General features: G+C 43.5%; 107 protein-coding genes, 1 tRNA gene, 1 other RNA gene and 3 other annotated features (2 of these 112 only partly in view). Of the genes, 96 read left to right on the top strand and 13 right to left on the bottom strand.

What is annotated here, in order from left to right:
- The 11 genes from ACOJQI_RS17485 to ACOJQI_RS17435 form a co-directional block, all read left to right on the top strand.
- Positions 1-350: the 3' portion of a metallophosphoesterase gene (locus ACOJQI_RS17485; RefSeq protein ID WP_421380281.1), read on the top strand. The gene continues 160 nt to the left of window position 1, outside the view; the window shows 350 of its 510 coding nt (coding positions 161-510); the start codon falls outside the window, past its left edge; its stop codon occupies positions 348-350.
- Positions 351-485: 135 nt separating this feature from the next.
- Positions 486-562, top strand: a tRNA-Arg gene (locus tag ACOJQI_RS17480).
- Between the two features lie 299 nt (positions 563-861).
- Positions 862-1,869, top strand: a complete 1,008-nt coding sequence (locus tag ACOJQI_RS17475) for a tetratricopeptide repeat protein (protein WP_421380279.1) — start codon at positions 862-864, stop codon at positions 1,867-1,869.
- A gap of 186 nt (positions 1,870-2,055) precedes the next feature.
- Positions 2,056-3,339 (top strand): trigger factor, encoded by a 1,284-nt coding sequence (gene tig / locus ACOJQI_RS17470; RefSeq protein ID WP_421380277.1) that lies wholly within the window; start codon positions 2,056-2,058, stop codon positions 3,337-3,339.
- A 281-nt stretch (positions 3,340-3,620) separates the two neighbouring features.
- Positions 3,621-4,895 (top strand): ATP-dependent protease ATP-binding subunit ClpX, encoded by a 1,275-nt coding sequence (gene clpX / locus ACOJQI_RS17465; protein WP_421380274.1) that lies wholly within the window; start codon positions 3,621-3,623, stop codon positions 4,893-4,895.
- A gap of 429 nt (positions 4,896-5,324) precedes the next feature.
- Entirely contained in the window at positions 5,325-6,986 is a 1,662-nt protein-coding gene (gene lonB / locus ACOJQI_RS17460; RefSeq protein ID WP_421380272.1) for an ATP-dependent protease LonB, read from the top strand.
- 262 nt (positions 6,987-7,248) lie between these two features.
- Positions 7,249-9,582: an endopeptidase La gene (gene lon / locus ACOJQI_RS17455; protein WP_421380270.1), complete on the top strand. Its 2,334-nt coding sequence runs from the start codon at positions 7,249-7,251 to the stop codon at positions 9,580-9,582.
- Positions 9,569-10,150, top strand: a complete 582-nt coding sequence (gene yihA, locus ACOJQI_RS17450; RefSeq protein WP_421380268.1) for a ribosome biogenesis GTP-binding protein YihA/YsxC — start codon at positions 9,569-9,571, stop codon at positions 10,148-10,150. Before lon ends, yihA begins: the two co-directional genes overlap by 14 nt.
- A 311-nt stretch (positions 10,151-10,461) precedes the next feature.
- The gene (locus ACOJQI_RS17445; RefSeq protein ID WP_421380266.1) at positions 10,462-11,274 is read left to right on the top strand and encodes a transporter substrate-binding domain-containing protein; all 813 of its coding nucleotides are present in this window, start codon (positions 10,462-10,464) and stop codon (positions 11,272-11,274) included.
- 148 nt (positions 11,275-11,422) lie between these two features.
- Positions 11,423-12,070: an amino acid ABC transporter permease gene (locus ACOJQI_RS17440; RefSeq protein ID WP_421380264.1), complete on the top strand. Its 648-nt coding sequence runs from the start codon at positions 11,423-11,425 to the stop codon at positions 12,068-12,070.
- Between the two features lie 48 nt (positions 12,071-12,118).
- On the top strand, positions 12,119-12,841 hold the full coding sequence (locus ACOJQI_RS17435) for an amino acid ABC transporter ATP-binding protein (RefSeq protein ID WP_421385502.1): 723 nt from the start codon (positions 12,119-12,121) through the stop codon (positions 12,839-12,841).
- 39 nt (positions 12,842-12,880) lie between these two features.
- On the opposite strand, the gene ACOJQI_RS17430 is transcribed toward ACOJQI_RS17435, so the two are convergent.
- On the bottom strand, positions 12,881-13,366 hold the full coding sequence (locus tag ACOJQI_RS17430) for a LiaI-LiaF-like domain-containing protein (RefSeq protein ID WP_421380262.1): 486 nt from the start codon (positions 13,364-13,366) through the stop codon (positions 12,881-12,883).
- Between the two features lie 545 nt (positions 13,367-13,911).
- Here ACOJQI_RS17430 and hemA point away from each other — a divergent pair.
- From hemA to ysxE, 8 genes are all read left to right on the top strand, one after another.
- A complete protein-coding gene (hemA, locus tag ACOJQI_RS17425) occupies positions 13,912-15,264 on the top strand; it encodes a glutamyl-tRNA reductase (RefSeq protein ID WP_421380260.1) in 1,353 nt (450 codons plus the stop codon).
- 15 nt (positions 15,265-15,279) lie between these two features.
- Positions 15,280-16,113, top strand: a complete 834-nt coding sequence (locus ACOJQI_RS17420) for a cytochrome c biogenesis protein (RefSeq protein ID WP_421380258.1) — start codon at positions 15,280-15,282, stop codon at positions 16,111-16,113.
- A gap of 16 nt (positions 16,114-16,129) precedes the next feature.
- A complete protein-coding gene (gene hemC / locus ACOJQI_RS17415) occupies positions 16,130-17,062 on the top strand; it encodes a hydroxymethylbilane synthase (RefSeq protein WP_421380256.1) in 933 nt (310 codons plus the stop codon).
- Positions 17,062-17,853: a uroporphyrinogen-III synthase gene (locus ACOJQI_RS17410; protein WP_421380253.1), complete on the top strand. Its 792-nt coding sequence runs from the start codon at positions 17,062-17,064 to the stop codon at positions 17,851-17,853. The genes hemC and ACOJQI_RS17410 overlap by 1 nt, the downstream gene beginning before the upstream one ends.
- An 11-nt stretch (positions 17,854-17,864) precedes the next feature.
- Complete coding sequence (gene hemB, locus ACOJQI_RS17405) at positions 17,865-18,845, top strand: porphobilinogen synthase (RefSeq protein ID WP_421380250.1); 981 nt, start codon at positions 17,865-17,867, stop codon at positions 18,843-18,845.
- A gap of 97 nt (positions 18,846-18,942) precedes the next feature.
- Positions 18,943-20,232: a glutamate-1-semialdehyde 2,1-aminomutase gene (hemL, locus tag ACOJQI_RS17400; protein WP_421380247.1), complete on the top strand. Its 1,290-nt coding sequence runs from the start codon at positions 18,943-18,945 to the stop codon at positions 20,230-20,232.
- A gap of 436 nt (positions 20,233-20,668) precedes the next feature.
- The gene (gene spoVID, locus ACOJQI_RS17395) at positions 20,669-21,829 is read left to right on the top strand and encodes a stage VI sporulation protein D (protein ID WP_421380244.1); all 1,161 of its coding nucleotides are present in this window, start codon (positions 20,669-20,671) and stop codon (positions 21,827-21,829) included.
- Between the two features lie 69 nt (positions 21,830-21,898).
- Positions 21,899-22,942, top strand: a complete 1,044-nt coding sequence (gene ysxE, locus ACOJQI_RS17390) for a spore coat protein YsxE (protein ID WP_421380241.1) — start codon at positions 21,899-21,901, stop codon at positions 22,940-22,942.
- A gap of 18 nt (positions 22,943-22,960) precedes the next feature.
- Here ysxE and ACOJQI_RS17385 read toward each other — a convergent pair whose 3' ends face one another.
- On the bottom strand, positions 22,961-23,152 hold the full coding sequence (locus tag ACOJQI_RS17385) for a hypothetical protein (RefSeq protein ID WP_421380238.1): 192 nt from the start codon (positions 23,150-23,152) through the stop codon (positions 22,961-22,963).
- Positions 23,153-23,314: 162 nt separating this feature from the next.
- Positions 23,315-23,539: a binding site (T-box leader), on the top strand.
- 70 nt (positions 23,540-23,609) lie between these two features.
- Here ACOJQI_RS17385 and ACOJQI_RS17380 point away from each other — a divergent pair.
- From ACOJQI_RS17380 to ACOJQI_RS17365, 4 genes are all read left to right on the top strand, one after another.
- Positions 23,610-26,255, top strand: coding sequence for a valine--tRNA ligase (locus tag ACOJQI_RS17380; protein WP_421380235.1), 2,646 nt, complete (start codon positions 23,610-23,612; stop codon positions 26,253-26,255).
- Between the two features lie 77 nt (positions 26,256-26,332).
- A complete protein-coding gene (locus tag ACOJQI_RS17375; RefSeq protein ID WP_421380232.1) occupies positions 26,333-27,628 on the top strand; it encodes a bifunctional folylpolyglutamate synthase/dihydrofolate synthase in 1,296 nt (431 codons plus the stop codon).
- A 123-nt stretch (positions 27,629-27,751) separates the two neighbouring features.
- Positions 27,752-29,461 (top strand): diguanylate cyclase domain-containing protein, encoded by a 1,710-nt coding sequence (locus ACOJQI_RS17370; protein ID WP_421380229.1) that lies wholly within the window; start codon positions 27,752-27,754, stop codon positions 29,459-29,461.
- Positions 29,462-29,614: 153 nt separating this feature from the next.
- On the top strand, positions 29,615-32,431 hold the full coding sequence (locus tag ACOJQI_RS17365; RefSeq protein ID WP_421380226.1) for a hypothetical protein: 2,817 nt from the start codon (positions 29,615-29,617) through the stop codon (positions 32,429-32,431).
- A gap of 93 nt (positions 32,432-32,524) precedes the next feature.
- Here ACOJQI_RS17365 and ACOJQI_RS17360 read toward each other — a convergent pair whose 3' ends face one another.
- From ACOJQI_RS17360 to ACOJQI_RS17350, 3 genes are read right to left on the bottom strand one after another with little or no spacing between them, the layout of a single operon-like run.
- The gene (locus ACOJQI_RS17360) at positions 32,525-34,528 is read right to left on the bottom strand and encodes a hypothetical protein (RefSeq protein ID WP_421380223.1); all 2,004 of its coding nucleotides are present in this window, start codon (positions 34,526-34,528) and stop codon (positions 32,525-32,527) included.
- Between the two features lie 17 nt (positions 34,529-34,545).
- The gene (locus tag ACOJQI_RS17355) at positions 34,546-35,136 is read right to left on the bottom strand and encodes a PilW family protein (protein WP_421380220.1); all 591 of its coding nucleotides are present in this window, start codon (positions 35,134-35,136) and stop codon (positions 34,546-34,548) included.
- Positions 35,078-35,596: a type IV pilus modification PilV family protein gene (locus ACOJQI_RS17350; RefSeq protein ID WP_421380217.1), complete on the bottom strand. Its 519-nt coding sequence runs from the start codon at positions 35,594-35,596 to the stop codon at positions 35,078-35,080. Before ACOJQI_RS17350 ends, ACOJQI_RS17355 begins: the two co-directional genes overlap by 59 nt.
- 114 nt (positions 35,597-35,710) lie before the next feature.
- On the opposite strand from ACOJQI_RS17350, the gene ACOJQI_RS17345 reads away from it, so the two are divergent.
- The 29 genes from ACOJQI_RS17345 to ACOJQI_RS17205 all read left to right on the top strand — a co-directional run bounded on the left by ACOJQI_RS17345 (position 35,711) and on the right by ACOJQI_RS17205 (position 62,008).
- A complete protein-coding gene (locus ACOJQI_RS17345; RefSeq protein WP_421380215.1) occupies positions 35,711-37,207 on the top strand; it encodes a hypothetical protein in 1,497 nt (498 codons plus the stop codon).
- Positions 37,208-37,217: 10 nt separating this feature from the next.
- A complete protein-coding gene (locus tag ACOJQI_RS17340; RefSeq protein WP_421380213.1) occupies positions 37,218-37,958 on the top strand; it encodes a PRC-barrel domain-containing protein in 741 nt (246 codons plus the stop codon).
- Positions 37,959-37,977: 19 nt separating this feature from the next.
- The gene (locus tag ACOJQI_RS17335) at positions 37,978-39,348 is read left to right on the top strand and encodes a VanW family protein (RefSeq protein WP_421380211.1); all 1,371 of its coding nucleotides are present in this window, start codon (positions 37,978-37,980) and stop codon (positions 39,346-39,348) included.
- 26 nt (positions 39,349-39,374) lie between these two features.
- Positions 39,375-41,036 carry a GspE/PulE family protein gene (locus ACOJQI_RS17330; protein ID WP_421380209.1) on the top strand — a complete coding sequence of 554 codons (1,662 nt, stop codon included), beginning with the start codon at positions 39,375-39,377 and terminating at the stop codon, positions 41,034-41,036.
- Positions 41,037-41,045: 9 nt separating this feature from the next.
- Complete coding sequence (locus tag ACOJQI_RS17325) at positions 41,046-42,089, top strand: type IV pilus twitching motility protein PilT (protein ID WP_421380207.1); 1,044 nt, start codon at positions 41,046-41,048, stop codon at positions 42,087-42,089.
- On the top strand, positions 42,089-43,300 hold the full coding sequence (locus tag ACOJQI_RS17320) for a type II secretion system F family protein (protein WP_421380204.1): 1,212 nt from the start codon (positions 42,089-42,091) through the stop codon (positions 43,298-43,300). The genes ACOJQI_RS17325 and ACOJQI_RS17320 overlap by 1 nt, the downstream gene beginning before the upstream one ends.
- A gap of 113 nt (positions 43,301-43,413) precedes the next feature.
- Complete coding sequence (locus tag ACOJQI_RS17315; RefSeq protein ID WP_421380202.1) at positions 43,414-43,902, top strand: type II secretion system protein; 489 nt, start codon at positions 43,414-43,416, stop codon at positions 43,900-43,902.
- Between the two features lies 1 nt (position 43,903).
- A complete protein-coding gene (locus ACOJQI_RS17310) occupies positions 43,904-44,653 on the top strand; it encodes a prepilin peptidase (protein ID WP_421380200.1) in 750 nt (249 codons plus the stop codon).
- Between the two features lie 17 nt (positions 44,654-44,670).
- Entirely contained in the window at positions 44,671-45,633 is a 963-nt protein-coding gene (pilM, locus tag ACOJQI_RS17305; protein WP_421380198.1) for a type IV pilus biogenesis protein PilM, read from the top strand.
- Positions 45,633-46,247, top strand: coding sequence for a PilN domain-containing protein (locus ACOJQI_RS17300; RefSeq protein ID WP_421380196.1), 615 nt, complete (start codon positions 45,633-45,635; stop codon positions 46,245-46,247). The genes pilM and ACOJQI_RS17300 overlap by 1 nt, the downstream gene beginning before the upstream one ends.
- Positions 46,244-47,005, top strand: coding sequence for a hypothetical protein (locus ACOJQI_RS17295; RefSeq protein WP_421380194.1), 762 nt, complete (start codon positions 46,244-46,246; stop codon positions 47,003-47,005). The genes ACOJQI_RS17300 and ACOJQI_RS17295 overlap by 4 nt, the downstream gene beginning before the upstream one ends.
- 27 nt (positions 47,006-47,032) lie before the next feature.
- Positions 47,033-47,473 carry a type II secretion system protein gene (locus ACOJQI_RS17290; protein WP_421380191.1) on the top strand — a complete coding sequence of 147 codons (441 nt, stop codon included), beginning with the start codon at positions 47,033-47,035 and terminating at the stop codon, positions 47,471-47,473.
- Between the two features lie 270 nt (positions 47,474-47,743).
- On the top strand, positions 47,744-48,733 hold the full coding sequence (locus tag ACOJQI_RS17285) for a hypothetical protein (RefSeq protein ID WP_421380189.1): 990 nt from the start codon (positions 47,744-47,746) through the stop codon (positions 48,731-48,733).
- 193 nt (positions 48,734-48,926) lie between these two features.
- Complete coding sequence (locus ACOJQI_RS17280; RefSeq protein ID WP_421380186.1) at positions 48,927-49,493, top strand: Maf family protein; 567 nt, start codon at positions 48,927-48,929, stop codon at positions 49,491-49,493.
- Between the two features lie 71 nt (positions 49,494-49,564).
- Positions 49,565-50,236 (top strand): RadC family protein, encoded by a 672-nt coding sequence (gene radC, locus ACOJQI_RS17275; protein ID WP_421385501.1) that lies wholly within the window; start codon positions 49,565-49,567, stop codon positions 50,234-50,236.
- Positions 50,237-50,361: 125 nt separating this feature from the next.
- Positions 50,362-51,366: a rod shape-determining protein gene (locus tag ACOJQI_RS17270; protein ID WP_421380183.1), complete on the top strand. Its 1,005-nt coding sequence runs from the start codon at positions 50,362-50,364 to the stop codon at positions 51,364-51,366.
- Between the two features lie 237 nt (positions 51,367-51,603).
- Positions 51,604-52,482 carry a rod shape-determining protein MreC gene (gene mreC / locus ACOJQI_RS17265; protein ID WP_421380181.1) on the top strand — a complete coding sequence of 293 codons (879 nt, stop codon included), beginning with the start codon at positions 51,604-51,606 and terminating at the stop codon, positions 52,480-52,482.
- Positions 52,479-52,997: a rod shape-determining protein MreD gene (mreD, locus tag ACOJQI_RS17260; protein WP_421380179.1), complete on the top strand. Its 519-nt coding sequence runs from the start codon at positions 52,479-52,481 to the stop codon at positions 52,995-52,997. The genes mreC and mreD overlap by 4 nt, the downstream gene beginning before the upstream one ends.
- Before the next feature lie 196 nt (positions 52,998-53,193).
- Positions 53,194-53,874 carry a septum site-determining protein MinC gene (gene minC / locus ACOJQI_RS17255; protein WP_421380177.1) on the top strand — a complete coding sequence of 227 codons (681 nt, stop codon included), beginning with the start codon at positions 53,194-53,196 and terminating at the stop codon, positions 53,872-53,874.
- Between the two features lies 1 nt (position 53,875).
- Complete coding sequence (gene minD / locus ACOJQI_RS17250; RefSeq protein WP_421380175.1) at positions 53,876-54,679, top strand: septum site-determining protein MinD; 804 nt, start codon at positions 53,876-53,878, stop codon at positions 54,677-54,679.
- Positions 54,680-54,909: 230 nt separating this feature from the next.
- On the top strand, positions 54,910-55,686 hold the full coding sequence (locus ACOJQI_RS17245; RefSeq protein ID WP_421380173.1) for a peptidoglycan DD-metalloendopeptidase family protein: 777 nt from the start codon (positions 54,910-54,912) through the stop codon (positions 55,684-55,686).
- Positions 55,679-56,545 (top strand): M50 family metallopeptidase, encoded by an 867-nt coding sequence (locus ACOJQI_RS17240; protein WP_421380171.1) that lies wholly within the window; start codon positions 55,679-55,681, stop codon positions 56,543-56,545. The genes ACOJQI_RS17245 and ACOJQI_RS17240 overlap by 8 nt, the downstream gene beginning before the upstream one ends.
- Positions 56,546-56,639: 94 nt before the next feature.
- A complete protein-coding gene (locus tag ACOJQI_RS17235) occupies positions 56,640-58,097 on the top strand; it encodes an Rne/Rng family ribonuclease (RefSeq protein WP_421380169.1) in 1,458 nt (485 codons plus the stop codon).
- Positions 58,098-58,248: 151 nt separating this feature from the next.
- Positions 58,249-58,330, top strand: a sequence feature (ribosomal protein L21 leader region).
- A 13-nt stretch (positions 58,331-58,343) separates the two neighbouring features.
- Positions 58,344-58,652: a 50S ribosomal protein L21 gene (gene rplU / locus ACOJQI_RS17230; RefSeq protein ID WP_421380167.1), complete on the top strand. Its 309-nt coding sequence runs from the start codon at positions 58,344-58,346 to the stop codon at positions 58,650-58,652.
- A gap of 12 nt (positions 58,653-58,664) precedes the next feature.
- A complete protein-coding gene (locus ACOJQI_RS17225) occupies positions 58,665-59,000 on the top strand; it encodes a ribosomal-processing cysteine protease Prp (RefSeq protein WP_421380165.1) in 336 nt (111 codons plus the stop codon).
- A 12-nt stretch (positions 59,001-59,012) separates the two neighbouring features.
- Entirely contained in the window at positions 59,013-59,303 is a 291-nt protein-coding gene (gene rpmA, locus ACOJQI_RS17220; protein WP_421380163.1) for a 50S ribosomal protein L27, read from the top strand.
- A 339-nt stretch (positions 59,304-59,642) separates the two neighbouring features.
- On the top strand, positions 59,643-60,170 hold the full coding sequence (locus ACOJQI_RS17215) for a Spo0B C-terminal domain-containing protein (protein ID WP_421380161.1): 528 nt from the start codon (positions 59,643-59,645) through the stop codon (positions 60,168-60,170).
- Between the two features lie 61 nt (positions 60,171-60,231).
- Entirely contained in the window at positions 60,232-61,524 is a 1,293-nt protein-coding gene (gene obgE / locus ACOJQI_RS17210) for a GTPase ObgE (RefSeq protein WP_421380159.1), read from the top strand.
- Positions 61,525-61,552: 28 nt separating this feature from the next.
- Entirely contained in the window at positions 61,553-62,008 is a 456-nt protein-coding gene (locus ACOJQI_RS17205; protein WP_421380157.1) for an ACT domain-containing protein, read from the top strand.
- A 52-nt stretch (positions 62,009-62,060) separates the two neighbouring features.
- Here the strand turns inward: ACOJQI_RS17205 and ACOJQI_RS17200 are convergent, their stop codons facing one another.
- Together ACOJQI_RS17200 and ACOJQI_RS17195 are read right to left on the bottom strand one after the other, a co-directional pair.
- Positions 62,061-62,600, bottom strand: a complete 540-nt coding sequence (locus tag ACOJQI_RS17200; RefSeq protein WP_421380154.1) for a transcription repressor NadR — start codon at positions 62,598-62,600, stop codon at positions 62,061-62,063.
- Positions 62,601-62,631: 31 nt separating this feature from the next.
- Complete coding sequence (locus tag ACOJQI_RS17195; protein WP_421380152.1) at positions 62,632-63,768, bottom strand: IscS subfamily cysteine desulfurase; 1,137 nt, start codon at positions 63,766-63,768, stop codon at positions 62,632-62,634.
- Between the two features lie 122 nt (positions 63,769-63,890).
- Here ACOJQI_RS17195 and nadB point away from each other — a divergent pair, with 122 nt between their 5' ends.
- From nadB to nadA, 3 genes are read left to right on the top strand one after another with little or no spacing between them, the layout of a single operon-like run.
- Positions 63,891-65,483: an L-aspartate oxidase gene (gene nadB, locus ACOJQI_RS17190; protein ID WP_421380150.1), complete on the top strand. Its 1,593-nt coding sequence runs from the start codon at positions 63,891-63,893 to the stop codon at positions 65,481-65,483.
- Positions 65,452-66,285, top strand: coding sequence for a carboxylating nicotinate-nucleotide diphosphorylase (gene nadC, locus ACOJQI_RS17185; RefSeq protein ID WP_421380148.1), 834 nt, complete (start codon positions 65,452-65,454; stop codon positions 66,283-66,285). Before nadB ends, nadC begins: the two co-directional genes overlap by 32 nt.
- A gap of 30 nt (positions 66,286-66,315) precedes the next feature.
- Positions 66,316-67,422 carry a quinolinate synthase NadA gene (gene nadA / locus ACOJQI_RS17180; RefSeq protein ID WP_421385500.1) on the top strand — a complete coding sequence of 369 codons (1,107 nt, stop codon included), beginning with the start codon at positions 66,316-66,318 and terminating at the stop codon, positions 67,420-67,422.
- Between the two features lie 88 nt (positions 67,423-67,510).
- On the opposite strand, the gene ACOJQI_RS17175 is transcribed toward nadA, so the two are convergent.
- Positions 67,511-67,987, bottom strand: coding sequence for a tetratricopeptide repeat protein (locus ACOJQI_RS17175; RefSeq protein WP_421380146.1), 477 nt, complete (start codon positions 67,985-67,987; stop codon positions 67,511-67,513).
- A 221-nt stretch (positions 67,988-68,208) separates the two neighbouring features.
- On the opposite strand from ACOJQI_RS17175, the gene safA reads away from it, so the two are divergent.
- The 10 genes from safA to yajC all read left to right on the top strand — a co-directional run bounded on the left by safA (position 68,209) and on the right by yajC (position 77,065).
- Positions 68,209-69,681 carry a SafA/ExsA family spore coat assembly protein gene (gene safA / locus ACOJQI_RS17170; protein WP_421380144.1) on the top strand — a complete coding sequence of 491 codons (1,473 nt, stop codon included), beginning with the start codon at positions 68,209-68,211 and terminating at the stop codon, positions 69,679-69,681.
- A complete protein-coding gene (locus ACOJQI_RS17165) occupies positions 69,662-70,636 on the top strand; it encodes a phosphotransferase (protein ID WP_421385499.1) in 975 nt (324 codons plus the stop codon). Before safA ends, ACOJQI_RS17165 begins: the two co-directional genes overlap by 20 nt.
- A gap of 125 nt (positions 70,637-70,761) precedes the next feature.
- Entirely contained in the window at positions 70,762-71,484 is a 723-nt protein-coding gene (locus ACOJQI_RS17160; RefSeq protein ID WP_421380142.1) for a YhcN/YlaJ family sporulation lipoprotein, read from the top strand.
- Between the two features lie 91 nt (positions 71,485-71,575).
- The gene (locus ACOJQI_RS17155) at positions 71,576-72,238 is read left to right on the top strand and encodes a BofC C-terminal domain-containing protein (protein WP_421380140.1); all 663 of its coding nucleotides are present in this window, start codon (positions 71,576-71,578) and stop codon (positions 72,236-72,238) included.
- A 448-nt stretch (positions 72,239-72,686) separates the two neighbouring features.
- A complete protein-coding gene (gene ruvA / locus ACOJQI_RS17150) occupies positions 72,687-73,295 on the top strand; it encodes a Holliday junction branch migration protein RuvA (RefSeq protein ID WP_421380138.1) in 609 nt (202 codons plus the stop codon).
- 24 nt (positions 73,296-73,319) lie between these two features.
- A complete protein-coding gene (gene ruvB / locus ACOJQI_RS17145) occupies positions 73,320-74,321 on the top strand; it encodes a Holliday junction branch migration DNA helicase RuvB (RefSeq protein ID WP_421380136.1) in 1,002 nt (333 codons plus the stop codon).
- Positions 74,318-74,524: a DUF2905 domain-containing protein gene (locus ACOJQI_RS17140; protein WP_421380134.1), complete on the top strand. Its 207-nt coding sequence runs from the start codon at positions 74,318-74,320 to the stop codon at positions 74,522-74,524. The genes ruvB and ACOJQI_RS17140 overlap by 4 nt, the downstream gene beginning before the upstream one ends.
- Before the next feature lie 30 nt (positions 74,525-74,554).
- Positions 74,555-75,583, top strand: coding sequence for a tRNA preQ1(34) S-adenosylmethionine ribosyltransferase-isomerase QueA (gene queA, locus ACOJQI_RS17135; protein ID WP_421380132.1), 1,029 nt, complete (start codon positions 74,555-74,557; stop codon positions 75,581-75,583).
- 22 nt (positions 75,584-75,605) lie between these two features.
- On the top strand, positions 75,606-76,745 hold the full coding sequence (gene tgt / locus ACOJQI_RS17130) for a tRNA guanosine(34) transglycosylase Tgt (RefSeq protein ID WP_421380130.1): 1,140 nt from the start codon (positions 75,606-75,608) through the stop codon (positions 76,743-76,745).
- Positions 76,746-76,804: 59 nt separating this feature from the next.
- Entirely contained in the window at positions 76,805-77,065 is a 261-nt protein-coding gene (yajC, locus tag ACOJQI_RS17125) for a preprotein translocase subunit YajC (RefSeq protein WP_421380128.1), read from the top strand.
- Positions 77,066-77,107: 42 nt separating this feature from the next.
- On the opposite strand, the gene ACOJQI_RS17120 is transcribed toward yajC, so the two are convergent.
- Complete coding sequence (locus tag ACOJQI_RS17120; protein WP_421380126.1) at positions 77,108-77,476, bottom strand: TIGR04086 family membrane protein; 369 nt, start codon at positions 77,474-77,476, stop codon at positions 77,108-77,110.
- A 194-nt stretch (positions 77,477-77,670) separates the two neighbouring features.
- Here ACOJQI_RS17120 and ACOJQI_RS17115 point away from each other — a divergent pair, with 194 nt between their 5' ends.
- Together ACOJQI_RS17115 and ACOJQI_RS17110 are read left to right on the top strand one after the other, a co-directional pair.
- On the top strand, positions 77,671-78,966 hold the full coding sequence (locus ACOJQI_RS17115) for an ArsB/NhaD family transporter (protein WP_421380124.1): 1,296 nt from the start codon (positions 77,671-77,673) through the stop codon (positions 78,964-78,966).
- A 532-nt stretch (positions 78,967-79,498) separates the two neighbouring features.
- The gene (locus ACOJQI_RS17110; RefSeq protein ID WP_421380122.1) at positions 79,499-80,143 is read left to right on the top strand and encodes a DUF421 domain-containing protein; all 645 of its coding nucleotides are present in this window, start codon (positions 79,499-79,501) and stop codon (positions 80,141-80,143) included.
- Positions 80,144-80,180: 37 nt separating this feature from the next.
- Here ACOJQI_RS17110 and spoVB read toward each other — a convergent pair whose 3' ends face one another.
- On the bottom strand, positions 80,181-81,731 hold the full coding sequence (spoVB, locus tag ACOJQI_RS17105; RefSeq protein ID WP_421380120.1) for a stage V sporulation protein B: 1,551 nt from the start codon (positions 81,729-81,731) through the stop codon (positions 80,181-80,183).
- 112 nt (positions 81,732-81,843) lie between these two features.
- Between spoVB and ACOJQI_RS17100 the strand changes: the two genes are divergently transcribed.
- The 9 genes from ACOJQI_RS17100 to dtd all read left to right on the top strand — a co-directional run bounded on the left by ACOJQI_RS17100 (position 81,844) and on the right by dtd (position 92,336).
- On the top strand, positions 81,844-82,164 hold the full coding sequence (locus tag ACOJQI_RS17100) for a post-transcriptional regulator (RefSeq protein WP_421380118.1): 321 nt from the start codon (positions 81,844-81,846) through the stop codon (positions 82,162-82,164).
- A gap of 141 nt (positions 82,165-82,305) precedes the next feature.
- Complete coding sequence (gene secDF / locus ACOJQI_RS17095; protein WP_421380116.1) at positions 82,306-84,573, top strand: protein translocase subunit SecDF; 2,268 nt, start codon at positions 82,306-82,308, stop codon at positions 84,571-84,573.
- A gap of 122 nt (positions 84,574-84,695) precedes the next feature.
- Positions 84,696-85,622: a cation diffusion facilitator family transporter gene (locus ACOJQI_RS17090; protein WP_421380112.1), complete on the top strand. Its 927-nt coding sequence runs from the start codon at positions 84,696-84,698 to the stop codon at positions 85,620-85,622.
- Positions 85,623-85,635: 13 nt separating this feature from the next.
- A complete protein-coding gene (locus ACOJQI_RS17085) occupies positions 85,636-85,980 on the top strand; it encodes a LapA family protein (protein WP_421380110.1) in 345 nt (114 codons plus the stop codon).
- An 87-nt stretch (positions 85,981-86,067) separates the two neighbouring features.
- Complete coding sequence (locus ACOJQI_RS17080) at positions 86,068-86,463, top strand: hypothetical protein (protein ID WP_421380108.1); 396 nt, start codon at positions 86,068-86,070, stop codon at positions 86,461-86,463.
- Between the two features lie 11 nt (positions 86,464-86,474).
- Positions 86,475-88,820 carry a single-stranded-DNA-specific exonuclease RecJ gene (recJ, locus tag ACOJQI_RS17075; protein WP_421380105.1) on the top strand — a complete coding sequence of 782 codons (2,346 nt, stop codon included), beginning with the start codon at positions 86,475-86,477 and terminating at the stop codon, positions 88,818-88,820.
- Positions 88,821-88,835: 15 nt separating this feature from the next.
- Positions 88,836-89,348, top strand: coding sequence for an adenine phosphoribosyltransferase (locus tag ACOJQI_RS17070; protein ID WP_421380103.1), 513 nt, complete (start codon positions 88,836-88,838; stop codon positions 89,346-89,348).
- 339 nt (positions 89,349-89,687) lie between these two features.
- Entirely contained in the window at positions 89,688-91,880 is a 2,193-nt protein-coding gene (locus ACOJQI_RS17065; RefSeq protein ID WP_421380101.1) for a RelA/SpoT family protein, read from the top strand.
- Between the two features lie 15 nt (positions 91,881-91,895).
- On the top strand, positions 91,896-92,336 hold the full coding sequence (gene dtd, locus ACOJQI_RS17060; protein ID WP_421380098.1) for a D-aminoacyl-tRNA deacylase: 441 nt from the start codon (positions 91,896-91,898) through the stop codon (positions 92,334-92,336).
- Positions 92,337-92,383: 47 nt separating this feature from the next.
- Here the strand turns inward: dtd and ACOJQI_RS17055 are convergent, their stop codons facing one another.
- Entirely contained in the window at positions 92,384-94,126 is a 1,743-nt protein-coding gene (locus ACOJQI_RS17055; RefSeq protein ID WP_421380096.1) for an SH3 domain-containing protein, read from the bottom strand.
- 133 nt (positions 94,127-94,259) lie between these two features.
- Here ACOJQI_RS17055 and ACOJQI_RS17050 point away from each other — a divergent pair, with 133 nt between their 5' ends.
- From ACOJQI_RS17050 to ACOJQI_RS17025, 6 genes are all read left to right on the top strand, one after another.
- Positions 94,260-94,445: an RNA polymerase subunit sigma-70 gene (locus tag ACOJQI_RS17050; RefSeq protein WP_421380094.1), complete on the top strand. Its 186-nt coding sequence runs from the start codon at positions 94,260-94,262 to the stop codon at positions 94,443-94,445.
- Positions 94,446-94,514: 69 nt separating this feature from the next.
- Positions 94,515-94,744: a binding site (T-box leader), on the top strand.
- Positions 94,745-94,832: 88 nt separating this feature from the next.
- A complete protein-coding gene (gene hisS / locus ACOJQI_RS17045; RefSeq protein WP_421380091.1) occupies positions 94,833-96,104 on the top strand; it encodes a histidine--tRNA ligase in 1,272 nt (423 codons plus the stop codon).
- 13 nt (positions 96,105-96,117) lie between these two features.
- Entirely contained in the window at positions 96,118-97,884 is a 1,767-nt protein-coding gene (aspS, locus tag ACOJQI_RS17040) for an aspartate--tRNA ligase (RefSeq protein ID WP_421380089.1), read from the top strand.
- 65 nt (positions 97,885-97,949) lie between these two features.
- A non-coding RNA gene (gene ssrS / locus ACOJQI_RS17035) (6S RNA) lies at positions 97,950-98,138 on the top strand.
- A gap of 200 nt (positions 98,139-98,338) precedes the next feature.
- Positions 98,339-98,692: a hypothetical protein gene (locus ACOJQI_RS17030; RefSeq protein ID WP_421380086.1), complete on the top strand. Its 354-nt coding sequence runs from the start codon at positions 98,339-98,341 to the stop codon at positions 98,690-98,692.
- 43 nt (positions 98,693-98,735) lie between these two features.
- Entirely contained in the window at positions 98,736-99,497 is a 762-nt protein-coding gene (locus ACOJQI_RS17025; protein WP_421380084.1) for a tRNA threonylcarbamoyladenosine dehydratase, read from the top strand.
- Between the two features lie 40 nt (positions 99,498-99,537).
- On the opposite strand, the gene ACOJQI_RS17020 is transcribed toward ACOJQI_RS17025, so the two are convergent.
- Entirely contained in the window at positions 99,538-99,975 is a 438-nt protein-coding gene (locus tag ACOJQI_RS17020; RefSeq protein WP_421380082.1) for a hypothetical protein, read from the bottom strand.
- Positions 99,976-100,233: 258 nt separating this feature from the next.
- On the opposite strand from ACOJQI_RS17020, the gene ACOJQI_RS17015 reads away from it, so the two are divergent.
- The 5 genes from ACOJQI_RS17015 to ACOJQI_RS16995 are packed head-to-tail and all read left to right on the top strand — an operon-like array spanning position 100,234 to position 103,961.
- Positions 100,234-100,998, top strand: coding sequence for a hypothetical protein (locus ACOJQI_RS17015; RefSeq protein ID WP_421380080.1), 765 nt, complete (start codon positions 100,234-100,236; stop codon positions 100,996-100,998).
- Between the two features lie 3 nt (positions 100,999-101,001).
- A complete protein-coding gene (locus ACOJQI_RS17010) occupies positions 101,002-101,379 on the top strand; it encodes a GntR family transcriptional regulator (RefSeq protein WP_421380078.1) in 378 nt (125 codons plus the stop codon).
- Complete coding sequence (locus ACOJQI_RS17005) at positions 101,379-102,092, top strand: ABC transporter ATP-binding protein (protein ID WP_421380076.1); 714 nt, start codon at positions 101,379-101,381, stop codon at positions 102,090-102,092. The genes ACOJQI_RS17010 and ACOJQI_RS17005 overlap by 1 nt, the downstream gene beginning before the upstream one ends.
- The gene (locus tag ACOJQI_RS17000) at positions 102,089-103,015 is read left to right on the top strand and encodes an ABC transporter ATP-binding protein (protein ID WP_421380073.1); all 927 of its coding nucleotides are present in this window, start codon (positions 102,089-102,091) and stop codon (positions 103,013-103,015) included. Before ACOJQI_RS17005 ends, ACOJQI_RS17000 begins: the two co-directional genes overlap by 4 nt.
- Entirely contained in the window at positions 103,008-103,961 is a 954-nt protein-coding gene (locus ACOJQI_RS16995; RefSeq protein WP_421380071.1) for an ABC transporter permease, read from the top strand. Before ACOJQI_RS17000 ends, ACOJQI_RS16995 begins: the two co-directional genes overlap by 8 nt.
- A 64-nt stretch (positions 103,962-104,025) precedes the next feature.
- Here ACOJQI_RS16995 and ACOJQI_RS16990 read toward each other — a convergent pair whose 3' ends face one another.
- Entirely contained in the window at positions 104,026-105,291 is a 1,266-nt protein-coding gene (locus ACOJQI_RS16990; protein WP_421385498.1) for a replication-associated recombination protein A, read from the bottom strand.
- Positions 105,292-105,499: 208 nt separating this feature from the next.
- Between ACOJQI_RS16990 and cymR the strand changes: the two genes are divergently transcribed.
- The 9 genes from cymR to alaS all read left to right on the top strand — a co-directional run.
- Complete coding sequence (gene cymR / locus ACOJQI_RS16985; protein WP_409251471.1) at positions 105,500-105,919, top strand: cysteine metabolism transcriptional regulator CymR; 420 nt, start codon at positions 105,500-105,502, stop codon at positions 105,917-105,919.
- A gap of 14 nt (positions 105,920-105,933) precedes the next feature.
- Positions 105,934-107,076, top strand: coding sequence for a cysteine desulfurase family protein (locus ACOJQI_RS16980; protein WP_421380067.1), 1,143 nt, complete (start codon positions 105,934-105,936; stop codon positions 107,074-107,076).
- A 146-nt stretch (positions 107,077-107,222) separates the two neighbouring features.
- Positions 107,223-108,338, top strand: a complete 1,116-nt coding sequence (gene mnmA, locus ACOJQI_RS16975; protein ID WP_421380065.1) for a tRNA 2-thiouridine(34) synthase MnmA — start codon at positions 107,223-107,225, stop codon at positions 108,336-108,338.
- A 262-nt stretch (positions 108,339-108,600) separates the two neighbouring features.
- Complete coding sequence (locus tag ACOJQI_RS16970; RefSeq protein ID WP_421380063.1) at positions 108,601-109,266, top strand: tetratricopeptide repeat protein; 666 nt, start codon at positions 108,601-108,603, stop codon at positions 109,264-109,266.
- Between the two features lie 23 nt (positions 109,267-109,289).
- Positions 109,290-111,686: an ATP-dependent RecD-like DNA helicase gene (locus ACOJQI_RS16965; protein WP_421380060.1), complete on the top strand. Its 2,397-nt coding sequence runs from the start codon at positions 109,290-109,292 to the stop codon at positions 111,684-111,686.
- 215 nt (positions 111,687-111,901) lie between these two features.
- Complete coding sequence (locus ACOJQI_RS16960) at positions 111,902-112,087, top strand: hypothetical protein (protein ID WP_119545519.1); 186 nt, start codon at positions 111,902-111,904, stop codon at positions 112,085-112,087.
- Positions 112,088-112,094: 7 nt separating this feature from the next.
- The gene (locus ACOJQI_RS16955) at positions 112,095-112,235 is read left to right on the top strand and encodes a YrzQ family protein (RefSeq protein ID WP_421380057.1); all 141 of its coding nucleotides are present in this window, start codon (positions 112,095-112,097) and stop codon (positions 112,233-112,235) included.
- A gap of 412 nt (positions 112,236-112,647) precedes the next feature.
- A complete protein-coding gene (locus ACOJQI_RS16950; protein WP_421380054.1) occupies positions 112,648-113,724 on the top strand; it encodes an AI-2E family transporter in 1,077 nt (358 codons plus the stop codon).
- A 371-nt stretch (positions 113,725-114,095) separates the two neighbouring features.
- On the top strand, positions 114,096-115,343 hold the start of the coding sequence (alaS, locus tag ACOJQI_RS16945) for an alanine--tRNA ligase (RefSeq protein ID WP_421380051.1). It continues 1,386 nt past the right edge of the window; only the first 1,248 of its 2,634 coding nucleotides appear in the window; it begins with the start codon at positions 114,096-114,098; its stop codon lies off the right edge, out of view.

Raw genomic sequence — 115,343 nt, 5'->3', positions numbered from 1 at the left:
ACTGCGATATGGATCCATCTTACCCTGAAGTTCAGACTGAGGAATTTGACGGAGCCAAGATACTCGTTACCCATGGGCATCTCTATAATGTGAAAATGACGTTGATGAATCTGAATTACTTAGCCAAAGAAAACAATGCCGATATGGTGTTTTTCGGCCATTCCCATCAGCTTGGGGCTGAGCAGATCGAGAATGTCCTCTTTGTTAATCCTGGCAGTATCCTTCTGCCGAGAGGAAGAAAGGAAAGGACGTATTCACTCATTGAGACAGAAGGAAAATCCATCTCCGTGAAATTTTATGATCATAATCATAAAGAGATTATTGATTTATCCCGTACCTTCTTTGTATAATAGGAAGGCGGCAGAACACCGCCTTCTTTCTTTTCAAAGTCAGCCGGGAAAGTTTTTAAAAAAAGTTATAAAAAGTGTTGACTTTTGATTGTTATCCAAATATAATAAATATTGTCGCTGAAACAACATAATCAAGTCCCAGTAGCTCAGCAGGATAGAGCAACGGCCTTCTAAGCCGTCGGTCGGGAGTTCGAATCTCTCCTGGGACGCCATTACATTACATATCACGGTTATAAGCCGATCTTTAAACCTCTTGTTCCATTTGGATCAAGAGGTTTTTTATCTATATGTAAACTGTCAATTACCCCGTTATAGCTAATAAGTTGCTGATTGGAGCGAAAGGTGTACGATCTCCTGCGGGATAAGCGGGACAGGTGAGACCCCGCAGGCGAAGCCGAGGAGGCTCACCGCCCGCCCCGCGGAGTCATGCACCTGTAGCGGAAATCAACTTTGTTTATTCCGGTAAGGTTTGCTAAACTGAAGACAATTAATGATATAGGGCGGTTACATTATGAATAAAGGAAGTAAAGACAATAAGATAGTTTATTTCCCGCAGTTGAAGGAGAGGCTTTTTGAGAAGGGGATAGACTTGCTTCAAAGCAGTCACCTCGACCAGGCTGTCCATTTATTTGAGCAGGCTTATGAAATGGAGCCTTCCGATGGAGAAGTAGGATCTGCCCTGGTTCTGGCCTTATATGAAAATAAGCAGTACGGGCGCGCGAAAGAAATCTGTAAAGAACTCCTGCTGGAAGGACAAGGAGATTACTTTAAGGTTGTCGAATTATATTTGATGATCCTGATCCAGTTAAACGAACATAAAGAGGTCGTCAACACTATAAGTGCCTTGTTTGACGAGAAAGAAGTGCCTTTTGAGAAGGAGGAGCACTTTGGCAAGCTTTTGTCATTCAGTAAAAGGGTGCTTGAAGGGAAAGAAGCGCCGGCCCCTGAACAAACACCCGGTCCTATTGAAGGAGATAAAGTTCTGGAAGGGAAAGACCTCCAAGAGCAAACATTCATATTGGCCGACCTGGTAAACCGGAATGTTCGCCCGTATCTTCCGGAATTACTGGCAGTATTAAGAGATGGAGAAGCTCATCCATTTATACAAACAATGATTGTGAATGTGTTGAGGGAGCATGGATTTAATGAAGAAGTGCAGGTGAAGAAGTTCGGGAAGGATTTGACGTGTACACCGGCAAGCCTTGAAGAGGTATTCCAGACTGCGTTCTATTTTGACGTAGTCAAAAGAATTGAAGACCTGATTGCCCAGCGTAACCCGACTTTGCTTGAGCAGGTGACAGAAACATTCACCCGCCATAGTTTTCTGCTTTATCCGATAGAGCCTGGATGGAAGGCTGAGCAGATGGCACTGGCCTATCTTATCTATGTTCTTGAATTGTATGGGGAAAATCCGGCAGCCATGGGCCTGGAAGGGGAAATACAGGATCATGAGGGTGTGCTGAAATCTATTGAAACTTTTATCCATGATCTGGAAAGAGTGACATCCCCGGTTCTGTAAGCAAATATAGGAAACTTGTTTTTATGGCTATGAGTTGAAAGAAGGATTCCATATGTTATAATATAATGGTTGCAATGTGAAGTTTTTCATATTCGAAGAGATAGCGCTTTTGTTACATAAGCAAACCTATCTAAATATTTATTTTGTATTAACTATAATCAATTATAGATTGTTGGAGGGAAAAGTATGTCTGCTAAATGGGAAAAGAAAGAAGGGAACCAAGGGGTTCTTACAATTGAAGTAGATGCAGATACAGTAAACAATGGTTTAGACGCTGCATTCAAAAAAGTAGTTAAGCAAGTGAACGTGCCTGGATTCCGTAAAGGTAAAATGCCTCGCGGTATGTTCGAAAAACGTTTCGGTGTAGAATCTCTATACCAGGATGCACTAGACGTCATTCTTCCGGAAGCTTATGCAAAAGCTGTCGAAGAAACTGGCATCGAGCCTGTTGATCGTCCGGATATCGACATCGAGCAAATGGAAAAAGGCAAAGAGCTTATCTTCACTGCTACAGTGACTGTTAAGCCGGAAGTTAAACTTGGCGAATACAAAGGTCTTGAAGTAGAGAAAATGGACACAGAAGTGACTTCTGAAGACGTAGAGAACGAATTGAAATCTCTACAGGAAAAGCAAGCTGAACTTGCTGTTAAAGAAGGCGCAGCTGAAAACGGCGATACTGTCGTAATCGATTTCGAAGGATTCGTTGATGGTGAAGCTTTCGAAGGCGGAAAAGCTGAAAACTACTCTCTTGAATTAGGCTCAGGTTCTTTCATCCCTGGTTTCGAAGAGCAGCTGGTTGGTCTTGAAGCTGGAGCTGAGAAAGATGTAGAAGTATCATTCCCTGAGGAATACCATGCAGCTGAACTTGCTGGTAAACCTGCAGTATTCAAAACAAAAGTCCATGAAATCAAAGCAAAAGAACTTCCTGAACTTGATGATGAATTCGCGAAAGATGCAGATGAAGAAGTTGAATCTCTTGATCAACTAAGAGAAAAAATCCAAAAGCGTCTAGAAGAATCCAAGAAAAACGAAGCAGATCAAACACTTCGTGACACGCTAGTGGAAAAAGCTTCTGAAAACGCTGAAATGGAAGTTCCTGATGCAATGGTTGACACTGAAGTTGACCGCATGATGCAGGAATTCGAACAACGTCTTCAAATGCAGGGAATGAACTTGGATCTTTACTTCCAATTCTCCGGCCAAAAAGAAGAAGACCTTCGCGGCCAAATGAAGGAGGACGCTGCAAAGCGCGTTCGTACTAACCTGACGCTTGAAGCAATTGCAAATGCAGAGAATCTTGAAGTTTCTGATGAAGAAGCTGAAGAAGAAGTTAATAAACTTGCAGAGCAATACAACATGGCTGCAGATAACATCAAGCAAGCTCTAGGCGGTCTTGATAACCTGAAAGCAGATCTTAAAATCCGTAAAGCTGTAGAAGTTCTTGTGGATAACAGCAAGACTGTTGCATAATAATAACTATAGAGACAAGGCGCGAGTTGAATCGTGCCTTGTTTTATAAAATAAAAGTTTTTTGGTCTTGCCGGCTTACCGCTATGGTGTTTAACCTTTACAATCTAATTACATAATCACTTATTTTGGAATAGGATGGACGTTTTTTGGATAAAGCTTAATAAGCGGGCAGAATATCAGCAGAATCGTTTAATTTCCTTTCCGGACATATAGTATGATAAAATGCAATACATAACTTGAAAATTTTGAAACGACATAGCTTTTATAAGGGGTGAATTTCATTGTTTAAATTTAACGATGAAAAAGGACAGTTAAAATGTTCTTTTTGTGGTAAGACACAAGATCAGGTCCGTAAGCTGGTAGCAGGACCAGGTGTATATATATGTGATGAGTGTATCGAGCTTTGTACCGAGATCGTTGAAGAGGAGCTTGGAACAGAGGAAGAAGTTGAGTTTAAGGATGTTCCAAAGCCAAAAGAAATAAGGGAAATCCTTGATGAGTACGTTATCGGCCAGGACCAGGCGAAAAAATCGCTGGCTGTAGCGGTCTACAATCATTACAAACGGATCAATTCAAACAGCAAAGTGGATGATGTCGAGTTATCAAAGAGTAATATCGCCATGATCGGACCTACAGGAAGCGGTAAAACACTTCTTGCCCAGACATTGGCCCGTATCCTGAATGTACCATTTGCGATTGCGGACGCGACTTCACTTACAGAAGCGGGATATGTCGGGGAAGATGTTGAAAACATCCTCTTGAAACTGATCCAGGCTGCCGACTATGATGTGGAAAAAGCAGAGCGCGGAATTATCTACATTGATGAAATTGATAAGGTAGCCAGAAAATCCGAGAACCCTTCCATCACGCGAGATGTATCTGGTGAAGGTGTTCAGCAGGCATTGCTGAAGATTCTTGAAGGCACGGTTGCAAGTGTCCCTCCACAAGGCGGCAGAAAGCACCCTCATCAGGAATTCATTCAGATTGATACGTCCAACATCCTGTTCATTTGCGGCGGGGCATTTGACGGCATCGAGCAGATTGTCAAACGCCGCCTGGGCCAGAAAGTCATCGGGTTCGGTTCTGATCCGAAGACAGTCAATGTGGATAATGATAAATCATTATTAGCAAAAGTTGTGCCTGAGGATTTATTGAAATTCGGTTTAATCCCGGAATTCATCGGCCGTCTGCCGGTTATCTCAAGCCTTACGCCTCTTGATGAAGATGCGCTTGTGGAAATCCTGACTAAACCGAAGAATGCTTTGGTTAAGCAGTATCAAAAAATGCTTGAACTTGATCAGGTTGAATTGGAATTTGAAGAAGATGCACTAAGGGAGATTGCAAATAAAGCGATCGAACGTAAAACAGGTGCCCGCGGTCTTCGTTCCATTATTGAAAGCATCATGCTTGAAGTCATGTTCGACCTGCCTTCAAGAGAAGATATCAAAAAATGTATCATCACTCCAGGCACTGTCACAGACAACGAAGCGCCTAAGCTTCAACTGGAAGACGGTACAGTAATAGAAGGAAACGACGAAGAAAAAACCTCTGCATAAGCAGGTGAAAAGGTCCTCCCGGTAATAAGCAGGGGAGGGCCTTTTTTCTTAATTAGAAAATAGTGATTGTGAACCTAACATCTTTTTTTCTCTGAAAATAAACTAGATTTAATATTCGTTCTAATATAAGAGTTGTAATATGGAAATTATTTCTTAATGGAAATAAAAAATGTTAGTGATTGCAGCGAAGGGTGTACGACCTCCTGCGGGAATAGCTCGACAGGTGAGACCCCGCAGGCGAAGCCGAGGAGGCTCACCGCGAGCCCCGCGGAGTCGTGCGCCCGAAGCGAAAATCACCTCGCTCACTATTTGTATTTTTACATATTAAGTAATTACCTCTATTTCCCCCACCCTAGAAAAACTTGTTTATTCCTCCAGACTCGAGGAGATACTAAACGTTAACAACAAGTTATTACTGGAGGGAAAGGCATGAGTTGGACAGGAATTGCACTGATCATCCAACTGTTTTTCGGGGTGATTATCGGCTTATATTTTTGGAACTTATTAAAGAGTCAAAGGACCCAGAAGGTTTCGATTGACCGAGAGTCAAAAAAAGAAATGGAACAACTGAGAAAAATGCGCTCGATTTCTCTATCAGAACCTCTATCAGAAAAGGTAAGACCTCAAAGCTTTGCTGATATTGTCGGCCAGGAGGACGGTATCAAGTCACTAAAGGCCGCACTGTGCGGTCCGAATCCGCAGCATGTCATCATTTATGGACCGCCTGGTGTTGGAAAAACCGCTGCTGCAAGACTCGTTCTTCAAGAAGCAAAACAACAGATGCAGTCACCTTTTCAACGTTCATCTGTATTTGTGGAATTGGATGCAACAACAGCCAGGTTTGACGAGAGAGGGATTGCAGACCCCCTGATTGGATCTGTTCATGACCCGATATACCAGGGAGCTGGAGCAATGGGCCAGGCGGGGATTCCTCAGCCAAAGCAGGGAGCAGTAACCAATGCCCATGGCGGGGTATTATTCATCGATGAAATAGGAGAACTGCATCCTATTCAAATGAACAAACTGCTTAAAGTACTTGAGGACCGTAAAGTATTTTTGGAAAGTGCCTATTATAGTGAAGAGAATACTCAGATTCCCACCCATATCCACGATATATTCAAGAACGGCCTGCCTGCTGATTTTCGCCTGATTGGGGCTACAACGAGGACACCAAGTGAAATTCCTCCAGCCATCCGCTCAAGGTGTATGGAAGTGTTTTTCAGGGAACTGAACAAAGAAGAGGTTATTGAAGTTGCCAAAAAGGCTTCTGAGAAAGTGGGAATATCCATCAGCAAGGAAGGTGTAGAACTTCTAGCCTCCTATGCCCGAAATGGCCGGGAAGCGGTAAATATGGTGCAAATTGTGGCAGGTCTCGCCATTACGGAGAACAGGGAGTTCATTGATGATAAGGATATCGAATGGATGATTCAGTCCAGCCAGCTATCTCCTCGAATGGACCGGAAAATAGATGGTAAACCAGCCATTGGCCTTGTGAACGGCCTGGCTGTTACAGGACCAAACACTGGATCATTATTGGAAATTGAAGTAACAGTCATTCCTGCAAATGAAAAAGGCTCCATTAATATTACCGGAATCGTTGAAGAAGAGAGTATCGGTGATAAGGGGAAATCCATTAGAAGAAAGAGTATGGCAAAGGGATCTATTGAAAATGTCCTGACTGTTTTGCGCTCCATGGGTGTTCCAGCAGATCAATTTGATATCCATGTTAACTTCCCTGGTGGTATTCCCGTTGATGGACCTTCAGCAGGCATTGCCATGGCTACAGGCATCTACTCTGCAATTTACCGGATCCCCGTAAAATCCGACATTGCATTAACCGGAGAAATAAGCATTCATGGATTTGTCAAACCGGTTGGCGGGGTTTATCCGAAAGTGAAGGCGGCAAAACTAGCGGGAGCTTCCACTGCTATCATCCCACATGAAAATATGGGGGCCCTCTTGCAGGAAATTGAGGGAATTGAAGTGAAGCCGGTTAAGAATCTTGAGGAAGTGTTCAATATCGCCCTCGATAAAGACAAGTCCGCAGAAGAACTGACATACAATGATAAAGTGGATAAGAAAAGCGTATAAACACATGGGAGATTTATTGTTTAACTGGTTGTATATAGAGGAAAACGATAAATAAATCCTAAGCATAATAAATGAAGGCAAGGATGTTTATAGGTAAAATGAAAGAGAGGGAGGAGGTTCAAACGTCCTCCCTCTTATAGTGAAAAACCGCAGAACGGTTAAGAGCTCCATTCCTATAAAATGGACACCTATTTATAAATAAGATAGAATTGTACAAAGACTTATGAGAGGCAAAAGGGCAAGAATATTTGGAGGTGTATTTATGGCAAAGCAAAAAGAAATTACTCTTCCCCTCCTTCCATTAAGAGGTTTGCTTGTTTATCCAACTATGGTCCTTCATTTAGATGTAGGGCGTGACCGGTCTGTCCAAGCGTTGGAAAAAGCGATGGTGGATGACCAATATATTTTTCTAACGACACAAAAGGACATGAATATAGATGAACCGGGAGTAGACGATTTCTATAAGATGGGAACGCTTACGAAGGTTAAACAAATGCTGAAGCTTCCTAATGGAACAATCAGGGTGCTTGTGGAAGGGATTCAGAGAGCTGAAATCAGGGAGTTCACAAATGAGGAAAAGTTTTATGAAGTAACTGTCATCACACATGAAGACAGTGAAGAAAAAGAATCGGAGACGGAAGCGCTGATGAGGACGCTTCTAAATTACTTCGAACAATACATAAAGCTTTCCAAGAAAGTTTCAGCTGAAACGTATTCCACCGTTTCGGATATCGATGAACCTGGAAGGCTGGCTGATATTGTCGCATCCCATCTTCCATTGAAAATGAAGGAAAAACAAAAGGTCCTTGAAACCTTGGATATTAAAGAGCGTCTTCAGCTTGTCATTCAAACGATTAATAATGAAAAAGAAGTATTGAATCTGGAAAAGAAAATCGGGCAGCGTGTAAAGCGCTCAATGGAACGCACCCAGAAAGAGTACTACCTGAGAGAGCAGATGAAGGCAATCCAGAAGGAACTTGGCGATAAAGAAGGAAAAACGGGTGAAATTGAAGAGCTGACACAGCGCATTGCTGAAGCAGAGATGCCTGATTCAATTGAAAAAACGGTATTGAAAGAGCTTGGGAGATATGAAAAAGTCCCAACAAGCTCAGCTGAAAGCTCCGTAATCAGAAATTATATTGAATGGCTGATTTCCCTGCCATGGACAAAACAGACTGAAGATGACCTGGATATCAAAAAGGCAGAAGAAATTCTTAACAGGGAACATTTTGGCCTTGAAAAGGTAAAAGAAAGGGTTCTGGAATACCTGGCTGTACAAAAGCTGACCCAATCACTTAAAGGCCCCATCCTTTGTCTGGCGGGACCTCCAGGAGTAGGTAAAACCAGTCTTGCCAAGTCTGTTGCGGAATCCCTTGGCAGGAATTTTGTCCGGGTTTCCCTCGGCGGTGTACGTGATGAATCTGAAATACGGGGACATAGACGTACGTATGTAGGTGCGATGCCGGGCAGGATCATTCAGGGGATGAAAAAAGCGGGAACCATCAATCCTGTCTTCCTTCTGGATGAAATTGATAAGATGTCCAGTGACTTCAGGGGAGACCCTTCTTCAGCTATGCTTGAAGTCTTGGACCCTGAGCAAAATTCGAACTTCAGTGATCATTACATTGAAGAAACATACGATTTGTCGAAGGTTATGTTCCTTGCAACAGCAAACGACCTTTCAACCATACCCGGCCCATTGCGTGACCGTATGGAAATCATCACAATAGCCGGTTACACGGAACTTGAAAAGATCAACATCGCGAAAGACCATCTCCTTCCGAAACAAATTAAAGAAAATGGCTTAACGAAATCACAGCTTCAAGTCAGGGAAGATGCCCTTCAAGCGGTAGTGCGGTATTACACAAGAGAAGCCGGCGTCCGTGGATTGGAACGGCAGCTGGCCACGTTATGCCGTAAGACAGCTAAGGTGATTGTTTCAGGAGAGAAAAAGAAAGTCGTCATTACAGAAAAGAATATTGAAGATTTCCTTGGTAAAAAGAAATTCCGTTACGGTCAGGCTGAAACAGAGAATCAGGTAGGGGTTGCCACCGGTCTGGCTTATACCTCAGTGGGAGGAGATACACTGCAAATAGAAGTATCTCTATCTCCAGGAAAAGGAAAGCTGGTATTGACCGGTAAACTCGGTGATGTGATGAAGGAATCTGCTCAAGCGGCCTTCAGTTATGTAAGATCAAAAGCCCTTGAATTGAATCTAGAAGAAGATTTCCATGAGAAATATGATATTCATATCCATGTTCCGGAAGGTGCTGTACCAAAGGATGGTCCATCAGCCGGGATTACCATTGCCACAGCCCTTGTATCCGCATTGACTGGACGGGAAATCAAGCGGGAAATAGGCATGACAGGGGAAATTACACTAAGAGGACGTGTACTTCCGATTGGCGGGTTAAAGGAAAAAACACTTAGTGCACATCGTGCCGGCCTGACAACCATCATCCTTCCTGTAGACAACGAAAAGGATATTGACGATATCCCGGAAAGTGTCAGAAAGGATCTTAAGTTTATTCCCGTATCCCATATAGAAGAAGTATTAGAAACAGCTTTAGTAGGTGAGAGTAGTGAAAGTAAATAATGTTGAGCTTGTAATAAGCGCTGTAAGACCGGAGCAGTATCCGGAAGATTTTATGCCGGAATTTGCTCTGGCGGGCCGCTCTAACGTCGGAAAATCCTCGTTCATCAACAGGATGATCGGACGCAAAAGCATGGCAAGGATTTCATCCAAGCCAGGAAAGACACAAACCCTTAACTTCTATAAGATAGAAGAAAGCTTGTACTTCGTCGATGTACCGGGTTATGGGTTTGCCAAAGTTTCCAAAACAGAACGCGAAGCATGGGGAAGAATGATCGAGACTTATATCACGATGAGAGAACAGCTCCGAGCTGTCATTCAAATCGTGGATTTACGCCATCCCCCGACCGAGGATGACATCATGATGTATGACTTTCTAAAACATCATGAAATTCCATGTGTCATTATCGCTACAAAGGCAGATAAGATTCCAAAAGGAAAATGGCAGAAACACCTGAAGGTCACAAAGGAAGCATTGGATATAGAAGAGGGAGACGAAGTAATCCTCTTTTCGTCTGAAACAGGCTTAGGAAAAGATCAGGTATGGGCAGCCCTTAATGCGAGAAGATAATACGTAATGAAGAGAGGATATCCATCGTGGATGTCCTCTCTTTTTTTTGTTTTTTTCATCAAAAATTTCAAATTTCTCAATTAAATTACTTTTCAGATGTTTAGGAAATATAGAGGAGGGTAAAGGAAAACCAAGGTATTATGGGCAAATTTATGGATTTAAAAGGAAATAGAGGCTTATTTTCCGAGAACCCCAAATTCGTTTGAAAATACTGATTTATTAGTATTTATGAATTTTGAGAATAATCCATTAGTTTGTTAACATAATATTTAAAGGTTATAAAAAAGAATTGAGGGGGCAACTACAGAAAAATGAAAAAATTATTCAGTTTTGCAGCATTATCATTATCAGCCATGTTAATTACAGGGTGCGGTACCAATGAGGAAAGCTCTGGGAGTTCTTCTGAAGGCTCATCGGAAAGCGGCTTTAATTTAGTTGATGAAGGCAAATTTACATATGCCGCATCCGGTGAATTCAAACCGTTCAGTGTGACCAGTGGAGATGGGACAATGACAGGTTTTGATATCGAGGTAGCGGAGGCAGTTGCAGAAGAACTTGGACTTGATCCGGAACAGAAGAAGTTCAAATTTGCAGGTATTGTCGAAGGTGTCCAGGCAGGGCGTTTTGATGCTGCAGTAGCCAGCCATACAATTACGGATGAGCGCGCTGAGAAAGTTGATTTCTCAACTCCATACTATTATTCAGGTCCACAGATATTTGTTCGTCCTGATAGTGATGTAGAAACACTGGAAGACTTAGAAGGTATGGAAATTGCTGTATCAAAAGGATCTACCTATGCAGACACTGCAAGTGAAGTGACAGATCAAATCAAGACATACGATAGTGATGTTGTAGCGCTTGAAGCATTGAGCAAAGGTAAGCACGACGCAGTCATCACTGACTTTGTTACCGGTAAAGAAGCAATTGGAGCCGGCTTGGAAATCGATGCGAGAAAATTGCTTGGACGCAGTGAACAGGCGATTGCTGTAGCCCAAGATAATGATGAGCTGCTGGAAGCCATCAATGAAGCCTTGGAAACACTAAGGGAAGATGGAACATTGGCAGAAATAAGTCAAGAATACTTTGGAGAAGACATTACAACTGACCCTGAGGGAGAAGAATAAACATCATCAATTTTAGGGCGGATGTGCACATTTAGCGCATTCGCTTTTTCTATCCGTAAATTCTTATTTCATAAGGGTGTGTATTGAGGGAAATCCAGAAGCCCTGGTTTAACAGAGCAAAAAATAAAAAGAAACAGGAGGGAATAGGGTGAACTTTTTAGAAACATTTGCTGGTACCATTGATGTGTTCCTGAAAGGAATGCTTTTAACATTTGAACTGACTGTGGTATCCGTATTCATTGCTATATTCATAGGTTTATTTTTCGCCTTTTTGAAAATATCAAAAGTAAAAGTTCTGGAAATCATTGCTGATATTTATATATTTGTAGTGCGTGGAACACCTTTGATCGTCCAGATCTTCATCTTCTACTTTGGATTGACGGCACTTCAGATTTCCGGCTTCTGGTCGGTGGTGCTTGGTTTGGCTTTCCATAATGGTGCCTATATAGCTGAAATTTTCAGAGGGACAATCCAATCCATTGATAAAGGACAAATGGAAGCAGGACGTTCATTGGGGATGTCCAGCGGTTTGACCATGAGAAGGATAATCCTTCCACAAGCTTTCCGAAGGGCGCTTCCGCCGCTTGGAAATCAATTTATCATTGCGCTGAAAGACTCCTCGCTTGCATCCTTCATCGGCATGTACGAGCTCTTCAGTGTTGCAACCACACTAGGATCTAATAATTTCGATTACATGACATACTTGTTGATTGTTGCAGTGTACTATTTAGTATTGGTACTATTCTTCTCTGTGATTGTCAATTTCGTGGAAAAACGTATGTCTTTGAGTGACTAATAAAAATAACTTCCCAAACAGATGGAGGGATATAATTTGACTCAGGAAATGATTAAAGTTGAAAAGCTGAATAAGTCCTTTGGCGATCTTCATGTGTTGAAGGATATAGATATCAACGTAAAAGAGAGTGATGTTGTTTGTCTTATCGGAGCCAGTGGTTCAGGAAAAAGTACCCTGCTAAGATGTTTGAACTTCCTCGAAATAAAAGACAGCGGCAAGATCATCATTGAAGGTGAAGAGGTAAACAGAGGCACTCATGATTTAAATGAAGTCAGGGCAAAAGTGGGAATGGTGTTTCAGCACTTCTATTTATTCCCTCATAAAACTGTTCTGGAAAATGTCATGGAAGCCCCTGTTCAAGTGAAGAAGATTTCAAAGTCCCAGGCAAAAGCGGATGCGATGGAACTGCTGAGCAAAGTAGGTTTGAAGGATAAAGCAGATGTATATCCATCGAAACTCTCAGGTGGTCAGAAGCAGCGTGTCGCAATAGCAAGGGCATTGGCTATGAAACCGGATATCATGCTGTTCGATGAACCGACTTCCGCCCTTGACCCGGAATTGGTGGGGGAAGTCCTGTCTACAATGAAAGAGCTTGCCCTTGAAGGAATGACGATGGTTGTCGTCACCCACGAAATGGGATTTGCCCGCGAGGTTGCTGACTGGGTAGTCTATATGCACGATGGACGGATTGTTGAAGTGGGTCCTCCTGAGGAATTATTCGGTAATCCGAAAGAACAGAGGACCAAAGAATTTCTCGATTCAATTTTATAATAGTAAGAAACCAGGAACCGCAATCGCGGTTCCTGGTTTTTATTTTTTCTTGATGAATAGCAGATACACGCCTATCAGAACAATGATCAAAGGCCAGAAGTCACGAATGACATCCACTCCCCCTTGAAGAAGGCCAAGCCCCATCAAAACTTTATCATAAAACAAAAGAATAATAGCTAAAATAAGGAAGAGTACTCCTTGGAACAAGCCATTGTTTGTTTTTTGATATCTGAGCAGAAAACCCAGGGAAATAATAAGAATAAAAATACCGATATGGTCAGGCCAGATAGAAACCTTATTGGTGATGTGAAAATGCAGCCCGAACCCGGTGAGGATGGTCCCGGGCAAAATGGATTCATAATCTCTCCCTTTATACCCTTGGGCCAGGAAAGCTGCGCCAACAATGATTAATAAAGTAGGCCAAGTGAAAAATTCTCTGAAAATGGTGATGTTGGATTGCTGAAGATAAAAGTAGATTCCGAAACCTATCAGGATCATTCCTGGAAACAGCCGTTGTCCTTTCATATTTGCCTCCAATTTGTAAACTTGAATATTAATGTCTGATTTGTTAATCTAACATAGGAAACTCTGTCGAAAAGAATAAGTTTATGTAAAGTTTCAAATAAATGTCTGAAAACAGGGTATAAAACGTATAGGAAATCTGGATTATATTCAATGCCTGTCGGACCTGGGCGAGCCGCTTGCACACATGTTTCGCTATCCAGTTCCGTCGGCTAGCCCCTCGGGTCGTTATTCTTTCACCAGCCGAGGACAAAGAGCGTCCTCATCTGGTGAAAGAATCAACGCCTGTCGGGCCTGAACGAGCCGACTCCACTTTTAATGGTATCCGGTGCAGACGGCTAGGTCCTCGGGTCGTTATTCTTTCCTCAGCCGAGGACAAAGAGCGTCCTCATCTGTGGAAAGAATCAACGCCTGTCGGACCTGGGCGAGCCGTCTTTACACTTAATGGTACCACAGGTTTCATGGTATGTTCACATTTAATTGAATGGGATATTTGTCGTACATGTTATACTAGAGTTAATGATTAATTTGGGGGTGTCATTTCTGTCATGCACATAATTACAGTCGGTTTAAATTACAAAACGGCCCCTGTCGAGATTCGTGAACGTTTATCTTTTAATGAAGCAGACCTGCAAACAGCGATGGAAACACTTAAGGGTAAAAAGAGTATCCTTGAGAATGTGATCGTTTCTACATGTAACAGGACGGAAGTATATGCGGTCGTAGATCAGCTTCATACAGGTCGTTATTATATTAAAGAATTTTTATCCCAATGGTTTGACATCGATAAAGAGGAGTTCTCTCCTTATTTGTTCATATATGAGCAGGATGGTGCTGTTGAGCACTTATTTAATGTAACGTGCGGTTTGAATTCCATGGTTGTCGGAGAAACACAAATCCTTGGCCAAATCAGGTCGAGCTTTTTGTCTGCCCAGGAATCAGGTACAACAGGTACTGTGTTCAATCATTTGTTCAAGCAGGCCATTACTTTGGCAAAGAAAGCCCATTCAGAAACAGAAATTGGTTCCAATGCTGTTTCTGTCAGCTATGCTGCCGTTGAACTTGCCAAAAAGATCTTTGGTGACTTAAGCGGAAAGCATGTTCTTATTCTTGGTGCCGGTAAAATGGGTGAATTGGCGATCAAGAACCTGCATGGCAGCGGAGCTACAAAGGTGACTGTCATCAACCGTACGTTTGAAAAAGCGGTTTCTTTGGCAGATAAGTTCCATGGGAATGCCAAATCGCTGCAGGAACTTCAGTGTGCCCTTGTCGAAGCCGATATCCTTATCAGCTCTACAGGTGCCAAGGACTATGTAATCACTAAAGATCAAATGGTGGAAGTCGAGCGCATGAGAAAAGGGCGTCCTTTATTTATGGTGGATATTGCTGTACCTAGAGATATCGATCCTGCCATCGAGAATCTGGACAGTGCGTTTTTATATGACATTGATGACTTGGAAGGTATCGTCCAGGCAAATATGGCTGAAAGACAAAAAGCAGCAGAATCTATCGGCATCATGATTGAAGCTGAGATTGTTGCCTTTAAGGAATGGCTCAATATGCTTGGAGTCGTACCAGTCATTTCAGCGCTAAGAGAGAAAGCTTTATTGATTCAGGGACAGACAATGGAAAGCATTGAACGCAAAATGCCTGACTTGACTGACCGTGAACGCAAGGTTTTGAACAAACATACAAAAAGCATCATCAATCAGTTACTGAAAGATCCAATCCTCCAGGTGAAGGAGCTGGCAGCATTGCCTGACGGCCAGGAGAAACTGGACTTATTCATTAAAATTTTCAACATTGAGGAACAATTGCAGCCACAGACAGATGCACTTGAGAGCAAGGGGAAAGAAAAGACGGGAGTTGCAGTCAAACTCCAGCCTTCTTTTCAATCATAAGCGAGGTTAGTGCCGATGTTTGAACAAACAATGACCAGGCTGCATGAACTGATGATTGTTCTGTATGCTATCAGCATTCTTTTTTACTTCATAGATTTCTTAAACAAAAACCGGAAGGCAAACACGTTTGCCTTCTGGCTTCTTGCGATTGTTTGGGTTCTTCAAACAATCTTTTTGTTTCTTTACATGATGCGCACAGGAAGATTCCCGGTCCTCACCATATTTGAGGGGCTTTATTTTTATGCATGGGTTTTAATCACCCTATCCCTTGCCATTAACAGGGTTCTCCGTGTGGACTTTACGGTATTCTTTACGAATATCCTGGGGTTCATCATTATGGCCATACATACATTTGCGCCTGTACAGGTTGAATCCAATGCGATGGCAGAACAACTGGTTTCAGAACTACTGCTGATTCATATCACGATGGCCATCCTTTCATATGGAGCCTTTTCCCTGTCTTTTGTGTTTTCTCTTCTTTATCTATTGCAATACAAGCTTCTTAAGGAGAAAAAGTGGGGACCGAGGTTATGGAGAATCAGTGATTTGTCGAAACTGGAAAAGGGTGCATATATATTGAATGCCATAGGAGTGGCCATGCTTCTCCTTGGTCTGATCCTGGGTCTGCAGTGGGCGATTATCAAACTGCCTGATTTTATCTGGTATGATCCTAAAATCATTGGTTCATTCATTTTATTGATTATCTATAGTGTATTTTTATATTTACGTGTACGGAAAGAGGTATATGGCAAGAATTTGGCATTATTAAATGTTGGTGCTTTTCTGGTAATCTTGATTAATTTCCTTCTTGCCAGCCGCCTGTCATCATTCCATTTCTGGTATTCATAAGCTTAGGAGGTTTGAAATGCGAAAAATTATAGTAGGTTCACGTCGAAGCAAGCTTGCATTAACACAAACGAATTGGGTCATTAATAAGTTGAAAGAATTGGATTCTTCTTTTGAGTTTGAGATTAAAGAAATTGTCACTAAAGGAGATCAAATCCTTGATGTGACGCTGTCAAAAGTAGGCGGAAAAGGTTTGTTCGTAAAAGAAATTGAACAAGCAATGCTCGATAAGGAAATCGATATGGCAGTACACAGCATGAAAGACATGCCGGCAGTACTGCCTGAAGGTTTGTGCATTGGCTGTATCCCTGAGCGGGAGGATCACCGCGATGCATTTATCTCGAAGAATCATGTAAAATTGAGTGACCTTCCTGCAGGCTCGATTATCGGTACGAGCAGCTTGAGAAGGGGAGCGCAGATTCTTGCACAGCGTCCGGATCTGGAAATCAAGTGGATCAGAGGGAACATCGATACACGCTTATCCAAACTGGAAAATGAAGATTATGATGCTATTATCTTAGCAGCAGCAGGCTTGTCCCGAATGGGCTGGACATCCAATGTAGTAACGGAATTCCTGGAACCGGAAATTTGCGTGCCCGCTGTCGGACAGGGTGCTCTCTCTATCGAATGCCGTGAAGATGATGAGGAAGTTTTAGGCTTGTTAAGCAAGTTTGCATCAGCTCAAGTAACAAAAACAGTTACAGCAGAACGCACCTTCCTTCACAAAATGGAAGGAGGCTGTCAAGTGCCGATTGCCGGTTATGCTGAACTGAATCAAAATGAAGATGTAACGCTTACGGTATTAGTCGCTTCTCCGGATGGTAAAGATATCTACAAAGAGACCGTTTCTGGTTCTGATCCAATCCAAGTAGGTGAAGAAGCCGCAGCGATGCTCACTGAAAGAGGTGCCAAGGCTCTGATTGATAAAGTAAAAGAGGAGCTTGACCAGTAATGAATCCCTCTTTACCGCTTGCAGGTAGAGAAATTCTTGTGACAAGAGAAAAAAAGGCAGCGAAAGGGATGGCGGATATCATCAGGCAGTATGGCGGTATCCCCCGTATTGTCCCGCTGATCTCTTTCAAGCCTTTCCAAGATAAAAATGAACGTACATATTTAGATAAACTGAAATCCTATGAGTGGATTTTTTTTACTAGTAAAAATGGAGTCCATTTCTTCTTTCAGAAGCTGGCGGAACTGAACATCTCGCTTGATGGCAGCGGTATCAAATTTGCTGCTGTAGGAGAGAAAACACAGAGGGCGTTGGAAGTACGTGGAATCCAGGTGGATTTTGTTCCACTTTATTATACTGGATTGGATTTTGCGAAGGAATTTCTGGATCAATTTCCTGACGCTGGCCATGTCCTCCTGTCTAAAGGCAATCTTGCAAGGGACACCATTTCTTCGTATTTCTTGGAGAGAAACAAACTCATCGATGAATGGATAACATATGAAACCACTTTTCCCGCAGATAGTGCAGATAGATTGATTGCTTCGCTTAAAGAAAGAGCACTTTCAGCCCTTACCTTCACCAGCCCTTCGACAATTAGGAGATTTATGAAGGTCGTGAATGACCATCATTTACATGATTTTTTGTCCGGCCTTGCCATTGTATGTATCGGCCCTGTTACGAAGGAAGCTGCAGAAAGCTGCGGTTTGGCTGTACAAGTCGCCCCTGAAAGATATACAGTTGAAGAGATGATACAAGGATTAGCCCAATATTATAACTCGTTTGAAAGAGAGTAGGAGGAATAAGCATGAAAGATTTGAAATTCAACCGTCACCGCCGTCTCCGCCAATCAGAAAATTTAAGAGCGATGGTGCGAGAAAATTTCTTGAGAACAGAAGACTTGATCTATCCGCTTTTTGTAGTTGAAGGAGATAATGTAAAGAACCCTGTTGCTTCCATGCCGGGTGTTTATCAGATTTCTTTAGATTATCTAAAAGCTGAATTGGATGAGCTGAACAGTCTCGGTATCTATTCCATCATTCTTTTTGGAGTACCTGCAGAAAAAGATGAGCTGGGGAAAAGCGCTTATGACGCCAATGGAATTGTCCAGCAGGCGACCCGCCTTGTCAAAGAGCATTATCCTGAGATGGTTGTAGTTGCTGACACGTGCCTGTGCCAGTATACAAGCCATGGACATTGCGGCATTGTGGAAGGCGGTAAGATCCTGAATGACCCAACACTTGACCTTCTTGCAAAGACGGCTGTCAGCCAGGCGGAAGCAGGAGCCGACATCATCGCTCCGTCCAACATGATGGATGGGTTCGTTGCAGCTATCAGAAAAGGATTGGATGAAGCGGGATTCATGGATGTTCCAATCATGTCTTATGCCGTTAAATATTCTTCCAGCTTCTATGGTCCATTCAGAGATGCAGCTCACAGCTCGCCCCAGTTTGGTGACCGCAGAACCTATCAGATGGATCCTGCCAACAGAAGGGAAGCTCTTCGTGAAGCTCAATCCGATATGGAAGAGGGAGCGGATTTCTTAATTGTAAAACCAGCCCTGTCCTACCTGGATATCATCCGGGATGTTAAAAATGAATTCAATGCTCCGGTAGTTGCTTATAATGTCAGCGGAGAATACTCCATGATCAAAGCAGCGGCAGCGAATGGATGGGTTGATGAAAAGGCAATGGTAATGGAAAAACTGACAAGCATGAAGAGAGCAGGAGCAGACCTGATCATCACATATGCAGCAAAAGATGCGGCAGCCTGGATCAAAGGTGAGTAAGCTCTTGAAGAAGACACAGACTCAGTAAGACTTAAAAAAGTTACTTCTCTTTTTTACAAGGAAGTGACGAATTTTAAAGAAAACGGAGGAACTTATCATGCGCAAATATGACCATTCACAACAGGCATTCAAAGAAGCAGTGAAGTTAATGCCTGGCGGGGTTAACAGTCCTGTCCGTGCATTTAAATCAGTCGATATGGATCCCATTTTCATGGAAAAAGGTAAGGGTTCGAAAATTTATGATATCGACGGGAATGAATATATCGATTATGTCCTTTCCTGGGGACCATTAATTCTTGGCCACACAAATGAAAGAGTGGTCCAATCCATAAAAGAAGTTGCCGAACTGGGTACAAGCTTCGGTGCCCCAACATTGGTTGAAAACAAGCTTGCAGAGCTTGTTATTGAACGTGTACCGTCCATTGAAATTGTAAGGATGGTTTCTTCGGGGACAGAAGCAACGATGAGTGCACTTCGTCTTGCACGTGGTTACACAGGCCGGAATAAAATTCTTAAATTTGAAGGCTGTTACCATGGCCACGGTGATTCCCTGCTGATCAAAGCAGGATCCGGAGTAGCCACTCTGGGATTGCCGGACAGCCCTGGAGTTCCTGCAGGTGTTGCAGAGAACACCATCACAGTTCCTTATAATGATTTAGAAAGCTTTAATTATGCTTTCGAACAATTCGGAGACGACATTGCCGGAGTCATCGTAGAACCCGTTGCAGGAAATATGGGAGTTGTTCCTCCGCAGGCTGGTTTCCTTGAATCACTGCGTGAGATCACTGAGAAACATGGATCACTTCTGATTTTTGATGAAGTCATGACAGGCTTCCGTGTTGGATACAACTGTGCCCAGGGATATTACGGCGTGACGCCTGATCTGACCTGCCTTGGTAAGGTGATAGGCGGCGGCCTTCCTGTTGGTGCATACGGCGGTAAAGCGGAAATCATGGAAAGAATCGCTCCAAGCGGTCCTATCTACCAGGCAGGTACCTTGTCTGGGAATCCTCTTGCCATGACTGCAGGCTACGAAACATTGAGCCAGTTGACACCTGAAAGCTATAAAGAATTCGAAAGAAAAGCGGACCGCCTTGAAGAAGGCCTTCATGCAGCTGCTGAAAAATATGATATTCCTCATACCATCAACCGTGCAGGGTCCATGATCGGCATCTTCTTCACAAACAATGAAGTGAAGAATTATGAGGGTGCTAAAAGCTCTGACCTTGGGCTGTTCTCAAGCTACTACCGTGAAATGGCAAACGAAGGTGTTTTCCTTCCGCCATCACAGTTTGAAGGGTTATTCCTGTCTACAGCCCATACAGATGAAGACATTGAGAAAACCATTCAAGCAGCAGAAAAAGCGTTCCAGCGAATTAAAGGATAATGACATTACAAGACAAAGCCAGACTGCTGGCTTTGTCTTTTTTTATGCATGATTCCTAAGATAGATATGAAGATTTATCAGCTTTTACCACGAAGCTTTTTTAGTGAACGTGAGGGGAGTGAAGTTTTTTAAAGATAATTTCCAGTTATAACCCTCCCCCTCTTGACGTAGGGGATTGGAGCGGAAGGCGTGCGACCTCCTGCGGGACTAGCGGGACAGGTGAGACCCCGCAGGCGCAGCCGAGGAGGCTCACCGCCCGCCCCGCGGAGTCGTGCGCCTGGAGCGGAAATCCATTACTTTTTCAACAGCCCCTTTTAGCGAAAAGAATGTTATTAAAAGATCATTTTAAAATTCAATTCATATTCTTACACTCCTCCTCATAAGTTGATAATGACATTGATATACCTTGTTACGGAATTGAAAGGAGGAGTTTTCTTTGTCACAAGAACAATCGTGCTTGCGATTTTCATTGGAAGAAGCTGTTTGGTTTAAAAAAGGACAGGAAGTAGAAGAATTGCTTTCCATCTCTTTAGATCCCCATATAACGATCCAAGAGCAGGAACAATATGTGTTAATCCGGGGAACTCTGGATTTAACAGGTGAATATTTACCGACAAGTTCCAATGAAGAAGAGGAGCCGGATAACTGGTATGATCTTCAGCATAATGGAAAGTATGTACATCGAGTGGATTACAGAGAAAAGGGAGAATGCGAGTTTACACACAGTTTCCCTGTCGATGTCACAATCCCCAAAAACCGGATTGCAAACCTGGATGAAATCGATGTCTATGTGGACTCTTTTGATTATGTAGTTCCGGAAAATGCCTGCCTGAAACTGAATGCCGACCTGACCATTTCGGGAATTTATGGTGAACAGCAAGTTCATGCTCCAATTGAACTCGCGGAGGACCAGGTCATAGAACCGGTCTATCGTTCTGCCCCAGCCGCTGAAATTTTCCAGGAGGCAGAGGAAGAGGAATCATTCGGTGAATTGGAAGAAGCAGATTATGAAGTTGGTAGAGATGAGGAAGAAGCCGAAGTTGAAACAGAAGTTTATTATGAAGAAGAGCCTGCAGGTGAGGAAGAAGATACTTATGAGCCTTTTACCGTAGAAGGAAGAAAGGCGCCGGAAGAAGAGGAAGAAGTTGTCATACCTATTTCTTATGAAGCCAAACAGGAGGCTGCACCTGTTTTCTCCTATGATGAAGAAGAGTTCGAATATGCAAGAGGAGAACAAATCCAATTCGAGGAAGAAGAAGCAGTAGAACCAGTGCAGGAAGTTGAACAAGAGGAAGACTTGGAGTACGAAGAGGAAAGCAGTTCTTCCCCGGAAGCGGAAACCAAGAAAAAATCCCTATTCAAAAAGAAATCTGAAACCATATCTCTAACAGACTTCTTCGCCAGAAAAGATGAAGAAAGAGCGGCGAAAATGAAGGTCTGTATCGTTCAGCAAGGGGAAACTCTTGAATTGATTGCAGATAAATATGAGTTATCGATCCCTCAGTTATTGCGTGTGAACCATTTGGAAGCCCACCAGGATGTTTCTGAAGGTCAGGTCTTGTATATCCCTCAAGAAGAAGCAGTCTATAAAAATTAACTTGTGGTGAGCAAGGTCTGATCCTTGCTCTTCTTTTTTAACGTTTAAATAATAAAGCAGGTGAAGGGAATGGCTAATGACCAAAATTTAACTGCTGTTTTGAAGCCTTACGGTGTTCAGCCTCATTTTGTAGAGGATTTTGGCAGAGTCAAGAAGGTATATACAGAAAAGGGAACACTCGCAGTTAAAAAAATCCCTGCCGGAACAGGGGTTGACTTTGTCAGGAATGTGCAGCATCTTTTTCAGTCAGGGTATCACCGGATTGTGCCAATCTATCCTACCCAGGATGGCCGGTATGCTGTATGGCATGAGAATGATTTGTATTATGTAATGCCATGGCTCGCTAATGAAGTAAAAGAAGATCATTTTGAAAGGCATCAGACACTTTTCCGTGAACTCGCCAGGCTTCATACCCTTTCTTCCAAAGAACAAAAAATCGGCAAAGAGGAACGTGAAGAACATTACGAAACTGTGAATTCGAGATGGGAGAAAGAACAAAATTTCCTTGAAGAGTATATAGAGATTTGTGAGAAGGAATGGTATATGTCACCGTTCCAGTTATCTTACTGTATGTATTATGGGGATGCTTCGCAGGCTTTGCGGTTTGCGAGAAAGAAATTTGACAGCTGGTATGAGGAATCGAAAGATCTTGAAAAGGTGAGGAGTGTGGTGGTCCACGGAAAAATCTCTCCGGAACATTTTTTATATGATGAACGGGGATCAGGATATTTTTCTAACTTTGAAAATACCAGAATCGCCTCTCCCATCCATGATCTGCTTCCATTCCTGTCCAGAACATTGAAGACGTACCCAAAAGCTTATGATGAATGCTTTGACTGGGTCATGACCTATTGCAGTCATTTTTCATTTCGGAATGAGGAGAAGCTGTTATTCCTAAGCTATCTGGCATATCCAAGCGGCCTGATTTCGATAGTGAAGAAATATCACGAAACACCCCGTGAAAAAAGGAATGAAATCAAGTTTCTAAGAAAGCTGCAGCATCACTACTGGCTGTTAAAAAACACTGAGTATATTGTTATGAAATGGGAAGAGTGGGAACAGAAGAAAAAAGAAGCGAAACAGAACGCACAAGAAGGAGCTTCATCCTCATAGCGGGGGAGAAGCTCCTTTCTATAGCCATTCAAAATAAAGTGCAAGGGCAAGACCGATGAAAATCGCCAAAAGCAATACATCAAAGGTAGTAGGGATGAGTATGGTCCGGATTCCCTGGAAAATACAGAAGGGAACACTGAACTGCTTACATACATTCCGGCATGTACGAAGCCAAGGAGGCAGTGTATAGGGATTATATTTTCTCCGCATTTTATCTCCTCCAAAAAAGGTTTATACTATTCTATGTGCCGTTTATTTATTTGTTCCACAATTGTCCGGAAACTTTTTTGAATTATTTTTTAAAAAATGGGCGATAATGATTGACGAACAGAATTAAAATCTTATACTATATTGAATAATAGTAAATACATTTGAAATGCAGAGAAAGGGAAGAGTACTTTGAAACTCGCCTCCAGAGAGGGAAATCACATGCTGAAAGATTTCCCAGGCTAAGACGAAGGAATGTCGCCCTCGAGCAGTTTCCGTGAACCATCAGTAGCGGAAGCCGGTTTAAAGCCGTTATCTCAATGAAGTGCCAGGCGTGAATTTTGCCTGTGTAAAAAGGTGGTACCGCGAATCAGCTCCCTCGTCCTTTTAGACGAGTGGAGTTTTTTTATTTTTCTGGGAAAAACCACATAGCAGCATCAACTCTAAGGAGGAAACGATTATGGAAAACAAGGAAATCAGCATGCCGACCAAATACGATCCGCAAGCGATTGAAAACGGACGGTACCAGTGGTGGCTGGACGGTAAATATTTTGAAGCGGCAAGTGATAATGAAAAAGAACCGTACACGATTGTAATCCCGCCGCCGAACGTAACGGGTAAGCTTCATTTGGGTCACGCATGGGATACGACACTTCAAGATATCCTGACAAGAATGAAGAGGATGCAGGGCTATGATGTCTTGTGGCTTCCGGGGATGGACCATGCAGGAATTGCTACTCAAGCCAAAGTTGAAGAGAAACTTCGTAATGAAGGAAAGACCAGATATGACCTTGGCCGTGAAAAGTTCCTTGAAGAAACTTGGAAATGGAAAGAGGAATACGCCAAGCATATCCGTGCACAATGGGCAAAGCTTGGACTGGGTCTTGATTACAGCAGGGAACGTTTTACATTGGATGAGGGGCTTTCGGATGCGGTTAAAGAAGTTTTCGTTAATTTATACGAAAAAGGCCTGATCTACCGTGGTGAGTACATCATCAACTGGGATCCGGCCACGAAGACTGCATTATCTGATATCGAGGTTATCCATCAGGATGTTCAAGGTGCATTCTATCATATGAGATATCCTCTGGCCGATGGGTCGGGACATATAGAAATTGCGACAACCCGCCCGGAAACCATGCTCGGTGATACGGCTGTTGCTGTTCATCCTGAAGACGACCGTTACAAGCATCTGATTGGCAAGAAAGTGACATTGCCAATTGTCGGACGTGAAATCCCCATCGTCGGTGATGACTATGTAGATATGGAATTTGGTTCTGGTGCCGTTAAAATCACACCAGCGCATGACCCTAATGATTTCGAAATCGGAAACCGCCACAACCTGGAGCGCATCCTGGTGATGAATGAAGACGGCACAATGAATGACAAAGCTGAAAAATATAAAGGAATGGACCGCTTCGCATGCCGTAAGCAAATTGTAAAAGATTTGCAAGAATCCGGCGTACTTTTCAAGATTGAAGAGCATATGCACTCTGTTGGCCATTCTGAACGAAGCGGAGCAGTAGTTGAACCATATCTTTCTACTCAGTGGTTTGTAAAAATGCAGCCTCTTGCGGACAAAGCGATTGAGCTTCAGAACGATGAGGAAAAGGTAAACTTTGTTCCAGACCGTTTCGAAACATCTTACCTTCGCTGGATGGAAAACACACGTGACTGGTGTATCTCCCGCCAGCTGTGGTGGGGACACCGCATCCCGGCCTGGTATCATAAAGAAACAGGTGAAATCTTTGTTGGCAAAGAAGAGCCATCTGACATTGAGAACTGGAGACAGGAAGAAGATGTCCTTGATACATGGTTCAGTTCAGCATTATGGCCTTTTTCCACAATGGGCTGGCCGGACACTGAAGCAGAGGATTTCAAGCGTTACTATCCGACAGATGCTCTTGTAACAGGTTATGACATCATCGGTTTCTGGGTTTCCCGAATGATTTTCCAAGGACTGGAGTTTACAGGAACACGTCCATTCAAGGATGTACTGATTCATGGTCTTGTAAGAGCTGAAGACGGCCGCAAGATGAGTAAGTCCCTTGGTAATGGTGTCGATCCAATGGAAGTCATCGACCAATATGGCGCCGACGCTCTAAGATATATGCTTTCAACAGGAAGCTCACCTGGCCAGGACCTTCGTTATTCAACGGAAAAAGTTGAATCCGTTTGGAACTTTGCCAATAAAATCTGGAACGCTTCAAGATTTGCCCTGATGAATATGGACGGACTGAAATACGAAGAGATCGATTTGACAGGCGAAAAATCTGTAGCTGATAAGTGGATCCTGACACGCTTGAATGAAACGATTGAAACCGTGACAAAACTGGCTGACCGCTATGAATTCGGCGAAGTTGGCCGTGTCCTTTATAACTTCATCTGGGATGATTTCTGTGACTGGTATATTGAAATGGCGAAACTTCCGCTGTATGGGGAAGATGAAGCGGCTAAGAAAACGACAAGGTCGATTCTCGCATATGTACTTGATAACACAATGAGACTTCTTCATCCATTCATGCCGTTTATTACCGAGGAAATATGGCAGAATTTGCCGCATGAAGGCGAATCCATCACTACTGCAGCCTGGCCGGTTGCAAAAGATGAGTTCACTGACAAAGCTGCTGCTGAAGAAATGAAGCTGCTGGTTGAAATCATCCGATCAGTACGTAATATCCGTGCTGAAGTGAATACACCGTTAAGCAAGCAGATCAAGCTTCTTCTTAAAGCAAAAGATGAGCAAACTGAAAAGACCCTTGAAAAGAACAAAGGCTATATTGAACGCTTCTGTAACCCTGAAGAACTGACGATATCTACTGAAATTGAAGCGCCAGACAAAGCAATGACCGCTGTTGCGACTGGAGTTGAACTATTCCTTCCTTTAGAAGGGCTCATCAATATTGATGAAGAAATCGCCCGTCTGGAAAAAGAACTTGAAAAATGGAATAAAGAAGTTTCAAGGGTACAAGGCAAGTTGAACAACGAGAAATTTATCAGCAAAGCCCCTCAAAAAGTTGTTGACGAGGAGCGTGCAAAAGAAGCGGATTATCTTGAAAAACGCAGCACAGTCGAAGCGCGTATCAAAGAATTGAAAGGTCAGTAAAACTGGCAAAATAACGGGACTGGTCCAAGGTGCTTACGCCTATGGGGCCGGTCCCGATTTTAGATAGGAGGCCGGAAATGATACATACATATGAGGAAGCCGTTGCCTGGATTCATTCCAGATTAAGGCTTGGCATCAAGCCGGGTTTAAACAGAATGGAATGGATGATGGAAAAGCTGGACCATCCGGAAAAAGACCTGAAAGCCGTTCATATCGCTGGTACGAATGGAAAAGGTTCCACCCTTACCTTCCTGCGTAATATATTGGAGTCAGCAGGCTATGATACCGGCACATTCACTTCTCCTTACTTTGAAGTATTCAACGAAAGGATCAGCGTTAATGGAAAACCGGTTTCTGATGAAGAAATTGTTAGACTGGTCAATATGATCATCCCCCTTGCAGATGAACTGGAAGAAACCGACTGGGGAGGCCCTTCTGAATTCGAAGTGATTACCTGCATGGCCTTATATTATTTTGCCAGAATGAATCCTGTTTCCATTGTTTTATTCGAAGTAGGACTCGGAGGCCGGCTTGACTCCACCAATGTCATTGATCCCATGATTTCAATCATCACGAATATTGGTATGGACCATACTCAATTCCTGGGGGATACGATTGGAGAAATCGCTTTTGAGAAAGCGGGGATCATCAAGGAAGGTAAACCTGTTGTGTCTGCAGCTTCACAGCCAGACGCCCAAAAAGTGATTCTATCTAAAGCAGAAGAGCTGAAAGCTGATTTATATTTGATGAATCGTGACTTTGAAGTCAGGTATACAGGACCTTCACAGCGTGGGGAAAGATTTGATTTCTTCAGCAGTCAAATGAGTAGAAGTTATGAAATTAAAATGTTAGGCAGACACCAAACCGAAAATGCGTCTCTCGCTGTTCAAGCTGCCGATATTTTGAAAGAGAGATATTCTTATCGAATTGAAGAAAGGGCCATTGAGAAAGGCTTGGCCGCAGCCTATTGGCCGGGAAGAATGGATAAAGTATATCAAATGCCGGCTGTTTATCTTGATGGTGCCCACAACCCTGAAGGAATGCAGGCGTTGATCCATACCATCAAGACAAGGTTCAACGAGAACAAGGTACATATCCTGTTAGCGGCATTAAAAGACAAAGACCTAAAATCCATGATAAGGGAACTTGAAAACGTATCAGATGATATAGCATTGACTACATTTGACTTTCCAAGAGCTGCTTCGCCGCAAGAGCTGAAAGAGTATTTTACATTTGATAAACACCATATCGTAAAAGATTGGGAAAAGTATCTGGAAACCTTTATAACAGAGGCTGTTGAAGATGATATAATGATTGTTACCGGGTCACTTTACTTCTTGTCTGCTGTCAGACCGAAGATTGTCAACACCTGATAATATTTGTGAATTTATCATGACTTTTTTAGAAGTATTTGATAAAATATTCTTAAACTTGTGACTTTTTAACTAATTTTTAGAGATTTTCGTTTTAAAGGTAATAGAATGGAGGGGATATTGATGAGAATCAGCAGAACGCAGGAAACAATAATCTGGGCAGTTTGGGCTTTGTTAGTACCTGCAGGCATTTATTTTATGTATCAATACTTCCCTCCAGTAAACGCTGATGCATACAGTATGCTGGCGTTTATTATTTTTACTATAATAATTTCTGTGATGCCAATCGTTATTAACGGCCTTCCCATCTTGCTCATACAGTGGGTTTCACTGGCTGCCTTTTTAAAATTCGGGCTGTTTTTCGAAGTGATACTTCTGCAAATCGCCATATTTACATATATGATCCGCCTTAGAGTCGGAAGAAGTGACTTGTACCGCGTACCTTGGAACTCTATCATGTTCTTTCTGATGTCTGTGTTCAGCGGCCTGGTGTATTTTTCTATCGGGGGAACGATTGGGTATTCTCCTGTTGAATCAATATTTTTCCCGGCCCTCATCTATCAGGTCTCATCCATATTATTCAATCAAGTCTTATTAATAGGCTTCCATGCATTCTTAAATCGGAAGTTCAAGCTGTTCGGCGAGGACCTGAAATGGGACTTTTCAGCAATGCTCATTATGTTTCCTATGGGTCTTGGCTTATTTTATCTTCAATATCAAATCGGTCCGATCGCGCTGTTCCTGATTGGCCTTCCGTTTATCTCGGGGGCGATGATTTTAAGGCTTTATAATTCATCTGAACAGATTAATCAATACCTGCAGAAGGCCGTGGAAATAGGCCATCAGCTGACTGAAAGCCTCCAGGTGAATGAAGTGCTTCAATTATTCCTTGATAAAATACTTCAGACCCTGCCGGTTGAATTTGCTTACATATTGGACGTCAAAGGGGATGAACTGGTCCTTTTGAGACGAGTCGAAAACAATGAAAACAAACATATAGACCTTCCACCGCTGAAAAGAAATGAAGGAATCAGCGGGCTGGTGTGGGCAACGGGTAAGTCGGCGCTTTTCCATACAAAATCCGATTGGACTGAAGTTGTCAAAGGATATATGCCTGATAATGTGGAAAGCGTTTTGTGCGTTCCGATTGTCAGGAACCAAAAGGTGAGAGGAGTCCTGCTTCTGGCATCTTCTAAAAAGAGGGCATACAAAAGGTATCAGTTGATGATCGTGGATATCTTGTGTTCATACCTTGGTGTCGCCATCGCAAATGCACGGCACTATGAAACAACTAAAAGGAACAGTGAACGCTGTGCCCTGACCAAGCTTTATAACTACAGGTATTTCGAAAACCTGCTGTCCAGTGAGTTTAATTCGATGCAAGCGGGAGAACGAGTTTGTATGTCTTTAATCATGCTGGATATTGACCACTTTAAATCCGTCAATGATAATTATGGACATCAAAGTGGAAACGAGATTCTTTATGAGCTGGCCAGGAGACTGGAAACACTTATAGGAGATGAGGGAACGGTCGCCCGTTACGGCGGTGAGGAGTTTGTCATATTACTGCCTGATACCACAAAAGAAGACGCCTTCCTTATTGCGGAGATTGTGCGACGGACAATTGCAGACCGTCCATTCATTTTACATAGTAATCTTGAAGCCGAGAGAAAGACCCTTGAACTCAATGTGACGGCCAGTATCGGAGTGGCAACCGCTCCTCTTGATGCCGACGACAGTATGTCCCTCATCAGGCATGCGGACCGGGCCCTGTATACAGGTGCAAAGCAGGCAGGCAGGAACCGTGTTGCGGAATATGTTAAGTCTTCTTGAAACCCCGTTTTTTCGACGGGGTTTTTATTTTGTAAAATTTTCTTTGAATGAGTACTTTGGTCTATATAAAGATAGGATAGCTTGCTATAATAGTAGATAAGTAGGGAATTTTAGTGAAGTATTGACAATAACTGACAATAAGGAGGGGAGAATTTGAAAAAGAGGTTTTCATTAGGAATAATTTTTACAATCATATTCTGTTTTATTTTACATACCTCCTTTGCCAGCGCAGCAGAAAAACCTTCCATAGAATTTTCCGTACAACCCAGTGCCAATGAATATGTAAAGCCTCAGAGCGGGGATGCACAGGGCCGGCTGGATATAGAATTGACTCCAAAGGGACAAGCGACCAATGAAGCGAGAAAGCCAATAGATGTTGTGTTTGTGCATGATACTTCTGGATCGATGGCGGATACTTTCGGAGGAGTCAAAAAAGCAACAAGTGCTAAAAATGCTTTGAAAGAGTCTTTGAAATTCTTTGACCAGAATAAACAAAGTAATGACAAATATTATTTTGTTCCTTTTGATAGTGATGTAAGTTATAAGTCATATGGGAATAGAAAGGTTCAACCGACAGAAGGTATAAGCAGCATCCAAGGAATCGCAGAGAACCTTGATTTTGGTGAAAAATATTGGGTGAGAAAATTCAGTTGGCTTATTGGTTACTATTGGGAACAAGATGGATTTGATTTCAGTGTAGGAGGAACTAATTATACCCAATCGCTTGAGTATGCACTCACAAAATTTTCAGGCATGAGAGATGCGAAGAGATACATTATATTTTTGACTGATGGAGAGCCCACTTCTCTTCAATATAATAACCGACAGTACACTCTTTTTACTGACGGATCAACCAGTGGTGGCAGTTATAATGAAGTGAAGAAAATTATTCATGAAAAAGCGGTAGCATCAGCAGAGAAACTTGGAATGAATGAAGTGAAGATGTACAGTATCGCCTTTGCGGAACCTGGGCAGGTAAACTACCAACTGTTAGAATCGATGTCTAATAAAACGGGTGGAAGAGCCATCCAGGCAAATCCTGATAGTCTTTCAAATGTCTTTACGGATATTTCGAAGGAATTCAACTCTCCTTCTGTAAGTGGCGAGGTCCAGATTGACTTAAAAAAATTTAACGGGAAAGTGAAATTAGCTCCGGAGTCTGATGCTTATATTGACAATAACAATGTTGTTCACATGAAGTATAATTTTACCTATCCGATTGGAAAACAGCCTTCACCGGGCAATTTACAGATGAATCTGCCGCTGTTGTTCACAGAGAAGGGCGAATATGTATTTGACAATATTAAACTGATCTATAAGGATTTTGACGGTAGCAGCCAGCCTGCCGTTACCCATCCGGCTGTCAGTATAAAGATTGTCGATGAAGCTGCGCCGAAATTTACAAGCAGCGTGAAATTGGTTGGAAACAAATATCACAACCCGGAAAATCTTGTGAAGATGGGAATGCAAAGCAACGAACATAATGAATTTTCGATTGCGTATGAACTGACTCCATCTGCTGTATTAGCCAATAAGTCAGGAACGCTGAAAGATATAAGGATCATCCAGCCGCTGCCTGATGGCGTCAGCTTAAAGAGCCAGAATTTACAATCCGCCATTTCAACTATTCTTACAGGCTCATCAGTCACAGAAATTACCCATAATGGCCAAAGAGCGTTAGAGATCAGATTAGGAAGCTCTATAGCGTATAACCGTTACGGATTTACTCCTGCAAGTATGAATTTCACTGTCTTGTTACAGGCTGACTGGGCAATGAATCTTGTTAAGATGCCAAGATCGACGATTTATTATGAGGACTCAAACTTCAATGCACAGAGCCACAGTCTTACTTCACACAGCGGTTATATCGGACTGCAGGTATTGCTTGGAGGAATGAACGATAATACCAGCTATATCGGGGATCATTCCGGAAAGCTGACGAAGAAAAATGACTCCGAGGGAAGGATTATTTCAGAGATTAGTCCGTACTCTAAGCCAGTAAGAGGACTTGAATTGAAAAATGGTGATACGATCGTTATTCATTACAGTGACGGACATATTCATGAGATCTATCTGAAAACAGCTATTGAACTCATTGAGACTCAAACGGATAGGACATTGACAAACAATCAACAAACTGAAGGGCCTGTCTCGTTTAAAGTTGTAAAGCTTGTCAGTGGAGAAGGTGTCACCTATGAGTATCAGGTTGTTTCGGATGAGGGCACAACCCAATGGAATAGCTTTGATCCAGCAGCCACTATTAATCTGCCAGAGTCATTAACAGGAACAGTTGAAGTAAGGGTGAAAACCACTGGCGGATTTACGTTGAATGAAGAGCCGGTTTCACAAGTGGTCGAAATTATGAAAAAAGTAAAAGCCATCAAGGTGTCACCGAATCCGATAGAGTTGAAGGTCGGGGAATCTATTGAGATTCAAATTGACCTGGAACCATTTGATGCACCGAACAGAAATTTTGATGTCACACTGGAAAAAGGCAATGGTACGATTGCCAGTTATACTGAAGGTTCACATCGAGTACTGGGGGTGGCTGCTGGACAAGATTATTTGATTGTCACTGCAAAAGGCTCTCAGGCCAGTATTTCTGTCCCTGTAACCGTGATTGATCCCTATGTGAAATTGGAAGAGGTAAGATTTAAACAAGATTTGTTCACGCTGCCGCTGACTGACCAACAAATCCCTTTAGAAGCGCTTCTGATTTTCAACCCATCAGATGCCACCAATAAAGAATTGGCGGAAGTCGTTTCAGGATCGAAGGAGATTAAAGTGGTCAGGGAAGGCGGAGAATGGTACCTCGAGACTGAAAAATTGGGTACCACTTCCGTTACAGTGGTTGCCGAAGAAGATAGTTCCATTAGTGATACTGCTGTATTTAAGGTGGTTTCCCCGGATGAAGATGAAAATGAAGATGGGGAAGATGGAAGTGATTCGTATATAGACGGAAGATGGTAAAGTAAAAACTGACTCGCCAAATGAGAACTCCATTAGGCGGAGTCAGTTTTTTTATAAAAAAAAGCATTCCCGCTTAAAGGGAATGCTTTCTCATTAATCTACCCTGATTTCATCACTGAAGAGGGAGAGATGATCTGTTTTTGGAAGTGCATCAATTTTCTGAAGCAGTATGTCTCGATTGTAATTGATATTAAAGCGTGAAAAGTGATTATCCTGCTGAATTCGGGTTGAAAAGAGGTCCGCTTCCTGGATACTGTCGATGTCACCCCTTATGGCGTTGATTTCCAGGGTGTCGTTCGCAAAAACGCCTCCGTCAATCTGGAAAAGCGACCCTACTCCGTAAAGTTCAGCGCTGTCATCTGTATAAAAGAATGCTTTTAATGGCTTAATGCTCGTATCAGGAATAGTGCCTTGGAAGTTTTCCGGTTCAGAACTGTCATCAAAGTTTTTGAATTCGTTCATCCTTGTGACAGTGAGTTTATCACCAGATAAAAGGACAAGTTGCTTTTGATTGCTTTCACTGCCTGATATATTAAGATTGGAAATCAAGGATTCTCCTCTGGCGTAAATCACGGAGTCAAATTCAATTTCGTCATTTTCTTCGTTGTTTCCCTCATTGCTGTCCCCTTGTATAACAAGGTTTTCACCGGCGAATAAATTGCCCGTTATGAAGGATTTAGTATCAAGTGATTCAATAGTCAGCGTTTTACCTGCCAAAATATAACCAGGATCTGAGCTTTCATAGTTAAACAAAAACCCCTCATCCTTTCCTTGAATGGTGATGTTCCCTGCAGATATTATATCGCCATCCACCTGGATGGTGTCATTCAAGTTCACCAAATGTATATCCCCAGTTGCAATAATATCATTCAGTTTGATTGATTTATTGCCGATTACATAGATATCACCATCAGCTACAATTTTCCCGGTAAAGTTTAAGGCGGATTCAACACTTGAAATGACAAGGTCTCCTGGAACCTCCAGAGTCGAAGACAACATTTCATCAATCAATTTATAGCTGTTGTCCCTTTCTCCCGCTGATATTCCCAAATCTTGAAGGGATGGCAGGCCAGTCAGGAGACCGCCTCCTCCTAAAAGATTATCCAATGGTTTTTTCAGTACATCCGGCAGGTTTGTAATACTAAAAGTATACTGTTCTTTTATTGAATTCCTCAGATGCTGTGAAAGATTGTTTACGGTTGGTGTTTGCCTGAATCCTTGGTCTAGCTGGATCTCATTAATTCTTTCAGTAAAGGTATCTTCAAAGTCCACTGCAATGAACTGGCTGTCATTTTTCAGGTCAGGCAGCTCGCCATGATAAAATTTTTCTGCAGTTAAGGTATCCATAACCGTTTTATAGTCTGCTCGGGAAGAGTTAATATATATGTCTCCAAAAATTGAAGAATAGGGTGTTTCAATTTCCTCTTCTGTTCCCCCGGTCAATTGATAGTGAGCATTTTTATCAAGAATGATCTCATTACCAAATACATTCCCGACAATATTTGGCGATCCATTCAAAATGGTTTTATTTCCCGCACCTGCAGCATATTTCAGGAAGCCTGGCAGCGGTGACAGGATGACACGTTTACGGATGGTCCTGTTCACTTTTCCCTCCTGATTTTCAGGTGTATGGACAGTGACAACAAATTCGAGAACCCTGGTCAGTTGGAGGGAAGAATCGATATTAAACGTTTTAAGGCTGGATAGTCCGTCTCCCAAACACTGATTTTCTTCCCCGGATATAAGATATTGAGGCCTGTTTGCAGTCACGTCCACGATATTCACACATGAAATGCTGTCATTCATGGAAGTGCTGCCAATCCGGGAGGTGAAGTAGGATGACAGTTTTGAAGTGAGATTCAAAGGTGAAAGCTGTTCTATTTTGAAATTATTCTGGACCAGCTTTGTTGAAAGATCCGCTGTCAATTCATCAATTAATTTCAACCCTTCATATGTAATATCAATATCTGTCTCCCTGACTTCAGTTCTTTTTGCTCCGCCGATGGAAGCAGAGAGCACTCCCATACCAATCGTAATAACAACCAGGGATGTAATCATCACGGTTATGAGAGTATTTCCTTTTTCATTCAACTTCAATTCACTCCCCCCTTTATTTAAAATCCAAATTGGCTCTGAAGGTTCAATTGTTTATTATGCTTTGCATGTTTGACCTTGAAGTTAAGAGAAATGATGGCGTTTGTACATTTGCCTTCTCTATTTGTTTCAGAACAGGTGTAGCTGATTTCTGAGTCCTTGAAGTCAGAAGGAGTTTCAATGATCGTGCTTCCACTTGCCCAGACTTGCCGGCCATTGACTTCCGTTAAATGCAATTTGAAGGATTCTTCGTCTGCTTTTTGTTTATCTTGATCCAGGACAGCCGGGTTATATTGATTTTGGGACGTTTCCACATTATCTACAAACTTCAGGCAGTTATCCTCTTCACATTCGGTTACATAGTCAAAGGGCTTTGAATACAAACTTTTCATCATCATGGCAGAAGCATAGTCTGCATCCTCCCTCAATTGGGCTTCAATGCTGACTTTTTCATAGATTTTATAACCTGTTATGAATGTTCCCCAGATAACTGGAAAAAGGATGGCTGAGATGGCAAGTGTGAGAAGGAGTTCTATCAAGGTGAAGCCCCCCTCAGCGGATGTCTTCGCTTTTAACCGTTCCATCCACTGTCGTACTGAACTCCTTTTCATTTGCGGTCCACCTCACTTCTGCAATTATGGGTATATAGTAATCTAGTTCTTCTTCATTTCTGGAAGATACTTCTTCTGATCTGATATCCACTTCATAAGCAGTTTCGTTGATAGTAATATCTCTACAGTTTGAAGGTATGGCTTCTCCGGAGGGGAATGTTTTATATGCATCATTGCAAATTTTTAATAGTAAAAAATGATCATCCTGACCTGTACTGCCTTCATTTACACCGGCGAATTCCCGTTTTGTTTCCAAGAAGCTTTGGCCTTCCATATACATTAAAGCGTTTCGTGCCACATTGACGGCAACGGTTTTCTTTTGATTCATATTGGTATATGTACCTGCCTGAAAGAAAAAATTCAAAAAGACCAGCAGTACCGTACTTAGTATGGTAACTGAGACTAATACCTCAATAAGTGTCAAACCTTGGTTATTTCTTAAGATATTTGACAGTTTCATTCTGTCACCTTCTTTCAAAATGCCTGACTTTATTATACAATATCTAAGAGTCGAAAAATGTAGATGTAGGACAAAATTCATAGAAAAATTATATATTTTGAAGGGAGTGAAAGGATGGAGGTATATATTTTTGCACTTATAGCCTTTGTGGTCCTTTTGCCTGTGCTATTTTTCCTGCCCGGCGGGATAACGAAGAAAGGGAAGATCGGGATAGCCGCGGGAGCACTGTTTATTTCTTTATTGGGCCTGCTGGCATTGAACCAATATTCGCTTTGGATGGTCGCTATTATTTTATTTATCTTAGTTATGGTTTCCTCTCTGGTCATTGGAAACCGCTTCGGTCCGCAGCTGCTTGCAGAAGATGGAGTCCAGGAAACAAACAGTCCCGCATCTACTGAAGACATAGAGAAAGAAGAAAGAGTTCTTTTCAGTACAGTGGGTGAAGTGCTTGAGCCGGCAGAAAACACTTCTGAAGAGACAGGAGATCCCATTGAACAAGGAATCATCATGGAATCAGAAAATGATTCCCAAGTGGAAACGGATGAAGAAGGGCTTGAGGAAATACCGCTTCTTGCTGAAACAGACATCCCAGAAGAGGAAGTAACAAGACAAATCGACTTCGAAGAAAATGATGACCTTCTGGAAGGTGAAGAGGAAATCCTTGAAGAAATGCCAAATGACATAACAAGTGAAGAAGATTTAAGTGAGATTGAGTGGCTGATTCAACAGGAGGACCAAGATATTGAGCCAGTACATAATTTTGAAAATGATGAACAGGTTACTGATAACGACGATTCAATTGAAGAAAGGCCAATTATAGGCGCGTCAGAAGAATCTCAATCGGAGATGCCGGATGAAAATGATGAGATTCTTAGTGAGATTGAATTAATGATTGATCAAGTGGAAGAAGACCCTGAGGCTGCTATATCGGATGTCCCTAAAGTTGAAGACGAACTTGAAACCATCGAATTGCCGAATAAAGAGATAGAATCTTTTGAACATGAGGTAAGTGAAGATCTTCTACATTTAGAAGAGGTAACAGAGGAAACCGAACATAATGAAGAAGCAGAAGAGCTTCTTATAGAAGTAGATTCATCCCAAATCGCTGAATTTGAAATTCCTGAAGAAGAGAAGCTCAATTCTAATGAAGATCTGCTGGAAGAAAAGTTTGAATCGCTTGAAACAGAAGAAGAAAAACCTGAACAGGAAGAAGTTATTTCAGATGAGCTGGTAGAGGAAGAGATCCGCCAGGAAAATGCGCAGGATGATCAAGAATCAGAAACCCATTCACCGCTGCAAACGCGGGTCATCCAAACAATCGCAGAAGAATTGATCTACTATAAAAATAAACTGTCCCTGAAAGAATTTGAAGAGTTAGTCGGACAGTATCTTCACCCTAAATTGCACGACAGGGATTATTTTGTTCTCTCTCAGCAATTGATCCAGCGATACCATGAATCAAAAGAATTTACTAAACTTAAAATCTTTATAGATGAGATCGAGGAGAGATTCATCTCTTATCCGATTTTGAAAAGTGAATTGAATGATTATAAAGAAATTGCATGGAAGAATATTGTAAAACAACAAATGATGAGAAACGGAAGGGAATAGGTGTAACGGTATGAAAAAGAGTGCTGAAATTGTAGGATTACCGATCATTAGTATCAACGATGGAGTGGAGATTGGGAGTGTCAAATCATTGGTTGTCAATCCAGAAAAAGGGTCAGTCGACTTTCTGACGATTGAACATGAAGACTGGCAAGTGAGCGTCAAGGCGATCCCTTTTAAAAAGGTGATTGGGATCGGGGAGTATGCTGTAACGGTTGAAAATATCAATGCAGTAATTGATTTGAATGAAATTCCGATTGCAAATGCACTGGTAAATAAAAAAATCAGAATCAATGATACAAGGATCATGTCCCGAAAAGGGCAGTTGATAGGTGAAGCCAAAGAATACTTTGTCGATGATGAAACGGGTAATATTATTGGAATTCTTGTTGCAATGAAAGATAGCGAGAAAATCTTGGAGTCTGAACAAATCTTGACTTACGGAAAGGACATTCTGATTGTACAGGAAGGTTCTGCCGGCCACTTTAAAGATTCCGTAGAAGACCTCCTGCCTGAAAACAAGAAGGAAGAAAACCTTGAATTCGAAGAAACAGGGTCAAGTGATGATTTGGAGAATATCAAGAATAAGCAGGCGGACCTTTTAAAAGGCAAGAGGGTAACCAAAGATATTTTAGGTGTTTCGGGTGAGACCCTGATACCAAGCGGCACCATCCTTACTGCAGGGGATATTTCCAAAGCACAAAACGAGGGACCGTCCGTTTTTGTTGAATTGACAATGAATACACAAGAATAATGGGAAAGGAGCAATTGACATGGAGAACAGACCATTTAAGAAAGTATTTTTTCCATTACTCTCTGCCACAGTATTTATTTTCGGTTTTTCCCATGCTGGCTCTTTTGCATTAGATAAATTTACCGAAGGATCTGTGATTAAACCATCTACAAAAGTGGCTTCCATTGATATAGGAGGACAGCCGGAGCAGCAGGCAAAGGAAGCCTTGGCCCAGGCTGTAGCAGATTGGAAAGCAACGGCAGTCCTGAAAGTTGAACTTTCAGGCGAGGAAACACTTATAGATCTGTCAGTCTTTCACATTGATATCAATAAAAGTTTCCAGAGTGTAAATGAGGGAGGAGTCAATCCGTTAGCTGTCTCTTTAGATAGTGATATGCTCATGCAGCAGCTGACAGCTGCTTTCCCCGATATGAAGGCCGAAGAAATGGAAACGGAGGCTTTTCAGCAGGATTTGATCAGCCAGGCCTCTATGCTTCCGAGCGATTCTGTCATTTCTTTAAGTAACTACTTTCCTAAAGGAAGTGTTGAAGAGGTAACAGCAGAGGCCCTTTCTGAAAAGATAACAATCACTCCTGAAATTAAGAGATTTATAGACACTTTTCCGGAAATTGCAATTAAACAAGGGTCAGACTTTTCATTTCTGCAGAACTTGGAAGATAAAGGGTTCTCTACAGATCAGGACCTTAGTTTGATCACTTCACTGTTGTATAAGCTCATCCTGAAAACCAATTTTACGATCATTGAAAGAAATACAAGCCAGGAACTGCCTAAAGAAGTTGAGCTTGGATATGAGGCGAAAGTAGATGCATCAAGCCATCAGGATTTTGTTTTCGCCAATCCAAACAAAACCGATTATGTTATTCAACTGGAGCTGCTGAATAATCAGATCTACGCCCAATTGATCGGGTTCCCATTGGCAACCGACTATAAGGTTTCATTAAAGGATAAAGAGGAATTCCCGCCAAAGAAGATCGTGCAGTACAATCCGTTTCTGGAGAAGAATGTAGTAAGGGTGCAGGAGGAAGGCTCTAAAGGTGTGTTGATTAAAGTATTCCGCCAGAGTATCGGTGAAAACGGGGAAGTATTGGCGGAAGAACAGATTGCTGAAGATTTCTATCCCCCTGTTCACCGGATTGAGATTCGTAGTTTAGAAGAGGCGCCGGAAGATGTCGAAGAAACCGATATTATCGATACACCGTTAGCTGAAACTGAAGATTCTGATTCAGAAGGCACCAATGGACCTCCGCCTAATTCAGGGAGCAGTGAAGAGGATGCTAAAGAAGAAACTGGAAAGTCTTCTGACAACAGCGATAGTACCAGTGCCGCTTCTACTTCAGGTCCTGGAACGGCATCTAAGTCTGATTCGAATGAAAAACGTGAGAATAAATGAAATAAATCTAATAAGCTGGTGATTGCATGGTTCAGACCAGAAAAAGGCTTGGAGATCTTCTAGTGGAAGCGGGCCTTATTTCAGAAGAAAAACTTAATATGGCCCTTCGGGAAAAAGAACAGGGGCAGAGGCTTGGAGATGCCATCCTCCAAAAAGGGTACATAACCGAGCAGCAGTTGATCGAAGTACTTGAATTTCAACTTGGGATACCGCATGTGAGTTTATACCGCTATCCTTTTGATACAACTCTGTTTCACCTGATTCCAAAGGAAGAGGCAAAACGCAACTTGATGATTCCTTTGAAAAAAGAGGGAGAAAAACTGTACGTTGCCATGTCGGATCCTATGGACTTCTACACAATAGAAGATTTAAGGCTCTCCACGGGCTTTCAGATTGAAACCGCCATCGCTACAAAAGATGATATTCTCAGAGCCATTACTAAATATTACGACACAGAAGAAGGCTTTGAAGAGCTTGTCAATGAAAAGCAGGATAAAAACACCATTGAAGAACAAACGATTGTCGACCAGGATTCGCCGATTGTTAAGCTCGTAAACCAGATCCTTTCGAATGCCGTCACCCAAAAGGCAAGTGATATCCATATTGATCCTCAGGAAACAAAGGTATCCATCCGTTACCGTATTGATGGTGTGTTAAGAACTGAACGTAATCTTCCGAAACATATGCAAAGTATGCTGATTGCCAGGATCAAAATCATGTCCAATCTGGATATTACAGAATTCAGGATCCCTCAGGACGGCAGAATCAAGACGAATGTTGATTACAGGCCTGTCGATCTCCGTGTTTCGACTCTTCCAACCGTATTTGGGGAAAAGGTCGTCATGCGTATACTCGACCTCAGCTCTGCACTGAATGATATCAAACAGCTCGGTTTCAACAAACTCAACTTTAAACGGTTCATGGATATGATCCAGCAGCCTACAGGCATTGTACTGATTACCGGTCCGACGGGCTCTGGTAAATCATCCACCCTTTATGCCGCGTTGAATCATTTAAACAGTGAAGAAGTCAACATCATAACGGTTGAAGACCCGGTAGAGTATCAGCTTGAAGGTATCAATCAGATTGGTGTCAATCCTAATGTCGGTCTTACTTTTGCCAAAGGCTTAAGGGCCATCCTCCGTCAGGACCCCAATGTCATCATGGTCGGGGAGATACGTGATAAGGAGACGGTAGAGGTTGCCATTCGTGCTTCACTGACAGGGCATTTAGTCCTCAGTACCATCCATACCAATGACTCTCTTGGCACGGTTACCAGACTTCTGGATATGGGAGTGGAACCTTTTCTCGTTGCATCGTCTTTAAGCGGCATCGTGGCTCAGCGTCTGGTGAGAAAGGTATGCAGGGACTGCGGGCGTGAACAGGTGCCAAGCAAACGTGAGATTGAAATCTTCGCCAAAAGGGGCATGAAGATCGATAAAATCATGCGCGGTGAAGGCTGTTCTTCCTGTAACATGACGGGCTATAAAGGGCGATTGGCTATCCATGAAGTCCTTGTTATGAATGATGATATGAAGAAAGTGATTTTAAACGGAGAGCCGTTTTCAAAATTGCGTGAGCACGCAGTGAAAAACAAGACCATTTTCCTTGTGGATGATGGGCTTTTGAAAGTGAAGCAGGGATTGACAACCACCGAAGAAATTCTTCGGGTAGCAATTTCGGAATAGGTGATGGCAGTGAAAGAAAAAATTGACTACTTATTGCGTTCAGCATATGAACTTAAGGCATCGGATATACACTTGACAGTTGGATCCCCTCCGGTATTCCGTCTTCATGGGGATTTGAAAAGATACGGAAAAGAAATCCTAAAACCAGCGGATACCGAAGGAATGGCGAAATCGATCATCCCGGAAGATCTGTGGCAAATGTTCCTTGAACAGGGTGAGCTAGATTTCTCCTATGGAATACCCGGCATTTCCCGCTTCAGGATCAATGCCTATCAGCAGCGCTCCTGTATTTCGCTTGCCATCCGCATTGTCCCGACAAGTATTCCAAGTATCGATGACTTGGGCCTGCCTCAGGTTTTGAAAAAAATCACGGAAAAACCTCAAGGGCTCGTACTGGTGACCGGTCCCACGGGAAGCGGGAAATCAACCACGCTGGCATCCATGATTGATCACATCAATAGAACGATGAGGAAGCATGTCATCACGCTTGAGGATCCTATCGAATATCTTCACAAGCATGGGAGCAGCATCATCGACCAGCGTGAAGTAGGGTTTGATACAAAGAACTTTTCCAGGGGGCTGCGCAGTGCCCTCCGCCAAGACCCGGATATTATCCTTGTCGGAGAGATGCGGGACCTTGAAACGATACATACAGCGATTACAGCTGCTGAAACAGGACATCTTGTCTTTGCAACGCTGCATACATCAAGTGCCGCAGCCACGATTGAGCGTATTGTGGATGTATTCCCTCCAGAGCAGCAAGCCCAGATCCGCATCCAGCTGGCCTCTGTTCTTGTAGCGATCCTTTCGCAACGATTATTTCCTGTGATTGATAAAAAAGGAAGAAGAGCTGCAACTGAACTGCTTGTCAATAACCCGGCCATTGCCAATCTGATCCGCTCTGAAAAAGTCCATCAGATTGATAATATTCTGCAGACATCAAAAGGAATGGGGATGCATCTCATGTCTTCAAGCATTAAGAACTTATATGAATCCGGCGTTATATCCCGTGAGTCAGCCTTTCCTTACATCGAAATGGAGCAGACAACCTAATGGCACGCTTCAAATATACAGGGCGCGGACGGACAGGAAAGAAGTCAGGGGTATTGACGGCAGGATCGACGAGAGAAGCGATGCTGAAACTGAAAAATCAAGGCATCAGGGTCATTGAAATGAATGAGGTACCGGAAACCCTTCTGACAAAGGATATTGCAATCGGGAATCCGGTAAAACTTCAGCATATGGTCATCTTTCTAAGGCAGTTTGCCACCCTTCTGCAGGCAGGTGTGACAGTGGTCGATGCAACGGATATCCTTTCCTCCCAGACCGAGAGCAAAGCCCTCAGCAGGGTGCTATCTGAAGTCCAGATGGAATTGAAAGATGGGAATCCACTCTCGGATTCTATGGCGAAGCACCGCCGGGTTTTTGAACCGATGCTGATCAACATGGTCAGGGCAGGAGAAGCATCCGGAAGCATAGACGAAACACTTGAAAGTCTGGCTACTCACTACGAAAAGCAGCACATGACAAAACAGAAGATAGTCTCGGCACTTGCTTATCCAGCAGTGGTTGGAGTGATTGCGATAGCAGTTGTCATATTCCTGCTCGTGGCAGTGGTGCCTACTTTTGTGACCATGCTCGCGGATTTTGGAGGCGAACTGCCTGCGATCACGAAGTTTGTTCTTGGATCCAGTGAATTCATGCAAAAATACTGGTATCTGGTGACTGCGGGAATGGCTGCTATTGCAGCGGGGATCATGGCAGTGAAAAAGAATAGCAGGACGAAATATTATTTCGACTATACGATGCTTCGAATGCCGATATTCGGCCCTATGATTCAAAAGGCCGCACTGGCCAGAATGACTAGAACGCTTAGCTCCTTGTTCTCAAGCTCAGTGCCGATTCTACAAGCGTTGGCCATCGTTGAAAAGGTCGTGGAAAATGAAGTGGTTGCCCGGGTGCTGCGTGATTCCAGGGACTCATTGGAAAAAGGGACCTCCTTGACTGAACCGATGAAGAAACACTGGGCTTTCCCGCCGCTGGTCACACAGATGATTGCCATCGGGGAAACCACAGGTTCACTAGATTCCATGCTGGGGAAAGTCGCAGACTTCTATGAAAAAGAAGTAGAGAACAGTACAGATAGATTGAAATCTCTCATAGAACCGTTAATGATTGTGGTACTTGCGGCACTGGTAGGAACCATTGTAACGTCAATCATGGTACCGATGTTTGAGATCTTCAACAACGTTCAAGGTTATTAAACAATTTCTTTAAAAATTTTACAATTACCCGCTTTATTTGACAAAATTGTCATGTATAATTAAAAGAGGAATACTATTTACCTAATCTAAAAGACTTATAGGAGGAACGGAAAATGTTGAAAAAACTCGGTCAAAAATTAAAAGACCAACGAGGGCTTACCCTCATCGAATTACTTGCTGTTGTCGTTATCTTGGGAATTATTGCTGCAATTGCGATTCCTAGTATTGGTGGATTGATTAATAACTCTAAGAAGGATGCTCATATCGCTACTGCACAACAAATGGCTAATGCTGCTAGAATGGCTGTTACTGCTGATGGTTTGGTTTCTCTAGGCACTAATGAAGTAGACGGAGAGAGTGTTACTTCAGGTCAAATTAAACTTGGTGAATTGGTAACCAACGGATACTTAGAAGAGGTTGAAAACCCTTCCGACAAAGAAAATGGATACAGTGATACAGGAAGCTATGTAGAAGTTGAAAAAAACGGTAATAATTACATTTATAAAGTTAAACTAGTAGGTGGAGCAGAGAATGGTCAAACTTATATTACTACAGCCACCGAAGCAAAGGATTTAAAACGATCTAACGTAACACTTAAATAATATGCAATTTATAGTTATGATCTACGGCCTACTCCTAGGCTCCTTCTACAACGTAGTAGGCCTGCGGGTGCCGCTTAATCAATCAATCGTCAAGCCGCGTTCTGCATGTCCGGGCTGCGGCCATACATTGACGGCCATGAATTTGATTCCCGTTTTATCATACTTAAATCAAGGAGGAAGGTGCTCCCGCTGCCGGGAGCGCATTTCTCCTCTTTATCCTTTAGTGGAAGCTGCAACAGGGGCTTTGTTTTTTTTCTCGTATTCTATCATCGGATGGGAGTGGGAACTATTAGTCGCTCTCACACTTGTTTCTCTTTTTATCATCATCTTTGTTTCTGATATAAAATACATGATCATCCCTGATAAAGTTCTGCTGTTTTTCTCGGGGCTTTTTTTAATAGAGCGGATTTTTATTCCTCTATCACCGTGGTGGGATTCTTTGGCAGGAGCGGTAATAGGATTCAGCCTTTTGCTGCTGATTGCTGTCATCAGTAAAGGCGGTATGGGCGGCGGCGACATTAAGCTGTACGCGCTCATTGGATTAGTCCTTGGCCTCAAACCAATGCTTCTTTCTTTTTTCCTGGCAACCCTGCTGGGAGCGGTCATCGGGATCATTGGACTGTCAGCAGGCTTTTTTGAAAGGAAGAAACCGATTCCATTCGGGCCCTTTATCGCTGCGGGTGCATTGATTTCTTATTTTTATTATGAAAATATTATTAACTGGTATTTGTCACTTTTACTAGGTTTCTAGGTAAGGGGTTATATTCAATGAACTTTGGATTGTTTGGAAATAACAAAAGAATAGCGAATCTGGTCATCACCGATACAGCAATCCGTTATGCAGACCTGAAGACGGAGTCACCGCTGATACTACATAACTATGGTGAGAAGCTTCTTCCTCAAGGCATCATTACAGATGGAAAGATCATTGAATATGATACCCTTGCCATGATTCTGGAAGAGTGTATTGCAGATTGGGGAATCAAAAAACAGCCGGTCCGTTTCATTGTTCCGAGTACCTCCATCATTGTCAAGAGAGTGCTAGTGCCTTCAGACATCGAAGAAGATGAACTGAAAGGATATCTCTTCATGGAAATCGGCACGAGTATCCATCTTCCGTTTGAGGACCCGCTTTTTGATGTGGTTCTTCTTGGAGAGAAAGAAGATAAGCAGGAAATTTTACTTGTGGCATCTCCCGAGGAGGTCATCCATTCCTACAGGGATCTTCTTGATGAAGTGAAACTGAAGCCGGTCGTTGCAGATATCTCACCGTTGGCCCTTTATAGATATTTTTACCACCAGGATATGGCTAGAAGCACTGACCATGAAATGCTTCTTCAGTTTGATGAAAAACTTTTGACAATATCCATCTTCCACAGTAATCAGCCTATATTCCTCAGACCTATTTCCCTTCAAGGAGATCCGGAGCTGCCAGAAACATCAGAGATCGAGGCAAATGGATGGATGTTTTTCCTGGAAGATACCTTTAAAGAAATAGAAAAAGTGTTCAGCTTCTATAAATATTCTCTGAATAAAGGTGAGGTAAATGTCAACAAAGTCATCCTGACCGGTGACCATCCTCATCTTGATGAAATTTACCGAAATCTGACTGGAAGACTGGATGTGGCCGTCCATAAGTCCCCGAAGGATTCTGTGTTTGATACAAGCGGTCAGCCTGTCCCAAGTCATTATGACCTTGCGATCGGCTTGGCACTGAAAGAGGTGCTGTGATGCTGATTGATATCAACTTACTGCCAAAGAAAGAGAGAAAGAGGAGGCTCCCGGTTTATATTGCCATTGGAACGCTCTGCATCACTCTGCTTGGGACTGCCTTTCTTTTAATTAATACACAAATCTCTCAACAGAAATTAGATAATCTAACGAAAGATCTTGATATGAAAAAGGAATTCCGCCTTCAACAGGAAACGGCTGTAAGCAATGTTGAATCATCGGATGGTGCGCAGCAGCTGCAGACAGCAGTTCAATGGGCCGAGCAGTACCCGATCGACACAGTCCCTGTCCTTGAACATCTCACTTCGCTATTGCCGGAGAGAGGGTTTTTCAGGCAGTTCACCTACACGGAAGATGGGATGATCAATCTAGGGGTCCAGTTTGACACAAGCAGGCAGGCTGCCTATTTCCTCAATGACTTGAAAAATTCTGATTGGATTGCAGAGGCAAAACTGAGTTCCCTTGAAACTTCTCAAGGGGAGAGTGTTGAAGACACGTCGGTACTTTCGGAAGACAAAATCATGCCGAGATATTTAGGCCAATATGAAATCTCTTTAAATCAAGCCTTTATCAAGAATGAACTGCAGGAAAAGAATGAAGGAGGGGCTGAATGATGAACCTCCAATTTGAGAAAAGGGAATGGCTTCTGATTGCAGGTTCCATTATCCTCGGGATATGTATCTTAGCGGGAGTCTATTTCCTTCTATACAATCCTGTGCAAAAGGAAATCAGTCTTCGTGAGCAGGAATTGGAAACTGAAGAAAAGCTGATTTCGATATTGGAAGAGAAGACCAATGATATTGAGCAGGAAACGTTTGAAAACTCCATCTCCCTTCAACAGAAGGTCCCTGTTAAGCCTATGACTGAAAAACTGCTTCTGGATCTGGAAAAGGCGGAGACCATTTCTAACAGTTTCATTTCAAGCATTCAATTTTCTGAAGGAGATGTGACCCTCCCGCTGGCTTCTGAAAATGCCGAAGAAGAAATTGAAAATCTATCCACTGATGAGAATGAAGGATCTGAAGAAACAGAAGCTAAGCCTCAGCAGATCCTCCCTCAAGGCTTGAAGAAGCTTAGTGCAACTCTGTCGGTTGAATCACCAAGCTACTTTGAAATGGAGCGATTCCTGGAGGTCCTGGAAGAGCTTGACCGTATAACTGAAATTGAGCAGATCGCCTTTGAGGGGCCTAAAGAATCGACAACACAGAGTGACAGTTATGAAAAAGTCAGCTATAAGCTCGTTGTTGCTGCATTTTACCTTCCGGGCTTGATTCAGCTCATAGAAGAAATGCCAGGAATGAAAACACCTCCTCCAGCAAATAAGGTGAACCCTTTCAGCAGCTTCAGCGATCTGGAAGAGGATGATGAATAAACAAAGCCAGCAAAGGGGCTGGGTAAATTGAAACTTAATCAAAAAGGATTGACGCTGGTCGAGCTGCTTGCTGTGGTTGTCATCATGGGCATCATAGGCATGATCGCAGTGCTTGCAATCGGTCAGATCATTGAGAAATCCAAACACCAGGCTTTCGTCGCGAATGCGCATACCTTGAAGGATGCGGCCACCCTGTATGTGAAGGAATCTCTTCTACATGATAAAGAACCAACACTGGTTACCTATAAAACTCTTTATGAAAACAATATGATTGAAAAGATTCAGGACCCCTTTACAAAAAAACTCCTGGATCCTGAAAGTAACGAATCCTATGTAGTAGTTAATAAAGAGAGTATCGAATCGATTTGTTTCATTGGTGAAACCAAAAAATTATGCGGTAAAGATGGAGATGCATATATTCCTGTGTTAATTAAAGATCTTAAAGAATCAGCCGTTTCTTCCAATTAATACAATAATCTTTCTTAATTTAAACGTTGATGGTTGTAGTGGAAGGTGTACGACCTCCTGCGGGATAAGCGGGACAGGTGAGACCCCGCAGGCGAAGCCGAGGAGGCTCACCGCCCGCCCCGCGGAGTCGTGCACCTGGAACGGAAACTTTCCATACCTTATTTTAAAAAAATTGGCGAAAACCTCTGGGGACAAGACGACAAAAGTCTTGTTCTTTTTTTTATGCACTGTGTTAGCATAAAAAAAACGACATAGAGGAGGGGGACATACGTGGACAAGCAGGGCAAAAAAAACGGCAGGATCACTATCAAAATCAACGGCGACAAAAAGAATTATAATGAAGAACTGCTTGTACATAATTGGAATTTAGGAGAAGAAGAATCTGCCGCTGCAGAGGAGAGTGCAGAAGAAGATTCATTTGATTGGGTTCTTCCAGATGAAGAACCGGCTCCTAAAGAATTCAAGAAAATTAATTATGTACAGAACAAAAAGGGAAAAAAACATTTTGGCGGAAGACAAATCACACCTGCTATAGCAAGAGTTATCTATACGCTCGTCGGTGCAGTTGCTGTCTCGTTGATATTCGGCTTCATTATTCTTAATGTCATTACCGACGGTGAGCAATCGATACCTGCTGTGCAGCTTCAGGAGGCAGGAGACACAAACACTGATAAGGCTGATACACCATCTGCTTCAGGCGGTACTATAGCGCTGGAGGGGATGAATGCTTCTGTGCTCCAAGGAGGGGTGTTTTCGACGGCGGATTCAGCCAATGCCATGAAAGCAACCTTGGAGACAAAGGGGATTCCAACCATGATGATTGAAATGGAGGGCAGCCAGTATCTTTTTGTCGGAACCGCCGGTGACCTTGAAGGGGCGAAAGCCATGGGAAAAAAGCTTTCTGCTGAAAATGTTGAAGTTTATGCAAAGGACATTGTCATTCCTGAAAAGAAATATGAGGGAACGAAGGCTGATGCTGATTTCATCAAAAAATCAAAAGCCGTTTATGCAGCAGTCGCCTATGAGAGTTCAAACGCATATGTAAATGGAACCATTAACGATGAAAAAATGAACGAGATCAGTACACTTCTGAAAGACCTTTCAGCATTGAAGGTGAGTGAGAAAATGACCGGACTGAAAGAGAATCTCGAAGCAGCTTCACGAAACCTGCAGGAATACCAAAAATCTTCGGAGCTTACGAAACTGGTTGCTGCACAGCAATCACTGCTTAGCTATCTGGAGTCTTATCACAAATTGTAATTTATTCTGGTATATTGGATATTTTCCGGGAAATATATATAAAAGAGGCAGAGCAGGGGACAACGTTCACTCTGCTTTTTTTATTGCCTGATAAATTGGCCGGGCCTTTGGTTATTTGTTGTGAATAGGACAAGTATTTGGTACGATGAACTTGTATCTCCCAATCTTACGGAAGAAGGGAAAGGTGTATGAATTGTCTAACCTCATTTTAGCTTCAGGCTCCCCCCGCAGAAAAGAACTTCTACAACAAATCCAACTATCTTTTTCTATTGAAGTCAGCAATGCAGATGAATCATTTTCACAAGATCTCCAGCCCGATGAAGTCGTAATGGAACTGGCGAAGCGAAAGGCTGTTTCCATTGCAAAAGAGAACCCAGGCTCCTTTGTCATTGGTTCGGATACGGTTGTTGTGCACAACAATGAGATCCTTGGGAAACCATCAAATTCAGAACATGCCAAAGAAATGCTGCGCATCCTTTCCGGCGAAACTCATGCCGTCTATACCGGTGTAGCCATTGTGCAAGACAAAAATGAAAAAATGTTTTACAAAAAAACGGAAGTAACGTTTTGGGAGCTGACAGAAGAGGAAATAGATATGTATGCGGCTTCCGGTGAGCCACTCGATAAAGCAGGCGGTTATGGAATACAGGGACTGGGTGCTTTCCTTGTAAAAGAAATCCATGGCGATTATTTTTCTGTAGTGGGACTGCCCATATCCGAAGTCTACCGCAGCTTGAAAGAGATGGGCTATCACCCATAAGCATATTCAATCTCTTTTTCCTCCCAAGCGTTATAATTGGGAGGTAAGCATATTTGACAGAAACAAAATTGATGATCAGAGATTATCCTACAGATGAAAGACCCCGGGAACGGATGGTTCAGAGCGGTGCAGCCAGCCTTTCAAACCAGGAACTGCTGGCGATCATATTAAGGACGGGCACGAAGTCGGAATCCGTTTTGCAATTGTCGAACCGGGTCCTCACAACCTTTGAAGGTTTCAGGTTGTTAAAGGAAGCATCGCTGGAGGAGATAACCAATATCAATGGTATCGGCCAGGCGAAAGCGGTCCAGATCATGGCTGCTGTAGAAATAGGCAGGAGGATCAGCAATCTTGCTTATGATGACCGCTATTCGATCCGTTCACCCGAAGATGGTGCCAATTATGTGATGAATGATATGAGATTCCTTTCACAGGAACATTTCGTTTGTCTCTACCTTAATACAAAGAACCAGGTGCTCCACAAACAGACCATTTTTATCGGCAGCTTGAATGCCTCCATCGTACATCCTCGAGAGGTTTTTAAGGAAGCTTTCCGAAGGTCTGCTGCATCCATTATCTGTATCCATAATCACCCTTCAGGGGATCCGACCCCAAGCCGGGAGGATATTGAAGTGACAAAGAGGCTCGTCGAGTGCGGGAAGATTATTGGAATAGAAGTGCTGGACCATTTGATCATCGGTGAGAAAAAATATGTGAGCTTAAAGGAAAAAGGATACCTATGATGCTTTGTTTTTTGTAATGGTTAGGCTATAATATTGTTTATGATTTTTGGAAGCTTAAATATATAGGGAAAGAACTTATATAGATTGGAATGGACCCATTCCGTATTAGAAAGGGAGATACAATAATGTTTGGTACAAAGGATCTTGGTATAGATTTAGGAACGGCTAACACACTTGTATATGTAAAAGGAAAAGGGATCGTCGTTCGTGAACCTTCAGTGGTTGCTCTGCAGACAGATTCGAAACAAATCGTGGCTGTAGGGAACGACGCTAAAAATATGATCGGAAGAACACCGGGAAATGTAGTTGCACTCCGTCCGATGAAAGACGGTGTGATTGCTGATTACGAAACGACTGCTACTATGATGAAGTATTACATAAAACAGGCCACAAAAGGAAAAGGTTCTTTTTCCCGCAAGCCGTATGTAATGATCTGCGTTCCATCCGGCATCACAGCGGTTGAAGAGCGTGCCGTCATCGATGCGACTCGCCAGGCGGGAGCAAGAGATGCCTATACGATTGAAGAACCGTTTGCAGCGGCAATCGGCGCCAATCTTCCTGTATGGGAGCCGACTGGAAGCATGGTCGTAGATATCGGAGGCGGAACGACAGAAGTCGCGATCATTTCTCTTGGAGGAATCGTTACAAGCCAGTCCATCCGCGTTGCAGGGGATGAAATGGATGAAGCCATCATCAATTATATCCGTAAAACATACAACCTTATGATCGGGGACCGCACAGCTGAAACGATCAAGGTTGAAATCGGTTCTGCAGGAGATTCCGATGGTGTCGATACACTTGATATCCGCGGGCGTGACCTATTGACTGGACTGCCAAAAACCATTGAAATTACAGCAGATGAAATTGCTGCAGCCCTAAGGGATACAGTGTATGCCATTGTTGACGCAGTGAAGAGCACACTTGAAAAAACCCCGCCGGAACTTGCGGCAGACATTATGGACAGGGGAATCGTCCTTACAGGAGGCGGTGCCTTGCTCCGCAATCTGGATAAAATCATCAGTGATGAAACCAAGATGCCGGTCCTGATTGCAGAGAACCCGCTGGATTGTGTGGCTATCGGCACTGGAAAAGCTCTTGACCATATCGATTTATTTAAAAACAAAAAATAAATTCCTTGATGTAAAGATGGGGCTGCACTCATTGAAAGGTATTGTGGGCAGTCCCTTCTTGTTTGTGTGAAATGGTAAAAGTATCCGTTTTGTCGAAACATCGTTTTTTGACGGGCTTTTTGATGAAAGCCTCTTTTTCCTTTTTAAGAAAAATGGTAGATTAAGAAGGGAACTTGTTGATTTACTATTATATTGCAGCAGGAGAGAAAATAAGTGTAAAAGATAGAGGTGTCTTACATGCCCCGCTTTTTTTTGAATAAAAGATTGATCATCCTACTTGTCAGCATCATCGTGCTGGTTGCATTGATAGGATATTCTGTCCGTGAAAGGGATAATATTTCCTGGCCGGAACAGTTTGTTGGAGATATTGTCGGATTTGGGCAATCCCTTGTATCCAAACCGGTCGGTTCCATTGCCGGATTCTTTGAAAATGTGAAAGACCTGCAAAATACTTATACAGAAAACCAGAAATTGAAATCACGTTTGGAAGAGCTTGTGAAATTAGAAACAATGGTGAAAGATCTTGAGACGGATAACAAAGAACTTCGAAATATCCTAGATAAGCAAGAGAATTTAAGAGATTTCGACCCAATCCAGGCAACCGTGATCGCCAGAAATCCAAGCCAATGGGAAGATTTACTCGTTATCGATAAAGGAAAAGTCCAGGGTGTACAAGCTAATATGGCTGTTATTACCTCTCAAGGACTGATAGGGAAAGTAAAAAGCGTTAAGCAGTTTTCATCGACCATTGAGTTGCTCAGTAATAAAAATCCGAACAACAGGATTTCTGCCCTTATTCAAGGTGATGAAAATGTCATCGGTTCCATCGAAGGGTATGACACAGACAAAGATCAGCTTTTAGTCAAACGTATACCTAACGATATGAAGGTGGAAGAAGGGTCAAAAGTAATCACTTCAGGTCTTGGCGGAGTATTTCCGAAGGGACTTCCGATCGGGGAAGTAAAGGAAGTCGTCCCAGATCAATATGGCCTTACGCAGACGGCCTATGTTGAACCGACTGCTGATCTGTATCATCTTGAACATGTGATTGTTGTAGACAGAAGCAAGGTGAGCATTAACCTGGAGGAGCCGGCAGAAGCGGAGGGTGAGGAATGAAAAAATTTCTCCTTCCGATGATTGCTTTAATCTTGTTTTACGGATCAAGTTTGTTTGTAACGTACCTCCCTATGGGCGTTTTTGACAGCGACAGAGTACTGGTCCCTCATTTCCTGATCATCTTCATTTTGCTGATGAGTGTCTATTATCATAATACGACGGCTATTCTTTACGCTTTTATTTTTGGTTTCTTATATGATTCCTTCTTCACAGAAGTTCTTGGGGTGTACTTATTCCTCTTCCCGTTTGTCACATTTTTGACTTCCCGGATCATGAAAGTCCTCCACAGCAATTTGATTGTCACAAGTATCATCATTTTGCTGAATGTGTCGATTCTGGAATTTCTCGTCTATCAGATCAACCTGCTGATCGGGAAAACCGATTGGGCCATTTCCCAGTTTGCCGACCTGCGCCTTTGGCCGACACTCGTTCTGAACGCAGCCTTTTTGATCATTGTTTCTTATCCTCTGAAATCTTTGCTGGTGAAGATTGAAAAAGAAAGACTGGAAGACTGAAAAAGCCTGGCCCTGCCGATGATCCCTTGGCAGGCCTGCTTTTTCAGGAAGATAAGGAGTCAGGCAGAAATGTAAAAGAATCATTTTCTAACACCTCACATCCTATCCTTAATAAAATTGAAAAAGCGTGTTTGAAAAAAAGGAAAAAGGCATGCATTTGTCGAATTAAATGACGACTGAGGTGAATAATTCCGACATGAAAAATAGGCAAAACGTAATGATTAAAGGCACAAAAGATGGACTTACCCTTCACCTGAATGATCAGTGTTCTTTTGAAGAACTAAAAAAGGAACTGAAGGATAAGCTGTCAGCTCAATACCGCCAACAAGAAGGCACTCCTCTTATCACTGTCAAAATCCAGGCAGGAAACAGATATTTGACATCACAGCAGAAAGAGGAACTTAAAGAGATTGTAACTGAAAAACGCAATTTGTCAGTTAACGAGATTGAGAGCAATGTCGTGACCAATGAAGAAGCGTTAAAAATGAAAGAAGAAAGCGAAATCCATACCATCACTGGTGTCATCCGTTCGGGACAAGTGGTTGAAGTTCCGGGAGATCTGCTGATTATCGGGGATGTCAATCCTGGCGGGACGGTCAAAGCCGCAGGCAATCTCTATGTGCTTGGGTCCCTTAAAGGAATAGCGCATGCAGGATATACCGGCAGCCAGGAAGCAGTCATCGTTGCCTCGCTGATGACACCTTCACAGCTTCGGATTGCAGACTGCCTGAACAGGGCTCCCGATCATTTCGACAAAGAAGAAGGTCATGAAATGGAGTGCGCTTACATAGATGAATCAAATCAAATCGTAGTTGACAGATTACAAGTTTTAAAACATCTTAGACCAAATATTACTAGTTTTAAAGGGGGACGCTAATGTGGGTGAAGCGATAGTAATTACTTCAGGTAAAGGCGGTGTAGGGAAAACGACTACATCGGCAAATGTTGGTACGGCATTAGCTCTGCAAGGAAAGAAAGTCTGTTTAGTCGATACTGATATCGGTCTCCGGAACCTTGATGTTGTAATGGGTCTGGAAAACAGGATCATTTATGACTTGGTGGATGTTGTGGAAGAGCGCTGCAAGATCCATCAGGCGCTTGTAAAAGACAAACGCTTTGATGATAAGCTGTTCCTGCTTCCCGCAGCACAGACCAGTGACAAGTCGGCAGTTTCTCCTGCACAGATGAAAAAACTGATAGAAACATTAAAACAAGATTATGATTATATTATCATTGACTGTCCTGCAGGAATTGAGCAGGGATATAAAAATGCGGTTGCCGGTGCTGACAGAGCCATCGTCGTGACAACCCCTGAGATTTCCGCTGTCAGGGATGCCGACCGGATCATCGGCCTGCTTGAAAAAGAAGATATCGAACCTCCAAAACTGATTATCAACCGAATCAGGACCCATATGATGAAAAGCGGGGAAATGCTTGATGTCGATGAGATTACTACTCATCTATCCATCGACCTGATCGGCATCGTGGCTGATGATGATAATGTCATTAAGTCATCCAATAAGGGAGAGCCGATCGCAATGGATCCAAGCAGCAAAGCATCCATCGCCTACCGCAATATCGCCCGCCGAATCCTTGGTGAATCGGTTCCGCTTCAAAATTTGGAAGAGGATAAACAAGGTGTCTTCACGAAATTGAAAAAGTTTTTTGGAGTAAAAGCATAATCGTTCATTCTAGCCGGACTGCCTTCGCAGCCCGGCTTTTTATTTTGTCAGTTATGAGAGCTAGGGGAAAATCAAAACCAAGAGGGCGAGACATATTTCCAAAGGACAAGTCATACATTGATACCAAAAGGGACTTGTACTGCAGGCAGGGAGAAGGGGATGCACAAAGAGAAAACTGCCTCAGACTCTTGCGGGTGCGCGTTCCGGCATACAAAAAGGGGAATGGTATTATGGGGAATCGAGCGGATGAAATTAGAAAACGTATAGCCAAAAGAAAACGAATGAACAGTTATAATTCTTCATCATCGCTGTCTCGGAGCATGCTGCTTCCAACAGATGAAGAACGGTATGGAGGGGAACGATTTTCTTCTTATGAAGGTGGACCTTCTGAAGGGGGCCATCCTTTATTCAGCAAAGAGCTGTTTATTCTTAAAATTCTTGGCACAAGCGTCCTGGTTCTATGTATGGCTATCCTGTTCCAGAACCAGGTGCCCGGCTTTGATAAGGCCCGTATGTATGTGCAAAAGACCATGACCAACGAGTTCCAGTTTGCCGCGATTTCCACTTGGTATGAAGACCAATTTGGAAAGCCACTTGCCTTGCTGCCTAAAGGGAAAGAGGACAGTCAGGCAGAAACGACTGAAACCGCTGAGTATGCTTTACCCGCTTCCGGGAAGGTGATTGAGAACTTCAAAAGCAATGGGCAGGGAATAATGGTGGAGACGGGCAAAGGGTCCAAGGTAGAAGCAATGAAAGGCGGACTGGTCATCTTTGCCGGAAAAAAGGACGAACTCGGGCAAACGGTCATTATCCAGCATGATGATAAATCAGAGTCATGGTATGGACACTTGAATACCATTGAAGTCACTCAATATGAGACGGTCAAAGCGGGAAATCCTGTAGGAACAGTTACAGATGAAGAAAACTCAGCCACTGGGGAATTTTATTTTGCTATCAAAAAAGAGGATGCTTTTATAGATCCGATCCAGGTGATATCATTTGAATGAATTCATTAAGCTGCTGAAGAAAATTCACATTCACCCGCTGCTTTGGGCGGCAGCTGGACTGGCGATTCTAACCGCCCATTTTATTGAATTGATTATGCTTTTTTTCATTATCTTGATACATGAGTTGGGACATGGGGGCACGGCTCATGTTTTTTCATGGCGAATTAAGCGGATTTCGCTTCTCCCTTTTGGCGGAGTAGCGGAAATGGATGAGCATGGAAACAGATCGTTGAAGGAAGAACTCATGGTCGTGGCGGGCGGTCCTCTTCAGCATCTCTGGCTGATGGGAGGAGCGAAACTCCTGTATGAGGCCGGCTTATTTTCCTTCTATCATTTTGACCTTTTCATTCAGTTGAATCTGATGGTCTTATTGTTCAACTTACTCCCGATTTGGCCGCTGGACGGCGGGAAGCTGCTTTCCATATGTCTCGGATACAAGCTTACGTTCATCACCGCTTATCAGTGGACACTGATCCTCTCCTTTGCGGTCCTGCTCATGTTCCATGCCGTCGTGCTCCTTACAGTTCCGTTCCATCTTAATCTCTGGATCATCCTTACTTTTCTTTACTTTTCATTATGGACGGAATGGAAACAAAGGAAATTTACTTTCATGAGATTTTTATTGGAGAGGTATTATGGGAAAAGCGGCAATGTAGCAGATTTAAAACCGTTAAAGATCAACGGGGAAGAGACAATTTATTCTGTCCTGGAAAGGTTCCATAGAGGCTTCAAGCATCCGCTCATAATTTATATTGACGGAAAGGAAGCAGGAAAACTGGATGAAAATGAAATTCTGCATGCTTATTTCTCTGAAAAGATGACAACAGCAAAATCACGGGATCTTCTATACTTATTTTGAATCGTTTGCGTATTGGATCTCCTCATATTATGATGAAAAGGCTGACTAATATGGTTAGCCTTCTTTTATTTGTACGGTAGAAAGAGGCGGTTTAATGGACAAGATTATTGTGAATGCGATGGGAAGGGAAAAAAGATGGGCCCGTCTGCGTGATGGAATAATGGAAAGTTTTCATGTGTATCAACCTGAAAAAGAATCAATTGTAGGAAATATATATTTGGGAAGAGTTGACAAAGTTGAAAAAGGGCTCAATGCGGCTTTCATCAATATTGGAGTGGAGAAAAATGGGTTCCTTCATATCGATGATCTCCCGGACTACTTGGCGTTAGATGAAAAAGAAAGAAAGAATGCAGAGATAAGCAGGCTCATCCATCAGGGACAGAAACTGCTGGTCCAGGTGAAAAAAGATCCTGCCGGTACCAAAGGCCCCAGGCTGACAGGGATGGTTGAACTTAAAGGTAATTCAATCGTATACCTGCCTCAAGGGCGGTATACGGCTGTTTCCAAAAAAGCCTCCAACGAAGAGCAAAAGAAAAAGTGGCGGCGCTTTGGTTCAAGACTGAAAGAGGAACAGGAAGGCATTGTCTTCCGGACAGCTGCCCTCAAGGAAACAGAAGCTGCCATTAAAAGTGAATTCTTGGAACTGAGAAAGCAATTCCAGGAAATTCGCACCTCTTCTCATGGTAAAAAAGCTCCGTCTCTCCTTCGCTCCCAAGATATCATGAAAGATGATATTTTAGAGGAAATAAAAAAAATCAAAGAGGCCGAACTAATCGTGGATGATTTTTCTTGGAAAAGTGAAGTTCAGGAGTATCTGTATCATAATGGTGTAAGCTTAAAAGAAGAAATCATTCACTTTCAGGGCCATGAGAACATTTTCAGCCATTACCGGGTGGAAACCCAGATTGAAAAGGCAATGAAAAAAGTTGTCTGGCTGGATAATGGAGCGACGATTGTAGTTGAACCAACAGAAGCACTGACGGTCATCGATGTGAATACAGGAAAATTCACAGGGAAAAGCGATTTGTCGCAAACCGTGCTGAAGACCAATCAACTGGCAGCAAAGGAAATTGCCCGACAGCTGAAAATCAGGAACTTATCCGGCATCATCCTTATTGACTTTATTGAGATGAAGAGTGAAGAGCATCAAGCAGAAGTGGTCAATGCCTTGAAAGAAGGCCTTAAAGAAGATGGTAAGCGCACGACCATCGTCGGTTTCACCGAATTGGGCATTCTTCAGTTGACCAGAAAAAAAACCAAACAGCCTTTGCTTGAATACATTAGCTGTGCCTGCCCGGCCTGCAGCGGCTGCGGAATGGTCCAAAGCCCCCAATCAATGGCCTACAAGCTTGAAAGGGAACTTTACGAACTCTACCCGGCAGACGAAGACAAAGTCATCATAGAAGCCACAGAAGACGTCCAGAAAGCCTTCAAGGGAGAAAGCTCGAATTTCCTAAAAGAGATCGAAAAGGCGATCAACAAGAAGATTGAGTTTCAGAAAGTTGAAGAAAGTCATCCTTATTATAAAATCAAAAGGCTGGAAAATAGGTAGAAGTGACGTGCTAAACAGCTGCAGCGGAGGAAAAAAACCTTTACCGTATAGTTTAAAGCTTCCACTTCTAAAAACAAATCAATTCCCACAAAAGCTATTGACACCATTCTTCGATTTATGATAAGATTTTTATGTTATAGTTTTTGTAGCACCCGTGCTACAACCGCTCAAATCAGGCCATAAGCTTTTGTTGAATAACAAAACGCCTGTACTTGGCGAGTCTGAGTTTATAAGGAGGTGCCATTCATGTACGCAATTATCGAAACTGGCGGAAAGCAAATCAAGGTAGAAGAAGGACAAACTATCTACATTGAAAAGCTTGCAGGAAACGAAGGCGAAACAGTTACTTTTGACAAAGTACTTTTCGTAGGTGGCGACAATGTAAAAGTAGGAAGCCCATTGGTTGATGGAGCTACTGTTACAGCTAAAGTTGAAAAACAAGGCCGCGCTAAGAAATTAGTCGTTTTCAAATACAAGCCAAAGAAAAACTATCGTCGTAAACAAGGTCATCGTCAACCGTACACTAAAGTAACGATTGACAAAATCAACGCGTAAGGCGTTTGAAAGATGATTAACGTTTATATCACAAAATCTCCTGGTGGAAGAGTTTCCTCTTTTTCCATGGATGGTCATGCAAATTTTGCGCAGAATGGTCAAGATATCGTTTGTGCCGGAGCATCTGCTGTATCCTTCGGTGCGCTGAACGCGATCATGTCACTGACCGGGGTCGAACCCGAGATTGACCAGTCGCCGGACGGCGGTTACCTTCACTGCGAATTTCCGGCAGACCTGCCGGAAGAAACAGATGAAAAGGTACAGCTTCTCATACAAGGGATGATTGTCTCTTTACAAACGATAGAACGTGATTATAGCAAGTTTATAAAAATTACCTTCAAAGCGTAGGAGGTGGAACACATGTTAAGATTAGATCTTCAATTTTTCGCATCTAAGAAAGGGGTAGGTTCGACTAAGAACGGTCGTGACTCTATCGCAAAACGTCTTGGTGCAAAACGTGCTGATGGTCAAATGGTTACTGGCGGATCTATTTTATACCGTCAACGCGGTACTAAAATTTACCCGGGAGTTAACGTTGGACGCGGCGGTGACGATACTTTATTCGCTAAAGTTGACGGAATCGTACGTTTCGAGCGTATGGGCCGTGACAAGAAAAAAGTCAGCGTATACCCTGCAGTTAAAGAAGCTTAATGCTTTTTAAAGAAAACTCTAACCGTGTATTCGGTTAGAGTTTTCTTATTTTAAAAGATATGAAAAGTATAAAGTTTTGAAAGGCACTAGTGTCTAGCTCCAGCGCCCTAGCGGCTAGCAGATTTCGGTCTCTCTCCTTGCGATAAGTCATCATCGAATCGCTAATGCTCTTCGTGATTCCTTTATCTCATGCGAGAGCCCTCCAATCTGTACGCCGCTGAACAGGGCGCTTGCGCTTTTAAAGTCGGAAATTGTCTTTTTAACAGGAAAATTTTTCGTTACCCTATTCTTTTCTGATATACTACAAGTAAGAAAAGTCCGAATATTATAGGGAGTTTTATGATGAATAGTGAATGGAACCTGGTAGAGGCATTACGACATGCCCGCCATGACTGGATGAATAGATTACAATTGATTAAAGGCAATATGGATTTAGGGAGAATGGACAGGGCAGGACAGATCATCGAGGAGATTGTCGCAGAGGCCCAGAATGAATCCAAGCTCTCCAACCTGAGGGTGCCGAAGTTTGCTGAATTAATGCTTACTTACAATTGGCAGACCCATTTTATCAAGATTGAGTTTGAGGTGCTTCAAGCAGAAGAACCGGAAATAGATGATGATCGTGTCTATCAATGGTTTACCGAATTCTTCTCCATAATGGAAAACTCAGTTAAGCCCTATGAAGAGAACAATTTGGTAGTTACCATCAAGATTTGCCAGAATGATGCACGGTTTGAATTGGATTTTAATGGGATAATAATAGATAGAGAAAACCTGCAGAACTGGTTGGAACTTCAGGATTCGACTATTACACTGCATACACTGGATAATGAAGGATTTTTGATATCCTTAAGTTTAAATACATAATCTGAAGGGGCAATATCTTGGGTGATGTACCCGGGGCCTCTTTTTTAAGGAGTGAAAATAAATGTTTGTCGATCAGGTCAAGATTTATACAAAGGGCGGAGATGGAGGCAATGGAATGGTTGCTTACCGCCGTGAAAAGTATGTACCGAACGGCGGCCCTGCCGGCGGTGACGGAGGCAATGGGGCTGACGTTGTATTTGAAGTAGATGAAGGGCTGCGTACGCTCATGGATTTCCGCTATCAGCGCCACTTCAAGGCACCTCGTGGAGAACATGGAATGAGCAAGAATATGCACGGAAGAAATGCAGAGGACATGATTGTCAAAGTCCCGCCCGGCACCATCGTCAAAGATGATGATACCGGGGAATTGATTGCGGATTTGACGGAGCATGGCCAAAGGGCTGTCATTGCCAAAGCCGGAAGAGGCGGAAGGGGAAACACCCGTTTTGCTACTCCTGCCAACCCTGCTCCAGAGCTGTCTGAAAAAGGGGAACCAGGACAGGAACGCTATGTCGTGCTTGAATTGAAGCTGCTCGCTGATGTCGGCCTGGTAGGCTTTCCAAGCGTTGGGAAATCAACCTTGCTGTCCATCGTTTCTGCGGCAAAGCCGAAAATCGGTGATTACCACTTTACAACGATAGCACCTAACCTTGGGATGGTTGAAACGGAAGATGGCCGAAGCTTCGTCATGGCTGACCTTCCTGGATTGATTGAAGGAGCCCATGAAGGTGTAGGGCTGGGGCATCAATTCCTCCGCCACATCGAACGTACCCGCGTTATCGTCCATGTCATTGATATGAGCGGACTTGAGGGACGGGATCCGTACGAGGATTACCTCACAATCAATGCAGAATTAAAAGCCTACAATCTGCGTTTGACGGAGCGTCCTCAAATCATTGTGGCGAATAAGATGGACATGCCGGATTCAGAAGAGAACCTTAAGAACTTCAAAGAAAAACTGGAAGAGGACTATCCTGTATTCGGAATCTCTGCCGTGACCCGCCAAGGGCTTCGTGATCTTCTGTTTGCCATTGCAGATAAACTCGAGGAAACTCCTGAGTTTGCAATGTTTGAAGAGGAAGATGAAGAAACCAAATCAGAACGTGTCCTTTATAAACATGAGAAGGCAGAACAGGAATTCATCATTACGAGGGAGCCGGATGGCACATTTGTGGTCAGCGGAGCCAAGATAGAAAGATTATTCAAGATGACCGATTTCAGCCGCGAAGAATCTCAAAAGAGATTTGCCCGTCAATTGCGCACCATGGGAGTCGATGATGCTTTGAGAGAAAGAGGAGCAAAAGACGGAGACACTGTTAGGATGCTTGAGTTCGAATTCGATTTCGTCGACTGATTAGGCATTGTTATTGGGGGAACCAGTCTTGCGAAAAAAAGCACAGGACGAGAAGTTTTATCTTGTCAGGGAAGATGTACTGCCTGACGCCATGAGAAAAACCTTGCAGGCCAAAGAGCTCATTGAGAGAGGGAAAGCCGACTCTGTATGGGAGGCTGTTCGCAGCATCGATTTGAGCCGGAGTGCCTTTTACAAATATCGGGACACTGTTTTCCCGTTTCATACGATTGTGAAGGAGCGGATCATCACTTTGTTCTTTCACTTGGAAGACCGTTCCGGTACACTCTCCTACCTGCTTGGAGAAGTGGCCAGGACAGGCTGTAACATCCTCACAATCCATCAGACGATTCCGCTGCAGGGAAGGGCGAATGTCACTCTTTCCCTGAACATTGCGGATATTACCGTCGATATTGAAGAGATGCTGAACAGCTTGAGAAAATTGGAGTTTGTAGAGAAAGTAGAAATGCTGGGCTCAGGAGCCTAGCATTTTTTTGTGGGTTTAAATAAAACAAAAAGGACACCCGCTGCGGGGCATCCTAGGTTTCAATCAGAAATCCGGCATCTTTCAATGCTCTCTCTGCATCTGCCATCACTTTTTCATTTGGTGCCGAGATGGTATGGAGATGGATGCCGTCCGTCAGTTCAGAAAGGTAAGAAGCATTGGTTTCCTTGATTTTGTTCATGAACTGCTTCACTTCCAGGCGGTTGGAAACCATGATGGAAGCGGTAAGGTCTCCGTAGACTTTATGTTCGATGCGCACATCTTTCACCAATATTCCATGGTCGACAAGCAGATTCAGTTCTTCCTCGGTTCTATCCGGTGTGTGTCTGCAGGCGATGGTTTTTTCAACCAAACCCTCTGATTGTTTCGGCTGGAGGTACAGATACCCCTGGCTTGTTGCGATGATCGGCTCTTCCCTGGCCTTCAAAAGGGTGATGTCGCTAACGATGACCTGGCGGCTGACATTTGTGAATTTAGCGAGGTCCCCTCCTGTAATCGGGATTCCTTCATCCCGTAGCTTGGCCAGTATTAGATTTCTTCGTTCTTCCCCAAGAATTTTTCTGCCTTTTGACATAGAATTTCCCCTCTCAAATTGTAACCGAAAGCTATTGTCCGTAATGTGATTTCGTAATATCAGCAAGAGCTTGCAGAAGCTCTGTTACATCCTCTTCCGTTGTATGTTTTCCCAATGAAATTCGAATAAACTCTTTTCCGTCCTCTTCAGAAAGACCCAGAGCTTTTACTGTTTTGGATATGGTTTGATGACCGGTTTGGCAGGCGCTTCCTGTAGAGATGCCAAACCCTCTTCTATTACATTCTAACATGACCCACTGGCCCTGCAGCCCTTTTATGCATAAGCCGATGACATGAGGCATCTGCTGCTCTGCAGGGGCCTCCAATATCCTTACTGAGTCTCCCAGCTTTGTTTTCAGGCCATTAACAAACAATTCCCTGAGTTCCTGGTATTTTGTTTGCTGATAGTCGTTGCAGGCAAGCTGGGCAGCAGTGGCGAACGCTGCTATACCCGGTGTGTTCACGGTACCGCCTCTCAACCCGCTTTCATGGGATTGATGGGGAAAGATGGATTTTGGCGCGTGCTTGGGATGGATATACACCGCGCCGACTCCTTTGGGCCCATATATTTTATGGGATGAGACAGATAGGCTGTCAACAAGTTTGGCAGCGCTTGTTACATTCATTTTACCAAATGACTGGACCATATCCGTATGAAGGAGAATCTGTTTCTCCCTGATCAATGTCGAGATTTCCTCAACCCTTTGGATGGAGCCGATTTCTCCATTAACATGGGCAATGGAAATAAGAATCGTATCATTTCTGATGGCTTTTTCCAAGTGATCTAACGAAATCAATCCCTCTTCATTGAATGGCAGGTTCGTTATCTCAAAACCCTGTTTTTCTAAATACCCCATGGCTGAATGGATTGATGAATGTTCTGCAGCACCTGTGATAATATGCTTTCCCCGGTGTTTGTTTTCCAACGCCAGGGAAAGTATGCCAAGGTGGTTGGCTTCGGTTCCTCCGGAGGTAAAGTAAATCCCATCAGAAGGGACCCCGAGGATGTCAGCAAGTGTCATTCTGCATTCTTGGAGAAGGTATCCTGCTTTTGTCCCGATATCGTGAAGACTGGAGGTATTTCCGTAAAAGTTAGTTGCTGCTTCCACATAGACTTGCAGCACATCTTTATCTATAGGTGCAGTAGCCGCGTAATCAAAGTATTTCATATATTAGTTCCCCTTTTTGAATTTTCAAAATAAAAGCAGAGAAGAAAAAACTCTTGTCATTAGTTTAAATATGTGTAAATATATGTGTCAAGACACCTGTAAAATATGTGGAGGGGTCATAGGTGAAAAAAGCAGACGTAATCATTGTCGGAAGCGGGCTTGCAGCTCTGCAGACCGCACGGGAGTTAAGTCCGGATTTGAATGTGATGATTATCACAAAGGGACAAAGAAGAGGAAGCAACTCATATATGGCACAAGGCGGCATTGCAGCCGCTGTTGCCAAAGATGACAATATAGTGAAGCATTTTCAGGATACGATAGAAGCAGGAAGAGGGCACCATCTGGAAGATGAAGTGATGGACCTCGTAAAAGAGGGCAGGGAGATCGTCCTTAAACTTGTAACGGAAGGGGCCCCTTTTGACCGGAACAGGGACGGTTCGTTGTGCTTGGGAATGGAAGGAGCCCACAGTGCCAGCCGGATCCTTCACTGCGGCGGGGATGAGACTGGCCGGTTTTTAATTGAGCATTTATTGAAAACCCTTACAGACGCTGTCACCTGGATTGAGGGTGAGATGGTGTTTGAATTGATCCAGGACAGCAATGGAAGATGCTCAGGCGTTAACACGATGGACCGTTCAGGAACGGTACATTCATATATGGCCCCCTGCGTTGTCCTGGCAGCAGGCGGGGCAGGCGGATTATATTCCTCCACTTCCAATCATCCTACCGTCACCGGTGATGGGATGGCTTTGGCGTTCAGGGCAGGGGCGTATATAGCCGATGCAGAATTCATACAGTTTCACCCTACTCTTCTTTATGTGGATGGTAAGACAAAAGGGCTGGTATCAGAAGCGGTCAGGGGAGAAGGAGCCCAGTTAGTGAATGACACTGGTGAGCGAATCATGGAAGGTATTCACCCGTTGAAAGAACTGGCTCCAAGACATGTGGTGGCACAGGAGATTTTCAAGCAGAGGCAGATGGGAAAGGAAGTCTATTTATCAATTAATCTAATAAACAACTTTGAGGAAAAATTTCCATCAATTTCAGCGATGTGCAGAGAAAACGGTATTGATTTATCCCGCGGAAAAATTCCAGTATCGCCGGGCTGCCATTTTATGATGGGCGGAGTTGTCATTGATTCTGTGGGCAAGACCAATATTGAAGGCCTTTTTGCGGTAGGTGAAGTGGCCTGCAGCGGTGTCCATGGTGCTAACAGGCTTGCAAGCAATTCACTGCTGGAAGGGCTCGTTTATGGCAAAAGGCTGGCTCAATGGATAAACAGTCAAAAGAACCTTCTTATCCAATACAGATCAGTAGAATCAGAGATTAACAAGGATATCAAAGTAAAAAGGTCCATCAACACTTTTGAAGTGAAAGAATTTCAAGCGCGAATGATGGATTCAGCAGGAATCATAAGAGACGAAGTCAAGCTTCAAGCCCATTTGAACTGGCTGCAATCGATTGACTTTCAGCATGATGAAAGATTGGACACTCTTCAACCAAACGAAATTCAAAAGTATTTCATGTGGATCAACAGCTTGATTGTGACAAAGGCGGCACTTTTAAGAACTGAGAGCAGAGGAGGCCATATCAGGGACGATTTCCCGGAAGAGAATGATTCTTTTTGGATGAAAAGGCGGATCGTGCATGCATTTAAAGATGGAGAAATGAGGACGTGGTTGGATGAACAAGTTAAAACTAAAATCTATGCTTGAGCAGTTTTTCCTTGAGGACCTTGGAGATGGGGACCTTAGCTCTCAAGCCTTATTCACTGAAAAAGATCAAAGTCGATTTCATTTTATTGCAAAAGAAGCGGGAGTGTTTTGCGGCGGGGAAATCATCCTCACTGGGTTCCACACTATGAACCCAAATATCGATGTGAAAGTTCACGTTGAAGATGGCAATAGAATTGGTCCTGGCACGCTGATAGCGGAAATTGCCGGGCCTTCAGCCGATCTCCTTCAGGCAGAGCGGGTGATACTGAACCTGGTACAGAGAATGAGCGGGATTGCGACACAGACTGCGGCGGTCGTCGATCTGGTAAAAGATTATCCAGTACGGATCTGTGATACACGTAAAACAACACCAGGGCTCCGGATGCTTGAAAAATATGCTGTGAGATGCGGCGGAGGGTTCAACCATCGCAATGGCTTGTATGATGCGGTCATGTTAAAAGACAATCACATATCATTTAAAGGCTCAATTTCAACAGCTATAGAAGAGGTTAAGGCCAAGCTCGGGCACACAGTCAAGGTGGAGGTAGAGATCGAAACCCGTGAAGGATTGGCTGAAGCCGTTGAAAGCGGGGCAGATATCATCATGTTTGATAACCGGACACCAAAAGAAATTGAAGAATGGATCCAGGAGGTACCGGCCCATATCACTACGGAAGCATCAGGCGGTATCCAGATGGAAAATGTAGCTGAGTATGCAAGATCGGGTGTCCAGTATATATCGCTGGGATTCTTGACACACAGCGCTAAAGGACTTGATATAAGTGCCAAAGTGTTGAAATAACAACGGGCATAATGAAAGGGGAAATCAATGGTGAGTATTTTACAGACGTTAACGAAAAACAGGTATGAACTTCCTGAAAAATACAAGAACATGTCCGTTGAGGAGATGGAGGAGAGGGTAAGGGAAATCAAAGCACAACTGGGGACAAAACTGTTTATTCCCGGGCATCATTATCAAAAAGATGAAGTCATCCAGTTTGCTGACACCACAGGGGATTCACTTCAGCTTGCCCAAGTTTCGGCGGCTAACAGTGAAGCGGAGTTCATCGTCTTTTGCGGTGTCCATTTCATGGCGGAAACAGCTGACATTCTTACAACAGAAAATCAAAAAGTCATCCTTCCGGATATGAGAGCAGGCTGTTCAATGGCTGACATGGCGGATATCCATCAAACGGAAAGGGCATGGGAACTGCTTCAAAGCCAATTCGGGGATACAATCCTTCCGCTCACATACGTGAATTCCACCGCAGCCATCAAATCATTCGTAGGCAAGAATGGGGGAGCGACCGTGACTTCCTCTAATGCTCATAAAATGGTGGAATGGGCTCTTCAACAGAAGGAAAGGATCCTTTTCCTTCCTGACCAGCATCTTGGAAGAAATACAGCAGCAGATCTGGGGATCAGCCTGAATGACATGGCTGTCTGGGATCCAATAAAAAATGAGCTGATATACGATGGAGATGCAGACCGGATTAAAGTCATCCTTTGGAAGGGACATTGTTCCGTACATGAGAATTTCACGCTTAAAAATATTGCTGAAGTAAGGGAACAGTATCCGGAAATGAATATCATCGTCCATCCGGAATGCCGCAGAGAGGTAGTGGAAGCCTCTGACGATAATGGCTCAACTAAATATATCATTGAAACCATCAAAAATGCGGCACCGGGAACATCTTGGGCAATCGGAACGGAAATGAACCTGGTTAAAAGGCTGATCAACGAGCATAAAGATAAACATATCATTTCCTTGAACCCGCATATGTGCCCTTGCTTAACGATGAATCGCATTGATCTTCCTCATTTGCTTTGGTCTTTGGAAAACATCGTAGATAATACTCCTGAAAATATCATCAAAGTAGACGAAGACGTTGCACATAATGCCGTTCTTGCTCTGGACCGAATGCTGGCAAGAGCATAATGTTTAGAGGATCAGTCCGGAAGCTCAGCCGAGTCCTGGACTGATCGTGTTTTATGGAAGCGAGACAGCTTCCCTTTAATGAAAGCCGCTACTTCCAAACCTCATCAATATCCTCACTATAAAATGCCAGGGCTCTTTCATATTTTTTGATCCAATCATTGGAAGAATCCGGGACAAGAGTCTTAAGCATAAGTGTAAAAGATTCTTTGTGCTCCCCCATGTTGTAGAGAGTCAAGGCATAAAAGACCTTCAAAGCCGGATTATGGGGAAATTCATCCAATCCTTCAGCCAAAGCATCCCGGGCAAATTGATATTCACCAATGCACCTGTAGCTGCTCCCTAATTGTATATAGGCTGCTTCACGCAACTCACCTGAAATGCCATTCTCCAAGGCGCGGCGGTAGTAAGGGATGGCAAGCTTTTCAAAGCCCAATGAATCATTTGCCGCCCCGCAGTAAAAATTGATTTCCGGATCTTCCGGGGACTCATTCACAAGAGTCTCTAATAACACTTTCGCTTCTTCATATTGTTTATTCTCCAGTTTAGATACAGCTTTCGAAAGCATGTCATTCACTCCATTTCATCTGCATAAATGAATCCTACCACCGATATAAAAAAACTGGAAGCGGCCTGCTGTAAAAAAACATAGTGTGAAAGGCTGAGGCACTCTCACCTGCAAAGGTATATTTATTTTTAAAAATTCATAAGTATTTGTGTAGATTATTATCACTTTGCCTATTTATTGACATAGGATATATAGACTTATGCCTGAGGAGGGAATAAATAGTGAAGATCCATATCGTACAAAAAGGAGATACTCTTTGGAATATCAGCAAGAAATATGGCGTGAATTTCGAAGAGTTAAAAAAGATGAATGCCCAGCTGTCAAATCCGGATATGATCATGCCTGGTATGAAAATAAAAGTTCCGACATCAGGCGGGATGGTTAAAAAGGAAATGGCAGCGAAGAAAGAAATGCCGATGAAGGAGATGCCGAAAGCAGAGCATCCTTTCGCACAGCAAAAGCCGGCTGCCATGCCGGTGCAGCAGCCTAAGAAGGAAGCCATCAAGCCAAAGAAGGAAATGCCTGTCAAGGAAATGCCGAAGAAGCCATATACGCCTAAGATGCCGCAGCCGGTCATCCCGGAAATCGATATAAACAACTATTACATGATGAATATGGCGAATATGCAAATGCAAACGCAGCCGCAAGCAATGCCAAAAGCGCCGAAGGCACCTGTTATGCCGAAGACGCCTAAGGCTCCTCAAGTGCTTCCGGAAGCAGAAAAGGCACCTCAAAAGATGCCGAAAGTACCAAAAGCCCCGACATTGCCTAAACCACAGGAAATGCCGGACGCAGTTGCTGGTATCCAGGATGAAGAAAGTCCGGAGAGCCCGCAGATGCAAATGCCTTATCCGCAGCAGCCAATGCAGGATTATTGCTATCCAGTATCACCAGTAATGCCTGGAAGCGGTTTAGGGCCGATGCAAGGCGGCTATCCAATGCAAGGCGGTTACCCGATGCAAGGGGGTTATCCGATGCAGGGCGGTTATCCAATGGGACCTGCGGGGCAGGTACAGGGTGCCTCAATGATGCCGCAAGGTCTGCCTGGCATGCAGCAGATGCCGATGGGATACGAAGAAGAGTCCTCTTCATTCATGCCTTATATGCCTCAGCAGCAAATGGCTCCAATGGGTAATCCAATGATGGGACCAATGGGTTCACCTTCTGCTGTAGCAGGAGTACAGGATGAGGATGATTACCCGACTGCTCAGATGCCGATGGGAGGCATGCAGCCGCAAATGGCTCCATATCCAGGAATGGGACCAGGAATGGGCCCAGGAATGATGGGACCGGATAATTGTTATCCAGTATCACCGGTAATGCCGGGATCAGGATTCGGCAATCCGGGCTATGGAAATCCTGGAATGACTTCTCCAGCCGGGTACGGCAATCCAGGGCCGGGTTATGGCAATCCCTATGGACAGATGCCGCAGGTTCAGGGAGCTATGATGGAAGAGTCACCAGGTATGTACGGTGCACCGATGCAGCAAGGAGGCTGCGGCTGTGGCGGTCCTGCACCGATAGGCCATTATGGACCGGGAATGGGAGCTGCCGGAATGCCTGGAACTCCATATGGTCCAGGTCCGATGTCTCCTTACGGCCAGGGCATGATGCAGCCTGGAGCAGGATATCCAGGAATGTACGGCCCGGGACCATTCGGCATGCCTCGTTTTGATGATGATTTCGAAGATTAATGACAGCGGTGGAGACGGTTTTCAGTATCGTCTCCTTTTATTTTTACAAAATAAATTGGGAGACAAGGACATCAGGCTTGAGGAAATAAAGAAAGACAAGTGGCTTCTCCATACAGATCAGGAATTTTGGTTTCTAAAACTATATCCGAATAAACATAAATTTCAGCTTCAGAAAAATGTGACAGAAGCCCTGCGTTTGGAGGGCTTTAAAAAGGTGCCTGGATACCACCCCATCCATGAGACTGACAAATTAGAATGTGATGGAAAGACTGCCGGTTTGACAGAATGGATCAAGACTAATGGGATTTTCTCTTATCTTTCACCAAATGAAAGACAAAATGCACTTTCCGTTTTGAATGAATTTCACCAATATTCCAGAAAAGTACTGTCAAAGGGGAAATTCCCGGCCCTTCCGAAACAGAAATTGACCGATAAATGGGGTTTGAGACTGGAAGAGTTTATCAGGAATAAGCAGAAATTGAGTGTATATGTACCGCCGGCGGTCATTGACACTTATATTCAATATGGTGAAAAAGCACTTCAGCAGCTCATCCGACAAGGCTTTTCCAATGATTATTGCATCCTCCATGGAGATGTTGCCCATCACAACTTTTTACGTGATCAAAACAATCAACTGTTCATAATCGACTTGGACTTGATTACTGAGGGACCTCCAGAAATTGATTATATCCAATTTGCAAACCGGATCTTTCCATATATCAACTGGTCATTAGCAGAACTTTGGAAACATGATCCCTTCCCGGATTATAAGGGGAACAGAACCTTTTTATATGCCCTCCTTTTTCCTTCTGATGTTTTCAGGGAATGGAACCGATTCTTCCGGGAGGGACCTGGTTATCAAAAAAATGTATGGAGTTACCTGATGGCTCTGACGGTTCATCAGTTTCATGCAAGAATGGTGTGCTGCAGGGATATTCAAAAAAGCTTGAATTGATAAGAATCCAAAATCAGGAGCGGCCGCCAGCTTTTTGCGGCGATAAATCAGAATCATCCTTCAGAGTTTTCCGCAACCTAACAAAGAGCAATAATGCTCAAAGTATGCGGAAGAGGGTGACTTCATTGCATAAGAAGCTTTTGCTTATTCCAATATCTGCAATGTTCCTGGGGGCCTGTAACGGTGCTGAAAATGCTGCCGGCGGGCAAAATGACAACCAATATGAACCAATGGGATTCTACTCCAACGAGGGACATGGAAATGACAAAAACGATGACAGGGACGGCCCTCTTACAGAATGGTATGATCATTCGATCGGCCAGGAAGGGCAGGCCATCAGAGAAGGCAAGAGACAATACCTTCAAGTAAAAGACGAGTATGGAAACCCGCAAAATCCTTCCAAGCCATTGGCGGAGAATGATCGCAATTTCTTCCTGCAGGATGGAAGGGCCAGTCATGGAGATGCAAATTATCATGGGCATCTTGACGATAACACCAGAAAGGCAAGGCAGTCCTATTACACGGCTTATGAAGGAGACCTTGCTGAAAAAATCGGAGATGTAACAGCAGCAGTCGAGAATGTGAATGATGTCAGGTCCGTGACGTATGGGACGGATGTATTGATTGCTGTTGACCTTGATGACCACAGCAGATTCGAACAGACAAAGAAGGAAATCGAGCGTGCTGTCAAGCCTTATTTAAAGGGAAGGACAGTTACGGTTGCAGCAGATGAAGGGACGTTCAGCCGCCTGAGGAATATTGACAACGACTTGCGTGACGGCGGACCTCGTGAAGCGATCCAAATGGATATTCACGATATCATCAGATCAATAAGAGGTGACGGATAAAGCGGGGAAGCAAATTCCTCGCTTTTTTTGCTTTCATTACCGAGTGCGTGTAGAAAATTATCCCTTTTTAGGGGGATAGGATTGTTAAAAAATGGTCAGGCTATTGGTAGTGATGGAAGAAATGTCTTTGCATATCGGCCAAGGTAAAGAGTTTAAACTATTAGAGTTCGAGGTGATCACGATGACGGTTAAGATTCGAATCGTGTTTATGGTATTGCTTCTTATTGGTGCGTTCTATTTTACGTTTTTCCATGATGATGGAAGTATTCAAAAAGAAGCAGCAGAAAATCCGGCGGCGGAACAGGCAGATGCTGCTCCTGAACCTGCAGCCCATACAGTGGATGTTATTTTGGAACGGGTTTATCTGGATGGAGAGATAAGCGAGGAAATCAGATCCGAAACCATCTGGTCAATGGAGGACTTCTGGGCAGCCTATGCTGCGTGGGAACTTGTGGACATGTCGGATGAACAAGTGGTCTTCCGGCAGTCGGTAGATGATATTTCCCCACTATTGAAGTCAAATGGGTACTTCGGGATTTCAGAGGACGGTGTACTTTCCATTTTCAATGGGAAGCCGGGCCAGGCTGAGATCATTCAATCTTTTTTCCAGATTGATATTAAAAGGCTTGAAAGCAAACAGCATGAAGACCTTGTCAGAGGCATCCCTGTAAAATCAAAACAGGGATATCAGCAGGTAATCCAAAGCTTTCAGCCATATTCACTTGATAATGATGACAATGCTTCTTTTGAGTAAACCGGCTAAACATGGCCGGTTATTTTTTTAATCTCTTTTCGTAAAAAATGTTGTTTTATAATATATTGTTGATTTCCGCTACAGGCGCACGACTCCGCGGGGCGGGCGGTGAGCCTCCTCGGCTGCGCCTGCGGGGTCTCACCTGTCCCGCTAGTCCCGCAGGAGGTCGGCACCTTCCGCTCCAATCACTTTTCGTGACAACACCTAAAAAAAAAACAATCTATATTTTTGAATGAGCCGTTTAATTATCCTAAAGAAGATTGAAGCAAGGAACATGTTTGGAATGAATTAACAAAGAATCAAGGTTTAATTCAACCAACCGGTGTCTTTCTCCTGTTTTTTTGGTAAAATAAGAACAGGTGTTTCGGGTGCGGGTGCTTCGGTGAACATCCCCCGATAATCTTATTCTTATGGTACAATGTAGTGATTAAGGGAGAGAAGACAATCAATGTATGAATATATAAATGGAATAGTAAAAAGAGTAGGGCCGGAATATGTTGTGCTTGAAAACGGAGGTATAGGTTATCAGATTTTCACAAGCAACCCATTCCTGTTTTCAAAGTATGAAAATCAAAATACGACCATCTATACATATCAACATGTAAGAGAAGATATTTTGGCTTTGTATGGATTTTTATCAATGGAAGAAAAATTGTTATTCATAAAGTTATTGAATGTTTCAGGGATCGGTCCCAAAGGTGCTCTTGCAATCCTTGCTTCGGGTGCCCCGGAACAGGTGATTTCAGCAATTGAAGGGGAAGACGAAAAATTTCTTACCAAGTTTCCTGGTGTAGGAAAAAAGACGGCTAGACAGATGATCCTCGATTTGAAAGGCAAACTGCAGGATGTCGTTCCGGACTATTTTCCAAACCTGTTTAATGAAGGTAAGCTGGAACCGGTATCATCAAATGATGAATTGGTTGAAGAGGCTGCTCTTGCATTGAAGGCGCTTGGATACTCTGAGAGGGAAATCAAAAAAGTAACGCCGAAGCTTTCGTCGCAAGGTAAAACGACTGATGAATTAATAAAGGATGCTTTGAAGTTGTTATTAAAATAATGAACAAGAAAGGGGGCGGAGCATTTGGAAGAGAGAGTTGTATCTTCTGAAGCCGAGACTAGTGATCATTCCTTTGAGCTTTCTTTAAGACCACAAACATTAAGCCAATATATTGGACAAGATAAAGTCAAGGATAATTTAAGTATCTTCATCGAGGCAGCAAGGATGAGGCAGGAAACGCTGGACCATGTCCTTTTATATGGGCCTCCGGGACTTGGGAAGACAACGCTGGCAGCTGTCATTGCCAATGAGATGGGAGTCAATCTAAGGACCACCTCGGGACCGGCAATTGAACGGCCTGGGGATCTTGCAGCCATTTTGACTTCTTTGGAGCCGGGAGATGTCCTTTTTATTGATGAAATCCACCGTCTCCCTCGTTCAATAGAGGAAGTGCTGTATCCGGCAATGGAGGATTTCTGTCTTGATATCGTCATTGGCAATGGACCCAGTGCCAGGTCTGTCCGGCTTGACCTGCCTCCTTTTACTTTGGTCGGCGCTACGACAAGGGCAGGGGCCCTTTCAGCTCCATTGAGGGACCGATTTGGAGTATTGAGCAGGCTGGAGTATTATAATGAGGAACAGCTTCGTGAAATAGTGATTCGAACTTCGGATATTTTAGGGACGGTAATCGACGGGCTTGCATCAGTTGAACTGGCAAGAAGGTCCAGGGGGACTCCGCGAATTGCCAACCGCCTGCTGCGGAGGGTCAGGGATTTTGCGCAGGTGAGAGGGAACGGAGAAATCACGACTGATTTGGCAAGCCATGCCCTTGAACTCCTTCAGGTTGATAAATTGGGACTTGATCACATTGATCATAAGTTATTAAAGGGAATCATTGAAAGATTTAAAGGAGGGCCGGTCGGCCTGGACACCATAGCTGCAAGCATTGGCGAGGAGTCCCACACGATAGAAGACGTATATGAGCCGTATCTGCTCCAAATTGGATTCTTACAGCGTACACCAAGGGGACGGGTTGTAACCACTATGGTATACGAACATTTCGGGCTGGAGGTTCCTAACGCATGACAGGGCTTCCAAAATTGATGATGGCTGCAGGGGCTGTTCTGCTGATTATCGGTTTTCTGATGGCCTTTACAAAGCTTGGCAGGCTTCCTGGTGATATCATCATAAAAAAAGAGAATTCAACATTTTATTTTCCATTGATGACCTCAATTATCGTCAGTGTTGTGTTATCATTGATTTTTTACGTTATTGGAAGATTTAAATAGCCACAAATAAATAAAAGTAAGGTGAGAGCTTTGAAGGTTGAAGATTTTGATTTCCACTTGCCAGAGGAATTAATTGCACAGACTCCTCTTGAAAAACGTTCCGAGAGCAGGCTGATGGCAATTGACCGGGAGACTGGAAGTTTACAGCATAAGAAATTTAAGGATATCACGGGCTTCCTTAAAGAAGGAGATTGTCTGGTATTGAACGACACACGTGTCCTTCCTGCCCGTTTGTTTGGTGTAAAAGAAGAAACAGGTGCCAAAATTGAAGTACTGCTTTTGAAGCAGGAAGAAGGAGATAAGTGGGAGACCCTTGTCAAACCTGCTAAACGAGTAAAGGTCGGAACCAAAGTCTCTTTTGGTGAAGGAAAACTGACTGCTGTATGCACGGAGGAAAAGGAACAGGGCGGCAGAACCATGGAGTTCCACTATGAAGGTATTTTCTACGAAGTACTGGATGAACTCGGGGAAATGCCTCTTCCACCGTATATCAGTGAAAAGCTGGAAGACCAGGACCGTTATCAAACGGTGTTTGCACGTGAAAGGGGATCAGCAGCTGCACCGACAGCAGGACTCCATTTTACGGAGGAACTTCTGGATGAAATCCGGGCTAAGGGTGTCCATGTTGCTTTCATTACTTTGCATGTTGGTCTCGGGACATTCCGTCCTGTATCTGTGGACAGTATTGAGGAGCATGATATGCATTCGGAATTTTACCAGATTACCGAAGGGACTGCCCGCCTTCTGAATGAAGTGAAAGAAAGCGGCGGCCGCATCATCACTGTGGGTACAACGTCTACCAGGACTTTGGAGACGATTGCCTCCAGGCATGACGGCAGATTCGTTGAGGAAAACGGCTGGACAGACATCTTCATCTATCCAGGTTATGAATTTAAAGCAATTGACGGGCTTGTTACCAACTTTCATCTGCCGAAGTCGACCCTGATCATGCTTGTCAGTGCTTTTACAAGCAGGGAGATTATCCTGAATGCATACAATACTGCTGTAGAGGAAAAGTACAGGTTTTTCAGCTTTGGCGACAGCATGCTGATCCTGTAAATATTGGAAGGAGATAGACGATTTGACTGCAATTCGTTATGAACATATCAAAACTTGTAAACAAACAGGAGCGCGTTTGGGAAGGGTCCATACTCCCCACGGCTCTTTTGACACCCCGGTATTCATGCCAGTCGGTACCTTGGCTACTGTTAAGACGATGTCACCGGAAGACCTGAAAGCCATGGAAGCGGGTATTATCCTGAGCAATACCTATCATCTCTGGCTCAGGCCCGGCCATGAAATTATAAGGGAAGCGGGCGGACTTCATAAATTCATGAACTGGGACCGCGCAATCCTGACTGATTCAGGCGGCTTCCAGGTATTCAGTCTTAGTGAGTTCCGCAAGATTGAAGAAGAAGGAGTACATTTCCGTAACCATCTCAATGGGGATAAATTGTTCTTGAGCCCTGAAAAGGCGATGGAAATCCAGAATGCTTTGGGTTCTGATATCATGATGGCATTTGATGAATGCCCTCCTTACCCAGCAGAGCGGGATTATATGAAACGCTCCGTGGAAAGAACTTCAAGATGGGCAGAACGCTGTCTTGAGGCGCATCAGCGCCCTCAGGACCAAGGATTGTTCGGCATTGTCCAAGGCGGGGAATATGAAGACCTTCGCCGTCAAAGTGCAAAAGATCTTGTGTCACTTGACTTCCCAGGGTACGCCGTTGGAGGACTCTCTGTTGGAGAGCCGAAGGATGTCATGAATAAGGTGCTTGAGTTTACGACTCCGTTGCTTCCTGATAACAAGCCTAGATACTTAATGGGTGTAGGCTCGCCTGATGCTTTGATCGATGGGGCTATCAGAGGGATAGACATGTTTGACTGTGTCCTCCCTACACGTATTGCAAGGAACGGCACATTGATGACGAGCAAAGGCCGCCTGGTCGTGAAGAATGCAAAATATGCAAGGGATTTCCGCCCGATCGACGAAAATTGTGACTGCTACACATGCCGTAATTATTCAAGAGCTTACATCCGCCATTTGATTAAATGTGACGAATCCTTTGGAATCAGGCTTACGACTTATCATAACCTTCATTTTCTGTTAAAATTAATGGAGCAAGTCAGACAAGCGATTCGAGAAGATCGTCTGGGGGACTTTAGAGAAGAATTTTTTGAAGCATACGGATATAACCGTCCGGACGCCAAAAACTTCTGATTTAGGGATGTTCTTCTTTTCTAAGAATACACATCCTAAACCGGAAAGGAGGTCAGAGAATGGATACTTTTGCTACATTAATACCTTTATTGCTGATGTTCGTACTTTTCTATTTCTTGCTGATCCGCCCTCAGCAAAAACGCCAGAAAGCGGTCCAGAATATGCAAAACGAACTGCAAAAAGGTGACAAAATCGTTACAATCGGCGGGCTGCATGGTTTCATCGACGCAATCGAAGAAGGTACAATCGTCGTGAAATGCGGAGATGGAAGCCGTCTTACATACGACAGAAACGCTGTCCGTGAAGTAATCAAAGCATAATTGTAAAAGCCCCGCATCGATGAATGCGGGGCTTTTCATTATTTATGAAGACTTTCCACCGCTGACATTAACACCGAGGATGCCGCCCATCATGCAGGTGACGATGAAGCAGGCATGATAAACAACCTGTTTCATTGAAAATAGGGAGTCGTACCCTAAATACTGAAATAAAAATACCCCAATTGAAAATAGTAATCCGGTAAGTCCCCCGAGAACCAGTCCTTTTTCTTTCCCCTTTCCACCCGACATGAAACCGCCGATAAATAGTGCCAAGAACGAAATGACTGTCACCGCCAGGCTGATTGAGCTTTCTTCAAGACTTGTGAAACGCAGCATAAGAGCAAATATTAAACTTGCTGCAATCGCAATGACCAAAATGGTCCCTGTACCATACAAAATCGCACTTCCCATTTTTTTTGCTTCTATGGTCTCCCTCTCCTTTCTGTTCACACATGAAAATAGCAAGCTTTTCCTAGTACAAGCATATTCACGAAAGAAAAAAATAGACTATAATTTTTACCGGCCAAGCCTCATACAATGATAGAAGCAGACAAGCTGGACAATCTTTCGTTAAATATACATAGGACATTAAAGGAGAGGGATGTATGTCACCCTTTATCATATTGGCGGTATTCACAGCCGTTTATCTTTTATTGATTACAGAGAAGTGGAACAGGGTCCTGGCCAGCATGGGCGGTGGAGTCGCCATGCTGTTAATCGGAGCCTTCTCAATCGAAAAGGCCTTATTTACTTATATAGACTGGAAAACCATCACACTCCTGTTTTCAATGATGCTGATTGTCACTGTCACCAGCAAGACAGGATTCTTTGAATTCCTCGCCATCAGGCTTGCCCAGGCAGTCAATGGAAATGGATTGGCACTTCTTGTTGTCTTTTCACTTCTTTCCGCAGTGGGGTCTGCTTTTTTAGCCAATGTGACCATTGCGATGCTTCTGGTACCGATCCTTTTCACTTTGACAAAGGTGCTGGACCTGCCGCCGCTGCCTTTTTTAGTCATGATGATTCTGGCCTGCAACATCGGCGGAACTGCTACATTGATTGGAGATCCACCGAATATGATGATCGGACAGGCGGTAAAGCATTTTACTTTTAATGCCTTCCTGCAAAATCTCCTTCCGGTATCAGCCCTCATCCTGCTGGTTACAATCATCATCATCAGCCTTCTGTATAAAGAGATATTGATTGTAAAGGAAGATAAGAAACTATTGTTGAAGGGAATCGATGCTAAAAGATATCTGAAGAAAAATAATGGGCTCGCTGCTTCCATAAGTGTGCTTGGGCTTGTGCTCTTGGGATTCTCTTTACATCCGGTTCTTCATCTTGATGTTACGTCCGTTGCATTGGCCGGGGCGGTACTGATCATGCTCCTGCTTGAGAAGGTATATGATCCTGAAGAAATATTAAGAGAAGTGGAATGGGGAACGTTATTCTTCTTCATCGGCCTCTTTTTACTCGTGGGCGGTATAGAAGAGGCCGGATTCATTGATGAAGCGGCAAGGGAGATCATCAAGCTGACAGAAGGAGATATGAAAACCACGGCCTTTGTCATCTTATGGGGAACCGGACTGCTGTCTGCGGTGGTTGATAATATTCCTTTTGTTGCAGCAATGATACCAGTCATCCAGGAGTTTCAGGAATTCGGTATGGTCAATATGGATCCTTTATGGTGGTCCTTGGCGCTGGGGGCTTGCCTTGGAGGCAACGGAACCCTGCTTGGTTCATCCTCAAACCTTGTCATTGTCGGTCTTGCAGCAAAGGAAAATGTACAGATTAAATTTTATCAGTATCTGCTGGTGGGTGTGCCCATCACCTTGATTTCACTTGCGGTATGCACGGTCTATGTCTACTTCAAATATATTGTGCCTTTCTTAGGCTCTTGAACATGTTGCAGAATTGGAAAAAGCCATCCTAATGTAAGTAGTTCAGTTTTGGGGTGCAAAACTAGAAAAAGCAGTGCCAAACGGACTGCTTTTTTACTATGAATTCGTAGTAAAAGTCACATAATAAATCCATTAATTGAGAAAGTCACAAAGGGAAAAGGAAGGGTACTTAAAATAAGGGAAAATTATTCCGTTAAACTGCATAATTCAGCGAAGGAGAGGTAAATTAGGGAAGGATTTTCCCTTAAGCATGCTCAGAAACCAAATTTTCATGGTTTTTAAGTAAATAGCGGAAAATTATTCCCTTATTTGACCTATTTTCCCCGACATTTCTTCTATAAGGGAAAATTGTTCCCTTATGGTACGAGCTAATGATGCTGGTTATTTTTTGGTCCCGTCGGTCCTCGCTATTTAGGAACAGGATGCCTGTCGTGAAGTACTCATGCGGGTTATAGTAAAACTTTCCTCTTATCTTTCCATTTTCCAAGAGCATAATAAATTGTGCAAACGTACCTGACAGGAGGAGAGGGACGTGGAGTATCTCATAATAGTTATTCGTACTATTTTTTTATATGCCGTTATATTATTTATTTTTCGGGTGATGGGGAAACGGGAAATCGGTGAATTAAGCCTGTTGGACCTCGTTGTATTTATCATGATTGCAGAAATGGCTGTGCTTGCGATTGAAGAACCGAATAGTCAATTGGTCAATACCCTGCTGCCCATGGGAGTACTTATGCTGATACAGATAGGAACAGCTTTTCTATCCTTGAAAAGTAAAAAATTCAGGGAGATTGTAGATGGAAAACCAATTGTTCTGATCAGTCATGGGAAAATAGATGAAAAGGCAATGAAGCGGCAGAGATATAACTTTGATGATTTGCTGCTGCAGCTCAGAGAGAAAGATGTCAGCAATGTTGCGGATGTTGAATTTGCAATTCTTGAGCCTTCAGGGACATTATCTGTAGTTAAAAAAGAAGACAATAAGGGAGAGGGGTCTTTGACTCTTCCGTTGATTCTCGACGGAATCATTCAACAGCAGCACCTTGAAATGATCGGAAAAAATGAGTTCTGGCTGAGGAAAAGGCTGCGGGAGAAAAATTTTCAGAACCTGGAGAAAATCTCATTTTGCAGTTTTCAGAATGGTCAATTCTATGTTGATTTGCGAGATGAATAAAAAAGCCATTTCCTGCGGTACACAGGAGATGGCTTTTCTAGTTAAGTACCAGCTTTCCAAAAAAGGGGATCCTTTTAAAATCGTCCTTACGGATTAATTTGAGGATTATGGACAGGACTACATAAAGAATGGATGTCACTAAAATACCGGCCAAAAGCCGCATGCCCATCGGCAGGTGATCCAGCACACTCATATACATATAATGACCGCTCAATCCTGAAATTGCCATGACAATCGCAAATTTTAAATAATCTCTTATATAGATTGTCATTGGCACGGTTTTTAGGATGGTGGCAAAATGAAGCATCGTGACAAGCATCATGCCAGTGACGATTCCAAGTGCAGCCCCATTGATTCCGAAGGCAGGCTGTGAAGCTAGTATAAAGATGATGGCCGTTTTCACAATGGCGCCAATAAGGCTGTTGATCATAGCGGCCCTTGCAAGGTCCAGTGCTTGAAGTACTGCCTGGAGAGGACCTTGATAGTAATAGAAAAGGAAGAATGGGGCCATGATCATCACAAATCCGGCGCCGCTGTTACTGCCGTACATCACGGTCATTAATGGCTCTGCAAACACAAACAGCAGGACTACGGCAATCCCGCCGGTGATAAGGCAGAATCTCAGGGCTTGTGTCAGCCGGTGTTCAATCAACAGAAAATTCTTTTGTTTATTGGCCTCACTTACTGCCGGCACCAGGGAAGTGGAAAGGGAGACCGTAATAAAGGACGGCAGGAATAATAAAGGAAGAGCAAAGCCTGTCAGGGAACCATATTGTTTAGTGGCAAGGGAAGTTGCCACACCTGCCAAAGCAAGGCTGTGGGCGACGACAATTGGCTCGAAGAACCAGGAAATGGAACCTATCAATCGGCTTCCTGTCGTCGGCAGAGCAACACTCATTAACTCGTTTAAAGTGGAGCGGCCAGACTTGACGGCATGGAAGAAATTTCGTCTTACCTTGAATTTTTTCTTTAGTTTAAAGGATGTAAACATATAAAGAAGAGAAGCTAATTCTCCTAACACTGATGCAACCATGGCTGCTGCTGCAGCGTATTCAATTCCATACGGGAGAAACGTTTTCGTCATGACCGCTATCAGAGAAATGCGCACAACCTGTTCGATGACTTGGGAAATGGCAGCAGGTTTCATATTCTGCCGTCCCTGGAAATAGCCCCTGATCACCGATGAGACAGCAACAATTGGGATGATTGGTGCAATGGCGACTAATGGGTAGTACGTCCGGCTGTCGGTGAAAAGGGTTTCTGATAAATATGGAGCAAGCAAAATCAATGCTGGTGTAAAGATTAAGGAAAGAGAGACAGTAATGGCCAATGAAACAGCCAGGATTTTCTTTACTTTCTTTATATCTCCCTGTACTTCCGCCTCCGCCACGCTTTTAGAAATCGCTACAGGAAGCCCCATTTGAGTAATGGTGATGACAAGGACCAGGGTAGGGTAAGCCATCATGAAAAGGCCAACACCCTCTTCACCGATGAACCGCGCTACGACAATCCTGTTGATGAATCCGAGAATCCTGGTAATCAAGGCAGCTCCCATCAAAATCATAGTGCCTTTCAAAAATTTAGACATCGTATTCCCTGCCTTCTCAAAAATCGTAATATCGTATACAATTATCTATATGCACCAGGATGGACAAAGCATGACAAGTTGTTGGCAATTAGAAATGGAGCGGGGGACAAATATGAACGTTTTGAAACATCCGTACACTAATTTTTTTGAAGATGTAGAGCCTGCACTAATTAGCAAAGTGGAAGAGTTTGAAGTACTTGGATATGGAAAAGCAACTGTTGAAAGCTTATGGACATACCTGTTGAAGAAGAAATGGAAGAAACCGAAGGAGGGCATCCGGGTATTTGAATTGGTAAGTGACATCTTAAGTGTCAAACCGGGGGAATATATGAGTTTTGAAACGGTAGAGGCATACCGGTCTCCAAATTGGTTCACGGATTTGAATGAAGACGAGTTAAAAGAACTGTTGAAATCCGGTAAAAACCCCAAATAGAATTGGTAATATATTGAATTGACAGTCAATTACATCTAATTCATAATAGGAATATTGGTACAATTCAGGTGCAGTTTACGGCCTAAAAACTAAATATTGAGGGGCACTGCCCTGGACATATGCAAGGAGGACTCATACATAATGGTAAAACGTAGTCGGATTGTTGCCTTCTTCTTAATCGTACTTCTATTGGGAGGCTTAATTGGAGGCACAACGAGCAATATTCTGAAAGACATCAAGCTAGGTTTGGACTTGCAGGGGGGATTTGAAGTTCTGTATCAGGTCGAACCTTTAAAAGATGGAGAAGAAATCACCAGTGAAACGGTCGCAAACACGGCAGATGCGTTGGATAAAAGGATCAACGTACTGGGTGTAAGCGAACCGAATATCCAGATTGAAGACGGCAATCGTATCCGTGTTCAGCTCGCGGGAGTTGAAGATCAGAACGAAGCCAGGGAAATCTTGTCCACGCAGGCCAATTTGTCGTTCAGGGATATCAATGATGAAGTGAGGCTGGATGGTGCTGACCTCGTTTCAGGTGGAGCCAAGCAAGCGTTCGGTCAAAATAACAACCCGATTGTATCTCTGGAACTGAAAGACCGTGAAAAGTTCTATGAATTGACAAAAGAGCTTTCACAAAAACCTTTTCCTGAAAACAAGTTAGTCATCTGGCTTGATTTCGAAGAAGGTGTAGATTCTTATGAGGCAGAAGCAGCTAAAGAAAATCCGAAATTTTTATCAGACCCAAAAGTTGATGATCCCATCAACTCCAATGAAGTACAGATCTTTGGGGATTTTACAGTAGAGGAAGCCCAGAACCTGGCTTCATTACTGAATGCAGGTGCGCTCCCTGTAAAATTGGATGAAGTCTACTCCACATCAGTCGGCGCCAAGTTCGGTGAACAGGCGATGGATAAAACCGTTACTGCGGGAATCATCGGAATTGCCATTGTATTCTTGTTCATGCTGATTTTCTATCGTTTCCCTGGCTTCATCGCCATAATAACCCTGTCTGTCTATATTTATTTGATCCTATGGATATTTGACATGATGAACGGAGTGCTGACACTTCCGGGAATAGCCGCCTTGATTCTTGGAGTCGGTATGGCCGTCGATGCCAATATCATCACCTATGAAAGGATCAAGGAGGAACTCAAAGTCGGTAAAAGTGTACGTGCCGCATTCCAGGCAGGAAATAAGTCTTCCTTCATGACGATTCTGGATGCCAACGTAACAACCATTCTTGCGGGTGCAGTCCTTTTCTACTTCGGGACAAGCTCTGTTAAAGGGTTTGCGACGATGTTGATTGTCAGCATCCTTGCCAGCTTCCTTACAGCTGTATGGGGCTCCCGACTGCTGCTGGGGCTATGGGTGAACAGCCGTGCATTCAATAAGAAGCCTTCCTGGCTTGGTGTGAATCCTAAAGATGTGAAAGACATTGCCGATAATTATGATACTCTAGACTTGCCAACAGCATATGACAAGTTCGATTTTGCAAAACAGCGCAATAAATTCTTTGCGATATCAGGCATTTTGATTGCAGCAGGTCTAATAATCCTTGCCATCTTCCGTTTGAACCTGGGTATCGATTTCGCGCAGGGTACAAGGATGGAGATACTATCAAACGATGGACTGACTGCGGAAAGTCTGACTGAAGAACTTGAGGAAGTTGGATATCCATCCGATGAGATAGTTATTTCCGGTGATAATAACGAAATTGGGGTTGTCCGATATACCGACGTCCTTAATATGGATGAGATAGCCGAATTAAAAAACCACTTTAGCGAAGTTTATGGTGCAGAGCCGAATATAAGTACAGTGTCACCTATCATAGGTAAAGAGCTGGCGAAGAATGCGATGATTGCGGTCGCAATTGCATCGATTGGTATCATCATCTATGTAACCCTTCGTTTTGAGATTTACATGGCGATAGGGGCCATTGCTGCCCTTATGCATGATGCATTCTTCATCATTGCGTTCTTCAGCTTGACGCGCCTGGAAGTAGATTTGACTTTCATTGCCGCAGTTCTTACTATTGTCGGCTATTCAATCAATGATACTATCGTAACCTTTGACAGGCTGCGGGAAAATCTCCAGAAGAAACGCCGACTGAAAACAGTTGAAGATATTGAAGAAGTCGTGAACAAAAGTTTGCGTCAGACACTTACACGTTCAGTCAGCACTGTTATTACGGTAGTGTTTACCGTTGTAGCATTGATGATTTTCGGAAGTGAAACAATTACGAACTTCTCCATCGCTTTGCTGGTTGGTCTTATTTCAGGTACTTACTCTTCTGTATTCATTGCATCCCAATTATGGCTTGTAATGAAGAAAAGAGAACTTAAGAAAAAAGGAACAATCATTACATTCAAAGAGAAAAAGAAATTTTCCGACGAACCACAAGTATAATCTCATTTCAAAAGGACGGGTTTACAGGCAGAATCTGCTTGTATCCTCGTCCTTTTAAGCGTTTTAGGAGATAGTTCAGGGGTGATTGGGTTACAATAAAATGGAATAAGGGAGGGACAACTTTGAGTACAGATGATCGTTTTAAAAAAGCAGAATTTGCTGCCATGGTCGGTGTGGTCGGGAACATTGTGCTGGCAGGCATTAAATGGTGGGCAGGTATTGCAGGAAACAGTAAAGCCCTGATTGCCGATGCGGTTCATTCAGCCTCAGATGTCGCAGGTTCTCTTGCTGTATACATAGGACTGCGCGCAGCCAAACAGCCGCCTGATGAAGATCATCCATACGGGCATGGAAAGGCAGAATCCATTGCGGCCATCATCGTAGCTGTTTTACTATTTCTGGTCGGTATTGAAATTGGTAAATCATCCATTGAATCCTTCTTTCATCCCATCAGTCCACCGACAGCCATCGCCATCTATGCAGTTATCTTTGGTATAGTAGTCAAAGAGGCCATGTTTCAGTATAAGTATAGATTGGGTAAAAAGTTGAAAAGTGATGCTCTCATTGTGAATGCCTATGAGCATCGTTCGGATGTCTATTCCTCGATAGCAGCGCTGATCGGCATCGGTGCAGCCATGCTGGGGGGAGTTCTGGATATCGGGTGGCTCGAATACGGAGACCCGGTTGCCGGGGTTTTTGTCTCGCTTCTAGTATTGAGAATGGCCTGGAAACTTGGATCAGAATCCATTCATAATACTCTTGATCACGTGCTTCACGATGAAGATACGGAAGAGTTGAGACAAGCTGTGAGAGAGGTTGACGGTGTACTGGCAATAAACGAGCTGCATGCAAGAGAACATGGACATTATCTTATTGTGGATTTAAAGATCAGTGTGGATCCTCATATAACAGTTGAAGAGGGCCATAGGGTAGGAAAGAAAGTAAAGAAGAAGCTGCTGCAAAACCCTGACGTACAAGATGTTTTCATCCACATCAATCCATTTAACGCAGATGAAGATGATGAAGGAGATAGAGTAGAATTAACGTGAGGGAGGGAAGGCAATGAAATTTCAATGGAATTTGATTTTAGGACTTATTTTTGCCCTGGTTGTGGCTATCTTTGCAGTTATCAACGTCGATCCTGTAAAGGTGAATTATTTATTTGGGGAATCTGAATGGCCGCTGATTCTGGTGATTATTGGTTCGGTCCTTATGGGCGGGCTGATTGTCGGCTCCGTCGGTTTGTTCCGTTTGTTCGTTGTACAGAGGAAGGTCAAATCCTTGCAGAAGGAAAATGAACGGCTGAAAAAAGAGGCAGAAGAGAGAGAAACAATCGCCGTTGACAACACTGAAAATGAATTTCCAGTAGATGAGCAAACACAAGGGGAAAAACAGACAGGTATTTAAATTTGATCCAATCATCGACGCTCCTTATCAGGGGCGTCTTTGTTTTGTTTGAATAAATGATCCGTTGCTTGTTTAAAGGGCTCTAGATTGGAACAGGGGAAATTAGAGTCTAATAAAGGAGGATTAAAGGACTCTAGATTGGAACAGGGGAAATTAGAGTCTTATAAAGGAGGATTAAAGGACTCTAGATTGGAACAGGGAAAATTAAAGTCTAATAAAGCGGGTTTAAAGGACTCTAGATTGGAACAGGGAAAATTAGAGTCTAATAAAGCGGGTTTAAAGGACTCTAGATTGGAACAGGGGAAATTAGAGTCTAATAAAGCAGGTTTAAAGGACTCTAGATTGGAACAGGGGAAATTAAAGTCTAATAAAGCCGGTTTAAAGGATAAGAGCATCCTTTCTCTTCAGGCTGTATCTTCCCCGACTTTCCATGTTTCTCTGATTGAAAGGCCTGACACCATTTTGTATAATAGGAAAGGCTGAGGGGTGAACGTATGTTAAAATCAAAATCACGCTGGTTAGTCAAAGACCATGGTGAAATGAATAGTACTAGATTGCAGGAAGAGTTGAAATTACCTCCCATTGTCGGCAAATTGCTGGCAAACAGGGGAATCCATGATATAGAACAAGCAAAGGCCTTTTTGTACGGAGAGGAACATCCTTTTCATGACCCATATTTGATGATGGATATGGACAAGGCAGTGCAGCGGGTGAAAAAGGCCATTGAGTATGGTGAAGCAATCTTGATTTTCGGAGATTATGATGCTGACGGTGTCAGCTCGACTTCTGTAATGATGCAGACACTGCTGGACCTTGGTGCAGAAGCGCACTTTTATATTCCAAACCGCTTCACGGAAGGATATGGACCGAACGAGAACGCTTTCCGTTGGGCAGCGGAAGAAGGATTTTCTCTGATCATTACAGTGGATACCGGGATCGCTGCCTTGAAAGAAGCGCAGCTGGCCAAGGAGCTGGGAGTTGATTTGATCATTACAGATCACCATGAACCAGGCCCGGAACTTCCTGAGGCGTTAGCGATTCTTCACCCGAAAAGGGAAGGCAGTACATACCCTTTTCCCGATCTTGCCGGTGTAGGCGTGGCGTTTAAATTTGCTCATGCTTTGTATGGAAGTTTTCCTGAACATCTGCTTGAATTGGCTGCTATTGGCACAATTGCCGATCTTGTCCCTTTAAAAGGTGAGAACAGGGCGATTGCCAAAAAGGGATTGGCAAAGCTGCGGACCAGCAAGCGGCCAGGCATCATAGCTCTTTGTAAAGCGGCTAATGCTCAAATGAATGAAATAAATGAAGAGACTGTTGGCTTTGCCATTGCACCGAGGATCAATGCCATCGGAAGGCTGGGGGATGCGGACCCGGCTGTCGATTTGATGTTATCCAGTGATATGGAAGAGTCAATGGCGATCGCGCAAGAAATTGATGGGATTAATAAAGAAAGACAAGCTATTGTAAATCAAATGACTTTAGAAGCGATAGAAATGGTGAATAATGAGTTCCCATTATCCAATAATTCCGTCTTGGTCATCGGGAAAGAAGGTTGGAACTCAGGGGTTGTCGGTATTGTTGCTTCCAGACTGGTTGAAAAGTTCTACAGGCCTGTCATTGTTTTGAGCTTTGACAGCGAAAAAGGGACTGCCAAGGGGTCTGCGCGAAGCATTGCTGGATTTGACCTGTTCAAAAACCTTTCGCAATGCCGTGAGCTTCTTCCTCATTTTGGAGGGCACCCGATGGCGGCCGGGATGACACTGGAGTTAGAAAATGTTTCAGAGCTTAGGAACCGTTTAAATGCACTTGCAGAGGAACAATTGACAGAAGAGGACTTCATTCCACTTACTGAGCTTGATGCAGCTATCAATCTAGAGGAAGTGGACTTGGATACAATTGAATCCCTTCAGATGCTGGCTCCTTTTGGGATGGGGAACCCTAAGCCGAAGCTTTTGATAGAAGGTGTTTCGATTTCTGGTATGAGGAAAATCGGCGGCAACCAGGATCATTTAAAGCTTTCCCTGCAAAAAGATGTGTATACATTGGATAGTGTCGGATTCGGCATGGGGGATTTTGCTGATCATATATCACCGCTTGCAGAGGTTTCAGTTATAGGAGAACTTTCGGTAAATGAATGGAACAATATCAGAAAACCTCAGTTGTTTCTTAAAGATCTTGCAGTAGATCATTGGCAGCTTTTTGATATGAGAGGAATCAAGCCTGTTAACAGGTGGTTCGATAAAGTTCCTTCCCAAAACCGGACAATCATTGCATTCAATCAGTCAACAATCGACCGCCTGCCTCTTGATGCTTATCATAATGAGTTAGTATTGATATCATCAAACGAAGAAGCAAGTGGACTGTTGGAGCCGGCGGCCAATATAGTCTTCCTTGACCTGCCTCCTCATGAAGAGTGGCTTGAGACTGTGGTGAAAATTACTGAACCTGAACGAATATATGCTCATTTTGACCACGAAGAGGACCACTTTTTCAGTACAGTCCCTAACCGTGATCACTTTAAATGGTATTATGCCTTCCTGTTAAAAAGGGATACTTTTGATCTCAGAAAACACGGCGGACAGCTTGCCCAGCATAAGGGCTGGTCGAAAGAAACAATTGAATTCATGTCAAAGGTGTTTTTTGAGCTGGATTTTGTTACAATAAAAAATGGATTAATTTCCGTAAATCCTGTAAAGGTTAAGAGAGATTTGGAAGAATCGATTACTTATCGACAAAAACAGGAACAATATAATCTAGAGAATGAATTGTTGTATTCATCTTATCAAGAACTGAAAAAATGGTTTGATAAGAAGACTGGAATGGTCTGCAACATATGAGGAGGATTTTTAAGCATGGACTTAAAACAATACGTGACAATCGTCGAAGACTGGCCTAAAGAAGGCATCAAATTCAAAGACATCACGACATTGATGGATAACGGCGATGCGTATAGATATGCTACTGATCAAATTGTTGAGTATGCAAAAGAAAAACAAATAGACTTGGTAGTAGGACCTGAGGCAAGGGGTTTCATCATCGGCTGCCCTGTCGCTTATGCACTTGGAGTCGGTTTCGCGCCTGTCCGCAAACCGGGCAAACTGCCTCGTGAAACAATCAAAATGGATTACGGCCTGGAGTACGGCAAAGATGCCCTGACCATTCACAAGGATGCCATCAAACCTGGTCAGCGTGTCCTGATCACGGATGATCTATTGGCTACAGGCGGAACAATCGAAGCAACCATCAAACTGGTTGAAGAACTGGGCGGAATCGTTGCTGGTACAGCATTTCTTATTGAACTGACTTACCTGGATGGCCGTGATAAACTTGATGGCTATGATATCATGACATTGATGCAGTTCTAATTCCCCATTTGAATAACCTAAAAGCAAAGGACTGAGAAGGAAGATGATCCCCTTATTACTCAGTCCTTTTTTATTAGGCTGTTTTCTGGACCGAGCACCCTGATAAGAAGCCCTTTCCTCAAAATGTAAGCGGAACCATTTCAAAATGGTAAATATTTTTCGACAAAAACGGCTATTTTTAAGATTGAAGGCTTTACATATCTTCTATTTTTTTTGATAATAGTATACAATACGCTTTTTTATTATGAATGAAGATTCAACGGCATGTTTAGCCTTCCAATACTGGGTGTATTAAACAGGCAGGATTGAATTTAATATATTGTAAAGGTGATTTTGCTGATGGCAAAAGATCAGGTAATGACCCCCGAAGAGGTCGTAAAAAGAACAAGTGAATATTTACCGGAAGAAGATGTCTCCCTGGTACAGAAGGCTTATGAATTTGCTAAGGAAGCACATAAGGAGCAATTCCGTAAATCAGGAGAGCCGTATATCATACATCCAATACAGGTAGCAGGAATCCTTGCAGATCTTGAAATGGATCCTTCTACAGTTGCTGGGGGATTCCTGCATGATGTAGTAGAGGATACAAACATTACACTGGAAGAGATTGAAGCTAACTTCGGGAAAGAAGTTGCAATGCTGGTGGATGGTGTGACCAAGCTGGGTAAAATCAAGTACAAATCCCAGGAAGAGCAGCAGGCTGAGAACCACAGGAAAATGTTTGTTGCCATGGCACAGGATATCCGTGTGATTTTAATCAAGCTTGCGGACCGGCTTCACAACATGAGGACCCTTAAGCATCTTCCGAGTGAAAAGCAGCGCAGGATCTCCAATGAAACCCTGGAGATATTTGCTCCTTTGGCTCACCGCCTCGGTATCTCGAAGATTAAATGGGAACTGGAAGATACAGCTCTCCGTTACTTGAATCCTCAGCAATACTACAGGATTGTCAATCTGATGAAAAAGAAACGGGCCGAACGGGAACAGTACCTTGACGAAGTAATAGATGAAGTAAAATCCAGCCTTGGTGAAGTAAAGATTGAAGCAGATATTTCGGGCAGGCCGAAACACATCTACAGCATCTACAGGAAGATGGCTCTTCAGAATAAACAGTTCAATGAAATCTATGATTTGCTTGCCGTCCGGATTGTCGTCGACAGTATCAAGGATTGTTACGCCGTGCTTGGTATCATCCATACATGCTGGAAGCCGATGCCGGGAAGGTTCAAGGATTATATTGCCATGCCTAAGCCGAATATGTATCAATCTCTGCACACCACGGTAATCGGTCCAAAAGGCGATCCGCTTGAAGTACAGATAAGGACAGCCGAAATGCACCAGATAGCTGAGTACGGGGTTGCTGCTCACTGGGCTTATAAAGAAGGCCAGAATGTTGATGAAAAATCTACATTGGAGAAGAAACTCACATGGTTCAGGGAGATCCTTGAGTTCCAAAACGAATCTGCAAATGCTGAGGAGTTTATGGAGTCCTTGAAAATCGACTTGTTCTCCGACATGGTTTTTATCTTCACCCCAAAAGGTGATGTTATTGAACTGCCGGCGGGATCAGTGCCGATTGACTTCGCTTACCGGATCCATTCGGAAATTGGAAACAAGACGATCGGTGCGAAAGTGAACGGAAAAATGGTGACGCTTGATTATAAGCTCCATACCGGGGATATCATTGAAATCCTCACATCCAAACACTCCTACGGCCCAAGCAAGGATTGGCTGAAGCTCGCGCAGACATCACAGGCAAAGAATAAAATCAAAACCTTCTTCAAAAAACAACAGCGTGAAGAAAACATTGAAAAAGGAAGAGAACTTGTTGAGAAAGAAATCAAGAATCTTGAGTTCGATCTTAAGGAAGTCCTCACTCCTGAAAATGTCTCACGTGTATCAGAGAAATTCAATTTCATGAATGAAGAGGATATGTATGCTGCCGTTGGCTACAGCGGTATCACAGCTGCCCAGATCGCCAACAGGCTGACAGAAAAGCTGAGAAAGAAACGCGATCAGGAAGAATCCATGCAGGAAACGATCACTGAACTCAAAGCAACCCAGCCGGTAAAACGGAAAAGGGATGCAGGTGTACAGGTGACGGGAATTGATAATCTTCTGATCAGGCTTTCCCGCTGCTGTAATCCGGTGCCGGGTGACGAGATCATCGGTTTCATCACCAAAGGGCGGGGAGTCTCCGTTCACCGTTCAGACTGTACGAATGTTTCCGCAGAGAATGCGGAGCAAAGGCTGATTCCGGTGGAATGGGAAAGTGACTTCACCAACCGTAAAGAGTACAATGTCGATATTGAAATTTCAGGCTTTGACCGCAGAGGTTTGCTTAATGAAGTTCTTCAGGCGGTCAACGAAACGAAAACCAATATTTCAGCTGTAAGTGGAAAATCTGATCGAAATAAGATGGCGACGATCAATATGTCGATTTCCATTCAGAATATCTCTCATTTACACAGGGTAGTGGAAAGAATCAAGCAGATTTCCGATATTTATGCTGTCAGAAGGATCATGAATTAAGGAGTTTATGAGGAAATGAAAGTAGTTTTGCAACGAAGCCGCGAAGCCTCTGTAACTGCAGACGGCAAACTTGCCGGAGAAATACAATTTGGATTCGTGCTGCTGGTCGGGGTTACTCATGAGGATACTGAAAAGGATGCTGACTGGCTTGCGGATAAGATTGTCAATCTCCGTGTGTTCGAGGATGAAGAAGGGAAAATGAACCGTTCTTTGCTCGATGAAGGAGGAGAGATCCTTTCTGTCTCGCAGTTTACCCTATATGGTGACTGCCGGAAAGGGAGGCGCCCTAATTTCATGGAAGCGGCCAAACCGCCGCATGCGGAAAAAATCTATGATTATTTCAATGAAGAACTTAGAAAAAAAGGAATTAATGTTGAAACAGGCGTCTTTGGGAGCATGATGGATGTGAAGCTGACCAATGACGGTCCCGTTACATTAATTGTTGAGAGCAAATAATATGGAACAAGGGCTGAAGATCATCGCATCTTCAGCCCTTGTTTTCATTACCTGAAATAATCATTCAATCCGTTATAAATACTTCTTGCGGCCATATCCTGAAAACTGTGGGTAGTGACAGAAGCTTCCTCAGAAGGGTTGCTGAGATATCCCAATTCAAGGAGGACCGCCGGCTGCCTGTTTTCCCGGATTACATAATAGTCACCTTTCTTGAGCCCTCTATTTCTGGAAGAGAGCGTCCCAGCAAGACTGTCAAGTATCGTTTGGGACAATTCTTTTTGGTATGCATGATAGTAATAAGACGTATATCCCTTAATGGAAGAATCATTAATGCTGTCATAATGGATGCTGATGAAGGCATCGCTGTCATGGTAATGAGCTAATGCGACCCTTGTATTCAAAGAATAGTATGTATCATCGCTGCGGGTCATCTTGACATCCGCTCCGGCATTCCTCAGGAGATCGTATAAAATTTGCGAAGTGGACAGGGTCAGCTCTTTCTCAAGGGTCCCTCTATAGCCGATTGTCCCGCTGTCATGGCCGCCATGCCCTGGATCAATGATAATGGTCTTTCCTTTAAGCCCTCCTGTTTTTGGCGCCTTTAAAGGTGCCTCTGCACTGGAGGCTGAATCAGATGCCGTGACAATCCAATCCGCTACATAAGCTGATTGACCTGAATTTAAAGAAATTTTATACCATTCCCCTTTTTTCTCCTGGATAGCGAATGACTCCCCGGCAGACGCCCTTGCCACAATTGAGGCCCCAGTAGAGGCATCGCTTCTAAGGTTTGTCCCGTTGTAGAGAATTTGTACAAATCCTGCCTTCTGTTTCTCAGTAGGTTTTTCAGCCTGTTCCCCAACTGTTTTCTCGATGTACCAGCCTGCGGCCCAGCCGGTTTTGCCGCCTTTCAAATCCAGCTTGTACCAATTATTCTTCTCTTCAAGGATTTCATATGCTTCCCCTTGCTTAACCGAACCGACTACCTTGCCATTCAGGCTGGCTTTATCCCGGACATTTAGAGAATGAATGGCCACTTTTCCATAGGCGGCTTGAATGCTGCTAGTTGAAGGAGTTGAACCCGATTTCTCGATATATTGGCTGCTTATCCATCCCTCACTGCTTCCGAAATTTATGCGGTACCATCCAGAAACACTGCCAGTTATGGCCACTTTGTTTCCTTTATTCAATTTGCCGAGGATGCTGCCATTCAAGCTGGCTGAACTCCGGACGTTTAATGAATTCACCGTGGATACACCAGTCCAGTCCTCATTACTGACTGGCCCAGCCCCTCCTGAATTCTCATGTGAATCACTTACTCCAGCAATATAGTCCTTATGTACCCAACCGGATTTACTGTTGGCGGAAACTTTATACCAGCTTCCCGCACTGTCGACAATCTTTACTTTCTGTCCCTTTGCCAGAGTATCAATGACGGGGTAATTGGTTCCGGCCCCTTCTCTCATTCTAAGTCCGTTATCGGTGACTGTCGCCAATTGGGAAGCGGATGCACCCTTGGTCGTCACGAGCCAGCTCGCCACCCATCCGGTTTCGGAAGAGTTCAACTGGACCTTATACCAGTCCTTCTCGTTTGCAATGGATTTGAACTCTTCCCCTTTATGGACTTGCTTTACTACTGGGAAACTAAGGCCGGGACCTTTTCGGACATTTAGTGTCTCTGTATTGATGATGACTGTCGTTTCCTCTGCTGATGCTTTATCATGATTGAATGCTGGCAGTGTGGCAAGCAATAAAAGTAAAATGATAAAACGGTAAAGAGTTTTTTTGATCATCTGCACCACCTTTTCAAGGGAATATTTATCCAGTATAGTCTATAAAATTATTCTCCGTAAATAAGAAAAATCCTTTTTGATGAAAGAATTTTATCCTTATTGGAAATGATATGTAACAACATAACAGGAGAGGGTGAATTCCTTGAGAGCGAGTGAAAAAGGCATGATCAGTTCAAACGGCGAAAATCAGCTGTTTGGTGTGAACTTTCATAGCTTTATGGAAAGAGAGAAGAATATTGACAGCTTTGAATTGGCTTCAGAGTTTGGATTGACCTTGGCCGGGGTCCGGCAATTAAAAAAGAAAATGGAACGTTCGTAATTTTTGCCAAACCCTCTTGACATCTTAGATAGCCATACGTATTATTATAGAAATAAAATAACTATTCAAAAATGACCTTTGATGGAGCATAGTAGCTGGAATATCAGATGTAAAGAGAGGGAATGCCGAGGCTGCAAGCATTTCTACATACTGGTTCAGTGAATGAACACTCCGGAGGCTTCCTGCTGAACGAATACATTTCCAAGGCAGGGACGTACCAGGCGTTAACTGGCTAAGTGGAAGCAGACAATGCTTCAATTAGGGTGGCACCACGGGAATCCAAAGCTCTCGTCCCTTGTTTCAATACAAGGGATTGAGAGCTTTTTTTGTTGACTTTTTTTAACTGTGGGCTGAAATTACAATGATTATCAGGGAAGGGGATTTATTATGTCTATTCAAATTCCTCGCGGTACGCAGGATATACTGCCGGCAGATTCCGTCAAATGGCAGTATGTTGAAAAAACAGCAGCTGATATCTGCAGAAACTATCAATATGAAGAAATCCGCACACCGATTTTTGAATCAAGTGAGCTGTTTTTACGAGGTGTTGGAGATACAACGGATATTGTTCAGAAAGAGATGTATGTATTTGAGGACCAGGGCGGGAGAAGTCTTGCGCTGAGGCCTGAAGGAACGGCTTCGGTCGTCCGCTCTTTTGTTGAAAATAAATTGTTCGGTGCTGCAAATCAGCCGGTCAAGTTGTACTATACGGGACCGATGTTCCGATATGAGAGACCTCAGGCAGGACGTTACCGCCAATTCGTACAGTTCGGTCTCGAAGCCCTGGGAAGTGAAGATCCTTCGATTGATGCTGAAGTTATTTCAATCGCCATGGAAATCTACAGGAGACTTGGGTTAAAAGAGTTGAAGCTTGTCATTAACACACTCGGGGACAACGAAAGCCGCAAAACTCATCGTGAAGCATTAATCAATCACTTCCAGCCCAGAATCGGTGAATTCTGCAGCGACTGCCAGAACCGCCTGGAAAAGAATCCTTTAAGGATACTGGATTGTAAGAAAGACCGAGAACACGAATTAATGAAAACAGCTCCATCTATTTTGGACTTCCTGAATGAAGAATCCAAACAGTATTTTGAGAAAGTCCAACAGTACCTGGGAGACATGGAGATTTCTTTCGAAGTGGATCCAACTTTGGTGAGAGGGCTGGATTATTATAACCACACTGCCTTTGAAATCATGAGCACCGCTGAAGGGTTCGGTGCAATTACCACTCTTTGCGGCGGAGGCCGTTATAATGGCCTTGTTGAAATGATCGGCGGACCGGCGACACCTGGAATCGGTTTTGCTTTCAGTATCGAACGGCTTCTCGCAGCGCTTGATGCAGAAGGTGTCGAACTTCCTGTACAGCCGGAGCTCGACTGCTATATTGTCACAATGGGGGAAGAAGCAAAAGATTATTCCGTAAAACTGCTTCATAAGCTTCGCCAAGAGGGGTTATCTGCAGAAAAAGATTACCTTGACCGCAAGATTAAGACTCAGTTCAAATCAGCAGACAGAATGAATGCAAAGCTTGTAGCTGTCCTTGGTGAAGATGAGTTGAAAGAAAACAAAATCAACTTAAAAGATATGAAGACCGGTGAACAGAAGCAAGTGGATCTTGAAGCATTTGTTGAAGAAGTTAAAAAGTATCGCGGTTAAGGAGGAGTTATATATGAGAAGGACTGTATATTGTGGAGAAGTTACCGAGAAATATATCGGTGAAAAAGTAACGCTGAAAGGCTGGGTGCAAAAACGAAGAGACCTCGGCGGATTGATTTTTATCGACTTGCGTGACAGAAAAGGGATCGTGCAGATTGTCTTTAATCCAGAGACATCCCCGGAAGCACTCGCGTTGGCTGAAAAAATCAGAAATGAGTTCGTTCTTTCTGTAACCGGAGTAGTTTCTGAAAGGGAAGAAGGAACGATTAACGAAAACTTGAAAACAGGCAGGATTGAAATCCATGCCGAAGAAGTGGAAATTATCAATGAAGCCAAGACACCTCCATTTGTCATTGGTGAGGGAAAAGAAGTTTCTGAAGAGCTTCGTTTGAAGTACCGTTACCTCGACTTAAGAAGAAAAGCGATGCTTGACACTTTCCAAATGAGAAGTGATGTTACCAAGTCATTCCGGGACTTCTTAACCGAGCATGACTTCCTTGATGTTGAAACACCGATTCTGACAAAGAGCACTCCGGAAGGCGCGAGAGATTATTTGGTGCCAAGCAGGGTCCATCCTGGTGAATTCTATGCGCTGCCGCAGTCGCCTCAGATTTTCAAACAGCTCCTGATGGTTTCCGGATTTGACCGTTATTATCAAATTGCCCGCTGCTTCCGCGATGAAGATCTGCGTGCTGACCGTCAGCCTGAATTTACTCAGATCGATATTGAAATGAGCTTCATGGATCAGGAAGAAATCATCGGCCTGGTTGAAAAAATGATGCAGCGCCTGATGAAGGATGTTAAAGGACTTGAGTTCACTGATGCTTTCCCACGCATGACGTACCAAGATGCGATGAGCCGATATGGTTCCGATAAGCCTGATACACGGTTTGCAATGGAATTAGTCGATGTTTCTGAAGCTGTAAAGGATTCCGGCTTCAAAGTATTTGCCAGCACAGTGGCAAATGGCGGAGAAGTTAAGTTAATCAATGTTACAGGCGGGGCAGAGAAATACTCGCGTAAGGATATTGATGGATTAACAGAATTCACAAGCCGCTACGGTGCAAAAGGCCTTGCCTGGATGAAGGTGGAGGAAGCAGAATTGAAAGGCCCGATCTCTAAATTCTTCTCAGCTGACGAACAATCTGTTCTTAGGGAGTACGCTGCTGCTGAGCAAGGTGACCTTCTGTTATTCGTAGCTGATAAAAAATCAGTTGTCGCAGATGCCCTTGGAGCTTTGAGACTAAAGCTTGGAAAAGAATTAGGCTTGATCGATGAGTCCAAATTCAATTTCCTTTGGGTAACAGATTGGCCGCTGCTTGAATATGACGAGGAAGACGGCCGATACTATGCTGCCCATCATCCGTTCACGATGCCTGTAAGAAGCGAAGTGGATATGCTGGACACAGAGCCTGAAAAAGTCCGTGCCCAGGCGTATGACCTTGTCTTGAATGGCTACGAACTAGGCGGTGGTTCCCTGCGTATTTATGAGCGCGATGTACAGGAGAAGATGTTCAAAGTGCTGGGCTTCTCTAAAGAAGAAGCACAGGAGCAATTCGGCTTCTTATTAGAAGCGTTTGAATACGGCACACCTCCTCATGGCGGCATCGCGCTTGGCCTTGACCGTCTGGTAATGCTGTTGGCGGGCCGCACCAACTTGAGGGATACCATTGCCTTCCCTAAAACAGCAAGTGCAAGCGATCTCTTGACAGCTGCTCCAAGTGACGTAAATACAGCGCAGCTGGATGAACTGGGCTTAAGCTTGAAAACTGGTGAATAATACCTAGCAGGTATAAATTGATATTGACGGATAATTGTGATATTATTTTTACAACAACTTAAAACAAAGTCCTGATGTGTTCGTTGTTTTACCTATTAGTTTTGACCGAACATTTCTATCTACGGGAGTCTAGGTTTTCGAGCGGCGTTAATGCCTCTGGCTAAGAGGACTAATAAAACTTGAAACAGGGCACCCACCTGCCGAGAGCGGGTTCAAAACGATAGATCCACAGCGACGGCACGATCGGGACTTTGTTAAACCACTATATTGAATATTATTCCTCTTGCTTCGGCAAGGGGTTTTTTTGTGTTTGTGAAGGGTAAAATGTACATATGCTAAGTGATGTGGCAGAGGCTTTCGAAAAAAGATAAAAAGTTGAGTAACAGCTGCAGAAGTATAAAAAGTTTAAATGCATGTCATATAATTCTATCTGTTCTGTTTGGAGTCATCAAAAATGAGAAGATTGAAGCATAAGGATGTACGACCTCCTGCGGGACTAGCGGGACAGGTGAGACCCCGCAGGCGCAGCCGAGGAGGCCAATCCAGCTCCAGCGACCAGCACCTAGCGGATTTCAGTCTTCCTCCTTGCGATAAGTCATCATCGAATCGCCCTGCTCTTCGTGATTCCTTTATCTCATGCGGAAGCCCTCCAATCCGTACGGTGCTGAACGGCCGCTTTCGCTTTTTAGTTCACCGCCCGCCCCGCGGAGTCGTACATCCTGGAGCGGAAATCAAGCAGAATCTATTTTCTAACATCATTATTCCTATAGGACAGGTTGCATTAAAACAACCCATCGTTTATTCTTAATCAGTACTCATACATTGAAATTGATATAACGGAGTTGATTGAATTGTTACACCAATTTTCGCGTAACGAATTGGCAATCGGGAAAGAAGGTCTCGATATCTTAAAGAACAGCACAGTGGCCGTTCTCGGCATAGGCGGCGTAGGCTCTTTTGCTGCTGAAGCTCTGGCGCGTTCAGGTGTCGGCAGACTTGTGCTTGTCGATAAAGATGATGTGGATATCACCAATATCAACCGGCAGCTTCATGCATTGCTCTCCACTGTCGGAAAACCTAAAGCGGACCTTATGAAGGAACGCATCAAAGATATCAATCCTGACTGCGAAGTCATCGCATTGAAAATGTTTTATACAGAAGAGACTTATGAGGAGTTCTTCAGTTATGGCCTTGATTTTATTGTAGATGCTTCCGATACGATTTCGTATAAGATCCACCTGATGAAAGAATGCCTGAAAAGGGATATTCCGTTAATCGCCTCAATGGGTGCTGCCAACAAGACAGATCCGACTCGCTTCATGATTGAGGATATCTCGAAAACACATACAGATCCAATTGCAAAAGTAATCCGTACCCGTTTGAGAAAAGAAGGAATCCGAAAAGGGATCAAAGTGATCTTTTCTGATGAGAGCCCGATTGTCATCCGGGAGGATATCAGGCAGGAAGTCGGCAAAGACGATGCCACGATCAGAAAAGCGAAGATTCCGCCTTCCTCAAATGCCTTTGTTCCATCCGTAGCTGGGTTGATTGCCGCCAGCTATGTAGTGAACGAACTTCTTTCTTCCATTGAGATCAAAAGGGTGAAAGATTGATCCATTGAGCTGAAAAAGCTGCCATTTATGGCAGCTTTTTTTAGGTTTTGATCTGCTGTGCAGACTGTAGTTCATTTTCATCAATCTGGTTTAATAGTTCTTTATATTTTGCTTTCAACTCATCGTAATTATTTTCCGCCGCTTGTAAAGTCTCCTTGAGCTCCTGCTGTGTTTCCTTTAACTTGCTATTTTCACTTACTAAATCCCCTTCAGAGTTTAATGTCTGCAAAAAAGTTATGCAGTCTGTTAGTGATTGGATAAAGGGGAGGGGATTCTCCTCTTCAATGGAGATCTCTTTCTTCAATTTATTATTCCATCTGAAACTGCATGCTCCCGGCGTTCGTCCAATTGAGAGTGCAGCCTCTTCGAAAGCTTCCTTTTGAGTCTTTCCCTCTTGCAGAAATTCGAGAACTGTATTCGTTACTATCTTTTCTTCTTCTTGAGACCATTTTTTCTTTCTTTCAACAGCCTTATCCATAGGAACACCTCCAAACGTAAGAACTGTTTGTCCATAGTATATGAAAAACGAAAGGGGATATCCGGCTATGAGATCAGCCGCCCAAAGCATCATTTTATTCAACAGAATACAAAGAAAACGAAAAATAAATGAAACAATCTTCCAAACAGTACGTATGTGAATTAAAAGGAAAATAGGCTGTTGAAAAGAAAAAGCCCCTTGACTCTTCTATGTGTCACAGTGTACTATCTAACTAGAACACTATAACAGGAGGTCAACATGAAGGCTTTTAAAGGATTGCTTTGGAAAGATTATTCGATTTCAAAATTAGGGTTCTTTGGCTGGCTGGCACTGCTTTTATTTTTCTATGTGATTGGTGTTGGTTTGGCCGGGTATTATGGATACCCTGAACTCTCAGTCGTGATTGTGTTCATGGAAGGACTCGCACATATGATTTTTATGCCGCTGATCCTTTTAAATATGCTCATGGTTGAAGGGAGGACGCAGCTGTGGCTGCATTCGATACAGCCAGGCTGGAAATTGCTGCTGTCTAAATTTTTGGTAGCCTTCAGCTACTCTATCGTCTCCTTTTTGTTCGTAGATCTTCTGGGTGTAATCAGCCTGACTTGGCAAGAAGCAGATATTTTATATTTACCTTGGAAAGAAAGCGTCTTTTTCAATATTGCCGTAACATCAAGTGCTGTTTACTTCTCATGCTGGGTTTTCTTCTATTGGACTGTTTACTATGGGCTGGCAAAATCCCCCCTCTTGAAGAAATTCCGTTGGTTCATCCTTGTGCTGATTCTTGTCCTGCATCAAGTTATTTCATCACTCTTAGTTGCCATTGATTGGTTTAGGGAATTCATGAACCTTTGGACCATTAAAGTCAGAGGATCATTCTTCATTGAAGCTGGTCCTGAGAACTTTTCAACCGGAAGTGAAATCATTCACCTGCCAGTCATTCCTTTCATTCTGTATGCCGTACTTACTGTGATTATCTTCCTGACAGCAAGCTGGATCTTAGAACGAAAGGTAGAGGTTTAAGATATGGCCGATGAATACAAGGCAGCAAAACCGATATATGCACAAATAGCCGACAAGATCATTCACAGCATTGTGAGAGGAGAGCTTTCTCCTGGTGAGAAACTTCCTTCTGTCAGGGAAATGGCGGTAAGGTCTGGAGTCAATCCAAATACAATTCAAAGAACATACAGTGAATTGGAGAGGATGGAAGTGGTGGAAACAAAACGTGGTCAAGGGACCTTTGTGACGGAAAAAGAGGAGTTGTTCCTGGAGATGAAAAATAAGGTTCAGCGCGAAATCATGAACAACTTTGTAGACAGCATGCGTGAACTGGGGATTTCAAGGGAAAAGATGCTCGCTGATCTTACCTCCTATCTAAAAGGTGAAGGAGGAAAGGAATAATGAGTGCAGCCCTTAATAATGTAACCAAAAAGTATGGAAATGCTTATGCATTGAAAGATGTAAACATGGCATTTGAAAAAGGAAAGATTTACGGTCTTCTGGGACCGAATGGAAGCGGAAAGTCTACGACGCTTAAACTCATTGCCGGCCTTGTAATGCCTACTTCAGGTGAGGTTACGATAGGAACGGAAAGAGTAACGAGGCAGGCAGCTTCAAAAACCGGATACCTGACAGAACTGGATATGTTTTATGATTCTTTTTCCGTAGAGGATATGATTCACTTTTATGAAACGCAATTCCCGGACTTTCTAAGAGAGAAAGCACTCGAACTCTTGGAATACATGGAACTCGAGCCGAAGATGAAAATCAAGCAGTTGTCCAAGGGGAAAAGAGGCAGGTTGAAACTGGTGCTGGCCCTCTCAAGACAGACGGAATTACTGCTGCTTGATGAACCATTCTCAGGACTGGACCCTATGGTCAGAGATTCAATCGTCAAGAGCCTGTTGTCCTTTATAGACTTTGAAGCCCAGACAGTCATTATCGCGACCCATGAAATCAATGATATTGAAGCACTTCTGGATGAGGCCTATATTTTACAGGATGGGATTGTTAAAAACCATTGCATAGTTGAGGAGTTAAGGGAAGAACACGGATTGTCGGTAATGGAGTGGCTGAAAGAAAGTACGAGCAAAGATAAGGGGGAAGAGTTTTGAAAACAATTCTGGAACTCAAAAATGTTTCTAAGGTAATCAAAGGCAGGAAAATCATTGATTCGCTTTCCTTTGGTGTACAGGAAGGTGAGGTCTTCGGTTTTCTGGGACCGAACGGAGCAGGTAAAACAACTACGATAAGAATGATTGTAGGACTGATGGGAATCACAGAAGGAGACATTGTTGTTAATGGTGTCAGTGTGAAGAGCAATTTTGAAGGGGCAATCAGGGACATAGGGGCTATCGTAGAAAACCCGGAGCTTTATAAGTTCCTGTCAGGGTACAAAAACCTGCAGCAATTCGCCAGGATGCATAAAGGAATTACAGACGAGAGAATCAAAGAAGTTGTGGAGTTGGTTGGTTTAACCGAAAGAATCCACGATAAAGTAAAGACCTATTCATTGGGAATGCGACAAAGGCTTGGGATTGCCCAATGTCTGCTGCATAACCCGAAATTGTTGATTCTGGATGAGCCGACAAATGGATTGGATCCGGCGGGAATCAGGGAAATCCGTGATTACATCCGCAGACTAGCAAGCGAAAATGGCATGGCCGTCATTGTTTCCAGCCACCTCCTTTCTGAAATGGAAATGATGTGTGACAGAATCGGGATCATACAAAAAGGAAAACTCGTTGATGTCCAGCAAGTAAAGGAATTTGTCCAGGGAAGCGAGCTTGTTTACCAGCTTGAATTGGGTGATGCAGAGAAGGCTTCAATAGTCATCCAAGAAGCATTTCCAGATTTCCAGCACAAATTGAATGAAGGAAAACTGCAAATTGCTTTAACAAAAGAGCAGGTCCCTGAATTGGTCAGCATTCTCGTACAGCATACCATTGATATTTATTCAGTGATGCCGGTGGCCAAAACACTTGAGGACCGCTTCCTTGAAATCACCAATGAAAAGGGGGAGCCGGCAAATGTTTAACTTGATCAAGAATGAATGGATAAAAATATTCAGCAGACCCGGTACGTATGTGATGATCGGCCTTCTGGTCGTGCTGGTCATAGGGGTAGGCTCTGTAATGAAGTTTACAGAGAATCCAGATACATCAAATGTTTCAGAAGGAGACTGGAAGCAGCAAACTCAGATGCAAATCGAGAGTGATAAGCAATATTTAAGTGAAAACCCTGGTGGAATGAATGAGCAATATATCGAGCAGCAGATTGCCATAAATGAATACAGACTGGAAAATGATATTAAGCCTGAAAGCGGGCAAAGTACATGGTCTTTTGTAAACTTTAATGCTAACTTTGTTGAGTTTGTGGGTCTGTTTACGATCATTATAGCTGCTGGGATTGTCGCCAGTGAATTTACATGGGGAACGATTAAGCTTTTACTGATCAGGCCAATTTCAAGAACGAAGATACTGCTTTCCAAATATATAACTGTATTGCTGTTTGGGATTTCACTACTGCTGATTTTATTTGCGCTTTCAAGCTTGGTCGGAGCTGTTCTGTTTGGCGCAGGAGACGGCCAGCCTCGCCTGGTTTATATTGATGGTGCAGTTGAAGAACAGAATATGGTGCTTTATCAGATTAAGACGTATCTATTAAAATCCATACTCATAACCATGATGGCAACTATGGCATTTATGATTTCCGCTGTATTCAGAAACAGCTCTCTGGCCATCGGAATCTCCTTGTTTCTCCTCTTTATGGGAGGAACAGCGACTCAATTTATCTCCATGAAGTATGACTGGGCTAAATACAGTCTTTTTGCGAACACAGATCTAACAATGTATACAGGTGAATTGCAGCCTCTTGTGGAAGGAATGACATTAGGTTTCTCTATTACGGTGTTGATCATTTACTTTGTAATATTCCACCTTCTGGCTTTTATCGTGTTTAAGAAGCGGGATGTCGCAGCGTAAAAGTTCCAGAGGAATCAATGCGCCAAGGAAAAATGACCCCTTGGCGCTTTTTTTTGCCCTCACCCTATTTCTGCCCCATGATCTTCTTATAAACCTGGGAAATGGCCATTTCAAATTTACCGGTATCCTTCGGTTCATAGTAGCGGGCATTCTTCAGAATGTCAGGGAGGTACTGCTGTTTGACCCACCCTGAAGGATAATCATGTGGAAATTTATATTCAATCCCTCTTCCCAGCTCTTTTGCACCGGCGTAGTGTGCATCTTTGAGGTGTGCCGGCACCTCTCCATTTCTGCCGCTCCTGATATCCCTTAAAGCGGCGTCGATCGCACTGATCGCCGAGTTGGATTTTGGAGAAAGGCATAATTCGATGACAGCGTTGGCCAATGGTATTCTTGCTTCAGGGAAACCAATTTTCTCGGCAGTTTCGACAGCCGCCAGTGTTCTCTGTCCTGCCTGCGGGCTTGCGAGTCCGATATCTTCATACGCGATGACAAGGAGTCTTCTTGTAATGCTCGGCATATCTCCGGCTTCAACCAGCCTGCCAAGGTAGTGCAGGGCCGCATTGACATCGCTCCCTCTGATGGATTTTTGAAAACCGCTCAGGACGTCATAGTGCGCATCCCCATCCTTGTCATGGGAGAAACTTTTCTTCTGGAGGCATTCTTCCGCGACTTCCACTGTAATTTCAATTACTCCATCCTCAGAAGGCTCAGTCGAGAGGACTGCAAGTTCAAGTGCGTTCAGTGAACTCCTTACATCCCCATTGCTTGCTTGGGAAAAGTGAAGCAGAGCCTCTTCACTGATGGAGATATGCTGTTTTCCAAGCCCGCGCTCTTTATCTTTGATTGCATATTCCAGTGCCGTCTTCATGTCTTCGACCGAAAGCGGCTTCAACTCAAAAATCTGGCATCGGGAGCGGATCGCCGGATTGATTGCATGATAGGGGTTGCTGGTTGTAGCCCCGATAAGGGTGATCATTCCATTCTCCAAGTAGGGAAGGAGAAAGTCCTGCTTAGCCTTGTCCAGTCGATGGACCTCATCCAGGAGAAGAATCACTTTTCCTGACATCTTGGCTTCTTCCGCCACTACTGCCATGTCTTTTTTATTATTTGTGACAGCATTAAGTGTCCTGAAGGCATAGTTCGTGCTGCCCGCAATCGCACTCGCTATCGATGTTTTTCCTATACCAGGCGGTCCATATAGAATCATGGAAGAAAGCTGCTTGGCTTTGACCATTCTATCAATGATTTTTCCTTCGCCAACCAAATGCTGCTGACCAATGACTTCACTTATGGTACGAGGCCTCATTCGATAGGCCAACGGTTTGATACTCATTTCCATCTCTCCAAACTGGCGTTCTCATTTATTCATCTAATTTATCATACTCTGCTTACTTTTTAAACGAAGGCCGCTTCTCGAGGACAACGTTTTTTAACAGCACCTTGCGATTATGCTATAATGACAAAAGTTACTAAGGAAATGATGGAATATATAGTTGCACATTTTTGTTATAAAGATAGATTGAGGGGCGAAAACTATGAAAATTTCTACAAAGGGACGTTATGGGTTAACCATCATGATTGAACTGGCGAAGCGTCATGGCGAGGGTCCGACATCTTTGAAGTCCATTGCCAAGGCACAGAATCTGTCTGAGCATTACCTTGAGCAGCTGGTGGCTCCATTGAGAAATGCAGGGCTTGTTAAAAGTATCAGGGGTGCTTATGGCGGTTACGTTCTCGGAAACGAGCCGTCTCAAATTACAGCAGGGGATATTATCAGGATTCTGGAGGGGCCGATTTCTCCTGTTGAAGGCATTGAAGATGAAGAACCGGCAAAGCGTGAACTTTGGATGAGGATCAGGGATGCCGTGAAAGAAGTCCTGGATAATACAACGATTGAAGATTTGGCAAGCTATACTGACGAAGGCGAGTCAGATGCCTATATGTTTTATATTTAATTGGAGGAATGACTATGAAGACGATTTATCTCGATAATGCGGCGACCTCCCCGATGGATCCCCGTGTTATTGATGTAATGACAGAAACAATGAGAGGGACATTCGGAAATCCATCCAGCATCCACTCTTCCGGAAGGGATGCAAGACAGAAACTTGACGGCGCCCGTATGACTGCTGCCAAGAGTATCGGTGCAGGATTTCATGAAATCATTTTTACAAGCGGCGGCACAGAGGCAGACAATCTGGCATTGACTGGTACTGCCCATGCGTTAAAAGATAAAGGCAGGCATATCATCACGTCTTCCATTGAGCACCATGCCGTTCTTCATACTTGTGAGCAGCTGGAGAAGGAAGGATTTGAAGTCACTTACCTGCCTGTGAATGAGCAAGGGATCGTTTCTGTCAAAGATGTCGAAGCAGCTTTAAGAGAAGACACCATTTTAGTCAGTGTCATGTACGGCAATAATGAAGTCGGTACTATACAGCCGATTTCTGAAATCGGGGAATTGGTAAGAAGCCGAGGGGTTTTATTGCATACAGATGCAGTACAGGCTTTCGGGATGACAAAGATAGATGTAGTATCAGAAAATATTGATCTTCTCTCCATCTCAGCCCATAAAATTAATGGACCAAAAGGAGTCGGCTTTCTGTACGCAAGAAAAGATGTTCCTCTTGAAGCGAAGATGTTCGGCGGCGAACAGGAAAGAAAAAGGCGGGCAGGAACGGAGAATCTCCCTTCATTGGTGGGAATGGCTGAAGCAATCAGGCTTTCTCAGGATGAGATGGAAAAAAAGGCAGAAGAGTATACTAAATTTAAAAAGATATTAATGGATATCTTGAAAGAAGAAGGCATTGAATTCTATTTGAATGGTACTTTGGATCAAGCATTGCCGCATGTTCTGAATCTTAGTTTTCCGGGTACAGATGTTGAATCCATGCTTGTCAATATGGATTTGGCTGGAATAGCCGTATCAAGCGGTTCTGCTTGTACAGCGGGTTCGATTGAACCTTCCCATGTCCTGCTTGCCATGTTTGGTAAAGAGTCAGAACGTCTTAGAAACTCAATCCGTTTCAGCTTCGGAATCGGCAATACAGAAGAAGATGTCATACACACCGGCAAGGAAGTGGCCAAGATCGTCAGCCGCTTGAGAAAATAAGGCAGAGTTCAATCTCTTGTCTTCCATGGAAGTTTATATTAAAATCTTTCTATTGTTTTACCCTGGTTTGTATAAAACCTAAGCTTGGAATCAAGACAAGAAACTATCAGACTTTTCGTCATTACTATATAAAGGAGGTGCCTTTCGTGAAGAAGGAACCTAAAGATACAAGAGTGGTTGTCGGCATGTCAGGAGGGGTGGATTCCTCCGTCGCGGCACTATTATTGAAAGAACAGGGATACGATGTCATCGGCATCTTCATGAAAAACTGGGATGATACCGATGAAAATGGCGTATGTACGGCAACTGAAGACTATGAGGATGTCATAAGGGTCTGCAACCAGATTGGAATCCCCTATTATGCCGTCAATTTTGAAAAACAATATTGGGATAAGGTGTTCACGTACTTCCTGGATGAATATAAAGCAGGGCGCACACCAAATCCTGATGTCATGTGCAACAAAGAAATCAAATTCAAGGCTTTCCTTGAGCATGCTGTGAAGCTTGGAGCCGACTATCTGGCGACTGGACACTATGCCCAAGTTGAATACCGCGACGGGGAATATAAAATGCTCCGCGGCAAGGACTCTAACAAAGACCAAACCTACTTCCTCAACCAGTTGGGACAGGATCAGCTGGAAAAAGTCATGTTCCCGATCGGCGGCATCGATAAGAAGAAGGTAAGGGAAATTGCTAAAGAAGCAGGGCTTGCAACTGCAACGAAAAAAGACAGTACCGGGATCTGCTTTATCGGAGAACGCAATTTCAAAGAGTTCTTGAGCAATTACCTGCCCGCGCAGCCGGGCAACATGGAAACTCTGAATGGTGAAGTGAAAGGGAAACATGACGGTTTGATGTATTATACAATCGGTCAAAGGCAGGGCCTTGGTATCGGTGGAGCCGGGGAACCTTGGTTTGTCATCGGTAAGGATCTTGACCGAAACGTCCTTTTTGTTGAGCAAGGTTTTGACCATGAAGCTCTATACTCAGATTCGATTCTCGCAACAGACGTGAGCTGGACATCGGAGAAAGAGAAACCGTCTGAATTTGATTGCACAGCAAAATTCCGTTACCGCCAGGAAGATCATGAAGTGAAGGTTCAGCTTCTTGAAGGGGATAAAGTAAAAGTGATTTTCAAAGAATCTGTTAGGGCAGTAACGCCTGGACAAGCAGTTGTTTTCTATAACGGAGATGAATGCCTGGGCGGCGGAACAATCGATGAAATTTTCAAGGCTGAGAAAAAACTTGATTTTGTAGGCTGATCATCACGAGGTTAATCAGATTGAATGTCTGATTAACCTTTTCTTTTTATATCCAGCTCCAGCGCCTAGCCCCTCGGGTCATAAGCCAATCCGTCAAGAAGGTTAAAGAGCAACCTTCCAGTCGGCTCGTCTTATGCCTGTCGGGGCTGATCAAGGCGCTTGCGCTTTTGTTCTTATACAGGTCTTTCTTATCACAAACAGTTGTTGTGATATACTAGGAAAATGAATGGAAAGACAAATCAATGAACCAGAGGTGTTTCAAATGGATAAAAATTCAAAAGGAATACAGCTTCTTCAAGAGGGAAAAGTGGAAGAGGCAGTTAAGTTTTTTACAGAGGCTATTGAAGAGAATCCGACAGATCCTGTCGCATACATAAACTTTGGAAATGTCCTCCTTTCAGTAGGAGAAAATGAAAAAGCGGAGAAGTTTCTTAAGAGAGCCATTTCCCTTGATGAAGGAGCGGCTTCGGCTTATTACTCCCTGGGTAACTTATATTTCAACGGGGAGAATTTCGATGCAGCAAAGGAAGCTTTTGAAACGGCTATCCAAAAAGGACTGGAAAGTGAAGATGTATTCTTCATGCTGGGCATCTCCCTCGTCAACCTGGAGCAGCCGAAACTTGCTCTTCCTTATTTAATGAGAAGCGTTGAGTTGAATGGTGATGATACTGAAGCGCGCTTTCAATATGGACTTTGCCTGGCGAAAACTGAAGCTTATAAAGAAGCGATCGAACAGCTGGAAACGGTTGTCCAGCAAGATCCTGAGCATGCAGATGCTTATTATAACCTGGGCGTTGCCTATGCGGGTTATGCGGATGATGCAGAAAAAGCGAGAAGCTGTTTCGAAAAAGCCCTGGAAGTCCAGCCTGATCACATGCTTGCTGGTTATGGTTTGAAAATGATCGATCAGTTAAAAGAAGAGAATTAACATAGAAACAAGGGGGTTTCTAAATGAGCAGGCAAGACTCCTTAGAACTTTTTGATGAAAACGAAATTTATATAAAGGGTAAACATCTTGTCACTATCTTTCATAATGAAAGTAATCTTTATTCTGTCATCAGGCTGAGGGTGGAATCCACCAATGCCCAATATGAGGACAAGGAAGCAGTCGTTACTGGTCATTTTCCAAAGATCCACGAACAGGAAACCTATGTTTTCCATGGTGCTTTCAAGGAACACCCCAAGTTTGGAATGCAATTTCATGCTCAGCGTTTCAAGAAAGAAATCCCCCAGACGAAACAAGGAATTGTCGACTACCTGTCAAGTGAACTGTTTAAAGGAATCGGTAAAAAAACGGCTGAAAACATCGTGGAACAGCTTGGTGAAAATGCAATCAGCAAAATACTTGAAACACCTTCCCTCCTCGATGATATTCCCAAACTTCCACCTGACAAAGCAAAATCGCTTTATGACTCCCTTGTAGAACATCAAGGCTTGGAAAGAGTCATGATCAGCCTGAATGAATTTGGTTTCGGTCCGCAGATTTCAATGAAAATTTATCAGGCTTATAAGGAGCAGGCGCTTGAAATTCTGCATAAAAATCCTTACAAGCTGGTCGAAGATATTGAAGGCATCGGATTTGGACGGGCAGATGAACTTGGAAGCAAGCTGGGGATAACCGGGAGTCATCCGGACCGGATCAAGGCCGGCTGCCTCTATACACTGGAACATAATTGTCTGCAGGAAGGACATGTTTATCTCGAGGCGGAAACTCTGCTGACCAATGTGAAGTCTCTTCTTGAAAAGAGTCAAAACGAGAGAATCAGTTACGACGATATATCACGGGAAGTCATAAAACTCGAAGAAGAAGGGAAAATCATCGGAGAGGAACGGAGGGTGTACCTGCCTTCGCTTTATTTCTCGGAAAAAGGATTGGTAACCAATATTGACAGGCTGCTTTCTCAAGATCAATATACAGACCAGTTCCCGCAATCAGAATTCCTGATGGCGCTTGGCGGTTTGGAAGAGAGGTTGGATGTTCAATATGCACCAACCCAGAAAGAAGCAATAGAGACAGCTCTCATGTCTCCGATGATGCTGTTAACAGGAGGTCCCGGTACAGGGAAAACGACGGTAATCAAAGGGATTGTAGAGCTCTATGCCGAACTTCACGGTTGTTCTCTTGATCCAAAGGATTATAAGGACGAGCCGTTCCCTATTCTTCTGGCTGCACCTACAGGCAGGGCTGCCAAAAGGATGACAGAATCAACAGGTCTTCCTGCAGGGACAATCCACAGACTGCTGGGCTGGAACGGTACGGACAGCTTTGACTATGACGAAGAACGTTCCATTCAGGGGAAGCTTTTGATTGTTGATGAAATGTCGATGGTGGACACCTGGCTGGCAAATCAGCTATTCAAAGCGCTTCCCGATGATATCCAGGTCATTCTTGTTGGAGATGAAGACCAGCTGCCTTCTGTGGGTCCAGGCCAAGTGCTGAAAGATCTACTGCGGTCTGAAGTCGTTCCAACTGTCCGGCTGACTGACATTTACCGCCAGGAAGAAGGGTCATCCATTATTGAAATGGCCCATGAGATGAAAGCGGGCCGGCTTCCTGCCAACCTCCTTCAGCCTCAGAAGGATCGTTCATTTATCAGATGCACAACCTCACAAATTGCTGAAGTCGTGGAAAAAGTTGTGGCCAATGCAAAATCAAAGGGGTACAGCGCCAAGGATATTCAAGTACTTGCCCCGATGTATAGGGGTCCTGCCGGTATTGACAAGTTGAATGTCATGCTGCAGGAGATCTTCAACAGCAATGATGGCACACGAAAAGAGATTTCCTTCGGTGATACGAAATACCGGATTGGCGATAAAGTCCTGCAACTGGTCAATCAGCCTGAAAGCAATGTGTTTAACGGCGATATCGGTGAGATTGTTTCCATCTTTTATGCAAAGGAAAATACAGAGAAACAGGACATGGTCATTGTTTCTTTTGAAGGTAATGAAGTGACGTATACACGTCAGGAGTTGAATCAGATCACGCTTGCTTATTGCTGTTCGATTCACAAGTCACAGGGAAGCGAGTTTCCGATTGTCATTCTGCCGGTCGTGAAAAGCTACTTCAGAATGCTGAGGCGCAACCTGCTTTACACTGCTATAACAAGAAGCCGTAATGCCCTGATCCTCTGCGGAGAGGAACAAGCCCTGAAGATGGGTGTGGAAAGGGAAGAGGATGTTCAAAGGCTGACGACTCTTTATGAAAAGCTGAGAGGAATGGAGTCTGAAGTGGAGACTGTATCAAATGATGAAGCAGTTGACTCGCAGCCGGCGAATAAGCTTGAAGAAATGCTTCAGGCAGACCCGATGATCGGAATGGAAAAGGTTACACCTTATGATTTTCTTTAATTAAGCGAACTATATTAGTATCCGGGGGCTTGATCCTCTGGGTACTTTTATCATTATGGCGCCGTTCTTCCTCGTATTGCTAGGAAATTGAATACGCTTTGGACAATTTGGACATAATGGCTACTGGAAAAGATGGCAGAGATCTACTTCAAAAGCAGGTTTTCAGTGACCTGTAAAGCAGTCAATGCCACGGATTTAAAGGGGTGGCTGATGTTATGAAATGTCCAAATTGTCAAAGTAAAGATATTGGCAAAATCGGCATTAACCAGTATTACTGCTGGAAGTGCTTTATTGAACTTTCGATTACCAAAGGTGTGATCCACACGCACCAGGTCGAGGAAGATGGAACACTAAGCTCTTTAGATGACTTGTTTGACGAGGAAGACCGCCAACTAAGTTAAGGAAGAGGTGGGCACCTTGAATAAAACAATGGCCTCAATGATCGGGTTCGGAGCAGGAATTGCTGCGACCATGTACTCTCGCCGTTCAAACATGATGAGTGGACGGAACATGAAGAAAATGCGTAAACAAATTAAAAAGATGTTTTAAGAACAGAGGGGGTTCTCCCTCTGTTTTTTTATTATGAATTCTGAATGAAATTCACATAAAAAATACATTAATTGAGAAAGTCACCAAGGGAAGAGGAAGGATATTTAAAAAAAGGGAAACTTTTTCCGTTAATCTGCAGAATTCAGCTGGGGAGAGGTAAATAAGGGAAGAATTTTCCGTTAAGCATGCTCAGGACCCGATTTGACATGTGTTTTTCAGTAAATAGCGGAAAATTTTACCCCTATTTGACCTATTTCTCCCGACATTTCTTCGATAAGGGAAATTTCTTCCCTTATTGTATAGGATTTTAACATCTTGCACCTCAAAATTAGACTACTTACCAACACTGAATGGTTTCCCTTTTTTTGCTCACATTAAGTAGTATCAACGGGAAGTGAAAGGAGGAGGAGATGTGAACAACAACCGCACTTATGTCAGATGGCTGTACCGGCTGGCGATAACCCTTTTGGCAGTGATCATTCTCTACATTTTCTATCTTCTGCACCCTGTTTGGCAGCCTGTTCTAAGGGTCATGGTCATCGGACTGATTCCTTTTTTGCTGGGCGGCTTCATCACATACCTTCTCCACCCGGTAGTCGAAAAGTTGTTCAGGGCCGGCATACATAGAGGGATTGCGATCCTGCTGATTTATATCCTTTTCTTTGGCGGTCTTGGGTATGCTGTATATAAAGGGATACCGGTCATCATTCACCAATTGAAAGACTTGGCGGAAAACGCACCGGTGTATACTGATCAATATCAGCGCTGGCTTGATTATATTCAGAGAAAGACATCCACTTGGCCGGACGGGATTCAGCAGGAGCTCGAGTCCAGGATCGAACGCTTTGAGGAATGGCTGAATGGGATTGTGGCTTTGATTCTTTCCGGGGTTTTAAAGGTAATGAACAGCCTCTTATTATTTGCGATTGTCCCATTTATCTCTTTTTACTTGCTGAAGGATTTTCCGAAAGTGAAACGGGCAGCGACAAGTTTAACGCCTAAAAAATGGAGACATAGTGCCGGAAGTTTTTTGAAAGATCTTGATGAGTCACTTGGGGGATACATAAGGGGGCAGTTATTGGTATGCCTGCTTATCGGATCGCTTGGAGCTCTGTCCTTTTGGATCTTTGACATGAAATATCCTTTGCTTCTCGGGATCATTGTCGGAGTTACGAATGTCATCCCCTATTTCGGCCCTGTGATTGGAGCAGTTCCGGCCGCCATAGTAGCGAGTACTATCTCTAATGAAATGATTATAAAAGTGGTTGTGATTGTTTTCGCGCTGCAATTCATTGAGGGGAATATCTTGTCTCCATTGATAGTGGGGAAAAGCCTGCATATGCATCCTTTGTTTATAATGGCCGCCTTGATTATCGGCGGCGAAGTAGGAGGGGTTCTGGGGTTAATCGTAGCTGTTCCGCTGCTGGCCATGCTGAAGGTTGCCGTGATTCACGCAAGGACACATTTTACAGCGAGGGAAAGCCCTTGAAAATAATTTCTCATTTTCTCCTCATTCAGATTGACAAATGACAATGATATTTCTATAATTCGACTTATACAATAAAACACTAACCAAATCGACGAAAGATCGAGTATGTTATAGTCCATCTGAGTGCCCTTGCACGCAAGAGAGGAATTTCCCAGGCTGAAAGAAATTCCAGATGAAGGATAACAGAACGCTAATCCAGAGTGCAGAAACCCTGCCGTTCGCCGCGTTAAGGCTCCAGAGTGATGAATCCTGTTCAACAGGGTCCATAACCAGGGTGGTACCGCGAGCAAGCTCTCGTCCCTGACCAGGGATGAGGGCTTTTTTGTATGCTTTTTTGGTTAAATTTTGTGAATGAAGGAGGAAAACGTAACATGAAAACCTTAACAGGTGCAGAAATCAGAAGAAAATTTTTAGAGTTCTTTAAAGAAAAAGGCCACAGGGTAGAACCAAGCGCATCACTTGTTCCGCATGAAGATCCTTCATTACTATGGATCAATAGTGGTGTTGCCACACTTAAGAAGTACTTCGACGGGCGTGTGATTCCTGAGAATCCCCGAATTGTCAATGCTCAAAAGTCCATTAGGACCAACGATATTGAAAATGTCGGGAAAACGGCCCGCCACCATACATTCTTCGAGATGCTGGGGAATTTCTCCATCGGTGACTATTTCAAAGTGGAATCAATCGAATGGGCATGGGAGTTCCTTACAGATGAAAAGTGGATTGGCTTTGATCCGGAGAAGCTTTCCGTAACAATCCATCCTGAAGATGAGGAAGCATTTGAAATCTGGAGAGACAAGATCGGTGTCCCTGCGGAAAGAATCATCCGTATCGAAGGTAACTTCTGGGATATCGGAGAAGGCCCGAGCGGACCGAACACGGAGATCTTCTATGACCGGGGACCTGAATATGGGGACAACCCTGAAGATCCTGAATTATACCCAGGCGGTGAAAATGACCGTTACCTGGAAGTCTGGAACCTTGTGTTCTCTGAATTTAATCATAATCCTGATAACACTTACACGCCGCTTCCTAAGAAGAATATTGATACCGGAATGGGCCTTGAACGAATGGCTTGTGTAGCTCAGGGAGTTCCAACGAACTTTGATACTGACCTTTTCATGCCGATCATTTCTGCCGTTGAAAAAATCTCCGGTGAAGAATACCGAAAGGATGATCAGAAGGACGTAGCCTTCAAAGTCATTGCTGACCATATCAGAACAGTATCGTTTGCTGTCGGTGACGGCGCGCTTCCATCCAATGAAGGAAGAGGCTATGTATTAAGAAGATTGCTTCGCCGTGCCGTGAGATTCGCCAAACAAATCAATATCAACCGCCCGTTCATGTATGAACTTGTTCCGGTTGTGGCAGAGATCATGGTGGACTTCTATCCTGAAGTGAAAGAAAAAATGGAATTCATCCAAAAGGTTGTCAAAAATGAAGAAGAACGTTTCCACGAAACACTGAACGAAGGTCTTTCCATCCTTTCTTCTGTTATCAAGAAAGAAAAGGAAGCCGGCAATACAGTGATTTCCGGTAAAGATGTTTTCCGTCTTTATGATACTTACGGCTTCCCGGTTGAACTAACGGAAGAGTATGCTGAAGAAGAAGGCATGACG

Source organism: Bacillus salacetis (assembly GCF_049177075.1).
Lineage (GTDB): Bacteria > Bacillota > Bacilli > Bacillales > Bacillaceae_B > Rossellomorea > Rossellomorea salacetis_A.
Note: the sequence above shows the minus strand (reverse complement) of the source record. Positions and strands in the feature narration are given on the sequence as shown.

Bases quoted from the DNA above. Each gene is read 5' to 3' on its own strand.
- ACOJQI_RS17475 (WP_421380279.1), top strand. From the start codon at position 862: ATGAATAAAGGAAGTAAAGACAATAAGATAGTTTATTTCCCGCAGTTG.
- tig (WP_421380277.1), top strand. From the start codon at position 2,056: ATGTCTGCTAAATGGGAAAAGAAAGAAGGGAACCAAGGGGTTCTTACA.
- lonB (WP_421380272.1), top strand. From the start codon at position 5,325: ATGAGTTGGACAGGAATTGCACTGATCATCCAACTGTTTTTCGGGGTG.
- lon (WP_421380270.1), top strand. From the start codon at position 7,249: ATGGCAAAGCAAAAAGAAATTACTCTTCCCCTCCTTCCATTAAGAGGT.
- ACOJQI_RS17445 (WP_421380266.1), top strand. From the start codon at position 10,462: ATGAAAAAATTATTCAGTTTTGCAGCATTATCATTATCAGCCATGTTA.
- ACOJQI_RS17435 (WP_421385502.1), top strand. From the start codon at position 12,119: ATGATTAAAGTTGAAAAGCTGAATAAGTCCTTTGGCGATCTTCATGTG.
- ACOJQI_RS17430 (WP_421380262.1), bottom strand. From the start codon at position 13,366: ATGAAAGGACAACGGCTGTTTCCAGGAATGATCCTGATAGGTTTCGGA.
- hemA (WP_421380260.1), top strand. From the start codon at position 13,912: ATGCACATAATTACAGTCGGTTTAAATTACAAAACGGCCCCTGTCGAG.
- ACOJQI_RS17420 (WP_421380258.1), top strand. From the start codon at position 15,280: ATGTTTGAACAAACAATGACCAGGCTGCATGAACTGATGATTGTTCTG.
- hemC (WP_421380256.1), top strand. From the start codon at position 16,130: ATGCGAAAAATTATAGTAGGTTCACGTCGAAGCAAGCTTGCATTAACA.
- ACOJQI_RS17410 (WP_421380253.1), top strand. From the start codon at position 17,062: ATGAATCCCTCTTTACCGCTTGCAGGTAGAGAAATTCTTGTGACAAGA.
- hemB (WP_421380250.1), top strand. From the start codon at position 17,865: ATGAAAGATTTGAAATTCAACCGTCACCGCCGTCTCCGCCAATCAGAA.
- hemL (WP_421380247.1), top strand. From the start codon at position 18,943: ATGCGCAAATATGACCATTCACAACAGGCATTCAAAGAAGCAGTGAAG.
- ysxE (WP_421380241.1), top strand. From the start codon at position 21,899: ATGGCTAATGACCAAAATTTAACTGCTGTTTTGAAGCCTTACGGTGTT.
- ACOJQI_RS17385 (WP_421380238.1), bottom strand. From the start codon at position 23,152: ATGCGGAGAAAATATAATCCCTATACACTGCCTCCTTGGCTTCGTACA.
- ACOJQI_RS17380 (WP_421380235.1), top strand. From the start codon at position 23,610: ATGGAAAACAAGGAAATCAGCATGCCGACCAAATACGATCCGCAAGCG.
- ACOJQI_RS17375 (WP_421380232.1), top strand. From the start codon at position 26,333: ATGATACATACATATGAGGAAGCCGTTGCCTGGATTCATTCCAGATTA.
- ACOJQI_RS17370 (WP_421380229.1), top strand. From the start codon at position 27,752: ATGAGAATCAGCAGAACGCAGGAAACAATAATCTGGGCAGTTTGGGCT.
- ACOJQI_RS17355 (WP_421380220.1), bottom strand. From the start codon at position 35,136: ATGAAAAGGAGTTCAGTACGACAGTGGATGGAACGGTTAAAAGCGAAG.
- ACOJQI_RS17350 (WP_421380217.1), bottom strand. From the start codon at position 35,596: ATGAAACTGTCAAATATCTTAAGAAATAACCAAGGTTTGACACTTATT.
- ACOJQI_RS17345 (WP_421380215.1), top strand. From the start codon at position 35,711: ATGGAGGTATATATTTTTGCACTTATAGCCTTTGTGGTCCTTTTGCCT.
- ACOJQI_RS17340 (WP_421380213.1), top strand. From the start codon at position 37,218: ATGAAAAAGAGTGCTGAAATTGTAGGATTACCGATCATTAGTATCAAC.
- ACOJQI_RS17335 (WP_421380211.1), top strand. From the start codon at position 37,978: ATGGAGAACAGACCATTTAAGAAAGTATTTTTTCCATTACTCTCTGCC.
- ACOJQI_RS17330 (WP_421380209.1), top strand. From the start codon at position 39,375: ATGGTTCAGACCAGAAAAAGGCTTGGAGATCTTCTAGTGGAAGCGGGC.
- ACOJQI_RS17320 (WP_421380204.1), top strand. From the start codon at position 42,089: ATGGCACGCTTCAAATATACAGGGCGCGGACGGACAGGAAAGAAGTCA.
- ACOJQI_RS17315 (WP_421380202.1), top strand. From the start codon at position 43,414: ATGTTGAAAAAACTCGGTCAAAAATTAAAAGACCAACGAGGGCTTACC.
- ACOJQI_RS17310 (WP_421380200.1), top strand. From the start codon at position 43,904: ATGCAATTTATAGTTATGATCTACGGCCTACTCCTAGGCTCCTTCTAC.
- pilM (WP_421380198.1), top strand. From the start codon at position 44,671: ATGAACTTTGGATTGTTTGGAAATAACAAAAGAATAGCGAATCTGGTC.
- ACOJQI_RS17300 (WP_421380196.1), top strand. From the start codon at position 45,633: ATGCTGATTGATATCAACTTACTGCCAAAGAAAGAGAGAAAGAGGAGG.
- ACOJQI_RS17295 (WP_421380194.1), top strand. From the start codon at position 46,244: ATGATGAACCTCCAATTTGAGAAAAGGGAATGGCTTCTGATTGCAGGT.
- radC (WP_421385501.1), top strand. From the start codon at position 49,565: ATGATCAGAGATTATCCTACAGATGAAAGACCCCGGGAACGGATGGTT.
- ACOJQI_RS17270 (WP_421380183.1), top strand. From the start codon at position 50,362: ATGTTTGGTACAAAGGATCTTGGTATAGATTTAGGAACGGCTAACACA.
- mreC (WP_421380181.1), top strand. From the start codon at position 51,604: ATGCCCCGCTTTTTTTTGAATAAAAGATTGATCATCCTACTTGTCAGC.
- mreD (WP_421380179.1), top strand. From the start codon at position 52,479: ATGAAAAAATTTCTCCTTCCGATGATTGCTTTAATCTTGTTTTACGGA.
- minC (WP_421380177.1), top strand. From the start codon at position 53,194: ATGAAAAATAGGCAAAACGTAATGATTAAAGGCACAAAAGATGGACTT.
- ACOJQI_RS17245 (WP_421380173.1), top strand. From the start codon at position 54,910: ATGGGGAATCGAGCGGATGAAATTAGAAAACGTATAGCCAAAAGAAAA.
- ACOJQI_RS17235 (WP_421380169.1), top strand. From the start codon at position 56,640: ATGGACAAGATTATTGTGAATGCGATGGGAAGGGAAAAAAGATGGGCC.
- rplU (WP_421380167.1), top strand. From the start codon at position 58,344: ATGTACGCAATTATCGAAACTGGCGGAAAGCAAATCAAGGTAGAAGAA.
- ACOJQI_RS17225 (WP_421380165.1), top strand. From the start codon at position 58,665: ATGATTAACGTTTATATCACAAAATCTCCTGGTGGAAGAGTTTCCTCT.
- rpmA (WP_421380163.1), top strand. From the start codon at position 59,013: ATGTTAAGATTAGATCTTCAATTTTTCGCATCTAAGAAAGGGGTAGGT.
- ACOJQI_RS17215 (WP_421380161.1), top strand. From the start codon at position 59,643: ATGATGAATAGTGAATGGAACCTGGTAGAGGCATTACGACATGCCCGC.
- obgE (WP_421380159.1), top strand. From the start codon at position 60,232: ATGTTTGTCGATCAGGTCAAGATTTATACAAAGGGCGGAGATGGAGGC.
- ACOJQI_RS17200 (WP_421380154.1), bottom strand. From the start codon at position 62,600: ATGTCAAAAGGCAGAAAAATTCTTGGGGAAGAACGAAGAAATCTAATA.
- ACOJQI_RS17195 (WP_421380152.1), bottom strand. From the start codon at position 63,768: ATGAAATACTTTGATTACGCGGCTACTGCACCTATAGATAAAGATGTG.
- nadC (WP_421380148.1), top strand. From the start codon at position 65,452: ATGAACAAGTTAAAACTAAAATCTATGCTTGAGCAGTTTTTCCTTGAG.
- ACOJQI_RS17175 (WP_421380146.1), bottom strand. From the start codon at position 67,987: ATGCTTTCGAAAGCTGTATCTAAACTGGAGAATAAACAATATGAAGAA.
- ACOJQI_RS17165 (WP_421385499.1), top strand. From the start codon at position 69,662: ATGATGATTTCGAAGATTAATGACAGCGGTGGAGACGGTTTTCAGTAT.
- ACOJQI_RS17155 (WP_421380140.1), top strand. From the start codon at position 71,576: ATGGTCAGGCTATTGGTAGTGATGGAAGAAATGTCTTTGCATATCGGC.
- ruvA (WP_421380138.1), top strand. From the start codon at position 72,687: ATGTATGAATATATAAATGGAATAGTAAAAAGAGTAGGGCCGGAATAT.
- ACOJQI_RS17140 (WP_421380134.1), top strand. From the start codon at position 74,318: ATGACAGGGCTTCCAAAATTGATGATGGCTGCAGGGGCTGTTCTGCTG.
- yajC (WP_421380128.1), top strand. From the start codon at position 76,805: ATGGATACTTTTGCTACATTAATACCTTTATTGCTGATGTTCGTACTT.
- ACOJQI_RS17120 (WP_421380126.1), bottom strand. From the start codon at position 77,476: ATGGGAAGTGCGATTTTGTATGGTACAGGGACCATTTTGGTCATTGCG.
- ACOJQI_RS17115 (WP_421380124.1), top strand. From the start codon at position 77,671: ATGTCACCCTTTATCATATTGGCGGTATTCACAGCCGTTTATCTTTTA.
- spoVB (WP_421380120.1), bottom strand. From the start codon at position 81,731: ATGTCTAAATTTTTGAAAGGCACTATGATTTTGATGGGAGCTGCCTTG.
- ACOJQI_RS17100 (WP_421380118.1), top strand. From the start codon at position 81,844: ATGAACGTTTTGAAACATCCGTACACTAATTTTTTTGAAGATGTAGAG.
- secDF (WP_421380116.1), top strand. From the start codon at position 82,306: ATGGTAAAACGTAGTCGGATTGTTGCCTTCTTCTTAATCGTACTTCTA.
- ACOJQI_RS17085 (WP_421380110.1), top strand. From the start codon at position 85,636: ATGAAATTTCAATGGAATTTGATTTTAGGACTTATTTTTGCCCTGGTT.
- recJ (WP_421380105.1), top strand. From the start codon at position 86,475: ATGTTAAAATCAAAATCACGCTGGTTAGTCAAAGACCATGGTGAAATG.
- ACOJQI_RS17070 (WP_421380103.1), top strand. From the start codon at position 88,836: ATGGACTTAAAACAATACGTGACAATCGTCGAAGACTGGCCTAAAGAA.
- ACOJQI_RS17065 (WP_421380101.1), top strand. From the start codon at position 89,688: ATGGCAAAAGATCAGGTAATGACCCCCGAAGAGGTCGTAAAAAGAACA.
- dtd (WP_421380098.1), top strand. From the start codon at position 91,896: ATGAAAGTAGTTTTGCAACGAAGCCGCGAAGCCTCTGTAACTGCAGAC.
- ACOJQI_RS17055 (WP_421380096.1), bottom strand. From the start codon at position 94,126: ATGATCAAAAAAACTCTTTACCGTTTTATCATTTTACTTTTATTGCTT.
- hisS (WP_421380091.1), top strand. From the start codon at position 94,833: ATGTCTATTCAAATTCCTCGCGGTACGCAGGATATACTGCCGGCAGAT.
- aspS (WP_421380089.1), top strand. From the start codon at position 96,118: ATGAGAAGGACTGTATATTGTGGAGAAGTTACCGAGAAATATATCGGT.
- ACOJQI_RS17030 (WP_421380086.1), top strand. From the start codon at position 98,339: ATGAGAAGATTGAAGCATAAGGATGTACGACCTCCTGCGGGACTAGCG.
- ACOJQI_RS17020 (WP_421380082.1), bottom strand. From the start codon at position 99,975: ATGGATAAGGCTGTTGAAAGAAAGAAAAAATGGTCTCAAGAAGAAGAA.
- ACOJQI_RS17015 (WP_421380080.1), top strand. From the start codon at position 100,234: ATGAAGGCTTTTAAAGGATTGCTTTGGAAAGATTATTCGATTTCAAAA.
- ACOJQI_RS17010 (WP_421380078.1), top strand. From the start codon at position 101,002: ATGGCCGATGAATACAAGGCAGCAAAACCGATATATGCACAAATAGCC.
- ACOJQI_RS17005 (WP_421380076.1), top strand. From the start codon at position 101,379: ATGAGTGCAGCCCTTAATAATGTAACCAAAAAGTATGGAAATGCTTAT.
- ACOJQI_RS16995 (WP_421380071.1), top strand. From the start codon at position 103,008: ATGTTTAACTTGATCAAGAATGAATGGATAAAAATATTCAGCAGACCC.
- cymR (WP_409251471.1), top strand. From the start codon at position 105,500: ATGAAAATTTCTACAAAGGGACGTTATGGGTTAACCATCATGATTGAA.
- ACOJQI_RS16980 (WP_421380067.1), top strand. From the start codon at position 105,934: ATGAAGACGATTTATCTCGATAATGCGGCGACCTCCCCGATGGATCCC.
- ACOJQI_RS16970 (WP_421380063.1), top strand. From the start codon at position 108,601: ATGGATAAAAATTCAAAAGGAATACAGCTTCTTCAAGAGGGAAAAGTG.
- ACOJQI_RS16965 (WP_421380060.1), top strand. From the start codon at position 109,290: ATGAGCAGGCAAGACTCCTTAGAACTTTTTGATGAAAACGAAATTTAT.
- ACOJQI_RS16960 (WP_119545519.1), top strand. From the start codon at position 111,902: ATGAAATGTCCAAATTGTCAAAGTAAAGATATTGGCAAAATCGGCATT.